Source organism: Paenibacillus sp. Pae15 (assembly GCF_024519685.1).
GTDB classification, from domain to species: Bacteria; Bacillota; Bacilli; order Paenibacillales; family NBRC-103111; genus Paenibacillus_G; species Paenibacillus_G naphthalenovorans.
In genome coordinates this window covers 115,343-230,685 of the sequence record NZ_JALJRM010000001.1, presented here as the reverse complement: position 1 = coordinate 230,685, position 115,343 = coordinate 115,343, and the positions used below count along the sequence as shown (strand labels likewise).

Below are 115,343 nucleotides of genomic sequence, written 5' to 3'. Positions count from 1 at the left end.
ACGATTCGCTGTTTGCGGAGCAGTTGACCAAGCAGCGGCTGGAGTCGCAGAAAAAAGGGAGACGCTGGATTAAACAGGAGCTTCAGCAAAAAGGGATTGATAAAGTACATATCACAGAGGCCTTGGAGCAGGTAGATGAAGAGACAGAGTACCGGATAGCCTATCAGTTGACGATGAAGCGGTACGGAGCTGAGCTGGAGAAGGATGCCCTTAAAGCCCGGCGCAAAATTGCAGGATTTCTTCAGCGCAGAGGTTACCCGGGGGCGGTAGTGAGCAAAGTACTGAACCGTTTGCCTGTCCAGGGGCAAGAAGAAGAGCGGAATGAACCGGATATAGACGAAGATTAGGATGAAGTTTTCATCCAATTATTAAATGACTTTAATAATTAATGTGGTATATCAAAATTCAAGAAAACGACAATCTTCTTGACAAGCTTCTTTCTCAAAAGATAAAATGTTTATGTATAAACTTTATACACAAGAATCTTCCCCACCAGCCAAAGGGAATATTCACAAAGTAAAATCGCCAATTTTTACTTTTTCCTAGCGCTTGTAAAATGGATAAAAAACCTGATTATCCCAAGCTTACCCCTTGGAGAAACAACGAGGAGGTGAACTGGATGCAAGACTCAGTCATCTGGATCCTGATTGTTCTCGTTGTTGGTGCTCTATGCTTATGGATTGGTTATTTTATCCGCAAGTCCCTTGCAGAGGCGAAGATTTCCAGTGCTGAACAAGCTGCCGCACAAATTATTGATAATGCTCGCAAAGAGGCGGAAGCACTGAAGAAAGAAATGGTTCTGGAAGCGAAAGACGAGATTCACAAGCTCAGAACCGAAGCTGAAAAAGACATTCGTGACCGTCGGAATGAAACTCAACGACAAGAGAGACGATTGTTGCAAAAAGAGGAATCGCTGGATAAAAAATTAGAATCTCTTGAGAAAAAAGAAGAGCAGATTGCCAACAAGGAGAAGCGAATCGAAGAAACCCAAGTGCAAATTGATCAGATTTATAAAGATCAGGTTGCCGAACTAGAGCGGATTTCCACACTGACGATGGAAGAAGCCAGGAACATCATCTTGACTAACGTTGAGCAGGAGGTTCGTCACGAATCCGCACAGTTAATTAAAGAAATTGAACAACAGGCCAAAGAAGAAGGCGACAAGAAAGCCAGAGAAATCATCACGCTGGCCATCCAGAGATGCGCCGCCGATCACGTGGCTGAAACTACCGTATCGGTTGTAGCTCTGCCGAATGAAGAGATGAAAGGCCGCATCATCGGTCGTGAAGGTCGTAACATCCGGGCTCTGGAAACACTTACGGGCATCGATTTAATCATCGATGATACGCCGGAAGCGGTTATTTTGTCCGGTTTTGACCCGATCCGAAGGGAAATTGCCAGAACATCGCTTGAAAAGCTGGTAGCCGACGGACGAATCCATCCGGCCCGTATTGAGGAAATGGTGGAGAAGTCCCGCAAGGAAGTCGACGAGCGCATTCGCGAATACGGCGAGCAAGCTACGTTCGAAACCGGCGTCCACGGACTCCATCCGGATTTGATCAAAATTTTGGGACGCCTGAAATTCCGTACAAGCTATGGCCAGAATGTACTGAAACACTCGATGGAAGTTGCATATCTGACCGGGCTGATGGCTGGAGAACTGGGAGAAGACGTGACATTGGCGAAGCGTGCCGGACTTCTTCATGACATCGGCAAGGCGCTTGATCATGAGGTCGAAGGTTCTCACGTAGAAATCGGTGTCGAAATTGCAAAGAAATACAAAGAACATCCTGTGGTGATCAATAGTATCGCATCGCACCACGGCGACTGTGAAGCCACATCGGTCATCGCCATGCTTGTCGGTGCGGCAGACGCTCTTTCCGCCGCCAGACCGGGAGCTCGCAGGGAAACGCTCGAAACGTATATCAAGCGTCTCGAGAAGCTTGAAGAAATTTCCGAGTCGTTCGAGGGCGTAGAAAAATCGTATGCGATTCAAGCAGGCCGTGAGGTTCGCGTCATGGTTCAGCCGGAGAAGATCGATGATACAGAAGCGTTCCGTTTGGCCAGAGACATCACGAAGAAGATTGAAAGCGAGTTGGATTACCCGGGTCATATCAAAGTAACGGTTATCCGAGAAACACGTGCTGTAGAATATGCCAAATAATTTGCATACACTAGAGGAGAAGTGGCTGAAAAGCCACTTCTCTTTAATTACATAACGAACCGAAATCAGGCAGGAGGAGAAAGTCATTCGAATTTTATTTATTGGCGATATCGTCGGTTCCGTCGGACGTAAGGCGCTCAAAACATGTTTGCCCAAGCTGAAAACAAAATACAACCCTCACTGGATTATTGCCAATGGAGAGAATGCCGCGGCCGGCCGGGGAATTACTTCGGCAATTACCAAAGAGTTTCTTGAGCTTGGCGTGCAAGGGATAACGATGGGAAACCATACGTGGGATCAAAAGGAAATATACGATTTCATCGACAAGGAAGACCGAATGGTTCGTCCCGCCAATTTTCCAAAGGGAACGCCGGGCCGGGGGATGACGTTCATTAAGGTGAAGGATCAGGAGCTTGCCATTATTAATCTGCAAGGACGCACCTTTTTGCCGCCGCTCGACTGCCCTTTTGAAAAAGCCGTCGAATTGGTGGAGCAAGCAAAGAAAAGAACCAAGTATATTTTAGTCGATTTTCATGCTGAAGCCACGTCGGAAAAACTGGCTATGGGCTGGCATCTTGACGGGAAAGTGACGGCTGTTGTAGGTACGCACACGCATGTACAGACGAACGACGAACGTATACTTCCGCTCGGTACGGCTTATGTAACGGATGTAGGGATGGTCGGTCCGAGAGACGGCATCCTTGGTATGGAGCGTAATGCCGTGCTTCAAAAATTCAAAACGCAGCTGCCAGTCCGGTTTGTAGTGGATGAAGGAAAATGGCATTTCCACGCGGCTTGCATCGATTTGGATCCGGCAAGCGGGCTGGGTAAAAAAATTCAACTGATTCGGATGGATGAAGACGGAGTACTCCTCGAATAAACCAGGCTATGAAAAAGAAGGAATTGACGGCCCATCTTCAGAGAGAAGGAATTATCGGGAAATTCCTAGAATATGAATAGTACTGGAAGCAATCATCATTCCCGAGGAGGTACTTTTCATGGAAGTATTAAAAGTTTCAGCAAAATCCAACCCAAATTCCGTTGCCGGCGCACTCGCCGGAGTGCTGCGTGAACGCGGGGCTGCTGAGCTCCAGGCCATCGGGGCGGGCGCTCTGAACCAAGCGATCAAAGCCGTAGCCATAGCTCGAGGATTTGTGGCTCCCAGCGGGGTTGACTTGATCTGCATACCAGCGTTTACAGATATTGTAATTGACGGGGAAGATCGGACGGCCATTAAATTGATTGTAGAACCAAGGTAAAATAAAAAGTGCATATACGGTTGCGCCAGAACACCTGTTTACGTTGTAGACAGGTGTTTTTTGTCTAGAAGGCGGAGTCTGTAAAGGGTTGGGCATCTTTTAAACGGACTCCGTGCAGGAGTTTTTTCTATGTTGAGCCAGGGAGGAAAAGCTGATGAAGGTGATCGACGGGCACTGCGATGTGCTGTTAAAAATGTACTTGGATCCGGCAATCGACTTTTACGACGTTCATACCTCGCCGATGGACGTTACCTATTCCAGAATGCTTCATTCCAATGTAAAGCTGCAATGTTTTGCAATTTATTTGCCTGAACGTATAACTCAGCCTCATTTTGACCATTATTTGGAGTATATAAATATTTTTTATCAAAAGATCGTTCGCAGCGGTCTTATACAGGCCGTCAAAACCCGCGGGGATCTGGAATTGGTCATGAACGGCCGTGTTCCCGGAGCGCTGCTGACATTGGAAGGTGCCGATGCCCTTTACGGAAACCCCCTTTATACGCGTACTCTTTATCACCTGGGGGTTCGCATGATCGGAGTGACATGGAATTATGCGAATTGGGCGGCGGACGGGGTGCTGGAACCCCGGCAAGGCGGGTTTACCCGCAAAGGAAAAAGCTTTATTAAAGATTGCAATGATCTGGGCATCCTATTGGATGTGTCCCACTTGTCGGAAGCGGCATTTTGGGATTTGGCGGCAGCTTCCGCCAAGCCGTTCGTAGCCACGCACTCCAACGTCAAGAGGCTGTGCGGACATCCCAGAAATCTGGACGATGAGCAGATCAGAGCTTTGATTCGTGTGGACGGGCGGATCGGAGTGACATTTGTACCATGGTTCGTGGAAAGCAGCGGGAAGGCAAGCGTTGACGATGTCGTAAGGCATATGGAATATATTTGTGCGTTAGGCGGTGAACGCCAGCTTGTGCTGGGTTCGGATTTTGACGGGATAGACCGTCACATTCCGGGCCTGGAGCATACTGGCCAATATGACCGTTTGGCTGAAGCGCTTTACAAAAAGTTCACAAAAGAGCAAATAGAAGGATTCTTTTATAAGAACTGGCACACATTTTTGAGTCAACACCTTCCCATTCACTGAAATTTAACATCTTTTTTATAGATATAAGACAACTAATACATTCTCAAATTGATATGGATTTAATCTAAAATAACTATCTTTAAAAAATGCTCTAAACCCTTGCTTTTTAATGCTTTACGGCATAAAATTTGTTTGACAGGTGAGAAAAATTTTTTATCTCGCTTCACAAGCGTTTTAGTGTCAAGCTGCAGCGTCAGCGAATTTAAAAGGAGTGGACAACGGTGATTAGCCAATTATCTTGGAAGGTCGGAGGACAACAGGGGGAAGGCGTGGAAAGTACCGATAAAATTTTTTCCACGGCATTGACCAGACTTGGGTACTACTTGTACGGCTACCGTCATTTTTCCTCGCGGATTAAGGGCGGGCACACAAACAACAAAATCAGAATCAGTACAAAACCGATTCGAGCCATTTCTGACGATTTGGACATACTCGTAGCTTTTGACCAAGAGACGATTGATTTGAATGCGCACGAGCTGCGTGAGAACGGCGTCATTATTGCCGATGCAAAAGTAAATCCGGTAGTTCCTGAAGGCGTGAAAGCCAGATTGTTCCCGGTTCCGATTACGGCAATCGCTGAAGAATTGGGCACTTCCTTGTTTAAGAATATGGCTGCTTCGGGCGCATCCTGGGCACTGCTCGGTTTGCCTCTCGAAGTATTTAATAAAGCGGTGGAAGAAGAGTTCGGACGCAAGGGCGCGGCTGTTGTTGAAAAGAACGTAGAAGCGGTTCGTAAAGCGGCGGAATTTGTGCTTGAACTTACGGGCGGTCCTCTTCCGGAGTTTCAATTGGAGCCTGCAGATGGCAAAACGAAGCTGTTCATGATCGGTAACGATGCTATTGGTCTAGGCGCAGTAGCCGCAGGCTGCCGATTCATGCCTGCTTATCCGATCACCCCGGCTTCCGAGATCATGGAATATCTGATCAAGACGCTGCCGAAATTTGGCGGTACGGTCATTCAAACCGAGGATGAAATTGCGGCCTGTACGATGGCGATTGGAGCCAATTACGGCGGGGTTCGCGCATTAACGGCATCGGCTGGCCCCGGCTTGTCTCTGATGATGGAAGCGATCGGTCTTGCCGGTATGACGGAAACGCCTGTCGTTATCGTCGATACGCAGCGCGGCGGTCCGAGTACGGGACTTCCTACCAAACAAGAGCAATCCGACGTGTTGGCCATGATTCACGGGACACATGGTGAAATTCCGAAAATCGTATTGTCTCCTTCTACCATTGAAGAATGCTTCTACGATACGATTGAGGCGTTTAACCTGGCTGAAATTTATCAATGTCCTGTCATTTTGCTTACAGACCTTCAATTGTCGCTGGGCAAACAAACGAGCGAACTGCTCGACTACAATAGAATTCAAATTAACCGCGGAGAATTGCAAACAGGCGATCTGCCGCAGCTTGCAGAGCATCAAATGTTCAAGCGCTATGCTTTCACTGAGAACGGCATTTCCCCTCGTTCGCTGCCTGGTCAAAAGTATGGCATTCACCACGTGACAGGGGTAGAGCATGCTGAAGACGGCCGTCCGTCCGAAAGCCCGGTAAACCGCAAAAAGATGATGGACAAACGGATGGCTAAGTTGAAGCATGTGAAAGTAACCGATCCGATCAAAGTGGATGCTCAGCATGAAAATCCGGATCTCCTGATCATCGGTATGGGATCCACCGGCGGAACGATCGACGAAGCCAGAGGCCGTTTGAACGGCAGAGGCATCACCTCGAACCACATCACGGTTCGCCTGCTTCATCCGTTCCCGGCTGAGGAACTGAAGCCTTATATTGAAAAAGCGAAAAACGTTATTGTCATTGAGAACAACGCAACGGCCCAACTGGCTTCTCTGATCAAACTTAACGTAGGCTATGCCGATAAAATCAAGAGCATGCTGAAATATGACGGTAACCCATTCTTGCCGGCTGAAATCACAAAATACTGTCAGGAGTTGAACCTTGTATGGCAACGTTAAAAGATTTCCGCAACAATATCAAACCGAACTGGTGCCCGGGCTGTGGTGACTTCTCCGTACAGGCGGCGATTCAAAGAGCGGCTGCCAATGTCGGTCTGGAACCGGAACAGCTTGCCGTTGTCTCAGGGATCGGCTGCTCCGGCCGGATTTCCGGTTACATTAATGCTTATGGGTTCCATGGTGTTCACGGACGTTCGCTTCCTATCGCACAAGGCTTGAAAATGGCTAACCGCGAATTGACCGTTATCGCGGCAGGCGGCGACGGCGACGGTTTTGCCATCGGTATGGGTCATACGGTTCATGCGATCCGCCGTAACATTAACATTACCTACATTGTCATGGACAACCAAATTTACGGCTTGACCAAAGGTCAGACTTCTCCGCGCAGCGCTGAGGGCTTCAAGACGAAATCGACCCCTTCAGGTTCGATCGAATCCGCACTGTCCCCGCTGGAAGTGGCTCTGGCTGCAGGCGCAACGTTCGTAGGTCAATCGTTCTCGAGTAACTTGAAGCAGTTGACTACGTTGATCGAAGAAGGAATTAAACATGAAGGCTTCTCCTTTATCAACGTATTCAGCCCATGTGTTACATTCAATAAAGTGAATACCTATGAGTGGTTCAAAGAGCATATCGTTGATCTGGAGGAGACGCCGGATTACGATCCGTCCAATCGTATTGCAGCAATGACCAAGATCATGGAAACCAACAGCCTGGTTACCGGTTTGATCTATCAAGATAAAACCAAAAAGAGCTATGAGAATTTGGTCGCCGGCTTTAAGCCAGAAGGACTTGCTAAGCAAGACTTGAAGATCAGCGAACAAGATTTTGAAAAATTGGTGGCTGAATTTAAATAATTTTCCGAACTTTATTAAAGCATACGGCGCTGGCCGTATGCTTTTTTCGCTTGGGTTGGGTATAATGTGAAGAGAAGTGCAGGCGGAAGAAAAAGGAGTGTAGGGTATGAAGCAGGTGCCTATCGGTGTGTCCGCAAGACATATTCATTTATCGAAGGAGCATATTAAGCTGCTGTTCGGTCCGGATTATGAACTTCAAGTGCTGAAAGAGCTGTCGCAGCCCGGACAGTTTGCGGCAAAAGAAACGGTTACTGTCGTTACCCCCAAAGGGCAAATAGATAAGGTCCGCATTCTTGGTCCGGCGCGCAGTCGATCGCAGCTGGAAATATCCCGAACCGATGCCTTTACACTGGGGATCGACCCGCCTGTAAGAGAATCGGGGCATATTGAGGGAACGCCGGGGATCAGAGTTATTGGCCCTGCCGGGGAGGTCGAACTGGAGGAGGGGGTTATTGTAGCGGCAAGACATATTCATTTTCATACAGACGATGCGGCCAAGTGGGGCATTACGGATAAACAGAAGCTGACCGTTCGAATTGAGGGGGAACGCGCGGTTACATTCGAGCAGGTTATCGCCCGTGTTTCAGATCAATTTGCGCTTGATATGCACATTGATACCGATGAAGCCAACGCCGCGGGCGTGAAGACCGGGGATATCGGTTTTATATTGTCGTAGGATGCGGAGGATTCTTTTGAAATGCATGCCGTATTAATGATATAATAAAGGGTATGATCTTCGCGGCAAATTGCAGTTCAGGAGGAATTCGAGGAATGACGACGACAAAACAAAAATCCGAGAAAGATTATTCGATATATTTTCAGCCTCCTTCTCTCACAGACGCCAAAAAAAGAGGGAAAGAAGACATTGAGGTTCATTACGATTTCAACATCCCCGAAGAGCTGCGTGAGCTCGGGAAGGACAAGTATTATCTGATTCAAACGTACGGCTGTCAAATGAACGAGCATGATACGGAGACGATCAAGGGCTTGCTTGAGCAGATGGGCTATCGAGCGACCGAGGACCGCCGGCAAGCGGATATTATTCTGCTGAATACATGCGCCGTTCGGGAGAACGCGGAAGATAAGGTATTCGGCGAGCTCGGCCACTTGAAGCACCTGAAGACGGAGAAACCGTCGCTGCTGCTCGGCGTTTGCGGCTGTATGTCTCAAGAAGAGGCGGTGGTGAACCGCATTCTCAAGAAGCATCCGTTCGTTGATCTGATTTTCGGTACGCACAACATCCATCGCCTGCCTGTTCTGGTGAAAGAAGCGATGTTCAGCAAAGAGATGGTTGTTGAGGTATGGTCCAAGGAAGGCGACATCATCGAGAACCTGCCTAAGAAGCGCGAAGGAATCAAAGCATGGGTCAACATTATGTACGGCTGCGACAAGTTCTGTACTTACTGTATCGTGCCGTATACGCGCGGAAAGGAACGAAGCCGCCGTCCGGAAGATGTTATTGCAGAGGTACGCGATTTGGCGCGGCAGGGCTTTAAGGAGATTATGCTGCTCGGCCAGAATGTAAATGCATACGGGAAGGATTTTGAAGATTCCAATTACCGTTTTGGGGATTTGATGGACGATATCCGTAAAATAGATATCCCGCGGGTCCGCTTCACTACCTCGCATCCGCGCGATTTTGACGATCACCTGATCGAGGTGCTGGCTAAGAAAGGCAACCTGATGGAGCATATCCACCTTCCGGTGCAATCGGGAAGCAACGAAATTTTAAAGCGAATGAGCCGCAAGTACACGCGTGAGCGTTATTTGGAGCTGGTGAGCAAAATCAAGAAAGCAATCCCCGATGTCGTCTTGACGACAGATATTATCGTGGGTTTTCCCGGCGAAACCGAGGAGCAATTCGAGGAAACCGTTTCGCTTGTGCGTGAAGTTGGCTTTGACAGCGCGTTTACGTTCATTTATTCTCCCCGGGAAGGCACGCCCGCTGCGGATATGGAAGATAATGTTCCTCTTCAAGTGAAAAAAGAACGATTATACCGCCTCAACAATGTCCTTAATGAATTCAGTAAGGCTAGCAACGAGAAGCTGAAGGGCCAAACGCTTGAAGTGTTGGTTGAGGGCGAGAGCAAAAACAATCCGAACGTATTGGCCGGCCGCACGCGTACGAACAAGCTGGTGCATTTTGAAGGGCCGAAGGAGTTGATCGGAAAGTTTGTGCAAGTGAAAATTACAGAAACCCCGACGTTCTATATCAAAGGCGAATGGGTGCAGGAAGCGATAGTTCATTAAGTTAAAGATTAGGGGCGTGTGACGCATATGGCGGAGCAAAAATATACGAATTGCGGCATGGAATTGTACCACAACAAGGATCTAATCGTCCGTGAGGATATTATGGCCAAAGCGAAGGAGCTTGCGGCACTTTTGTCTACTTCCAACGAGGTTCAGTTTTTTCAAAAGGCTGAGAAGCAGATCGCCAATAACGATCATATCCAGTCACTGATCAGCGCCATTAAGAAAAAGCAGAAGGAAATCGTAGCTTTCGAGACTTTCCAGAATCAGAAAATGGTGGACAAAATCGAGAAGGAAATCGAGGAACTGCAAAATGAGCTTGACGCGATTCCGATCGTAAGTGAGTTCAAGCAGTCTCAGGAGGATATCAACTATCTGCTTCAGCTTGTAATGACAGTGATTCGAGATACGATTTCAGAAACGATTACGGTTGAGCAAGGAACGGTAACCAGCTCCTCCTGCAGTGACTAAGATATAACCAAGATGTAACTATAGGACCGATTGTGCATTGTCATAGGGCGCATGTCGGTCTTTTTATTTTACAGAGTCTGGTATATGATTGGAGCGGAAAATAGATACTATTGAGAAAAAAGTGGAAGGAGTACGAAAATGTCAACGACGATGAATCCTATACCGGGTCCTAAGGGGCTGCCCTTTTCGGGTAATTTGTTTGCGTTTCGAAAAGACCCTTTGGGTTTTCTTACGAAAGTGCAGCGCGAATACGGAGATGTAGTGTATATTCGCTTTGGGCCGTCCCGTCATGTCTATTTGATCAGTGACCCGGAGCAGATCAAGGACATTTTGCTTACCAAGCAGCACGCATTTCATAAGGCGAAGGGCTTGCAAACGGCCAAAGCGGTTGTGGGCGAAGGGATTCTCACGAGCGAAGGCGAAAAGCATATGCGGCAGCGAAGGCTGCTGCAGCCTTCCTTTCGCAAGGATCGGATCGGCCAGTATGCGGAAGCGATGGTGGACTATACGGAACACATGCTGCAGACCTGGCGGCCCGGCGAGACGCGCATCGTAACGGAGGACATGATGCAGCTGACGCTCGATATCATCACCCATACGATGTTTGGAACAGGTATTACAAGCGGTATAAACGAAATCGGCCGTGCGATTGAAGTCGGGATGAAATATGTCAGCCATAAGGCCTCGTCGTTTTTGGATATTCCGGAATCCATTCCGACCAAGAGTAATGTGGAGTTTAAGCGGTCGGCCCAAACGCTGGACCGTGTCATCCTCGGTATTATTGAAGAGCGGCGCAAAAAGCCTGATGCCAACAGAGAAGATTTGCTGTCCATGCTGTTGGAGGCCAGGGACGAAGAAACGGGAACGGGGATGAGTGATAAGCAGGTTCGCGATGAGGTGATGACGATCTTTCTGGCTGGACATGAAACGACGGCAAACACGCTGTCCTGGACCTGGTATTTGCTTTCTCAGAATCCGGAAGCGGAGCAGAAGTTTCATGAAGAGCTGGATCGTGTGCTGGGCGGCCGCAGGCCGACACATGACGATATAGACCAATTGAAGTACACCCGGCAGATCGTCTGGGAGTCCATGAGGGTGTACCCTGCTGTCTGGGCCGTGAACCGTCAAGTGGTCAAGGAGGTTGAGATTGGCGGACGCCTTTACAAGCCGGGCGACACCTTGATGATGAGCCAATTCGTCATGCACCGGAACCCCAAATATTATGAGGAGGCAGACCGGTTTCTTCCAGAGCGGTTTGAAGGGGACTTGCTCAAGCAAATTCCTCAGTTTGGCTATTTTCCGTTTGGCGGCGGTCCAAGGGTGTGCATCGGCAATCATTTCGCTCTGATGGAAGCTACGCTGCTTCTTGCAACCATCGGGAGCCGTTACAAGCTGCGGTTAGCGCCCGATCACCACGAGGTGCGGCCGGAACCCCTTGTGACACTTCGACCTAAGAACGGCCTGAAAATGGTGGTGACAGCAAGAAAGGAATAAAATACGGGAAAAGCGGATATGCTTTTTTTACAGAAAATTTAGACTTGAAAGGAGGCTTTGTTGTGGATCTCGTCAGATTTACGATACACCCGAACAATGAGGCCGAGCTTAAGGCTCTGATGGATGAAATCAATGCCCACTCCATTCTCACGGAAACGGAGAAACAGCAGCTATTGGAAGAGCTGAACGACCTGCAATACGAAGTAGAGCAACCCTAAAAATGGACCCTTCTCCGGTTCGAGACTTGAGGGTCTTTGAATGGGTGGGGGAAAAGTCCCCGGAATTCATCTTGTCGGACAGTTGTGTTACAATATAGCGGTAAGCGTGATGTGAGATGAGGTGAATCCCGGTGGAAAAAGACGTTTTAACCCGGTTCGGCGTATCGATGCCGGAGGAATTGATTAAGCAGTTTGACCAGTACATTACGGACCAAGGTTACACCAATCGATCTGAAGCGATACGGGATTTGGTGAGAAGAGTGCTCCTTGAACCCGGGGGGCTGCCGGGGGATCAGCTTGTGGCGGGAACGATTGTGATGGTGTACGATCATCATGTGACGGATCTCCCCTTATATTTGATGGAGCTGCAGCACGATTATCATCATTCTATTATTTCGACAATGCATGTGCATTTGAACCACGACCAATGTCTGGAGATTATCGCTGTCCGCGGCAATCTTTCCGAATTAAGAGAGTTAAAGCAAAAAATTCAGGTGCAAAAGGGCGTTTTATACGCGGAGTTATCCGTTACTTACGTGGATGAACACGGATCAACCGGATCAAAGCATCAGCATACATAAATCAAAGACCCGGAGTTATCGCTAACCGGGTCCTCATTTGTTACGAACGCGGGATGAAAATAGGGTAGGCTCCATGAATGGAGCAAAGGAGGTTCGGCTGACGGGCTGTCGGCTAAGAGCAGAATAGGTGAAGAAGGGGACACTAGGGAAAAAATCCTCTTGCTTCTTTCATAAATTTGTCATCGAATAACGCAGGACGAAGTATTTTTTCGAACGGAATTGTGGTATTTTGATAGACAAAAGCAAAAATCAGCTATCCGCAACCGAAAGGGGTCTATACGTTACATGGCGACAATCATACTGCTGCTTTGCTTGATTGTGATGGGTTCTTTCTTCAGTGTTTCCTTTGTTCTATTTTTTCAGAAAAAAAAGACCTTGGGATTTCTTTTCATAGCTCTTGGATTCATTAGCGCCTTCTTCTTTTACTATGCGATCTTTAATGGCTGGCTTGCTCTGCCGGAGGCTAAGTAAACGCAATGGACGGACGTAATCGTAAAGATATAACGCCAGGTGCGGAAGTGGATATTGTGCTGAAGCAGGATCAGCGAACAGGCAAGCTGACCCGCGGAATCGTAAAGGATCTGCTGACCAAGTCATCTGTGCATCCGCATGGCATTAAAGTGAGGCTGACAGACGGCCAAGTCGGACGAGTCAAGCAAATCATCAAGCCCTGAATAGAAATAGTTTGCAGCCTTCCCGCGTACAATGAAAACAGCAGAGGGAAGGAGAGTTTGCGGATGGAAACGTTCGGCAGAGGGTGTCTGTACCTTGTGATCGGCTTCATTGTTGTTTTTGTCTTCGCATGGATCACACGGAGTACAATCAACATTCCCTGGTTTATTTTGATTCCTCTTGTGATTTTGGCTTTCTGGATAGCAGGTAAAAAGGGCAAATGAGCAAAGGACCTGGATCAGCCTCTTTGGATCATTGTAATGGACTGCCGTTGTATCCGGAAAGACCACCTTCGCATGCCCATTTGTTTCAGGGATGGTCCTCACTCGTGCTTGGCCATGTCCATCTCGTCGAATTTTTTACTTATCCGGTCAACGGAAGCGCGACGGATCAGCATGTGCATACATATCAAGGTCATACTTCAGTAGCTGTCGGACACTTTCATCGTTTCATCGGAAGGACAGGTTGCGCAATCCCGCTGCCGGACGGCTCGCATTATCATGACATAGACGCTATTGTTGACGAGGAACCTTTTGAGTTCAAAAAAGGCTATTATGTTACGGTAAGCCGGATAAAACCGCATACCCATGAATTTAAGGGATTTACCGGAACCGGACTCGGCTACGAACCTGCAGAGGGGTAAGGATAGAGTGTTGAAAGAAGAGACTTGGCTCATGGGCCGAGTCTTTTTTAATTCCGACGAATTCAGTGTATTCTGATGAGTTTACCTACATTATTCCATTATGGATAAAACACTAGATAAAAATGGATTATATACTATTTATTTTAAATAAAATTGAAAGAAATTTTCGTTTTTATTGGCATCATTCCAAAAATAGACGAATTGATTATTCCAAATTGAAATAAAGTTAGGTATAATAGAGGTACGATATTGGAAAGCGGGGAGGGAGTCTCGTGAAAAGCCGGAAACATACTTTCAACCAATGGGCGAATATATTTTGGACATTTTTCAAAATCGGCCCTGTCACCTTCGGCGGCGGATACGCGATGATTCCAGCCATCGAAAGGGAAGTCATCAATAAGCGGCACTGGATTACGCAGGATGAGATGAGTGGAGTCTTGTCGGTGGCCGGGTCGGCGCCGGGAGGAATCGGGGTCAACGCAGCCGCATTCATCGGGTACCGATTGGCGGGAATTCCGGGAGCTGCGGCGGCGGTAGCCGGCATGACACTGCCGACGTTCGTTATCGTGTTCTTATTGAGCCTTGGCTTCAGCCAGGTGGTTGATTATCCAAAAGCAACTGCGGCATTTCAAGGCATTCAAGGCGCGATTGCGGCGTTAATTATCATCTCGGCATACAACATGGGCAAATCATCCGTGGTGGATCGAACGACATTGGTCACGGCAGCATGTACGGTCGTCCTGCTGCTGGTGTTTCATTTGTCCCCTCTGCTTGTCATTGTCGCCGGGCTCATCATCGGACATTTACTTGTTCTTATTAAAAACAAACTTGGGGTTGTTGTGCGCTACAATAAAGAAGCTGCAGCAACTACGACATCTACGGGCTATAAATATGCGGATTATTATATAGCCGACGGGATTTGACGGATCGGGGTGTCCCCTATGCTTTGGAGCTTGTTTTATGTATTTTTGCAAATCGGGTTCGTATCGTTTGGCGGCGGCTATGCGATGATCCCTGTCATCCATCATCAAGTTCTTCAATACGGGTGGATTTCCGAAAAGGAATTTTCCGAACTGGTGGCACTTGCGGGGATGTCGCCTGGACCGATTGCCACCAACAGCGCAACCTTAATAGGTTATAAAACGGCCGGTCTCGCCGGAGCGGCGGTTTCCACACTGGGAATGATTCTTCCTTCTCTGCTGCTTATCATTCTGATTTCCGCTTTCTTTTATAAAGTGCAAAAGGCCGATTGGGTGAAAGCGACGTTTTACGGATTAAAGCCTGTAGTGACGGGAATGATTATTTACGCAGCGATTCACTTTGGCATACCGAACGGTGGTTCCGGTTTGCTTTCCTGGCAAACAGCCGGTACCTTGATTATCATGGCGCTTTGTATTATTGCGCTGCTGAAATACCGGATGCACCCGTTTGCGGTGATCGTCTTGTCAGGACTGCTCGGTATTGCATTCTTTTAACAATAACTGAATGAATACGTTTTTCTTGCTTCTGCTTGTGGTACAATGAGGGTTGGATTGTTGGATTATCGGAGTGATGCTCATTGTTGAAACTGCCTGTAGAATCGATCCTTCCGGAATTGAAGGACAAATTAAAAACGCATACCAACGCGGTGCTGATTGCTGCGCCGGGGGCAGGGAAGACGACCCGCGTACCGCTTGAGCTTCTTTCCGAGCCTTGGCTTGGCTCCCGCAAGATCATTATGCTGGAGCCCCGGCGTTTGGCCGCAAGGGCCGCTGCACGCTTCATGGCTGCGATGCTTGGAGAGCAGGTGGGAGAGACCGTCGGATACCGGGTGCGTTCGGATACAAACGTCAGTACCAAAACGCGAATCGAAGTCATCACCGAAGGGGTATTGACCCGTATGCTGCAGAGCGATCCCTCCCTGGAAGGGGTAGGACTCGTCATCTTTGACGAGTATCATGAACGCAGCATGCAGGCCGATCTGGGACTGGCCTTATGTCTGGAAGCCCAGGCTGTTCTTCGTGAGGATTTGCGGCTGCTGGTGATGTCCGCCACATTGGACGCCGCGCCCATAGCCGCGCTGATGCATGATGCGCCGGTCATCGTGAGTGAAGGCCGAAGCTTTCCCGTGGAGACCCGATACTTGAGCCGTCGGCCGGAAGGACGAATAGAACCTGTGGTCGTAAGGGAAATCATCCGCGGGCTGTCGGAAGGGGAAGGCGATCTTCTGGTCTTTTTGCCGGGTGCTGCCGAGATTCGGCGGGTAGAAAGTCTCCTGGCCGGCATGAACTTGGGAGCTAATATCCGAGTGGCTCCGCTGTACGGCCAAATGCCGCAGAAAGCGCAGGATCGCGCGGTGGCGCCATGCGGTCCCGGCGAACGCAAGATTGTACTGGCGACGTCGATCGCCGAATCCAGCCTCACCGTGGAAGGGGTAAGGATAGTTGTGGACAGCGGGTTGATGCGGGTGCCGCGCTTCTCGCCGCGTACAGGAATGACTCGGCTTGAGACGGTGCCCGTTTCCCGCGCTTCAGCGGATCAACGGCGCGGGCGGGCGGGCCGTCAGGCACCCGGCCTATGCTTTCGGCTGTGGACGGAACAGGAAGAGAGAAACTTCGCGCAGTATACAACGCCGGAAATATTGGAAGCCGATCTCGCTCCGCTGGCGCTCGAGTTGGCCGCCTGGGGCGTGTCCGATCCGGAACAGTTATCCTGGCTGGATCCGCCGCCGGCCGCTGCGTACTCACAGGGCCGCAACCTGCTCAAGCAGCTTGGCGCACTCGATGCAGCGGGAGCGATCACGGCTTACGGACGCCGGATGGTGGAGCTCGGGATGACGCCCAGATTGGCGCATATGGTGCTTCAGGCGATTCCTTTGGGCTATGGAGGGCTGGCTTGCGAACTTGCGGCGCTGCTTAGCGAACGGGACATGCTGCGCTTTGAGGCTGGCGTTCCCGATGCGGATTTGAGGCTGCGCGTGGAAGCGCTGGCCCGCCCGGAGGCACTTCCTGCCGGGGTTACGGTCGACCCCTCGATCAGGCAAAGAGTGAAGATGGAAGCCAAGCATTGGAAGCATTCGCTCGGATTACCGCTGCAGCAGGAAGCGGCAAATGCCGAAGCGTGCGGCTGGCTGCTCGCTTACGCTTACCCGGACCGGATAGCACAAAGAAGAGGCGGCGGACGTTATTTGCTCAGCAGCGGTCGGGGGGCCGTCTTCGGAACACAGCAGCCCTTATCTTATGCGCCTTATGCAGTTGCGGCCGAGCTTGATGATCAAGGAGCGGAGAGCCGAATTCACTTGGCGGCTCCGTTGGATGCGGATGTCATATACAGACATCATGCGGAACGTATTGTAACGGAAGATACGGTCGCCTGGGATGGCGGTTCCCAGTCGGTTAGGTCAAGACGGTGCGATCGGCTCGGAGCGCTGGTTTTGCGGGAGGAACCTCTGTCAAACCCGGATCCGGATAAATGGCTGGAGGCATTGCTTGACGGAATCGCAGAGGAAGGCTTAACCATACTGCCATGGACCAAAGGGGCCAAACAGCTGCGTCAGCGTATGGGTTACATGCAGAGGCATCATCCCGATTGGCCTGACGTATCGGAGTCCGGTCTTATCGCCGGCCTGAAACACTGGCTTGCTCCGCATGTGTATGGCATGAGAAGCCGAGACGATCTTCAGCGGGTGAATCTGACGGCTGCGCTCGAATCCATGCTGTCGTGGCCGCAGAAGCAAGCCTTGGATGAGAGTGTCCCGACACATATCGTGGTGCCGAGCGGCTCGCGCATTCCTGTCGATTACAGCGATCCCGACGCACCTGTCCTGGCCGTACGCCTGCAGGAGCTGTTCGGACTTCAGGAGACGCCGCGTATCGCAGGGGGGAAAGTGCCCCTTGTGCTGCACCTGCTGTCCCCGGCGCAACGCCCCGTACAAGTGACGAGGGATTTAGCAAGCTTTTGGCGGGAGGCTTATTTTGAAGTGAAGAAAGATTTGAAGGGGCGGTATCCGAAGCACTATTGGCCGGATGATCCGCTCGCCGCCATTCCGACGCATCGCGCCAAGCCGCGAAACCAGGTATAAGCCCGGCGGCTGTTATGGATGATACCTGAATTTGCCCCATCGCAAAGGACATAGGAAAAGCCGCACCGGATTTCCCGGGCGGCTTGCTTTATGCTAATAGCGGAAAACATTCGATCTCGTTTGGCCGCTGCGCAGAAGCCGCCAACCCAAATAGATCAACACTGCGGCAATCACCAAATTGAGCAGCTTCAACAGCCAATACAGCATCAGTCCGACCCCGGCGGCCATCATCAGAGCGCTGCAGACTTTTTTCAAAGTGGAATCCGCCTCCATCCACAGCTTGTAGCCGAAGCCGACCATCACCAGAGCGACCAGATAAGCGAGCAGAGCGGCCAATCCGCCCCAAGCGATTAATCCCCAAACCCCGATCACGATCATAACGGCACCGCTCACGCTTTTTATATTCCATTTCATCGCTGTTCACCCGTCCTTTTACGGATTGTCTTTGTTTTTATTGTAAACGAAGGGCGGCTGGCTGAAAACCGTCCGAAGACGGTTCGTTAACTGGACCTTGGTCGAGCACCGGGTCCGGAGCTGTTTTCATGGGATTAGGCATTTTCTTCAGAGAGCGATATAATTAGTAATATAATGGATAAAGATAAAAGGAGACGACATGGCGTTTAAATCCAGGTTTTTAACTATATATTTCGGGTTATTCGCTCTGTATGCCATTTTGATTGGCATCTATTTGTGGCTGACTTCAGGCGATCAGATCCCGGATGCCCTTAAAGGAACCGCCGCAGATCCCGCCACATTTTTGACGGAAACTCAGCTGCAGCAAAGCGAGGTTTATTCCGTACTGCGCAATTGGCTCTTTTTTATCGGTTATCCTTGGGAATGGGCGATTTATCTCGTGCTGTTGTTCACCGGTACTGCCGCGCGATGGCAGGAGAAGCTGGCGAACACAGCCATGCCGGGTTATGTCCGGTTTCCTGTATTCGTGCTTTGGCTGAGCCTTGTTTCTTTTGCCGCTCTGCTGCCGCTTCGATTGGCCGGATACGCCCTGGCCCGTTACTACGGCGTATCGACCCAAGCAGTCTGGAGCTGGATCCGGGACAATTCGGTTTCATTCTCGATCCATTATGTGATGCTGGCGCTTGTCTCTTCCGTCGCATTCTTCTTTATTCGCCGCGGAGGACGCTGGTGGCTGAAGCTGTGGCTGCTGTCCGTGCCGTTCATTCTCTTTCTGATGTATATACAGCCCGTGGTTATTGATCCGCTCTACAACGAGTTTAACCGGCTTTCCAACCCGCAGCTCGAGCAGAAAATTTTAGCTTTGGCGGATAAAGCGGATATTCCGGCGCACAGGGTGTATGAAGTGAAGGTGTCGGAGAAGACGAATGCGCTGAACGCTTATGTCAACGGGATCGGCTCCAGCCTGCGGATTGTGCTTTGGGATACGACGCTGCAGAGGCTGGACGAGAATGAGATTCTGCTGATCATGGCTCATGAGATGGGTCATTATGCGATGCACCATTTGGAGTGGAGTGCTTTGGGTTCCGTTGCCTCCTCATTTTTCCTGCTTTGGATTGGCAGCATGCTCTATAAGGCGATGATTCGGCGGTGGGGCTCTCGATGGGGCATTCGAAAAGCGGGTGATGCTGCCGCCCTTCCGGTACTGCTGCTCATTATTTCCCTGCTTTCCTTTGCCTTCAGTCCTGCGGCCAATTTCATATCCAGACAGGCGGAGCGGTCGGCTGACGAGTATGCGATTCGTTTAATCGGCAGTACGGAAGGAGCGGTGACAATGTACCAGAAGCTTGCCGCAGCTTCTCTTAGTGAAATGAATCCGCCGCTGCTGGTGAAGCTGTTCCGGTCCACCCATCCAAGCTTGATGGAACGCATTGCAGGTGTTCGGATTCATGAAGAAAGAAAATAAGGAGTTGCAGCTATACTTGATGTGCGGAATGGCCACGTCACCGGATTTTATGGAAGACTTCCGGTATGAGCTAAGCAGACGGATGATAAAAGCGGGCTTGTCCGCGACCTCGCAGCTTTTATTCCCGTACGGGGATTGGAGCCGCAAAGCGGCTGCCCAAATGCTCGAGATTACCCATGATACGGCGCTTGGCCCTAAACAGTTTGCACGTTCTGTCGGAGGACGCCGGGCAGCGCAAGAGGTTAGCAGAGGCCATGCGGCATTTCGCGGAATTCGTGTGTTCATCGGTCATAGCGGGGGCGGAGTGGCAGCAGCGCATGCGTCCCGCCTTTTGCTGCAGGATTACGCTGAAAAAGATGCTCTCAGGCACTTCATTATTCAAATCGGTTCGCCTAAGTGTGCTGTGCATCCTGAAGATCGGCAGGACACGCTCTATATCAGATTCGGCGGGGATGGCCGCAGGACGGATCCCGTGACCCGTATGGGCAGTTGGGGAGGATGGCAAAAAGCGGCGGGAAGATGGTGGCGCTGGAATCCGGAAAAGTACGCGCCGGCAAGCCGTGTTCAGCTTTCTTTAATCGGAGGCCATGCCGATTATTTCAGGCGCCATGATCCTTTTGTCTCTGGGGAAGGCGTGTCCAATCTGGAGATAATGACGGATTGCATCCAACGCTGGCTGAAGGAGAGAATGAATGCAGCCGCCATGCTTTAATTACAGGGTCCCCGACCCGAAAAATAGCCTTGCAAACGCTTACCGTATAACTTATGATATAGTAAATTTATTCATAGGAGAGGACTGATGCAGCATATGAGAGTGTGTGAAATCACCGTACGCAGAGATATGGAAGCGCAGGAGCTGCAGTGGATATCGCATCAAGCCAGCCTATTTAGTTCGGATGTCATGTTCAAGTATGAAAACCTGAATCTTCAATTGGATGCCAAAAGTTTATTGGGGATGATGCTGCTTCCCATTCGGCGAGGTACGAAGCTGACGGTTCAAACGAGAGGAAAAGACGAACTTGAAGCGTTGGAGCATCTCATTCTCTTATTGGAGAAACAAGATGCACCGCGCGAACAAGGCTAATTTCATGAACCCGCGGGATCGGGGTTTTTGAGGTTATTGCCGCTGATCGCGTTTTAACTGCACATCAAGCACAAACGTGCCGAACGGAACGAGCGATGCGATCAAAGCGCCGATTCCCCGCATAATCGACCAACGATGCACGAACATCACCTGCGCAACCGCGATAAGGAATAGAATGAAGAGCAGCCCGTGCAGCGCTCCTACGATCCTGACGGCCATAGGAAAATCGGCAAAATATTTGAGCGGCATGGCGATCAAGAGGAGCACAAGATAAGATATCCCTTCGTACAAAGCGGCGAGACGAAGACGCCCTAAAGGCGTTCTCCATGTCATAAATGCACACCTCCTTATAATACAATACTTTCATTATATACCAATTTTGCGGCAGATCTATGGCTGAATTTATTTGTTCGGAATATGTTCAATTTGTCGGTTCGTTTCATCATGGAGACAGGGAAAATATAGCTTGTGAAAGAGGTTGAAAATTCCGCTTTTTTGATTCACAATGGGTAAGGGTCTGTACCGGACGAGAACTCCATCATTTCCAAACATCGGGCGATAGCAAAGGAGGCTTGCCGCATGAACGGGCTCGAAATCGTGAGTACCATCGTGGTTATGAACGTGGTGTATGTATCTCTATTTACGATCCGTATCATTCTCGTAATGAAAGCAAGGCGATTGTTGGCCGCTTTGATCAGCATGGCTGAAGTGTTCATCTATTTAATGGCATTAAATATTGTACTGAAAAATATTGATGAACCAATTAATCTGGCCGCGTATTGTCTTGGCTGGGGTGCAGGCGTATGGCTTGGCATTAAAATAGAGGAATGGCTGGCGCTTGGGTATACGACTCTGCAGATTGTAGTCGATCATGAAGCAAACTTGCTTCCGCTCCAGCTGCGTGAGAAAGGCTTTGGCGTGACGAGCTGGTTGGCGGAGGGCCGGGATGGCCCCCGGTTGGTCATGCAGGTGCTTGCCAAACGGAATCAAGAAAAAAATCTGATGAAGCTCATTGAAAATATCGCGCCCAAGGCCTTCGTGATTTCGTATGAACCTCGGACGTTCCGCGGCGGGTTCTGGACCAAAATTCTGAAGCGCTAACCGCTTCAAGAAGAGCAATAGACCCTTTATTTGTTCTGCGGCTCTTTTATGCTGTTGCTGCGTTCCTCATATTGATCTTATGATGTTGTCATTTACCAAGGAGTATGGAGAAGACTAAAATCCCGTGCGGCAGGTCGTTTCACGCAGTAATTCAAGCACTCCGGCATTCGCCGGATATCTTTGTCCTTCAGTGCTCCGAGCGCAGCGATCTGAAGCCAATTGCGTTTAAGCAAATAATCGCTCTCGTACTGCAGTTCAAAGCCTTGGTCGTACAAGTTGAAAAGGAACGGCTCCGAACGAGCTGACGCAATCCAGCGCCAGAAGAAGCCCGTGTCTGCTGCTAATTTGTTTCAATCGATCCAGATCGTTCAAGACTCCGGTGGAAGTCTCCCCATGAACCGCCCACATCCATCCGTACCCTCCAGAGTTCGCGGTTTCCTCCAAACGCTCGTAATCCAAGGGCTCTCCATAGGGGGATGGAATGACATCAAAATCCAGATCCCAGCGGCAGATGACGATAAAGCTTGAGCTCCCGGGTTGTACCCGAATGATGCCCATATCATACTCATGACGGCTCAAATAACGGTCCAAGAAACGTATTAAACCATATAAAAGCGAAAAGGCTTCTTCCGGCATTGCGTGCTCCCGCATTGCCGCTGCCCAGCGTACGTAAATCTCTCCCGTCCTTTAAGCGGACGATCCAATACCCTGCAAAAAAGCCTCCCAGCAAATAATTTAAGACCAGCATACTTGCTTCCATCCATTGCATCTCCACCATACTCCCAAGCAACCGCCGTATTCTTGAGCCTAACCCTAGCTAGGATCATTTTTATATTAAGGCCTGAAGCTTCGTGCAAAAAGTACTATTTTGATCTAGTACTTGGTCATCAGTTCGCTTCTTTACATGAAACGGGGATTGCGGGATTTGTCGGCTTATCCGTTTCGTGTCTGCGATGAGCTTTGAATGGCGAAGGTAGGCATCGGTTATGTAAACGAGGAATATAATGGTGTTATGACCGTAGTGAATAAGTAATCTGGTGATGAAGTTAAGAAATGACTGCGCGAGGAATACATGAAGCTTTCAAACCTTGGAATTTGTTTCATGACCGGACTCCGAGGTGAAGTACTGCATGTGTATATCGGGAAGGGGGAAGGAGAGATGCCGGCTAAAGTGGAGCGGGACTTAGGAGGACAAGCTTCTTATGGCGGCTCCGGCAAAACTCCCGGTATGGGGAGATCCACAAAACCGCGGCTTCGCTGGACAAGCTTTCTGCTAAACCTTTACTGCCGGTTCCAAGACGATGATGTTCCCGCCATGGGTGCGCAGCTGACTTATTACTTGATACTGTCCTTTTTTCCTTTCCTTATCTTCGTTATTGCGGTTCTCAGCTTTACCGATCTTCACACTCGGGACGGGATCGGGAGCCTGGCTCAGATCATGCCGGACACGTCCATCCAGTTGATTCAGAGCGTGCTTCAAGAAATGGATGGCTCGAACAGCGGTTCTCTGCTTTCTCTCGGTTTAGCGGCCGCTTTATGGTCAGCGTCCAACGGAGTCAATGCGGTCATCAAGGCTTTGAACAAGGCTTACGATGAAGAGGAGAACAGACCTTACTGGAAGGTTCGCGGTATTTCCGTACTGTTCACCGTTATTTTGGCGATGGGGATATTATTTACGTTCATCATGCTGGTCTTCGGCCGACTGATCGGAGAGGCGCTATACAGCTTCTCGCTTATGCCCGGCAGCTTCGAGACCTTTTGGAGAATCGGCCAGTTTGCCATTCCTTTGGTTGTTATGGTAATTGTGTTCGCGCTCTTGTACCGCTATACGCCGAATTTGCGGCTGACTTTCAGGGAAGTGCTGCCCGGGGCCGTTTTCGCGACCTTGGGCTGGGTGGTTACATCATTGTTGTTTTCGTTTTATGTGAACAACTTCGGCAGCTACACCAAAACATACGGAAGCATCGGAGGCATCATTGTGCTGCTCATGTGGCTTTATTTGTCAAGCATGATTATCGTGCTGGGGGGCGAGATGAATGCCGTGCTGCATTGTCACAAGGAAGGAAAACGGAGGCCAAGCTGCAAAACATTTGCGTTCGCTCTGCCCTTGCCTTTCGGCAAGAAAAATCGGCACAAATGAAGAATACCCATAGTTTTCAACAGCCGGAAAAAGAGCTGTCGACCAAACAGCACCGCAATGGCAGCTAAACAAGCGTACGGGAACCGCCTGAGGGCGGTTTTTTTGCATGGATCGGCGACGCCTTTACTCGCTAAGCAGACTTGACAGAATGCATCGGAGCGGATATCGTCTTTCTATGAGCCAAGACGTTTCTGGATTTGGGCAGCGGAAATCAACCATCAAACCGTACAGGGGGAGCCGCGGTGGAATTATGGATGATCTATTGGATTACAATCAATTTTGTCGCATTTTTCATCATGGGATACGATAAATCTCAGGCGAAAAAAGGCAGCCGGAGAATAGCCGAGCATACGCTTTTTCTTATTGCTGCGGCCGGAGGAGCTTTAGGCATGTGGTTCGGCATGCGAAAATGGAGACATAAGACAAAGCATGTTTCTTTTGTATACGGAATTCCGCTGCTTGTTGTCTTTAACGCGGCGATCGCTTTTTATTTCGGCTCAGCCTGATGCGGCTCCGAGTCCTATCGATGTTGGAGGATGTCTATGGAGGCAAGAATGGACTATGTTTTGCTTCCCGTTGTTAATTTCATCGAAAAACACTGTCTGAACTGGTTTCGGGCAGTGTTTTTTTTATGCTGCGGCTAGTGACGGAAAGAAACGTCTGTGTTACACTATTAATTATTCGTGACACGATCAAATATAAAAAGATTCGGAGTGGAAAAAAGTGAAGAGGCAATTCTTTCGCATGACCCTGGTATTCATTGCGGCATGTTTTCTGATCAGCCTTATGGCAGGCTGTTCGAAGGAAACGGAGCAGCGTTCGGAAACGAACAATGAAGAACTTATACTGGCTGTTGGTTCCGAACCGGATACAGGCTTTGACCCGACTGCCGGCTGGGGACGTTACGGGTCGCCGCTTTTCCAAAGCACACTGCTGAAGCGGGATCATGAACTTCGCATCGTCAATGACCTCGCGACCGGCTACGAAATTAGCGGAGACGGGAAGGTATGGACGGTGAAGCTTCGCAACGATGCAAAGTTTTCCGACGGCAAGCCGTTAACTGCGCAGGACGTGCAGTATACATTTGAGACCGCTGCAAAGAGCGGCTCGGTCATTGATCTGACGAATATGCAAAGCGTAAAAGCCATCGACGAATATACCGTGCAGTTTACTTTGAAAGAAGCGCAGTCGCCCTTCATCTATTTGCTGGTTACGACAGGGATCGTTCCAAAGCATGCGCACGGCCCGAATTATGCGTCCAACCCGGTCGGATCGGGGCCTTATCGGCTCGTGCAGTGGGATAAAGGACAGCAGTTGATTGTGGAGGCGAATCCGGAATATTACGGGACCAAGCCTTTCTTTAAGAAGCTGACGTTTTTGTTTCTGAATGAGGATGCTGCTTTTGCCGCAGCCAAGGCCGGTAAGGTGGACATTTCGTACATCCCCGCTGCATTCAGCAAGCAGACGGTGGAAGGAATGCGCCTTGAAGCCGTACGCACCGTCGATAACAGAGGGATTGTATTTCCTGTTGTCCCTTCCGGCGGCAAAACAAAAGACGGTCATCCGATCGGTAACGATGTAACGGCCGATATCGCCATTCGCAAAGCGATAAATATGGCGATCGACCGCAATGCCCTTGTAAAGGGCGTGCTGGAGGGGTATGGAACCCCGGCATACACGGTCAACGACGGTCTTCCTTGGTCAAACCCGAAAACGGTCTTCCCGGACGCTGATCTGGAAGGAGCCAAAAGTCTGTTGGCGAATGCCGGCTGGAAGGACTCCGACGGCGACGGCATTGTAGAGAAGGGCGGCTTGAAAGCGGAATTCCCGCTCATCTATCCGGCCAGCGATGTGACGCGCCAGTCTCTTGCGATTGCGGCAGCGGATCATATCAAGGCGATAGGCATTAACATCAAGGTCGAAGGCAAGAGCTGGGACGATATCAAAACGATGATGCACTCCAGTGCCGTGTTGTTCGGCTGGGGAAGCCACGACCCGCTCGAGATGTACAATCTGTTCAGCACGAAATATCGCGGTATCGAATATTACAACGCCGGCTATTACAGTAATCCGGTCGTCGATCAATATATGGAGCAAGCGCTGAAGGCGACCAGTGAGGAAGCGGCCATGGAGTTCTGGAAAAAAGCGCAGTGGGATGGTACCACCGGTGTAAGCGCCTTGGGCGATGCGCCTTGGGCATGGCTTGTGAATATCGATCATCTGTATTTGGTCAAGGACGGACTCGATATCGGAAAGCAGAAAATACACCCTCATGGTCACGGATGGCCGGTGACGGACAACATCGAAGAGTGGAAATGGCTGAAATAGAGGGAGAACGGAGTCATTACCCCATGATGCGAAGCATGATTACATTTATATGGATGAAGAGCATACGGCTTGTCTTTCTCCTGGTGGCCATCAGCTTTATTTCCTTTCTGCTCGTAAGCTACTCTCCGATCGATCCGATTCAAGCCTACGTCGGAGCCGATATGATGCGGGTAAGTCCGGAGCAGCGGGAACAAATTGCCCAATATTGGGGGTTGGACAAGCCTTTGTTGGAGCGCTTTTTTCATTGGGGAGCCGCCGTGCTGCAGGGGGATTTGGGAATCTCCATGATGTACCGCCTTCCGGTTGGGGAAGTGATCGCCGAACGGTTTGCCGCATCCTTTGCGCTAATGGGAGTCTCGTGGGTTTTATCGGGACTCATTGGTTTTACTGCGGGTGTAATCGCTGCGATGAATAAAGATACATGGCTGGACAAGCTGATCAAATGGTACTGTTATACGTTGGCTTCCACTCCCGCCTTCTGGCTGGGTCTGGTGCTGCTGATTTTCTTTGCCGTGTGGCTGGGCTGGTTTCCGATCGGCCTGGGTGTTCCGGCCGGGGTACTCGCCGAGAACGTCACATGGGGGGATAGATTGCTTCATATGACATTGCCCGCACTGACGTTAAGCGTCATCGGCATCGCCCCCATCGCGCTGCATACGAGGCAGAAGCTGCTGGACGTGCTCGCAAGCGATTATATTTTGTTTGCCAGAGCCCGCGGAGAGCGCGGATTTTGGCTGTTTTGGAGACACGGTTTGCGCGCAGTGGCGCTGCCGGCAGTGACCTTGCAGTTTACAGGCTTCAGCGAGCTGTTTGGCGGAGCCGTGCTGGCGGAGCAGGTGTTTTCGTACCCGGGTTTGGGTCAGGCCACGGTGGAAGCGGGCCTTCGGGGCGATGTCCCGCTTCTGCTTGGCATCGTCCTGTTCAGCGCGGTGCTCGTCTTTACGGGAAATACAGTTGCAGATCTGATCTATCGCGCGATAGATCCCAGGATCAGGGAGGGGCGTTCCGTATGAAGAGGGATATCGCCCCCGAACGCCGCATCCTCCGTTCTGCATCCAAATGCAATCCAAGACAGAGGGCTTTGTTCCTGGCTGTGTCTGCGGCTGTTCTCATAGCAGGAACATGGTTCACAGGGCATTGGCTGGGTGACGTAAGCTTATCGACCCATCTGGAACTGCGCAATCGGGTTCCGTCTCTTGCTCATCCTTTCGGCACGGACTGGCTGGGAAGGGATATGTTTACACGCACCTTAAAAGGATTGACCCTGAGCATACAAGTCGGAATGATGGCTGCGGTTGCGAGTGTAAGCATTGCCGCCGTTCTGGGGCTGCTCGCCGCAACGATGGGGAAAACGGTTGATCGCATCATCGGCTGGTTGATCGATTTGTTTTTGAGTGTGCCTCATCTGGTCACGCTTATTTTGATCAGCTTTGTTCTGGGCGGCGGAGTCAGAGGGGTTGTCATCGGGATTGCCCTGACCCATTGGCCGAGTCTGGCGCGCATTATCCGTGCCGAAGTGCTGCAGCTGCGTTCGTCCGAGTTTGTTCAGATTTCGCGGCGATTCGGGAAGTCCCGCTGGTGGGTAGCCGTTAGACATATGACGCCTCATTTGATCCCCCAGCTGTTGGTGGGCCTGCTGCTTATTTTTCCGCATGCGATCCTGCATGAGGCGGCGATTTCGTTCTTGGGCATGGGATTGTCTCCTCATCAGCCGGCCATCGGTATCATCCTGTCCGAGTCTATGCGATATTTATCGACCGGCTTATGGTGGCTGGCGTTTTTTCCGGGCCTTTGTTTGCTGATCATTGTACGGGCCTTCGATACGGCAGGTGAAAATCTGCGGCTGCTCCTGGAAACGCACAGGTCGAATGAGTAGTTTTTTGGGGTCATGAGTCATACGTAAGGGAGGTTTTGTGCGGAAATGTCCGTTCTTTTGGAAGTGAATCATTTAAGCATCTCCTTCCTGCAGTATACCCGCGGTTTTCAGCAAAAAAAGCTGAACGTGGTACAGGAGCTGAATGTTACCGTCCATGCCGGAGAGATCGTTGCGTTAGTCGGGTCAAGCGGTGCAGGCAAGAGCCTGTTGGCCCATGCGATCCTGGGGATTCTCCCGGACAGTGCGGAGACCTCCGGCTCCATTCGTTATGATGGAGAAGAGCTTACGACAGCCAGACAAGCTGCGTTAAGGGGGCGCGAGATTGCTCTTGTCCCGCAATCGGTCAATTATCTGAATCCGTTGATGCGCGTAGGAGAGCAGGTTCGGACGAACCGCGGAGACGCTAAAGAAGCGGTCAAGAAACAGCGGGAGATTTTTGAACGGTATGGACTGGGGGCTGAAGTGGAACGCATGTTTCCTTTTCAACTGTCAGGCGGAATGGCCAGGCGGATTCTTGTCTCCACGGCAAGCATGAGCGGTGCAAAGCTTGTCATTGCCGATGAACCGACTCCCGGTCTCGACGCCGGCGTTGTCAAGGAGACGCTCGGCTTCTTCAAAGAGCTGGCTGATCAGGGATGCGGTGTGTTGTTCATCACTCACGATATCGAAGCAGCCCTGCAGATCGCTCATAAAGTAGCCATCATTTATGCCGGCACGACCGTAGAGACGGCCCGTCCGGACGATTTCGCCGGCAGCGGGGAAAAGCTTCGGCACCCTTACAGCAAGGCATTGTGGAGAGCGCTCCCGCAAAACGGTTTTGAGCCGATCCCGGGCTTTCAGCCGCATCCGGATGCGCTCCCTGAAGGCTGCAGGTTTGCTCCGCGCTGTCCGATGGCTACGAACGAATGCATGAACTCTCTGCCCGAGATGCGATGGCTGCGCGGCGGATCGGTGAGGTGCATCCATGCTTCTTGAAGGGCGAAATCTGGGTTTTCATTACGAAAGGGCCTCTTGGATATTCAGGGGGATAGACATCATGATCAAGCCCGGTGAAGTGGTAGGGCTGGTCGGGCCAAGCGGCTGCGGCAAGTCCACTTTAGCCCGCATGCTGGCCGGCTATGAGAAGCCCAAGGAGGGAAGCGTTCTGTTGAATGGCGCTCCTCTGCCTTCCAAAGGCTTTCTTCCGGTTCAGCTGATATTTCAGCATCCGGAAAAAGCGGTCAACCCGCGATGGCTCATGCGGTCCGTACTGAAGGAGAGCTGGGACCCCGATGAACAGCTTCTTGCCTCTTTAGGCATTGAGGAGGAATGGCTAAACCGGCGTCCCGGCGAGTTGTCCGGCGGCGAGCTCCAACGATTCTGTATCGCCAGGGCCCTTGGTCCTAACACCCGTTTTTTGATTGCCGACGAGATTACCACGATGCTCGATGCCATAACCCAGGCCCAAATCTGGCATGCGGTGCTAGAGGCGGCCGAAAAGCGCGGTATGGGAATGCTTGTGATCAGTCATGATAAGCATTTGATCGGACGGGTTTGCACCCGGGTAATGAAATGGGGCTCTTCAAGGACGCTTTAGGGGGTTGACAACAAGCCGCGAAATATAAAACTTCCGAACCGGCAGGGGACTGGAAATCGGCATGTAAAACACACCAGCTGCGAATTTAGTTTCGTACTGGTGTTTTTTTAATGTAAAAAGACCTAGATGATATTCTAAAATATAGTACTAAAGACTCGTAAAAATGATAGTCAAATTGTGGAAAATGTGTTAGAATAAAAGAAAAGATGTCGAAACACCATAAATTAACACTATCCATGTCGATAGTTTTGACGATATACATATTTCTTTTGCACCAAATGTAAACAATGTACAACCAATGATAGTCCGATCAAGGCACAGCCATTGAAAAGTGGTGTCGCAAAGCTAAAGGGGCTAACGTGTGGAAACACACCATGCCAGCCAGCCGCCGGAATGAGGAAGAAAACCCTTCATTCGGAGGGTTTTCTTTTTTATTGTAATCGAAAAAGATGGCTTCGTTAAAAAGAGGATGTTGTAGCCTGTGAGGATGGTGAGAGGCCATGTACGGTGTTTTTAATGAAAAGCGATTGAAACATTTATCGGAAGAAATTGAGAGAATTCGATTCAAAATGCATGGCATATTCAACATCAAGCTTTGTTTATCCGATCCGGAAGTTAAAGCATTAAGCAAGGAATTGGATTGTGCGGTGATCAGATACCAAGAGTATATCAAGCGATTGACATGAATGAAATAAGGACAATGAGAGGTATTTTACGGAAAGGGTGATGTCAGTGAACGGTGAACAGGCGGTAAACGGACTAACACAATTGCTGGTCAAAGATATAGTGACCTATGAGCATAGTATAAGGGTTGGAAAAATGGCCAAGCTGATGGCGGCCTATCTGAACTTTGATGAATTGCAAACCCAAAAATTGATTGCAGGATGCTGTTTACACGATATTGGCAAGGTACACATCCATGACTCCATTTTGAAAAAGAAATCCTCGCTCACACAGGAAGAGTGGAAATATATGAAGTGTCATGCTTTTTTCGGAGTTCAGATGGCCATCATGGAAGGAATTACCGATCAGGATGTCATCGATACCATTCATTATCATCATGAGCGTTGGGACGGTACAGGCTACCCCAGCGGCTTGAAGGGAAACGACATTCCTGTATATGCCCGCATTTGTTCGATATTGGATGCTTTCGACTGTATGATATCGGATCGCCCCTATAAAAAAGGGATGTCCATACAGCACGCTCGCGAAGAACTGCTGAACCAGAGTTATTCGCAATTTGACGGTCATTATGTTCAGGTGTTTCTCACCATCCAGGATATGATATTGGAACATATTCAAAGAGACTCCGTACATTCGTTCGCCTATCATACGAGAGCTATATATCATTCGGGAATCGTATGACGATGAGATGAGTAGGTCACCGCCGGTGGCTTATTTTGGCTTTTGACAGCTGAAAATGTTACAAATTATTGTTTTTTGATAGGACGGAAGGAAAATGAGGGGAAGGTAATGAATTAAAATTAATGAAGGGCAGGAAGAGCCGAAGCATACAAGATTGGAGGGAAATCAGAAGTGAAGAAGGTTCTTACATCCACGACATGGAAGGTATGGCTTGCCTTTTGGATGATGATCGCCATGCTGACCATTCCGGCCCCGAGAGCGGACGCGGAATCGTTCTCCTATTTCGGGTATCCGAAAGGAACGGTGGGCATATCCAAGCCAACCATCGGTTTTGAGCTTGGCGAAAGGAACGGACTGCAGGTTGGTTCGTTTAGTATGAAGCTGGATCAAAAGCTTGTTTCGGGGACTTTTGATAAAGAAACGATGAGTTTTACATATACACCGACTGCGGGATTAACGCCAGGGGAGCATTCGGTTGAAGTGCAGCTGCAATTTACCGGTTATCAGACGGTTCATTTGAATTGGACGTTCACGGTAGCAGACAACCCTATAAGCGAAGTTCCCGCCGCATACTCACAGACCCGTCAACTGGGTCTGAAAGCGATCAACGATTATCGCATGCTTTACGGATTAAAGCCGGTCAAGCTCAACGGGAATCTGACGTTAGCTGCCCAACTCCATGCTCAATATTTGTTCACGAACCGTGCAGGGGAGACGACGCCTTCGGTTTCGCTGCATGATCAAAAGAAGGGATTGCCCGGTTATATAGGAGCCACCCCTTCCGAGCGTGCGGTTTATGCCGGATATTTTCGCGGCGTCGGAGAAAATGTTTCTTTTAAAACGGGAAATCTCGTGGATTCCATCGACCAGCTGTTTGATGCGCCGTATCACCGCAAGCCCTTTTTAATGCCGCATGTTACGGAAGCAGGTATAGAGATGGTCGGGGATTATGTCGTCATCATGTTTGGCTATGGGGAAAACTCCGAAACGGAGATGACGGTCTCTCCTGCCCCCGGGGATCCCTATGTTCCGCTGATTTTTGACGGTTACGAAAATCCGGATCCAATACGTATGCATGCGTCAAGAGATTATCCCGTCGGGTATCCGCTTAAGGTAGTCGTAACGGGAAAAGGCGTTGGCGAAGTCCAGTTGCTTGAAGCGACTTTGAAGGATGAATCGGGTCAACCGGTGAAGCTGCTGCAAAACAGTCCGAGCAATGACGATCATTTAACCAACAGCGTCATCTTAATTCCACCCGAGCCCCTAAAGCCAGACACTTCATATGCTGCATATGTGAAGCTGGGCGTAACAGTGAACGGGGCATCCCAAACGCTCGAGAAAGCCTGGAATTTTCATACGGAGCCGATTCGCGGCATCGGGAAGCAGAAGCTGCATACAGACATCGCCGCGTATGTGAAGCTGACAGAGCAGAAAGACAGAATTCAGCACGTGGTCACCTTCAAGCTGGACGATGATAGCTATACAGTGGATAACGTGCCGTTCCCGTTGAAGAGGGCTCCGTTTATCGAGGAAGGCACGTCCTATTTATGGGTCAGGGACTTGGCCGCGGCGCTGGGAGCCGAAGTGACTTGGGATGACGAACGCAAAGCGGCGGTCTATACAAAAAACGGCCGCGTAATCACTTTCTTTACGGGTCGTAACGTGTATGCCATTAACGGTATTGAACATACTACGGAATCGCCGGCCCGACTGGTAGACGAACTCACCATGATTCCGGTACGCCTGCTGTCCGAGGTTTTGGGTGCGCAGGTAGAGTATCTGCCGGAAACGCGGACCGTAAAAATTGTGTATTGATACGTTTGAAGAAGCTGAAGGGTCCCGGTGATATGCCGGGAGCCTTTTTTTGGTACGTCCAGCATGGGCGTCATCTTTAGGGTGAGAGTCCCGAACGGGGGCTGGCGAGCGCCTACCGTAGCTGAGGGCAAGACCCTCTATGTCAATATAGAATGTACGTTCGGTTTTTGGGACGGATATCTCCCACTTCGTAACACTGGAGAGTCAGAGGTGTGTTTAATCGCCTCCTCGCCTTTTCGATCCAAATCAAGCAATACATATTTTTTGAACAAGGGACTTGCATGTTTTCATAGGTGAGAGGACGGGGGTTAGCCGCCCCCTCCTACTCGATTCTCCATTTCGTTTATACGCCTAAGAGGATATTCCGCAAGGAACCCGAATATATACATTGTATCTTTGGATAGTTGAAGCAGAAGCTGAGGCCGTTAGCCAATCATGGATAAGGGAGGAATGCGGATATGATCAACATCCTGCTTTTGTTCTTGTTGATCATGAATCCGGGAAATCCGGTCGATTCTCATGAAGATTACATTTTTGATGCGCGTCAGGCAAGGGTCGGTCAAACCGCAGCGGGAATGACGATCCAAGATTTGGATGTTCAACCGATCAACGAGTCGGATTATTGGGCTGTAGTCAAATTTAAAGGCGAGACCACGGTTTGCGGAGAGATTGTATTTATCGACGATAATGAATCCGGTGAAGGGTGGGGACTGCTTAATTATTTTACCCCGAGCAGCCATTGCGCCGCCAAAATTCCGGTAACTGATGTCGGGAAGCAGCGCAACGGTTTTTCGTTGACCGATAACCCTGCCCGGCAGCTTGAATCATTAAAATTAAACGGTAAACGTTATCAGATCACGCTGATCATCGATGATTATGAAATCTATCAGACCGGTAAGGCTCAAGAAAACAAAGCGCGTCTGATTAAAGTTGTAGATGCAGTGAAGTTGGATTAACATCAAAGAGTCAACGAGAATTCTTGGGGAGGAAGACATGAGGGTTATTGATTTATCGGAGATGATAATGGATGGAATGACCGTTTACCCGGGTGATCCCGAAGTGAAGGTTGAAGTGGTTCATACCCGCGAAGAGCATACATGGGAGCTGCGTCAATTGACGTTGGGCACACATACCGGAACACATGTCGATGCTTTCTCACATATGCATCAGGGGGGGAAATCCATCGATGAGATTCCTGTCGAACGATTTTTCGGAACGGCACAGCTTGTAAAATTACATTCGGAGTGGCCGGTTCGTCAAGGCTTGTTTTTTATAGAAGAATGCGGAATGGAACAGTTTGAACGAATTAAACAAGCCAATCCGCCTTTTGTAGGAGGAAACCTTACGGAAGCTGTGGAGAGAAACCTGTTGGCGATCGGAATCCTCACCTATACGAACCTGGTAAATCTGGAATTGCTGCCTTACGGAAGAAGCTTCATGTTTTATGGCTTCCCTCTTAAAATTAGGCACGGGGACGGGTCTCCGGTGAGAGCCGTTGCCATACTTGATCATTGAATCGCAAGGGTATCCGTTCATGGTTGTAACGGGTATCCTGTTTGCGTCGAATCAAAATGATCCGAATTTTCGCATGCACCGTTTCATTTTTCCCCGGCCGCACTTTACATCCAACGATCGTAGATTTAAATTCAAGGAATGATTCTGAATCGAATGTCAATTAAATACAATGAAATATCGATGTCTCTACGGGAGGAGGGGCACATAGCAGCGGAAAGCTAAGGACGTGATTGTAAGCGTTAACAATCATAGTGTGAAAGCTTCTTCAGCATTACGGGAACGAGGTGATTACAGTGGGAACTCGCTTATTATCGGAGCATATGATTAAAAAACAGTATCCTCATTTGAGATATGTAAGAATTCATACCGACGGCAACAATAAAGCCACGATCTATGCATGGAACGATAATTTGCAATTACCCGATAAAGAAATAACCAAGTTGAAGAAATTCGCTTCCGGTTATTTGCCTCAGCACGTTTGTTATCAAGTCAAATCCTATGACAAGATTGAAGCTGACCGGGTCCCGCAAGTTGGTGAGCTTCCGGAGGCTGTGGTTCAAGCGGCAATGAGCAGAAGCTTAAATCAAAACCGCATCGTCGAGGTGATGAATGAGCTGTTTTCCAACGGAAGGATGACCTTTAACAGCTACGATATGATCACGGGAACCATTCATTTTGATCTTTGCTCATCTGTGCCGTTTACCGTGATGGAAAAAGAACTGATTCGCCGGTATCTTTACGAAATTACGCCTTTGGGAGCTGCCAGTGAAGTCAATTATTGCCAAGAGCCGGTCGGCGATGATAAACCTGCAGATTTGATTTGAAAGAATTAGCAGGCGAAGCAGGATGTACGGCCATCCCATCCAAAAAAGACTGATCCGCCATTGGTCAGTCTTTTTTTGGTACGCCCAGCATGGGCGTCATCTTTAGGGTGAGAGTCCCGAACGGGGGCTGGCGAGCGCCTACCGTAGCTAAGGGAAAGGGTGTCCGCCGCGAGGCGGAATCCGAAGGAAGCCGGGGGCAAATGCACGGGTCAAGGTACACGAACTGGATTTGAGGCAGGGTTAGTCGGATGAGTTGCCCAAACATAATGAAATCCAAAGCCGCCAAGGGCTAATCCTGTAGACTCCAGTGGTCGCGGGCAGACAGATGACGTTCTTATCTGGGGAGGCCTGCGGAATATGCGAAGTCACTTCGTAACACTGGAGAGGATGTTCGAAGGGGACAACCTACGGCTCGCTTACAAGCGAGTGGTCCAAAACGGAGGAGCCCCCGGTGTGGACGGCGTAACGGTAGTGGAGCTACAAGCTTACCTGAATATCCACTGGGAAACGGTGAAAGCCGAACTCCATAAGCGTGTGCTGAAACGGATTCGGGCTTACCTGAACGCCGGAGTCATGGATAACGGGGGATGTCAGAGGATGGAAGAGGGCACGCCGCAAGGCGGGCCGTTAACCCTGCTTCTGGCCAACATCCTGCTGGACGAACTGGACAAAGAACTGACCAAGCGCCAAAAGGGCATCTCAAAGTTTTTGCCTGGGTAATGTATTGAATAATGGATTGATCCTATGGTATTATAATTGTAACATTTTGTATATAAAACCAGGTTTATTATAATAAACCGAATGGTGAGCGATACATATCATTTAGTCTTACGTCAATATGCTGAGCGCGTCATATTTTCGCCGATATAGTGTTTTGCAAGCGTTTTACAAGGAGGAAATAAATCCGCATTCCGATGGAGTCTTCCCATCCGGCTTTCTTGCTAACCAGGCCGTCTCTGCGGAAGAGATAAGCGTTGAATTTATCATGATCAAGGAGTATGATGAAAGATGAAAACTTTAGTTTGGTCAGGTCCTGAAAAAATGGAAGTACAGGAGGCAGCCGTTCCCGCATTCGGGGAAGATGAATTGCTGTTGAAGGTAGATGCCGTAGGGATCTGCGGATCCGAAATTGAAGGCTATCTGGGACATAACAGCCTCCGGGTACCTCCGCTGGTCATGGGGCATGAATTCAGTGCCACGGTTGAGGCCGTAGGAGCCAAGACCAACGGGTTCTCAAAAGGAAACAAAGTTGTAGTCAACCCGCTTCTTTCCTGCGGTGCGTGCAATTCCTGCCGCAAAGGGCTGGTGCAGCTGTGTGCAAAACGGGCCATCATCGGCATTCATCGGCCGGGGGCATTTGCGGAGTATGTTCATGTGCCGGCATCTGCCGTTCATCTTCTTCCGGAGGGAATAAGCCCTTTTCGGGCGGCTCTGACTGAGCCACTGGCGTGTTCGCTGCGAGCGGCCAGAAGAGCGATGGAAGGACATCCGTTTGCCAACGTCGTCGTATTTGGAGCGGGAACGATCGGCTTGCTAAGCTTTCTGACCGCACAAATTTTGGGGGCCTCCAAAATCATCGTCGTCGATACGAACGAGGCCCGCTTGAGAACGCCTGAAAAATTGGGCGCCCATGCGGTATTTACTTCCCATACTCCCGATTACTTGCATCAAATCAAGGAAGCCATGGGACCTTCCGGAATTGACGTCATCATCGATGCTGCGGGATTCCAGGCCACCCGTTCCGCGGCTGTAGAACTGGTGAATCTGGGCGGAACCATCATGAACATCGGTCTTGGCATTGATCATACGCAAATTCCGATCAATGTTTGTATTCGCAATGAAATATCAATCCTGGGCTCCTTTTCTTATGATAAACAGGACTTTTACGATGCTCTCGAGCTCTTGAAGAGCGGCAAAATTAACGAATCGGATTGGTCGGAAATCCGTTCCTTACGGGATGGAGACCGGGCGTTTCAGGATTTGATTCATGGAAGGGTACCTCATGCAAAAATCTTTTTGATACCTTGAGGGGGAGTATTTTTCCTCCCTATTTTTTTTTATTTATGGAGATGAGCAACAGTGAATTGGCTTATTATTCTTTTATGTTCGATTTGGGGATTTAACTGGGTTGTAATGAATATCGGGGGGCAATATTTTCCGCCGATGATGTTTTCCGCACTGCGTTTTCTTGTAGGGTCTCTGGTCATATTTGCCGTCATATGGGTTAAGCGGATTCCATTGCCCAAAAAAGAAGACTGGAAATGGTACGGAATATGCGGTTTTTTACAGATCGCCTATGTTTATACGGCTTCCCAATATGCATTTCATTATATGGATACGGGCCTTGTATCTGTTCTGAATTTTACGATGCCCCTATGGCTGACGCTCATCTCTCCGTTTTTTATGCCTGATGAACGTTTGACGAAAATGAAATTGTTAGGCGTATTTACCGGCATCATTGGACTGGTTATGGTCATGGAGATAAATCCGGCTCAGTTTGACGGCAATGGGATGAAGCTGTGGATGGAGGTATTCGTATTATTAGGTGCGGTGGGCTGGGCGATATGCAATATTATCATGAAAAAAGTGCTCCATTCCCACGATAAGATTCAGTTTACAGGGTATCAGATGCTGATCGGCGCCATACTGCTGCTTTTGGGGTCATTGGCTTTTGAAAGAGGGGATGCGATCACCTGGAGCAGAGAAGGCATATTCGCCGTTCTCTTTGCGGGGGTGCTCGCATCTTCCCTGGCTTATGTCTTATGGTTTTATATTTTAAGCAAAATTGATGTGACCAAGGCTTCCATGAGTTTATTGCTGGTGCCTGTAGTCGGTGTTTTTTCCAGCGCGCTCGTTTTCCAAACCCGGTTGAGCTGGAGCGTCTTAATAGGGATTGTTCTGATACTTGCGGGTATCGGGATCGTTAATCTGAAGCAGGGTCAGCGTGCACGGAGTATTGCTGTTAAGCAGTAAACCCATCCGCATAATGAACAAGGGGCCTCATCTGAGTCGAAGACTTGGGTGAGGCCCCTTGTTTATTGTAAGAACCCGAAATGATGAATCGAAAAATCAGAAATTACAAAAAATTAATCTCTGTATAACAATGAGTTGATACTTCAAGGCTAAAGTCAAAGTAAAGCGTTCCATTTCTTTTCCGATGCCCGCTGGAAGACATCGCAGAAAGGTGAGATTCCGATGACAATACGAATGGGAAATGCACAGCTGCACTCTTTACCTTTTGAAGTTAAATTGGCTTATCGTTCCGATGAAATTGAGCAAGCATTACGTTTACGGTACCAGGTTTTTGTCGAGGAGCAGCGTAATCTTCGTTTAATGAACGATTCAGGCTTGGAGCAGGACCGGTATGACGAATTTTGTGATCATCTCATTGTTAAGGATCTGAATTCGCAGGCCGTTGTCGGCACATATCGCTTGCTTCCCGGGCCCAGGGTGCTTCAGCACTGCGGATTTTACTCGGAAACAGAATTTGATTTGTCCCGCTATGAAGATTATAAATGGAATACCCTGGAATTGGGCAGAAGCTGTGTGGCGGCGGAATATCGCAATGGAAGGGTCATTCAACTGCTATGGGAAGGCATTGCCGATTATATCAAGCAAAAAGGATACCGTTATTTAATAGGATGTGCGAGCCTTCATATGGGCACCATTAAAGAACTGAATGAGCTGTACACGATGCTTGCAGTGAATCACGTCATTACGGACCGCTTTGGAATTACCCCGCTTGAAACGCATCGCATTCCAGGTTTACAGCTGGTAAACATGGAGCTTAGCGAAAAGGAGTTATTTCGTAGGCTGCCTCCATTAATGAAAGGCTACAAGTGGTTAGGCGCTGAAATCGGCGGCGAGCCTGCCTATGACGAGATTTTTGATACCGCGGATTTTTTCATTATTCTGGAGGCCGAAAAGATCACGAACAGCTACAAAAAGAAATTTCTAAGGTGATTTCAACTCATCGTTCCAGAGGAGGCTTTCCATTGTACGTCTGGATAGGAAAAATGGCAGGGCTTGAACATCGATTGCACCGATGGGCCGGCTTCATCCCCCGTTGGGCTATTCGTTCAGCTTGTTATGGCTTAAGCTGGCTGCTCTTTATGTTTGCAGTGAAATGGAGAAAAAAGGTGCTGAGTAATATGAAGCAGCTGCTTCAAACCACCGGTACGCTTCAGCTTTGCCATTACTGCAGATCGTATTTCTATCAGGTCCTTCTGACGCTTTACGAAATAGGATTCGATTCCTCCGGGCTGCTGCGGCATTGGGAGAAGCGTTTTGAAATTGAAGGCGAATGTCATCTCATAGAGGCGCTCAAGCACAAAAAAGGAGTCATATTAACGGTTCCGCATATCGGCAACTTTTTTTTCTATTACTGGTATTTGTCACAAAAGTATCTCTGTTTGACGGTGGCTACGGCAGGGAGTGAGGAGCTTCGTCCTTTGTATCTCAAATTCCAACGGCTGGGCTGCCGCGGATTGGATTACGATAACGTCCCGCCCCTGCAGCTTATTCGCAGGCTGCGGAGCCATTTGAAGCAAAATGGTGTAGTCTTCCTTATGGGAGATTTTTACCGCCGAAGCTTTCCTCCTGCCTTTTTTTTCAACCGGGCCACAAGGAGTCCTAACGGTGCGGCACATCTTGCATTGGAATATGGCGTTCCGATTCTTTCTTTTTACGGATACCGGACCAAGGGATTTTGTCACCGGCTCGTCTTTGACGCACCACTGGACTTGAACGGGCAATTTCAAACGGATCAGCGGTATGAGGCAACCAATGCGTTGAATAAAATTCTGGAACAAAAGGTCAAGATGGCTCCGGATCAATGGTTTTACTGGTTTAATACCGAGGAAAGATGGGACTGTCACCCGGAACGGAAACAAAGCAGCAAAGGAATAGAATCCGCTTCATAATGGGTACTCGTGTTACAAGACCAAAGGTATTGTGAGGCTGATGAAGAACATGGATACAGGGAGCCATTTGATTATTGGCGCGACATTGGCGGGACTTGCTTATGTGGACCCCGTAGTGGCGCATAATCCAAGTTTGGCCCAGGCTGTTATGGTAGGCACATTGATTGGCTCTCATGCCCCCGATTTGGACACGATACTACGGATTAAGGGATTCTCGTATTATATCAGATATCACAGGGGAATTACCCATTCGATACCCGCTTTGTTGATATGGCCTGCGTTCATTACATTGCCGCTGATGATGGCCTACAGCCGTTGGGATGATTGGATGCATCTTTACGGCTGGATTTTTGCCGCGGTTATTCTTCACGTAGGGCTCGATTGGTTGAATGCTTATGGTGTACAGTGTATGCGGCCTTTTAACAGCCAATGGATGCATCTGGATGTTCTCGCTATTTTTGATCCGTTTTTATTTTTCCTTCATGCCTTCGGATTAGGATTATGGTGGGCCGGGTATGACCCGGCGGGCGTCTTTACCTGGGTCTATGCGATTAGTATAGGATATATCGGGTTACGGGCCTGGTGGCATCATCTTTTAGTGAAGCAAGTTATAAATATGGTCGGCCGGCAGAGCATTTGCCATGTGCTTCCTGATCTTCGCGGATTTCGCTGGAGCTTTGTCGTAGAAACAGACGAGTGCTTTTATACCGGTAAAATTGTTTTTCGTACGATCAGGATGGAGGATGTGTACACAAAAGAAAAAAGAAACCATATCATCCAAGCAACGATGGGCATAGATGGAGTCCGTACGTTCCTGGGCTTTGCCCAGCGCATTCATGTTACCTGGAGGGAACACAACGACGGTTATGAAGTAAAATGGAGCGATGTCCGTTTTTGGTACAACCGTAAATTGCCGTTTGGAGTAGATGTTCAGCTTGACCATGAGTTGAAGGTGATTGATTACTCCCTCGGCTGGAGGAAGAAGGCGTGGGATCCTCCTTTTGTATAAATGAATTCAATTCCGTCGGATTCAACCTTGGAGATATGCTCCCCTTAAAGTAGACAGGTGAAATCATGAAAACCTGCTGCTGAAGGGGAGCTTTTTCCGCTTCTGAATATTTAAGCCCCCGGGTTCTTCATAAAATTAGAGCGGCATGTTCCGAAATACGGAACAAATATCTTGTTTAAACCGCTCAAAAAAACGATGATAAAAGTGTTCACCTCATATCATTTATCTACTTTTGCCAAGGGGGTCATTCGGGTATGTTTAAAAACGTACAATTGAAAACGTTTACTTTTCTGGCGCTTGTATTTGTATTTGTGATCGGGTGCAGTGCTGAACCGGCTGCGACAATGAAGGAAGCACAAGTACAGACCAATGGAGATAGCGCTTCGGCCCCGGTCTCCAATCAGCCTTTAGACCTCCGATTCATGGCTGCTCCACAATCCGGTTCATGGTATCCGTTAGCAGTAGGTATTACAGAGGGATTGAAGAAGAACATGAGTCAGTTAAAGCAAGTCAGTATTGAACCCGGCGGCGGTGTTGCCAATGTAATTGCGGTCAACGGCGGAAAGGGACAAATGGGATTCTCACAGGCTATGCCGACGGTTGACGGTTATGCCGGTAATCCGCCCTTTAAAGAAAAGAATCAGAATGTGCAGTATGTGCTCTCGTTATTCCCGCATACCACACATATCGTTGTGCTGAAAAATTCAGGAATCACCAACATCGAAGAGATCAAAGGCAAAAAAATCAATGTTGGTCCTAAGGGTTTATTGACCGAAGATATTGCAGCCAGAATTCTTAAGGCTTATGGCATGAGCTATAAGGATATGGCCAGCGTTCAAAATCTGTCCTTTTCAGATTCCGTCGAGCAGATGAAAGACGGGCGCTTGGACGTACTGTTCTGGACGGTGCCTTCTCCCTTTGCGGTATTGACCGATCTGGCTCAAAGCAAGGATATGGACTTGCTGGCGATCCCCGAGGACAAAATTGAACAAATGACCTCGTCCAATCCCGGTTTGGTTCGAGCCATCCTGACAAAGGGAACGTATAAAGGTCTGGATCATGATGTGGTGACCGTTCAATCCCCGCTAGTGGTTATAGCCAATAAGGATGCACCGGTGGATCTGGTATACCAAGTGACCAAAACCATATACGATAACCTGAACGATTTGAAAAAAATCGATCCTGCTTTGAAACCGGTGGATCAGGAAAGCCTGCCGGCCGATATTGGCGTTCCGATGCATCCTGGGGCCAAGAAATTTTTTCAGGAAAAAGGATTATTGAAATAATACGCTGTAAGACCAACGTTACATGGTGTGGCTCCACGCAAGATTATACAAGAAAGGCTGGGTGAAAATGCAGCATTACTTGAAAAAGCTCGTGCTATTCATTACGTATGCCTTCAGTTTTTATCATCTGTACACCGGGTTCTTCGGTACGTTCGAGACGTTCCTGCAGCGCTTTGTCCACCTGTCTTTGGCTATGTTTCTTATATTTTTGCTGTATCCTTATAAAACCGGAAGCCGCATCATCAATAGGATTCTTAACAGTACAACGATCCTGTTGACTATACTTTCCATGGGTTATTTATATTTGAACTACGATTATATTCTTGGTGAACGATATCCAATGATCACGCCGTTAACTACCATGGAGACCCTGTTGGGCATCGCGATGATCGCGTTGGTTTTGGAGGCTACAAGGAAGCTTGCGGGACCGTCATTGCCCATCATTGCCTTATTGTTTCTACTATACGGCTTTGCCGGACCTTATCTGCCGGGTATCCTTGCGCATGCCGGATATGACCTGGACAGCATTATCGATTTAAATTACATGGGGACGGAAGGCACCTTCGGTATTCCGCTCGGAGCAAGCGCCTCCTATATTGCACTTTTCATCCTGTTCGGTTCATTCCTTGCCAAATCAGGCCTCGGTACGCTATTGATGGATCTTTCTCTGGGCTTGGCCGGCCATACGAAAGGCGGTCCCGCCAAGGTTGCGATTATCGGCAGCGCCTTGCACGGCATGTTGTCCGGCAGCGCAGTCGCAAACGTCATGACGGTGGGAACATCGACCATCCCGCTCATGAAAAAGACCGGATATAAAGCTCATTTCGCGGGAGGGGTAGAAGCCGCAGCTTCCGCCGGGAGCCAAATCATGCCGCCTGTTATGGGGGTTATTGCCTTTATTATGACGCAGTACACGGGTATTCCTTATATCCAAATCGCTTTTTACGCTCTTCTGCCGGCGCTGCTGTATTTTTTGGGGATTGGCGTCATGGTCCATTTGGAGGCTGCGAAACATGGTATGGAGGGAATCCCCAGGAAGGAGCTTCCTGATTGGAAAGCCAGCCTCAAACGCCGTGGTCATCTGCTGCTGCCGATTGTACTTATGCTGGTTTTATTGATACTGGGTTATAGTCCATCATATTCTGTGACTTATGCCATATTAAGTATCATCATAATTTCCGCATTGCGCAAAGAAACGCGAATGAAATTTCAAACGATACTGGATGCGCTTCAAGACGGGGCCAAAGGCATGCTGATGATCGCGGCAGCTACAGCGACAGCAGGCATGATTAGCGGAATGTTCGGTCTAACCGGCCTGGGGCTGCGTTTTTCGGTATCACTCGGAGAGCTGGCGGGAGGGAACCTGCTGTTGGCTCTTGCCTTAACCGCTCTTACCTCCTTTATATTGGGCTTGGGGCTGCCTCCGTCAGCTTCTTATATCGTTCAAATCGCCGTGAGCATTCCGGCTCTCATATCCGTGTTGGAAGCAACCGGTGTAGATTCGATTGCCGCGAATGCTGTACTTCTCACGCATATGTTTGTCATGTACTGGGCTTCCGTCGGGGTCATTACACCTCCTGACGCTCTGGCCGCCTTCGCAGCCGCGGCTGTAGCCGATGCGAAACCGATGTTAACCGCGATGACCGCAACCCGACTCGCTTTTGTAGCTTACGTCATTCCATTTATGTTCGTTCTCAATCCTGCCTATCTATTGATCGGGAGCGTTGGAGATATCGCCTTGGCTATTTCGAGCGGAGTCTTGGGAGTCGTTGCTTTCGGCATCGTGTTTCAAGGGTATATTCATCACCGGATTGGATGGTTTCGCCGGGCCTGGGCTCTTGCTGCCGGAGGGTTGATCATTATTCCTAACCCTCTATGCAACATGGCGGGGATTGGTTTAATCGTGTTCCTGCTCGTATTCTCGCATCTGTATAAACGAAACGAAGCGGTTTCTTTGAACAGGTCCCTGTGAGAACAATGTCTGCCTTCCGTAAAATTCCGTGGTCTATGGTCCGATCCGTTGTTTTTATCACGTCGGTTATCGTCTATCTGGTATTTACCTTTTTCCATTTTCAGATGTTGGAACCGTTATTGTCTGTTCTGGCCGTGATGGCGATTCTGATTTCCATCCCGAAAAGCGGGAAGGGCGCAATAGCGTTCACCCTGCTTTTCTTGGGCGGGGGAACATGGTTTCTATGGCAAACGGGAGCAAGTGTGTTTGAGTACATCTTGTCTTTCGGAGACATGCTTTATCTGCTGTCGCTGTTTGCCATAGTTCCGGTTTTGGCCATCCCGATCAAAATCGGCAGGTATAGCGAAGCCATACAGCTGTTTTTGGAACGGAAAAAGAGGTCTGATACTCAATACTATGGTTTTATTACCGTCATTTCGTTCCTGATGGGCAGCTTTCTTAGTTTGGCCACGGTACCGATCATGTATCATAGCATTAAGAACTCGGTGGAAAAATGGGCAGGAAAACAAACCAATAAATTTGTTTTATCGTCCATTATTCACGGTTATGCCGTATCGGTTGCGTGGGCGCCGGTATCTGGCGTATTGGGCGTTGTGCTTACCATCACCAAGGTGGAGTGGCAGAACATCATGCTGCCATTATGGGGAATCAGCATCGGCGGTTTAGGTGCCAGCTGGCTGATTTACCTCGTGATCAGACGTCTGGGTCCACGGTTTCGTTTGGCTGATGGGGGAGTTGGGCATTCGGATGTCATGAAGGAAGGAGAATCGGAGATTGCCGTCGCTTTGGAGCCCGATGGGGCGCACGCTATTCATCCAACGATGAAAATGGTACAGATCGTATGGGCCATTGCACTGTTGATTGTTCTGGTCTTGACCCTGAACAAAATATTTCTATTGAGTATTGTTCTTATCGTAACCGTAATTGCACTGCCATTTGCTTATGGATGGTCGATTTTGTTAAAAAAAGGCTCCCATTTTGTGAAGGGAACCTCCTCCTATGTGAAGGATCAGCTTCCGGCGATGTCGGAGCAGTTTGCGATTTTTTTGAGTGCGGGCTTTTTTGTGAGAGCCCTGAATGAATCCGGCTATCATCATTATGTTCATCAGTGCTTTGTAGAATTAAATCACGGGCTGGGCGGTCCCGCATTCTTGATTTTATTGCCGCTGCTGACGCTGTCCTTCGCGCTTGCAGGTGTGCACCCCATTGCAGTCATTACCCTTTTAGGCGAATCGCTAAATCCGGTGCTGCTTGGTTTGTCGCCGGAACATCTGACGATTGCGCTGACGGGAGGGGCTGTGCTGACCTTTCTGGTCGGCCCGTTCAGCGGAACGATTGGCGTCGTATCCTCCCTGATCGGGAAAAGTCCGTTCCATGTTGCAGGCTGGAGCGTTTGGCAAGCGTTGGGGTTCTTTCTTGTATTGGTTATTGCTTTATTAGCTTATTAGCAGAGGTTCCGAGGAATTAACCCGTTACCGGAACATGACTAACCAGACGGATGGATTCCAGTAAACTGTTCGGGGAAGCAACACCTTTGCCGGCAATATCCGGTGCGCTGCCATGACCGACGGTGCAAAAGAAAACAGGGGTGCCGATAGTAAACGCGGTAATTTTATCGAATGCCAATAGCTTGATCGGCAGATGGGCTTGATCGTGGTACATAGCGATATAAGCATCGTATTTGAGCTCACAATGCTCAAGAAACAGGGTGTCGCTTCCATATGGTCCAAAGGCATGAATGCCTTCCCGTTGTGCTTGCAGGATAGCCGGTTCAATATCCTCGATTTCTTCTGTTCCGAACATTCCTTGTTCACCGGCATGCGGATTTAAACCGGCTACTGCCATTTGAGGCGCTTGGATCCCCATGCTGCGCACCGCTTTGTCGGCTGCCCTTATCGCTTTGAGCACCAGCTGCTTGTTGATCATTTGCAAAGCCCTTCGCAGTGACACATGCAGAGTGACGTTCACAATGCGCAGTCGGTCGGAGACTAACATCAAGAATGCTTCCTCAGGCTTCGTGCCGGTTACCTTGGCAACGTAGCTTGGATACCCGTCAAATTCGACCCCGGCGAGCTCTACCGATTTCTTGGTATGGGGTCCTCCGATCACTGCCTGTACCTTGCCTTCCAATGCCAGCTGTAATGCCTTGTTTGTATACTCCAGCATGGCTAGTCCACAGTCGGCGGCAGGTTCTCCAATTTGCAGCCGGTCTATCTTGACGTTAGGCATATGTATCACATCGATAAGCCCGTATTGGAACAGAGCTTCACCCGGTTCCGTAATCGGATGCAGGGTTAACGGAGCCTGTAAAAGACGGATGTACCACGCCAGTAAGTTCTTATCTCCGATCAGAATCGGATTGCATATTTCATACGTTTTTTTGTCTAAGAGAGCCTTAAGGGAAATTTCCGGACCGATCCCGGCGGGGTCGCCGATGGTTATCATAATGACGGGCTTCTGATTATTCATAAGGGCTTCCTCCTGCAGCATATATTTAGTGCTCCGTATTCATAGGATAGCTTTTAAGGCGATTGGCAGAAAGACTCTTGTTCAAGCATGCGGAAAAGAAAATGAATTTTTGGAGGGATATTTTATGAAATTAAAAAATAGGGAAGATTCGATGACCTCGGTCCACAAAGCGATTCGGATTTTAAGGGAATTTTCCCAGAACGAACCGGAACTCGGGATCAGCCAATTGAGCCGAAGATTGGGAATAGCCAAAAGTACCGTATCCCGTTTGATCCAAATTTTGTGCGAAGAAAATATGGTCGTTCAAAATACGGAAACCCGAAAATACCATTTGTCCTTAACTGCTTTTGAGATTGGTTCTGTGGTTTATAATGAGATGGAATTGTGCCAAATTGCTTTTCCGCTGTTGAAAAAAATGCTGTCTGCGGTGCAGGCGGCCATTCAAATGGTTACTTATGACAAGGGCGGCATTGTATACCTGTTGAAGCTTCCCGAACACCGGGACGGTAAAATATTAAACGTCATGGGGAAAAGGGTGCCGGCCCACAGCACTGCATCGGGCAAAGTGATGTTGGCCTTCCAGGACGAAACGGAAATCAGCCGCGTGTTGAGCACACATTTGAAAGCGTTCACCAACAAAACCATCACCTGTCCCGATAAATTGCGCGAGGAGCTGCAGAGGATCCGAAAAAAGGGTTATGCCGTGTCACACGATGAATTCAGTCAAGGCATGAGCTCCGTAGCCGTTCCCGTATTCGATGACTACGATTCGATTATCGCCTCCATCTGTATCTTAAGGCCCACCGGACAAATCACGAATGCCAACATCCAACCTCTACTAAAAGAGATGAGAATGTACAGCCGTTTGATTACCGAGCAGCTGGGTGTGGAACAAACGAAGAAACTCCGTTATTTACATTAGCAGGCATCATGGAAAACAACAAAATTTTATTTTTTTGTTCCGCATAGCTGAATCGTCTGCTGTCTATCGGTCCGTCGCTTCTCTAATATAAAAGTACTCACATTCCAATAAGAAAGGAACATGATCATGTCAAAACTTGGTACTGAGACGACGGAGATAATCAGCTGGCCTGAGGAGGGGGTCACTAGAGTTCCTTATCAGGTATATATGGACCCATCGGTTTACGAGCAGGAGCAGCTGAGGATTTACCGCGGACCAACCTGGAACTTCCTGGCTTTAGAAGCAGAGCTGCCGCAAAGCGGAGATTATAAGACCACCTTTGTCGGCGACACGCCGGTCGTCGTGACCAGAGACCGCGACGGAGAAATCAGAGCCTTTGTCAACCGCTGTTCGCATCGGGGAGCAACCGTTTGTATGGATTCCTGCGGCAATACCAAAACCTTCACCTGCGTCTATCACGCCTGGGCCTTTGACGCCAAAGGGGATCTGAAAGGAGTCCCTTTCCGCAGCGGTGTGGAAGGCAAGGGCGGCATGCCGGAGGACTTCGATACATCCAAACATGCTTTGCACAAGCTGAGAATCGAAACCTTTTGCGGTGTGATTTTCGGCTCCTTCGATCCTCATGTGATGCCGCTGCAGGAATATCTCGGTGAAAAAATGTGCGGGTATATTCGGCGTGTTTTCAATCGACCGGTTCATGTTCTCGGCTATAACCGCCAATCGATGAATAATAATTGGAAGATTTATTTCGAGAATGTCAAAGATTCGTATCATGCAAGTATCCTTCATACGTTCTTTAGCACCTTTGGACTGAACCGCCTTTCACAACGCGGCGGTATTGATATGGACGATACAGGAATGCATCATGTGAGCTATACCTACGGTTCATCAAACGAGAACGAGGACACATATAAACAAGCGAACCTTCGTTCCTTTAATTCCAAATATAAATTGGAAGATCCTACCATGTTGGAAGGCCGGAAGGAGTTTGCGGACGGAATTACGCTTGCGATCCAGTCGATATTTCCGGGCATGGTACTGCAGCAAATTCATAATACGCTTGCGGTCCGTCAATTACTGCCGAAGGGCCCGGAGAAATGTGAGCTGCATTGGACTTATTTCGGTTATGAGGACGATGACGACCAAATGACAACGATGCGTATGAAGCAATCCAATCTGGTAGGTCCCGCCGGTTTTGTTTCTTTGGAGGATGGGGGAGTAGGGGAGCTCGTACAAAGAGGAATCGTCCGGGATAAGGATAAAAGCTCATTTGTCGAAATGGGCGGCAAAACGGTACAAAGTCAGGAATTCCGTGCTACCGAAACGTCGATCCGCGGGTTTTGGAAGCGTTATCGTGAATTGATGGGATATTAATCGGAAAGAAAGGAGTGCAGATCCATGAATCAACAGAAAGTGAATGCACCGGCATTGGAAATCAAAGCGGCCATAGAAGAATTAGTCCACGCCTACGTGGAATGCATCGACAATGATAAATTGGAGCAATGGCCGGACTTTTTTACAGAGGAATGCTTATATAAAGTGATTTCCCGAGAAAACTATGCGAGAAATCTTCTGACTTGCGTGATATACTGCGACAGTAAAGGGATGCTGAAGGACCGGATTACAGCCCACAGACACGCGAATATCTATGAGGCGCATACCTATAAGCACTTGGTAAGCGGTATCCGCATGGCAGGCCAGGAGGGTGATACTTATCTGGTGCGCGCCAATTATGCCGTTTTCCAAACGAGACAGGATGGGATAACAGAGGTTTATAATGTCGGCCAATATATGGATAAGGTTACATTTGTGAACGGCGTGGCGAAATTTAAAGAAAAGCTGGCCGTTTACGATACGGCTCTGATCCCAACGCTGCTGGTAACGCCGATTTAATTAGCCGCTCATGCAGAAAAACACCTTTGAAGCAAATGATTGTCATCACAAAGTCAATCCTTATGTTACAATAAAAATAATCCAACCCAATTTATGTAATATGTAATCATAAGGAGGCATTGATATGAGCCAGACACCGAATTCGATCATACGGGAACCTTTTATCCTGGAGGCGGGCCATTTGGATACCGGTGAGCCGCTTTATATTCGCGGTGAGGTGAGGGCAGCGCGCGGGACGGAGGACACCGCCAGACCCGTTGTATTTATCAGCCACGGCTTCAAAGGCTTTAAGGACTGGTCTTTCTTTCCGTATATCGCGGAGCGTTTTGCCGGGGAAGGCTTCTTCGCAGTCACCTTCAATTACTCCTGCAACGGAGTGAACGAACGGGATTTTGACGAGCTGGATAAGTTCGCACGGAATACTTATTCACGGGAGCAGGAGGATCTTGCCGTCCTGCTTCAAGCTCTTGAGTCGGGAACGCTGCCGCTCGCTTCATTCGCCGATCCGCGGCGTCTTTACTTGCTGGGTCACAGCAAAGGGGGAGGCGGAAGCATTATTTTTGCCTCTGAGCATCCTCAGGTGAAGGCTGTCGTCACTTGGAACGGGATTGCATCGGCCGACCTGTTCGACGATGCGTTTAAAGCTCAGATAGCCGAGCATGGCATTGCCTACGTAACGAATGTGCGAACGAAACAAGACATGCCGATCCAGGCGAGCTTCTATGAGGACTTGTCCCGCAATGCGGAGAGGTTTGATATCGTCCGCCGTTTGGCCGAATTAAAAATTCCGGTACTGCTGGTCCAGGGCGGTCAGGATTCTCCGCGCCTGAAGGAAGGGTTTGAACGGCTTCGCCAAGCTGCGCCTCAGCATCAAATCTTGACCATTCCTAGTGCAAATCATACGTTCGGGGCCGTTCATCCGTTTCAGGGCATAACAGAAGAACTGGAAACAGCATTAAAGGAGAGCATTCATTTTTTGAAGGAAATTTCATAGTATGAACAGACGGTGACGACAATTCATCAGTGAACGCAATGCCGCTTTGGAGCACACCGGAATGATCGAATCCCTCTTGTGCAGACAGTATTGGGCTAATATTACCCTATCTGTTCGTGAACACAAGAGGGATTCTTTGTCAGGCGCTGAGAGGTTATGATAAAGTCCACTCTCTGCCGTTGACGTGAAGCGTTTGGCTACCACAAACAATTTGAAGCGATCAGAGAATTATAGGAATTATCTTTCATTTATTAAAAATACAAGAGCGGCAGCACCTTGCTTATGCACGTAAGAGGCTGCTGCTCTATTTTAATTGTTAGGGATAGTGAGACGAAAGGCTACAGGAAGAGTTTAAATGCGTCATTTTCTGATTTCCAAAAAAGTATCAAAATCCTTCCATTGGGGAAAATAGTGAAGCATCATTCAGCCTATCGAGGGGATTTGATTTGTTGGACCGGATCATTCGTTATTTTCCAAATATTTTTACCTTATCTAATTTAGGCAGCGGCATCGTTGCTTTAGTTTTCATTGTCAATCATCTGCCGCTTATCGCTACCCTGTTCGTTGTTTTGTCAGCCGTATTTGATATGCTGGACGGCAAAATAGCACGCAGTCTCAAAGTGACCAGTGAATTTGGGGTGGAGCTTGATTCCTTGGCGGATATCGTCAGTTTTGGGGTTGTTCCGGCATTAGCGCTTTATGAAACCATCCCTCATCAAGCTGCATCGACGATGGCTTTAATGGTATTCCCCATAGCGGGTGCTCTTAGATTGGCCCGTTTCAATACACGCCCCACCAAAGGATATTTTGAGGGTCTGCCGATTCCGGCGGCGGGTTTACTCGTATGTTTTTTGTTATGGTTTCCCGTCTTGTATGGCTTTACGGCCTACGCTGCTCTGGTTCTATCGATTCTAATGGTCAGTAAAATACGGTTCAAAAAGGTATAGCCGGTCATCCCAAGTTCTATTTCGCGAATGGAATTTGCGGATTGTCCTGCGCTGATTTAAGTGATATTATAAGTTTATTAACATATCATATGAGTTGGTGATGATGATTAAGGAGCTGGCAAGTACCAAAGTTTTGAATGAATTGACCCGAAGGATTGAGCAGGAAGAGTGGAAGTCCGGACAGAAGCTGCCTTCTCTGGCCGCCGTAGCCAAAGAATTTCAGGTCGGCGTCTCCACCGTACGTGAGGCACTGCGCATCTTGGAAAACAAAGGGTATATTCTCATTGAGCACGGCAGAGGAATGTTCGTACGCAATCCAAACTGCTGGAAACAGGAAACCGCATGGGATCTCACTCGGCTTTCTGTAGGAGATATGTTTTCCCTGCAGGAATTCCGGGCCGTTCTTGAACCGGAAATGGCAGCGCTTGCAGCGGAAAGAGCCACTCCCGGACAAATGGCGAATATAAAGGCGGCCGCTTCAAAAATGATCGAAGATGTAGCCAACAATGAAGATTATTTCGAAGCAGATATTGCCTTTCACGAATATATCGCCGAGGCCTGCTCGAATGAAGTCATGGCTCAGGTGATGAAAGGGATCTCGGACTTGCTTCTGGAGAGCCGCAGGAAAACCACGCGTATTCCCGGAAGCGCCGAGAGAGCGGCACATTTTCACATGCTGATTGCATTGGCCATAGAGCAGAGAAACAGCGCGCTTGCCAAAGAGATGATGAAGGCGCATCTCCAGGATGTTCGTCAGGATTCGATGAAGCTCAAGGAAGGCTGGCTAGCCGCCGCCGAATTGAATCCAAGGAAGGGGAGGAAAGATCATGATAACAATCAGAGGGTTTAATCCGTATCAGGGCAATGTGCAGGGGAAGGCGAACGAGCCTATTACGGTAGCCGGGCTGCTGGACCGTGCACGCCGCGGTCTCGGCGGGAAATACGAAGGCGGGGAGCCGGATTGGACGCTTGACAACATTTATGACCGGCTGGAGCACAATTCTCCGAGGATCGCCATTATCGGCGGCTCCTCCGATCATCCGGCCCACATTCTGGACCATGAGACGGTGTACAAAGCTGCTTTGAAAATATGGCAGGAAGGCGGAGTGCCGTTTTATTTCAGCACGCCGGTGCTTTGTGACGGAACAGCGCAAAACAACATGGGAATGTCTTATTCATTACAGAGCCGCAACGCGATTGCGGAAATCGTGGTAAATCAAATGGAAGCGCAATCATACCACGGGGCTTTCGTGATTCAGGGTTGCGATAAGCAGCCGCTGGGCGTATTAAGCGGGCTTGCTCATCTGGACCGGGTCCGGCGCAATCGCGGCGAACATCATGTGTTTGCTACCTTTGCCCCTTCCCACGTGCTCAAGGGGGGAACGATTCCGGATGATTTGAAGCTGGAATTGGCGGAGTTGGTATCCCAGGCCGCCGCAGCGGGATATGACGATATAGCCGCCGACATTGAGGATGCGGTGAGCTATATCCTTCAGTGCTCCTCGAACACCTCATTCCAAGGGGTTTTTGAACGCGCCGTCAAATGCGGACTATTGACTGAGGAACGGCATAAGGATTTTGAAAAAAGGCTGGCGGTAAGCACGTGTGACGCCAAGGGCGGCATCTGTGCGTTTCATGGAACGGGAAACAGCTCCCGGGACGTTACGGCAGGGTTCGGTATGGTATGTCCGGAGCTGGAGCTGCTGACGGAACCGCCGACACAGGCTCAAGTCAATAAAGCGATCGAATCCTTATTTTCCATCATTGACCGTCCGGAATGCAGCGTAAGTGAATTGCTTCGGGCCAATATCGCCAATGTGATCCGGATCCACAGTTCCGCAGGAGGTTCCACCAACCTAATGATGCATATTGTCGGGGCGATGATCTATGCCGGATTTGACTTTACGCTGGAAGACATGGAACGCATTGCTGCCGAACATCCGATTCCCGATTTATTCGATTACAGCCTGACCGAAGGCAGAGATATTTATGCATTGGCGCAGCAGTGCTGCTCGGGTCAAATCCGCGGCATGGAGACGCTGATCTATGAGCTTACAAGAAACGGGGTTCCGATGGCTTTGGATGCGCCGACGGTAACAGGCCAAACCTGGAGAGAAAGGCTGTCCCATACCGAAGGCTTGAGCGCGGACGGCGTGAAGGACAATCCCATCATCCTGAGCAGGCCCAGACGCGGCTTCAGCGGCGTCGATGTCCTCCGGGGAAACTTTTTCAACCATGCAGTGGTTAAAATCAGCGGGATGCCTACAAAGCAGCTGGATCAATTCGACGATAAGATCGCGTTTGTGCTTTACTTTGAAAATGAAGAAGAAGCGAATCATCGGTTATTGGACGTGAACATGCTGGATCGCCTAAAGGCCCAAAGAAGCTTCGGGCTAGAACATATGAAGCGGATGGCTTCCTACAACGCATCCGTTTCTTTGGAAGCGCTGCAAGCGTTGAGCTATGATGAGCTGTTCGACCGGATGATTCGGGAGGAATGGCTCAGGCTGGCGGTCATTATATCCGGTCAAGGCCCGGAAGCATTCGGAATGCCGGAAATGATGACGCCGATGCAGCATATTAACGCACACCGTCAGTTAAAGCGTTTGACGACTCTAATCAGCGACGGCCGTTATTCGGGAGTGACATTTGGCGCTGCTGTAGGGCATATGACTCCGGAAGCTTTTCATGGCGGCGGGCTGCTGTATCTGCAGGAGGGAGATCTGCTGCATTTGCAGTTCCGCAAGAAGCGCATCGATCTGCTGAATCCCGGGAGCTTTGCTTCGGGCCATATCGTACAGGATGCCGGAGAGCTTCGGTCGGAGCGGACGGAGCTGGGATTATCCCGGATGGAGCAGCTGCGTAAAAGACAAAAGCGAGTGGCGGCATCGAACCGGCTGCGCGATTGTACGGATGCGTCCCGCGGCGTAGTTCCGATGGGAGTCGCGGTGGACGCGGAGTTGAAATGGATTTAAAATGGTTTGGTTTGTATTGACGTGTTTAAAAAATGATGATAAGGTGTCATTAAAATATTTAATACATTAATGTTTATTCGAACAGATATGAAGAGCGTACCGGTAAACCGGAGGCATGGGGAATCTTATCCTCATGCTTTTTTTATTATCCGAATCGGTAAGGTTGTTCCGACGCAAGAAGAGATGAAGTTGGTTCAACAAAAAAAAGGTAAAGGTGATAGGATGGACTTGCGGACGATAAAAACGTTTCAAACGATTGTCAAGCTGGGAAGTTTTCAACGAGCGGCGGAAGAACTCAAATATGTGCAATCCACCATAACGATGCATATCCAAAAACTTGAATCCGACCTGGGCGTCAAATTGCTTGAACGCAGCAAGAAAGTCTGCTTGACGGAGGCGGGACGTTTGTTTCATGAGAAGGCGGATCTGCTGTTAAAAGATTATGAATACCTTCAAAGCGCCATGACGGAATGGATTCAGGGGGAAGCGGGTGTAGTTCGGTTAGGTGTAATGGAACCTGCGGCCAGCTATCGGCTGCCCAAAATCCTTGCTCCATTCATGGAACGCTATCCCAAGGTGCAAATCAGCATTCAAATCGGCAATACGTACGTGTTGCGGGAAATGCTGATCGAGGGCAAAATTGATTTGGCCATATGCAGTGTACCGGATACAGGTTTGGGAACCACGTTTGAGCCGCTTTTCGCAGAAAAGGTTGCGCTGCTTGTTCCCAAGCAGGACGATCTTGCGGGGAAACATGAGATTTATTTAAAAGACCTGCGGGGCAAACGGTTGCTGCTTACGACTACGATTTGTCCATACCGAAAAAAATTGGAAGCGGCATTGCTGGAAAAAGGCGGAAGTCCGTATTTTGGTATTGAAATCAGCACCATGTCCGCATTGAAATATTATGTTCAAGCCAATTTTGGCATTGCGGTGGTTCCGATCATTACAGTAACGCCTCCCCCGGAAGGAACGGTGCTAAAACCAATCCATGATTTGGATACCGGCCTGGTGACAGGCATTTTGCTGAAGTCTGATTATAAGGCACTTGGATCTGCAGGAGAAAAGCTGATCAGCACGTTAAGGGACGGTTTGCTAAATCAAAAATGCGATCAAATTACGGGAGTACAGAATAAAGAAGTTCAAAATTTTTGAAGCTTTTGTTCTTATTTATCAAATTTACAAATCTGATGAATTATTGTATGCTTATATTAACCCGATCGGATAACTGTGAAATTCTGCCGGACAACCGGAGATGAAAGACTTGCTTGATTGAACACATGATTATACATTTTCGGATCCACCGGACCCCCGGAGACCCAGCATACTTGTTATGTTGGCGTCTCTTTTTTATTGCAGTCAAATTTTTGTTTTCCGGGATGGATGCCTGGGGAGGTTGGCTTTATGAATTTCAAACGAAAAAGAAAGAAGCGCAGCATGATCTTATCCGTTATCGCTCTGTTCACGCTATCCATTATGTTGATCGGCTGCGGGACCGCAAATAACAACAGTCAAGCATCCGGCGGGCAGACCGCCAAACCGAATGCGGAAAAATCGGTCCTTCGGATCGGTTATCAAAAGTCGGGAACATTGATGGTATTGAAGGCCAAAGGCGAGCTGGAAAAAAAATTGGCTCCATTTGGAACGAAGGTCCAATGGTCTGAATTTAACACAGGCATTTCAGTCATGGAGGCGCTGGGCACCGGGAGCATTGACTTCGGCATCGCCGGCGATGCGCCGGTATTGTTCGGACAAGAGCGCGGTCTGCCGTTTCTGTATGTAGCCAGTGAACCGTCCAGTCCGCAAAGCGAGGGCATTCTGGTAAAAAAGGATTCGCCGATCCAGACGATCGCCGATCTGAAAGGCAAAAAAGTAGCGTTCAACAAGGCGTCGATTTCCCAGTATTTGATCAATGAGGCGCTTGCTTCGGTCGGATTGACGCTGAATGATATCGAACCGGTTTACTTGGCTCCTCCGGATGCACGCATCGCTTTTGAACGGGGAAGTGCGGATGCCTGGGTCGTTTGGGATCCCTTCTTCTCGGCAGCCGAGCTTGCCGGAAATCGGGTTCTGGCCGATGGGAAAGGGCTCGTCATTTACAGAACGTTCTACCTGGGAGGAAAAGAGTTCGCTGAAAAGCACCCCGAGGTGCTGCAAGCGCTGGTTCAGGAGCTCCAAAACATCAGTGAATGGATTAACCAAAATCCGGGGGAAGTCGCCAAATTGCTTGCTGCGGAAACGCAGCTTGACGTGGCGGTCTGGGAACAATCTTTGCGGAGAAGGCCTCTCACCATCAAGCTGATCGATGAGGAAATCATACAGGATCAGCAGAGCGTTGCAGATACATTCCTGAAGATCGGACTTGTTTCCAAGAAGATCAACGTCAGGGAAAATGTCTGGATACCGAAAAATCAGTAAGCAGTTAGAGGTCAAAGGGGTGAAGCCCTTCTATGGGAACGAAATTTCTGGAGCTGCCGGAAGCGGCTGCGCTTATACATCATGGGGATACGGTAGCGATCAGCGGCAGCATGGAGATGTCGCCCATGGCTTTGCTGCGCGAGCTGATCCGCTCCGGGGCCAGCGGCCTGCACCTCCTATGCAGCGGATCGGCGGCCATTAACGCCGATCTGCTGATTGGTGCCGGATGTGTGGAGACGGTGGAAGCGTCGCAAATCATCCTGGGAGAGTTCGGCTTTGCTCCCCATTACCGCCGTGCGGTGGAGGAGGGGCGGCTGCAGGTTCGCGAACACGCTTGTCCGGCTATGGCCGCTGCGATTCAGGCGGGTGCCATGGGGCTTCCGTTTATCCCCGTTCCAGGGTTGCTGGGAACGGACTATTTGCAGGTCAGAGATGATTTTCGTCTCATTCGCAACCCTTATCGGCCGGAAGAGGAAGTCGTCGTGGTACCGGCTATCCGTCCGGATGTGTGTATATTTCACGCTTACCAGGCGGATACGCAAGGCAACGTGGTCGCCAGCAGGCTGCAGAACAACCGGCTGCTTGCCCAAGCCTCGCGCCATGTCATTGTGACGGTAGAGGAGGTGGTGGCTCCCGGGGAATTGGATCGTGAAAAGGGAACGTTCATTCCGGCGCTGTACATCCATACTGTGGTAGAAGCGCCATTCGGAGCCTACCCGACAAGCTGTCCAGGCTTTTACCCTGCGGATGAAGCCCATATGCAAACTTATTTGAAAGCGGCCGGACATCCGAACGAGTTTGAAAAGTACTTGCAGCAGTATGTGTTTTCTTACACGAGGCACGAGGACTATTCCGTTTACTGCAGCCGTAAGGAGAGTCAGCATGAAATACTCGACTGAAGAATTCATGATTTGTGCTTTGGCCCGCGAGCTTCATGACGGGGAAACGATCGCCGTAGGCAACAGTTCTCCGGTGCCGGCGGCGGCGGCCCTGCTGGCCAAAGAAACCCATGCCCCCCGCGCCCAAACCTACATCATGGGGTATGAGCGGGAATGGCCGTTTGAGGGGACCAAGGAATTTTTCGATTACATCCAGCGCGGCCTTGTCGATGTGTTCTTCTTGAGCGGGGCCCAAATCGACTGTTGGGGCAATATCAATTTACATGTCATCGGCGACTATGCCCGCCCGAAGGTCAGGCTTCCCGGAGGTGCCGGTTCATCTATGGTGTATTACCGCTGCAAAAGGATTTTCCTTTTTAAAACCGACCATCATGCAAAGGGGTTTCCCGAACGATTGGATTTTGTCAGCAGCAGCGCTTCTCCTGATTTCCGGCAGGAGGGCGCTGGGCGTCTGGAAGCAGTATATACCCCGCTTGCCGTACTGAGGCCCGCTCCGCTTACGCGCCGGCTGCAATTGTCCGCGATCGCGCCGGGAACGACGGCAGAAGAAGTGCAGGGGAAAACAGGCTTTGATCTGGGGATCGAAGGCGACGTTCCGCGCATCGAAGCGCCGTCCCCGCAGCAATTGGATGTTTTGCGAAGCAAAGTGAAAGCGGCGCTTCAGGAAATTTATCCCGCATTCGTTAAAGGAGGAATTGGAAATGGTTGAATTTATTACGATGGCGCCTACCTTCGGGGACGGCCAGTACGTGGGAACTTCCAATTACAATGCTCAAAGGCTGGACGCATGGAGCACGACGGCCGAACGCGAGCCTACCCTGGAATACATCTCACGCATTGCGCAGGCGGCGGAGAAGGGCGGATTCGGCACGCTTCTGCTTCCGACCGGCAGCAGCTGCCTCGATTCGTTGATCATCGCAACGGCGCTGATTCCCGCCACGGAACGGCTCCGCTTCCTGTTCGCCGTGCGCCCCGGCTTTACCGCCCCGTCCGTGTTTGCGAGACAGTTTGCCAGCTTTGACTACTTGTCCGGTGGCCGTGCCCTGGTCAATATCGTTACCGGAGGGTCTCCCGCCGAGCTTGCCGGCGACGGCGATTTTTTGGATCACGCTACCCGCTATCGGCGTACCGATGAGTTCATTCGGGTATTGAAACGTTTGTTTAGTGAAGAAAACTTCGATCACGAAGGTGAATTTTACAAGCTAAAAAATGCGTCTCTCTATCCGAAGCCGATTCAGAAAAATCCGGAGATCTATTTCGGGGGCGCCTCGGAAGCCGGCCAAGCGGTCGCGGCTTCCGTCGCCGATGTCTATATGATGTGGGGGGAGACGCTGGACAATATCCGCGAACGAATCGGGGAGATCCAACGGTTGGCGGCCGTTCGCAATCGGAAACTCAGCTACAGCATTTCATTCCAGGTCGTCTTGGGCGATACGGAGGAGCAAGCGTGGGAAAATGCCAATCATCTGATCAGCAAGGCCGATCCCGCCGTCATTCAGAAGAAGGCGGAAGCCAGCGACAAAGGCGAATCCGTCGGTCTGAAGCGTCTGCATCAACTGATGCTGGATTCCAAGGAAAATCATTTCCGGATCGGTCCGAATTTATGGGCCGGGCTGACCCAGGTGCTCAGCGGCAATTCCATCGCCTTGGTCGGCACACCCGATCAAGTAGCGGACCGGATCGTAGAATATGTCGGCCTGGGATTCGATAAAGTGCTGCTTAGAGGGTTTCCGCACCTGGAAACCATTGAGGCCGTTGGAAGAGATGTGATTCCAAGAGTGCATGCGAAGCTGCAAAAAAATGAAATACCATCCGAGAGAGGTGTACTTCACTAATGAGCACAGCATACGGTTTTAAAGAGTTGGAGGCCGACATTCGTTCCGTTCTTTCCCGAACAGGCGATTTCCGAACCATTGTGGATGAAGTTCGCCCATTTTTACAAACTTTGCTGCAATCCGACGAACTCCTGCCTGAAAGGTATCAGCAGCCATTACCGCACAAATATGCCCAATATTTGTTGTATAAGCCCGAGGATGAAGCCTTTTCCGTGATCGCCTTCGTATGGGGGCCCGGACAGGTAGCCCCGGTGCACGATCATTTGGTATGGGGGCTGGTCGGCATCTACAAGGGAGCGGTGGAAGAGAAGCGTTACCGGAGAGTGGATCATGGGGAAGCGGCTCCGAGGCGCTATACGCTTGAGGAAGTGGGAACGGTGCATGCCACGAAGGGCGATATCTCCTTCGTTTATCCTCCGGATTACGATATTCACGGCGTGTCCAATCCACATAGCGAAGTGGCGGTTACTATCCATGTATACGGCGCTGATATCGGCAAGCAGGAGCGGCACATCCACGATCCCGCAACGGGCGCTTTGCGTGATGTGGTCACGAAGCATGATAATGACGTGCCGATCTATGCCGATATGTAGAAAGGGAGGTGTGATGCAATCATGAGCACATTACAGGGAGGGCCGCTTTCGGGGCTTAGGGTCATCGAGTTCGGGCAGATCGCGGCCGGCCCGTTTACAGGCATGCTTCTGGCTGATTTGGGAGCCGACGTGGTGAAGGTGGAAAGACCTGACAGCGGAGACGGCATGCGCGATTGGCCGCCTTTCTTTGTGAATGAACAGGGAGAGTCCTACAGTGCAAACTTCGCCTCCCTTAACCGCAACAAACGAAGTATTACGGTCGATTTCAAGGACCCGGAACAGCTTGAAGCTTTGCGGAAATTGTGCGGAAAGGCCGATATCATTATCGAAAACTACCGTCCCGGGGTGCTGCGGAAGTTTGGCTTGGGTTACGATGCGCTGTCGGCGGAAAATCCCGGACTGGTCTATTGCTCTATCTCCGGATACGGCCAAGAGGGCCCGTATGCGCAGAAGGGCGCTTTTGACGTGACGATTCAGGCGATCAGCGGCTTGATGAGCGTCACCGGAGAAGAAACCGGTACACCTGTCAAATGCGGAGTGCCGATAGCCGACTTTGCCGCCGGACTTTACGGTGCTTACAGCATCGCCGTTTCCATCCTGCAAGCGAGTCAAAGCGGAAAAGGCGCCTATATCGACTGCTCCATGCTCGGCAGCGTCCTTGGTATTTCTGCGCTGCAGCACAGTGAATATTACGGCAACGGGATCTCTCCCAAGCGGCTTGGGACCGCCCATCCGCGCAACGCCCCGTACCAGGGGTTTTACGGAAGCGACAAACCGTTTGTGATCGCCGCAGGCAATGACAAGCTGTGGAGGGAAGTATGTGAAGCCGCCGATCGCCCCGAGCTTATTGACGATCCCCGCTTTGTGACGCAGACCCTCCGTGCTAAAAACCAAAAGGAGCTGGCTTCTTTGCTGCAGCAGTCCTTTTCGCGGAAGACGGCCGGGGAATGGCTGAAGGAGTTTGACCGAAGAGGCGTACCGTGCGCGCCCATCAACGATTACGAGGACATTTTGCATGATCCGGCCGTTCATCAAATCGGGCTGGTGAAGGATTTGCAGTTACCCAACGGATTAACAACCCGGACGGTTCCGTTCCCGGTCAAGGTGACCGGCTACGATTTTTCCGTATACCGCCATCCTCCGCAAAGGGGCGAGCATACGGAAGAAGTTTTCAAGGAATGGCTTGATTCAGTCGACCCTTAAACGGGACTGCCGGCTTGCGGAAGAGATATCTGAAGAAGTCCGTTACCTATCGGACGCTTATGGGAACGAATGTTGGAAGAAGGGGGGCTCCCGTTTGGCAAAGACTTTGCTAAAAGATGTACCGTTGACTGAAGATGTCCCAATCAAGATCCGGGCAAACGATGTCGGGTTTGGCTATGGTCATCAGGACATTTTGCAAAATATTGATTTTACCGTTCGCGAAGGGGAGTTTGTCGTTTTGATGGGACCCAGCGGATGCGGCAAAAGCACATTCCTCCGCCTGGTGTCCGGTTTATCCCTGCCAACGCGCGGAAAGCTTGAAATCGATGGCGAACCGGTTCGGGACACGTCGATCGAGCGTGCGATCGTGTTTCAAGACTACTCCTTGTTTCCCTGGCTGACAACTGGGGAAAATGTCATGCTTGCACTCAGCCAGGTGATGAAAAAGAAAAAAAAGGAGATTCAACAGGTCGCGCAGGAATATCTGCAAATGGTACAGCTCGAACATGCCTTCGACAAATACCCTGGACAATTATCGGGGGGAATGCGCCAGCGTGCCGCCATCGCCCGGGCGCTTGCTTTGTCGGCGGATCTGCTGCTTATGGATGAACCGTTCGGCGCGCTGGATCCGGTGACCCGCGTTCATTTGCAGGATCTCATCCTGCAGTTATGGCAGGATCGCCGCCAGACCGTACTGTTCGTGACGCACGATGTGGAAGAAGCGCTGTTTTTGGCAGACCGGATCCTGTTGTTTTCGCCCGGTCCTCCCAGCATCGTTGCACATGAATTGAAAATTCCGTTCGCAAGGCCCCGGCAGCGGAAAAAGGTGTTCCAATCCCCGGAATTTACCGAACTGAGGGATCAATTGATGGATCACATGAATAAAGGGTTATTCGAAAAGCTGGAAAGAGAGGAAACGGTCTTCTATCCGGGTGACCGGATCTGAATTCGTAAAAAACATAATAGAGGAGGAACATGGGTGTATAAAGTTCAAGTTCATCGGAAAAAACAATCATTTGCCTGGATACTCGCTTCCGGCCTTGCCCTGTCAGTGCTCGTCACAGGCTGCGGCCAGCAGTCGGCAGCTCCGCAGCCTGCGGTCTCGGAGCAAGCCGGGAAGTCCGATCAGGCCCAAAAACAGGATCAAACGTTTGAACTCAATGTCGGCTACGGCCAATCGTTGGGCACCCAGCTCGGATTCATTGCCGAATACGAGGGGTATTTTAAGGAGCAAAACCTGAAAGTCAATTTTGTGCCTTTTGCGTCTACAGCGGACGGATTAAACGGCCTGCAGGCCGGGAAAATCGATGTCGGCGTATCCTTCGGAACCGCAGGTCCGTTGACATTTATCTCCCAAGGATCGGATTTTTCAATTATCGGGGGGCATTTGTCCGGCGGCAGCCCGGTCTATGCCAAAAAAGAAAACCAGGATCAGTTCAAGACGATCGAAGGGTTTCGCGGGAAAAAAGTGGGCACCCTTCGTCTGTATACCGGCGATATCGTCTTCCGTTCCGCTTTGAGCCAAGCCGGAATCGATTGGAAAAAAGACATTGAACTGATCGAATTCAAAAACAATTCCATGCTGCTTGAAGCGATTAAATCAGGCAAAGTCGATGTCGGGGTCGGATCGCCGGGCACGTTATACGAGGCGGAGGAAGGGGGGCTGGTCGCCGTCACATGGAGCAACGATCTGCAGCCCGATCACGTATGCTGCCGCATCGTGGCCAAGACGGGCGACGTGAAGGAAAAGCGGGAAGCCTTCAAACGGTTTCTGAAAGCGATCATTAAGGCGGAACGGGACAAAGAAAAAGATCCGAAGGTGACGATTGACGCCAGCAGGCCCCACATCAGGCTTGACGACAAAATTATGGAGAAGTCGATCATCGAACCGCATATGCTGAATCATTCCGATCCGAACAAGAAAGAAATCGTCAAAATGTGGGAAAACATGAACGACATCGGCTATATCAAGGAAGGAAAAGACATTGATATTACCAAATACATCGATACGTCGTTGTACAAAGAAGCCGTTGAAGAACTGATCGCTTCCGAGCCGGACGAGCCGTTTTTCCAAAAAGTAAAGGAGCGTTTCAACCAGCAAAATATTGGATAAGGAGCTGTTTTTCGCGTTGAAACGGTTTGTTAAAACGTATTATGGTACTTTGCTTATCGTAGCCGCCGTGTTGGCGGCATGGATTTACTTTACGGATGTCGCCAAAAAGATCAATCCCGTGCTGTTCCCGAATCCGCAGGCCGTCCTGCTTGCCTTCTGGAAAAGTAAAGGGCTGCTGTTGGAGGGGTTCATCAGCTCGATGCAGCTGTTTCTAAGCGGATATTTCTCCGCCGTCATTGCGGGAATAGCGGTAGGGTTGGCGGTCGCGCTGCATCCTGCGCTGAGGAAACCGCTGATGCCGATTTTCCATGCGTTGAGCCCGATTCCCCCTACGATGTACATTCCGTATGCCATAGCGCTTTTGCCTACGTTTAAATCCGCATCCGTGTTTTTGATTTTCGCCGGCGCGTTATGGCCTATCCTGCTCGGTACCATTCAAGGCGTATTGCTTATAGACCGGCATTATCTGGACAACGCCCGCGCGTTAGGGCTAAGAAGCGGAAAGCTTCTCACAAAGGTGATCATTCCGGCGGCGCTGCCGTTCATTTTTAACGGAGCGGGCGTAGCGCTGGGATTCGCCTTCATTATTCTGACCGTGGCGGAAATGTTCGGCGCCAAATCGGGCATGGGGTATTTTATTCAATACTACAGTGATTTTTCCGATTATAAAAACGTTGTTGCGGGTATGATTTTCAACAGCCTGGTCATCCTGGCCATCATGCTCATTTTTGACAAGATCAAAAACAAATACTTGTTTTGGACGCAGCTCGATGACAAAACTTTATAACTATAGCGCATCCAAATGGCCCTCCGCATCGCACAGCCGGAGGGAGGAAGAAACGGGCTGTACCGCTTTTGGCTGATCAGCCCTTCACTTCAAGGAAGGGAAAGATTCGCAATGACTACGATTTCGCATCAGGCACCCATCGATTATTTGGCTGTGGCCGATGAACTGGTTGATACGTTTTCCCTGACCGCCGTAGAGCGGGATATCAAAGGAGGTACGGCGAAAGCGGAACGGGATTTGATCAGGAGAAGCGGCTTGCTCGCCTTGCTGGTGCCCAAGAGCATTGGCGGTTGTGGGGATACATGGCTAACCGTACTGGAGATCGTTCGACGATTTGCCAGGGTCGACAGTTCCATTGCGCATTTGTTCGGATATCATTTTCTGAATTTGGTCACACCGCATATGTATGGAACCGAGGAACAGAAGCGCCGATATTATATGGAAACGGCGAACAAACCCTTGTTCTGGGGAAACGCATTTAATCCGCTGGATCAACGGCTTGTTGCCGTTCGTGAAGGCGACCGTTATTACTTGAGCGGAACCAAACGGTTCTGCTCCGGTGCTACGGATTCGGATTTGCTGCTCGTTTCCGCGAAGCATGAAGAGGGAAACGGCCCTCTGATTGCCGTCATTCCTACCCGTCGGGAAGGAGTGAACGTATTGAATGATTGGGACAATATGGGGCAGCGGCAGACGGACAGCGGGGGTATCGAATTTAGCCGGGTTCCGGTAGAATTAGGCGAGGTGCTTGACACACCAGGTCCGGTCGGGACGGAATTTTCCAAACTTCGCAGCTCCATTTCGCAAATTATTCTGACGCATGTATATTTGGGTATCGCGGAAGGGGCGTTCGAACAGGCCAAATTATACACGGCTTCAAGCGCCAGAGCCTGGCCTGCTTCCGGCGTCTCCTCCGCTGCTCAGGATCCGTATTTTCTTCGCCATTACGGCGACATGTGGGTCCGGTTGGAAGCCGCCCGAGTGCTTGTAGAACGGGCCGCCCGGGATTTTCAATCGGCCTGGGAGAAGGAGTGGGGATTGACGGAACGGGTACGGGGAGAATGCATGATGAGCATTGCAACGGCGAAGGTGATGACTACGCAGGTCGGGCTGGACATTACAAGCCGTATGTTCGAGGTGATGGGGTCCCGGGCGACTTCGTCCGAATACCGTTATGACCGTTTTTGGCGCAATCTTCGCACGCATACGCTTCACGATCCGGTCGAATACAAGCTGAAGGAATTGGGAAATTGGGCGCTGAACGGCCAATTTCCGCAGTCCTCTTCGTTCTTTTAAGGAGCTTCGGGGACGAGATGAAAAGAAATGCCATCGTGAATTTGGCCATTGTCGTGCTGCTGGTTTTCACCTGCTATTCGTTTTGGAACAAGCAAGAGGACAGTGCTTTTGCGGCACCGAACGCCGCCGCTCCCGAGGTGAAGCTGCCTGATCTGGATGGTCGATGGGTGGATATCCGTAAAGATGCGGATGGAAAAGCGGTATTTTTGGTTTTTTGGACTTCCTGGTGCGAGTACTGCAAGAAGGAAGCCTCAGTACTTGGCGAATTGTACGGGGAGTTTAAGGACCGGATCGCTTTTTATGCCGTCAATGTGACGCATCAGGACGATCTGAAGGAGGTGAGAAGCTTTGTCCAGGCCCATCGTTTACCCTTTCCGGTACTGCTCGACGAAAAAGGCGAAGTCACGGAACGATACAGGGTGGAGTACTTGCCAACCTTTTATCTCATCGGCCGGGACGGGATCGTCGAGGATCTGTTGATCGGGGAAATTCCGCGGGAACGGCTGTTAGGCATGCTGCAGGAGCTCGCCCCGTAAACAAACCGGCTTTGGACTTTGGCCAAAGGACCGAATCGTGGAAAAGGAAGGTTGATTCTTTTGGAACAAAAATCACAAAAACCGGCAATAGGCTTTATTGGCACCGGGGTCATGGGAAAAAGTATGGCCAGCCGTTTAATTCGGGCCGGATATGTGCTTCATGTCTACACCCGCACCAAGTCTAAGGCGGAACCGCTCCTCTTAGAAGGGGCCAATTGGCATGACACGCCGGCATCTTTGGCCGAACAATCGCAAATCATCATAACGATGGTCGGTTACCCCCATGACGTGGAAGAGTTGTATCTCGGGGAACATGGAATCATTCATCATGCCCGGCCCAATAGTTATTTAATTGATATGACCACTTCCAGCCCGGCCTTGGCCCGGCGAATTGAGCAGGCGGCGCTTGGGCGCGGATTATTTTCGCTGGATGCTCCCGTGTCGGGCGGCGATATAGGGGCCAGGGACGGTAAGCTGTCTATTATGGTTGGCGGGCGGCGGGAAGCTTTCGATGAGGTAACGCCGGTTTTGAAGTCCATGGGGACGAACATTGTTTATCAGGGGGGCGCAGGCGCCGGGCAGTATACGAAAATGTGCAATCAAATCGCGATTGCCTCCAATATGATCGGCGTCTGCGAATCGTTGATTTATGCTCAAAAGGCCGGATTGGATCCTTCCACCGTACTGAAAAGCATTGAGACCGGAGCGGCTGGCAGTTGGTCGCTGAGCCATTTGGCTCCGCGTATCATCGGCGGTAATTTTACGCCGGGTTTTTACGTTAAGCATTTCGTTAAGGATATGAAAATTGCCCTGGAATCCGCCAAGGAGATGAACCTTGAACTGCCGGGGCTGGCTCTTGCCCACTCCCTTTATGAGAAATTAGTTGAACTGGGAGAAGAGGACAGCGGCACGCAAGCATTATTTAAAGTGATCGGGGGCAAATCTCCGGCTGTCTCTTGAATCCGATGAAACAGCATGGATCGCAGCGGGATAGCCCAGTATTTTAGCAGGCGGGTTCAACATGAAAGACGCCTGCGCAGTGAATCTAAACCAATAAAATCGGGTTAAAATTTGGAGGTATGGACATGGCAGAGAATGTGAAATTGGTATTGTGGAGCCGCGAAGGCTGTCAAGCTTGCCAGGAAGCGAAAGCTTATTTAAAGGAAAAGGGATACGTTTACTCCAATGTGGATGTGGGAGGGAAAGATTACTTAAGGGATGTTCTTGAAGTCAAGTACGGTATTCGTCATGTGCCGGTGATCGAGGTCGGCCGCAATCAAACCTACGAGGCGATCGTAGACAGCGACTTTAACCGGCTTGAAGCTTTACTTAAGTCCTAAACAGGATTTCCCCAATAAAGATAAACACAGTTGGACAGGATTGACGGCCTGTTCAACTGTGTTTTTTTGTAAGCCGGAGCCGACTCAGGATATGGACTGGAGTCATCCGGTTTTTTTGATATTTTTGCGGAACGAAATATATTGCGTAAAGGGCGAGCACATGAGAAAATAGGATTAGAATGATGGATGTTGTTGCATTTTTAAACACTTGTTCATGTGCTGCAAAAATCTTTATTTGAGAGGTGAAGGAATTGAATATACTTGCCATAGCTCCATATAAAGGGTTGAAGGATTTAATTCTGGAAGTGAATAAGGATTTAAAGAAAAACATCCATGTTGAAATCGGAGATTGGTATGAAGGGCTCGACATAGCCAAAGCGCTGGAAACCAAAGGTTATGATATGATCATCAGCCGCGGTGCGACCGTAAATCTGCTGAGGGAGCATTGTTCCATTCCGGTAGCGGAAATCAAAATATCGGGGTACGACATCTTGAGAACGCTTACGCTCTTGAACGGATTTGAAGGGAAAATTGGCGTGATGAGCCATTTGAAGGTGATTCAAGGAGCGGACTTTATAGGCAAGCTGCTGAATATGGACTTAACCTTTTACGACGATGCCGAGTGTGAAAAATGTCTGGAAAAGGCCATGGAAGACGGGGTACAAGTGATCGTCGGGGATGTTAAATCCACACAGGCGGCCAGGAGCTTCGGACTTCACGGCATTCTCATCACTTCCGGAAGGGAAGCTGTGATTGAAGCCATCCAGGATGCGGAGAGATTGGTTTATTATACGAATAAAGTAAAAGAAAAGTATGCAGGGCTGGTATCCGTATTGGATCAGCTGGAGGAAGGCGTAATCATTGTCAGTCCGCAGGAGGAATGTCAATTCATCAATGCCCGCGCGTGTGAACTGTTAAATGTAAACAAGGACCAATCGGTGGATACGCTGTTCAAAGCATCAGGCTTATCCATGAATTTAAGTGACGTGATGAAGCGGGAGGCCGTTCACAGCAGCGAAAGAGTGCAGCTTTCTGATAAATCGCTGGACATCAAGGGATTTCCGTTATATCTTGACGGACGGATGACAGGAGCGGCCGCTGTATTGAAATGGAACCCTGATCAAGCCGGGCGGAATAAAATAGAAGAGTACCGGTTTGTAAAAAAAGCAAAGGCTTCCGCCCACTTCAATCAACTGGTCGGGAAATCACAGACGATGGTCAGGCTGATTGAGTGCGCCAAACGGATCAGCAAATCCGAACTGCCGATCATGATTTACGGGGAGCCGGGGACGGGAAAACACGTCTTAGCCCAAAGCATTCATAATGAAGGCGATTTAAAAACGAAAGCGTTTGTTACCATAGATTGCCATTCCCATTCACCCGAGATATTGGAAAAAGAAATGCTGGGGGCGGGTTCCGAGCCGGGTGCCTTTGAGCTCGCCAATGGCGGCACCTTGTATATGTCCAATATTGGCAAGCTGCCTCTGAGCCTCCAATCGACCTTGTTTCACATTCTGACGCGCCATAAGGTCAGGAGAATAGACAGCAGTGAAGAACGGGAGATCAAGGTGCGCGTGATTGCAGAACATGAAGAGAAATTAATCTCTTTGGTCTCCAGGGGGGAGTTCAGGTCGGATCTGTACCGCGTTATCAATACATTTACTTTAAGTCTTTCGCCGCTGCGTGAAAGAATAGAGGATATGCCCGATTTGATACGGATGTTTATCGCTTCGGCCAATGTCGTGACGGGAAAGGAAATCGTCGGGGTTCAACCGGAAGTGATGGACATTTTAAGATCATACGACTGGCCGGGAAACGTATATCAGTTGAAAAACACCATCCATAAAATGTGCCTTTTGAGCGACGGACCGTATATCGAAAAAGACGAGATCGAACCGGTAATCAAGGAATTGGCGGACAGCACGGAAACGAGGAATCCCGCAGTATTTTCGTTCTTCAACAAGACTTTGGAGGAAATTGAAAGCGATATCATCTACAGGATTCTGGTAGAGGAAGAATACAACCAATCCAAAGCGGCGAAAAGGCTCGGCATCAATCGAACAACCCTTTGGCGAAAATTGAAAATGAAGAATCAGAAGGTCCTGGATTATAACCAATGATTAAAAATGCAACAAATCGATGCCACATAACTGTGGTCAAAGGTAACAATGCAAATTATAATGATAAAAAAACGTTTACATCAATCAATAAACGGTAAAGGAGATAAGGTATGAAAACTCAAAGAAAACCGGTTATGGCTTTGACTTACGGCGATGCAGCAGGAATCGGGCCGGAGCTGGTCGCTAAAGCGCTGCAAATGGATGAAATTCGCAGTTTGGCTCAATGGGTGCTGGTTGGTGATGAACGGGTGTTTAAGCAGGGGGCGGAGCTCGCCGGGGTCACCTTAAACTATCGAAAAATCGATTCCATCGAACAGGCTTCATTCCAGGAGCATGAGCTTCCGTTAATCGATCTGCAAAATATAAATCCGGATGATTTCCAAAAGGGCATCCTCTCTCCGGAAGCGGGGTTAGCGAGCGGAAAAACGCTGGAATACACTTTGCAGCTCGTGAAGGGGAATCATCTGGAAGGCGTGGTCTATGCTCCTTTGAATAAAGAAGCGATGTTTCGGGGCGGCCTTCATTTTGAGGATGATATTCATTTTCTTGCCGACCTGCTGGGCGTTAAAGACGGATTCGGTGAAATTAATGTCATGGAGAAGCTTTGGGTATTCCGCGTAACCTCCCATATTCCTCTTCGAAAAGTAAGCGAGCTGATTACGAAAGAAAGTGTCGGTCAGCGGATTCGGTTTGCCCATGAAACGCTTACGGCAGCGGGTTATCATCAGCCGCGAATTGCGGTGGCCGCACTCAATCCTCATGCCGGTGACGGAGGTCTCTTCGGGACGGAGGAGATCGATGAAATGATTCCTGCGGTGCAAGAAGCACAGGCACAAGGCATCAATGTCGCGGGGCCTTATCCGGCGGATACGATTTTCCTGCGTCTTCCCAAGGACCCGTTCGACGCTTTGCTTGCCATGTATCACGATCAGGCGCAGACGGGCATGAAGCTGATGGGCTTCAACAAAGGGGTGACGGTCAGCGGCGGGCTGCCTGTCGTTCTGGCGACCCCTGCGCATGGAACCGCATTTGATATTGCGGGCAAGGGCATTGCCGATCCCGGAGCCATGGCACATGCCATGAGGCTGGCCGTTCGATTGGTTTTGGGGAAGAGGGATAAGGTAACCAATGGATAATAAGCGGGTGGGGAGATGATGCGGCATGGAGACCAACTACAGCACGGTCATGATGAAACCGATTGACAATGTGGCGGTGGCCTTGACGAATATTCCTGGCGGGACGGTAGTAACGGTCAACTGCGGCGGGAACACGATCGCTGTGGAGCTGAAAGAAAATATCGAATTCGGTCATAAATTTGCGGTCGCGCCGATATCCAGCGGGCAAGACATCTTGAAATATGGAGAAGTGATCGGCGTTGCGGTGAAGGATATCGCCGTCGGGGAGCATGTGCACGTTCATAACCTGGAAGGGAAACGGGGAAGGGGTGACCGCATTGTCTCCTGATGCTGTGACATTTTGGGGATATCGTCGTCCTGACGGCCGGGTAGGCATTCGCAACCACGTGTTGATCCTGCCTACGATTGTTTGCGCCACACAAGCGGCAAAGCATATCACGGAGCTTGTTCAAGGAACGGTCAGCTTTATTCATCAGCATGGCTGCGCGCAGGTAGGCGTCGATTACGAGCAGACGTTCCGCACCTATGTCGGCATGGGGACCAATCCGAATGTGTACGGTGTTGTCGTTCTCGGGCTGGGCTGTGAAACCCATCAGGCGAGAAGCATTGCAGGGGAAATCGCCAAGTCGGGCAAACCGGTTGAGGTCGTCTCGATCCAGGACCACGGCGGCACCTTATACACGGTAGCGGAAGGGGCAAGAATAGCTGCCAAGATGGTGCAGGATGCATCCGCGCTTCATCGGGAACCCTTTGACCTCCGTGAATTGATTGTCGGCACCGAGTGCGGGGGCTCGGATGCTTGTTCAGGACTATCCGCTAATCCGGCGGTAGGCGTAGTCAGCGATATGATCGTCGACCATGGAGGAACGTCCATATTGGCGGAGACGACGGAATTAATCGGAGCGGAACACTTGTTGGCGAATAGAGCCGTAGACGACAGGGTAGCCAAAAAAGTTTATGAGGTTATCCAGGCGATGGAAAGCCGCGCGTTCAAGATGGGGGTCGATATACGTACGGGGAATCCGAGTCCGGGCAATATCCGGGGAGGTTTAAGCTCGCTGGAGGAAAAATCATTGGGCGCAGCGAATAAAGCGGGAACCAGGCCGCTTCAGGAGCTCATCGATTATGCGGAAGCCCCGACCAAAAAGGGACTCGTATGGATGGATACGCCAGGCCATGACATCGAACAATTAACCGGGATGGTAGCCGGCGGGGCGCAAATCGTGCTATTCACTACCGGCAGAGGAACGCCTACCGGCTCTCCGATCGCGCCTGTGATCAAAATCTCTACGAATACCGCCATTTTTAACAAGATGGGCGACAATATTGACATTAATGCCGGTACGATCATAGACGGAACAGAAACGATCGAAGCTGTAGGACAACGTCTGTTTGACGAAATGGTTTCGGTATGTTCCGGTAAATGGACCAAATCGGAAATATTGAAGCAGCACGATTTCGGCATTTACCGGATTGGGCCTACTTTCTGAATATTGGAGGGAATACGGGTGAAAGGAAAAGCCGCACTGATTACCGGATCGGCTACGGGTATAGGGAAAGCCATAGCGTGCCGTTTGGCGCAAGAAGGCGTCCATATTGCAGTCAATTATTCCAAATCGGAAAAAGAAGCCTTGGAAACCAAAAAGGAGATCGAGGCATTAGGTGTCAATTGCATAGTAATTCAAGGCACGGTATCGGATGACCGGAAAGTAAGGGACATGGTTCAGCAAACGATAGATACCTTTGGACGATTGGACATTTTGGTCAACAACGCCGGTGTGACCGATTTTGTGAAGCACGATGATCTGGAAGGATTGAAGGAAGAATATTGGGATCGGGTCATGGATGTCAATGTGAAGGGGATGTTCTTCTGCTGTCGTGCTGCCGCCGCAGAATTAAAAAAACAGAGAGGCTGCATAGTGAATATCACTTCCGTAGCAGGAATCACAGGCTTAGGCAGTTCCATCGCCTATGCGGCCTCCAAAGCGGCGGCGATCAGCGTGACCAAATCACTGGCCCGTGTGATGGCACCCGAAGTGAGAGTGAATAGCGTTGCGCCTGGGGTTGTGCAGACCAGGTGGGTGGAAGGCCAGGAGGATCATGTGATGCGCTTGGCAGAAGGGACGCCGTTAGGGAGAGTGGCTGCTCCGGAGGATGTTGCCGAAGTGGTTTATTCCGTGATTGCTCATTCCCATTTTGTGACCGGCGAGACGATTAAAGTAGACGGCGGTATGTTTATTTGACAGCAAATCGCATTTTATGAGGCATCGCACGATATGAAGGAGAGGCAGGGGACTATCGCCTCTCTTTTTTGGTTGGTTAAACCTATTAATGTATTCATTAATTTAAGATCATGAGCGAGATTCGGAAAGTGAGATTTTCTTTTGGATTGAAATTTTATAAGTTTTATCAAACTAATTTTACGCGGGTTTAAAATTTCGAGGATAAAAATACAAGAAACTATTGACAATAACGTATACGTTAATTGATAATGAACATACAGATCATCAATAAATCAAGCATATTACAAAATGATGGCAGGAGGCCGAAGCATGAGTGAACAACAACATTTTCGAATTGCAGTCATCCCTGGTGACGGTATCGGACAAGAGGTAATCCAAGAAGGACAGCGTGTACTGGAGCACTTGGCCCAAGCGTCCAACGGAAAATTTTCTTTCCAGTTTGATTCTTTTCCATGGGGAAGCGAATATTACGCTAAACACGGCCGAATGATGGCTGAAGACGGGTTGGAGCAGCTGAAGGATTATGACGCTATTTATTTCGGCGCCGTCGGCTGGAAAAATGTCCCGGACCATGTGAGTTTGTGGGGATTGAGACTTGCGATCTGCCAAGGCTTTGATCAGTGGGCCAATATCCGGCCTGTTCGCTTCCTGCCGGGAGTGGAAAGCAAGCTGCGCCATCCGAATGTGGAAGAGCTGGATTGGATCTTGATTCGTGAAAATTCGGAAGGCGAGTATTCGGGCTTCGGCGGACGGAATTTCACAGGGCGGGGGAAAGGGAAGGAAGTGGCGGTTCAGTCGTCGGTGTTTACGGAGGAAGGCTGCGAACGGATTATTCGTTTCGCGTTTGAGACGGCCCGCACTCGCAAAAGAAAGAAAGTGACCAGTGTAACGAAAAGCAATGCACAGCAATACGGAATGGTGCTTTGGGATGAAGTGTTTGCGCGTGTGAGTCAGGAATATCCGGATGTCGAAACCGAGCAATGGCTGGTTGACGCTATGGCGGCCCGCTTTGTCTTGAAGCCGGAAACATTGGAAGTCGTCGTGGGCTCCAACCTGATTGCCGACATTCTGTCTGATCTGGGCAGTGCTCTTGCCGGAAGCCTGGGGCTTGCCGCCAGCGCCAATCTCAACCCCGACAGACGCTACCCGAGCATGTTCGAGCCCGTTCATGGATCTGCTCCCGATATTGCCGGGGCGGGCATAGCCAATCCGATCGGAACCATTGCCAGCGGGGCGCTCATGCTGGAGCATCTCGGCCTTCATGAGGAAGCCGCACTTCTCAATCGGGCGATCGAAGAAACGACTGGACAAGGAAAGCTTACTCCTGATGTAGGGGGTACCAGCAGAACCACGGAGGTTACTGATGCGATTATAGCTAATCTGTCCAATAAAGCTGCCAGTCTTAAATAATCCAAGAGCTGAGGTTGATTTCCGGAAAATCAACCTCAGCTCTTTTCTTTAGGTGGCGCGGATCGTCCGGAGCACTTCCAGAATTTCATTGCGGGCCCTGTAGCGGTGAGATTGCAGCATCGTACGGGCGGCTTCCGGTTCTCCGGCCTTCATGACAGCCAGGATCGCTTGATGTTCGATCATCGAGCGCGTAGGCTTGGGCCTGTATTGTATCGTATACAACCGGGCGCGGTAAAGCTGATCGGTTTGACTGTCCATAATGCCTCTAAGACGCGGATTTTTGGCCAGGTCCACGATATAGTTATGAAACTGATCATCCAGGTCTGTCCAGGCAAGGAGATCGTCGTTGTCCAGTGCCTTTTGCTGCTCATCAACGAGAAGCTCGAGCTGATGAAGTTCTTCTGAAGTGACACGGCCGGCGGCAAGACGGCCTGCAATGCCGTCCAGCGCTTCAACCACCTCGTAAATTTGCTGCAGATCATCCGCTACAATGGGAGCAACGGTAAAGCCCCTGCGCGGGATCAGGCGGACCCAGCCCTCCATTTCCAGACGAACGAGAGCTTCACGCACGGGTGTCCTGCTCATGCCCAGAATTTCGGCTAATGTCCCTTCCAGTACCGTTTGTCCGGGTGCCAATTGAAGATGCCGAATCGCATGGCGAACGGCTAAGTAGGCACGCTGCGGCAGGCGAGTTTCCTCATTCGTCTCTAACTGGGACAAAAAAGACTGCATATTGGAAGAAAGAGCAGGGTTAACCGGTTCTTGGTCATTTCCTTCAGACAGGGGAATCGTCGGTCGTTTTTCCATGTTTATCTGTACACATCCCGATAGCATAAGATTTGATGTCTTAATTTACTTAAATTATAACAAAAAGTAAGCGGATTCCTCAATGAGCCGAGGGGTTGGCGCTCCGGTACTTTTCTTGACAAAAGCCCATTTGTTCGTTAATTTCAATATATGGACAGTAGTTCAAATAAACGAATCATGAAGGTGGAGCTATGACACAAGATAACGGAGCATTTAGAACGGTTTCCCGGATATTTGCCATTTTGCGTCTGTTAAGCAAGAAATCACACGGGCTATCGTTCACGGAAATGATGAATGAGTTTGCCGATATCCCCAAAAGCAGCATGCACAATTTGTTGAAGCAAATGGCTTCACACGGGTATGTGTATTACAACGATGCAACAAAGCTCTATTCGATTGGGGGCGGCATGATTGAACTGGCTTCATCCATCGTCCATCATTTTACTGTCAAACCTTTGGCGCGTCCGTATATAGAGGATTTGGGGACCAAAACCGGGGAAGACATATACCTGGGAATTGTGAGCGGGGATGAATTGGTTTATATCGATAAGGTGAAAGGGACGCATCCCATCCGGTATGACATCCCCGTGGGCACCCGCAGGCAATTTTATTGTACTTCCATGGGTAAACTCTACTTAGCCAGTATGAAGGATGACGAACTGAATGCCTATTTTCAAAAAAAACAGCTGGTTCGAATGACCGAAAGAACAATGACGGATCCTGCACAGATCAGAGAGCACCTCAAAGCCGTTCGCACGTATGGATTATCCATCAGCTATGAAGAAAACATGGATGGCATTGTCGGCATTGCCGCTCCTGTTCTTGACCAATCCGGAAAAATGGCGGCCGGAGTGGTGATTTCCATTCCAACGGACAGAGCAGGCGAACAACGGCTCGATTTTTTGGCGAATCATGTCAAAGAGACAGCGGAGAAAATTACAAACCGCATGGGCGGACAACCATGGAATCGCGGTCACGGCATGGAAACGACCGCATTGGATTGGAAACACTTGATTGCAAGAATGTAATTCATAAAAGCGACCTCAAACCAAATCCTTTCATAGCTGCGATGGCGGCCGACAACCGGGAGCTTTGATTTCAAACCATAGCGGTAGCCGCCTTGAGCGTGATCCAGCGATCATTGATTTCCCCAACCTCCCGGTTTCTCACCGGACAACCCCCATTTGCTTGTTTCTCCATAACCCTGACTTTGATGAGAACCTTTCTGAAACCGCTACCAATTTTGTGATTGACAAGATTTGAGATAAGGAGTAAGATTTAATCAGTTCAATAGTTAGAACAAAAGTTTAAATATTTGAAAAAAAGGTGGTGGTTCATGGGGACAATACGGATGGGTCCGTTCACTGCACATGAAAAGAAATCATTGAGCACGAAGGGAGAAGCTTACTATGGCCATCAGAGGACTTAAAGTCGTCGATACGGACGCACATTATTTGGAGCCCATCGAACAGCTTGCCGATTATGCGGATGACGTTTGGAAATCGCGGATCAAAGGGGTGAGTCCGACCCGGCTGCTGCCCATGACGCTCGGGGATCGAATGATGGAGGGCCGGATCAGAAGGGAAGATATGGATTACAACTACCATATTGGATCGAACAAGGAAGGCGAAGTCAAGGCGGCCATGAACCGGCTGCAAATCGACGCTTCTATTTTTGTTCCAAACCACTTAATCTCGATGGGGCATACTCCGGTGAGAGATTTGGTCGTGGCACTTTGCAACGGCTACATCGATTTTATGATCGATAAAGTATTGGATCCTGATGAGGGGATTTACACCATGGTCATCGTTCCATGGCAGGATCCTGAAGAAGGCGCCAAAATCATTGAGCGTGCAGCTCATCATCCCGGTGTGGTCGGAGTATGCTTTATGTGTTCCGGCGCTTACCCACCTCTTGGAGATGTTCGCTACGATCCGGTTTATGACGCTGCCCAAAGACATGACCTGCCTATGGTATTTCATTCCGCTCCCGGATTGACGCTGGTGGAAGGGGCGTCTCCCGCCGATGGATTTCAACGTTTGATCGAGTCCCATTCATTGGGATTTGCCGTAAGCAACATGATTCAGCTCACCAGCTTACTGATGCAGGGGATTCCGGAGAGGTTTCCAAAGCTCAAATTCGTATTTCAGGAATCCGGGTTGTTTTGGGTACCGATGATGATGTATCGTCTGGACGAATATTACTTGAAACGCCGTTCCGAAGCTCCATTACTCAAGGGCTTGCCGAGCGAATATATTCTGAACCGAATATACTTTGGAAGCCAGCCTATTGAAATGCCCAAGCAGACTCAGCACTTGAAAGCCGTGTTTGACATGGCCAACGGCTATGATCAGTTCATGTATGCCAGTGATTACCCGCACTTTGATTATGATGATCCTTCTATTGCCTATCGCATGCCGTTTCTGGATAAGGAAGCGAAGGCCAAATTTTTGGCAGGCAATGCCATGAAGGTGTTCAATCTTAGAAAAGGGGGAATCAAAAAATGGGAAAACATATCATCGGTCCCGTCGGACAATTCTCAGATGGAACCGTTAAAATAGTCGATCTGGAAGGGAAATCGGTTGGCATCGTATGCACGGGGGGGAAATTTTATGCATTACGCAACTTATGTCCTCATCAGGGCGGCCCGGCCTGCGGAGGCATTTTCCCTACATTAAAAGCAGCGATCCAGGCTAACGGGCGCATCGTGGAATACAATGATTACGAGGAACCGGTCGTATCCTGCCCTTGGCATGGCTGGGAGTTTGATGTGAAAACGGGCGAGTGCCTGGCCGACCGCACGAGGCGAATTGCCGTATATGACGCGACGATAGAAAACGATTCCGTGATTGTAACCATCCCCTGAAGAAAGGAAGAGGGTCCATGAATCCGTTTGGCACATTGAATTATGAAATCAAACCGCATCCGGAGCATCAGCGCTTGAAACATGTTGAGTTGAGCAACGCATCGCTTCAGCAATTTTTTCAATCCGTTAAGGACATCGACATCGAAAGAATCGAATATGTTCCGTTTGAACGATTTTATTTGGCCGATCAGCTTAAAGAAGCGGTTGGAGGTTCATTTCAGCAGACCATCCGGCAAATTCTGCAAGACCGCAGCAGCGGAGGCTTTACCATAGGTGTCCAGGAGCAAACGGACGATACGGATGAATATCTTAAATTTGCAACGGCGATTGCCTATCTCATCGGGATTTCCAATCATGACGCGATGTCGGGCAAGTTTTACGCCAGATTTGCTGTGCAGCATTCGGACGATAGCGATACGTACCTTCGTCAGGCTTTTCGGGTGCTGGAACTGCATACCGACGGCATTTTCGTTGATGAGCCGACGGATTGGCTGATCATGATGAAATTCGTGGAACGAAATGCTGTCGGGGGCGAATCGCGGCTGCTTCACCTCGATGATTGGGAGGACCTGCCTGCTTTCAGCCAACACCCCTTGGCCTCACATATTTATAAGTACGATTACTCCGACAGAGGCAGCAAGAACGTAACAAGTGCCGTATATAATCCCACCTTCTATGAACGGAACCATACCATCTGTATGCGCTACAACCACCAATGTGTCCATCCGCAAACGATAGAGCAGGCGATGTATCTTAAACATATTCAGGAATCGATGGAAAATAGTCCGGGAACGCTCGCCGTAAACCTGCCTGTCGGACAGCTGGTCATACTGAACAACCACTTCTGGCTTCATGGCCGGGAGGCTTTTGAAAAGAATACGGATCTGTACCGGGAGTTAATGCGGCAGAGAGGCGTTTTCGCCCAAAATTGATTTCCGTTCAAGACAGAAAACGGGGAGATGCATAGTATTGTCCAATATCGGATTCCGAATATGCAAGAGTGTCGACAGGATCAATCCGGCCATTATCGCCGGCTTTAAAGGGATTGCCGCATCGAATATTGCGGACGTCATGGGACGCTTTCGCGCTATGGATCATGCGATTAAAAGTGTGAACAAGCCGGGCATTCATGTTGTTGGAAGCGCTTTTACCGTCAGAACGCATCCCTCGGATAACTTAATGGTGCACAAGGCGATGGACCTGGCCAAACCGGGAGATTTGATCGTCATTGATGCTTCCGGGGATATGGGTCATGCGATACTCGGCGAGCTCATGTGTCACTATGCCAAGGGGAAGGGCCTCGGGGGTTTTATTGTCGATGGTCCCGTGAGGGATCTGTATGCCATTGCTGAGATGGGCTTTCCCGTCTTTGCCAGGGGCGGGACACCGCGCGGCCCCTACAAGGAAGGGCCTGGTGAAATCAACACCGTCATTAGCTGCGGCAATGTTCCGGTAGCACCGGGAGATGTCATTGTTGGTGATGATGACGGGGTTGTGGTCATCCCTTCAGCAGAGGCGCAGGAAGTATTAAAGTCAGCCCGGGCGGTGCAGGAGAAGGAAGCGGCGACCATTCAAGCGATTTATGACGGCAAATGGGATAGATCATGGATCGATGCCGCACTTCAAGCCAAAGGATGTGAAGTCATTGAGTAATGGGGTAGTGAAGGTGCCGAAGGCGGAGCTCCAAGATTTTGTTTCCCAGATTTTCACATGTGCAGGATTGGATGAAGAACAATCGTACACGTTGGCCAGACATCTGGTTCTGGCCAATTTAAGAGGCATTGATTCCCATGGCGTCAGCAGGGTCGCCATTTACATTGATAGGCTTCACAGAGGGCTGACCAATAAAAAGTGCGAATTGAAAACCGTCCGGGAAACCGCCTCATTCGCTTTATTCGATGCTCAGAACGCTTCGGGTATCGTCGCAGCAACAAAGGGAATGCAGATCGCTGTAAATAAAGCGAAGCAGACGGGGATCGGGGTGGTCGGGATCAACCATTCGAATCACTGCGGCATGCTTGCCGATTACACCATGTATGCGGCAGAGCACGACTGTATTGCGCTGGCAACGACCAATGCCCCGGCGAATATGGCTCCATGGGGAGGCAAGGAGCGCTTCTTCGGGACCAATCCTTTATCCTATGGAATCCCGGCGGGCGAGGAGGAGGATATCATCTTCGATATGGCTTCCAGTGTCGTTGCCAGAGGCAAGATCATCAATGCTCAGAAAAACGGGCAAACCATTCCCGTCGGCTGGGCGATTTCCAGGGAGGGCAACCCGACAACCGATCCGACGGAGGCTTTGGAAGGGTTGGTGCTGCCGGTCGGCGGTCATAAAGGATACGGGATTGCGATGCTGGTCGACATTCTGTCCGGGCTGTTTACAGGAGCGCAATTTGGGCCGCATATCGGCGATTTGTACCGAAACTTTGAGCGGCATCAGCATGCGGGACAATTTTTTATGGTCATGCGTGCCGATTTATTTCAGCCTTTGCAGATTTTCAAAGACCGCATGGATCAGATGATAAGGGAAATTCGGCAGGTTCCGTTGATTGAAGGAGTAGAGCAAATTTACATGCCAGGCGAAATGGAACGGGGCATGATGGATGACCGCACGAAAAACGGAATACCGTTATCGACACAAGTTGTCCAGGAAATGGTCCAGGTTGCCAATCGCCTGCATGTATACAATCCACTGTTTCAAAGCGTGAAATAAGAGGGGGCTGTGATTCTTGAAAAAGCTGGTTTCGTTTATTCTGGCTGCGGCATTAACGATGGTTGCGGGATGCGGTGCGACGAATCAAGGGACGACAAACCAAGGAAATCAAGCGAATCCGGGCAGCGATGGAAAACAGCAGGCAGCCAATGGCTATCCGAATAAGCCGATTACCTTGATCGTAGCGTTCGAGGCAGGCGGAGGCACCGACGTAGGTGCAAGAATATTGGCTCCATATGTGGAGAAGGAGTTAGGGGTGCCCCTCGTTATATCCAATAAACCGGGCGCCGGCGGCTGGGTCGGTTGGGGGGAATTGGTTAAATCGCCGCCCGACGGTTATACCATCGGATATATTAACACGCCTAATTTAATTACAGGCTATGTGAATCCTTCTACGGCCCGGAAGGAAAACCTCGACAGCTTTGAACCCATTGCCAATCATGTGACGGATCTTGGCGCGATAGCTATCCGGTCCAATGAAACCCGATTCACGGACATCAAGAGTTTAGTTGAGTATGCCAAGGCAAACCAATTAACGGTAACCTCTACGGGAGTCGGCAGTGACGATCATTATGCGGCTTTACGAATGAATCAAAGATTGGGTACGAAGTTCAATGCAGTCCATACCAAGGGCTTCGGCGAAAATTTGAGCAATCTGCTCGGAGGGCACGTGGATGTAATGCTTGCCAATGTCGGTGAAGTCGTTAAACCTCATAATGAAAAACAGTTGAAGGTTATTGCGGTGATGGCGCAGGAACGCTCGTCTTATCTTCCGGATGCGCCGACCTTAAAGGAAAGCGGATTTGGCGATATTGTTTCCTGGTCTGCCCGGGGCATCGCGGCTCCCAAAGGGGTCAGTCCGGAAATTATGGAGAAGCTGATCGCCGCATTCGAAAAAGGAATTAACGACATGGAGCAAAAGAAAAAAATGGAAGACATGGGCCTCCAGGTGGATTTTAAAAAGGGAGAAGAGTACAAGAACATGCTGAAGGAAGAGGAAGCGGGCGTTATGGAGCTGAAGAAGCTGTTGAATTGGTAAGCGAATGAGACCTGATTTCAAAGGTATGGGCATAAAGTCCAAGTAAAAGCTGCACCATGCCTTTGAAATCATAGGGATCGATGCGGGGAAAGGAAGTGGTCTGATGTTGAAAAATGCGGGATTTGTGGTCGGTATCGTGATCCTGCTTTTTGCATCCCTGATTTTATGGCAGTCCTTATCGCTTGACTATTACAGCGAGCTTGGACCCGGACCAGGATTACTGCCGCTTTGGCTTAGTGCGGTTTTAATGGTCTTGTCGCTGCTGTTTATGATGAAGTCGCTCAAGAAAAGTATTATTTTGTTCCCGGAGATTTTACCGAGGGGCAGAGGGCTCGGGAATATTCTGACCATTATCGCTGCTGTGCTTTTTTTTATTATCGCCGCTCCTTTTGCCGGTTTCACGATCGCGGGTATCCTGACGCTGTCTATTATTCTGATAAGAGATTATAAATGGGTTATGGCTCTGGGTGTTTCGGCCACCGTTACGGTATCCCTGTTTTATGTTTTCAAATTTCTCCTCAATGTGCCTCTGCCGGTGAATACATTGGGATTCTAAGTAAGGGGGAAAACCATGGAGTCATTCGTTCATTTATTGTCGGGATTTAGTACAGCGCTTACATTGGAAAATCTGGTCTACTGTTTGCTTGGCGTTACGGCCGGTATGCTGGTCGGCATCCTTCCGGGACTGGGCCCTACATCGGGAACGGCCATCCTGCTCCCCATTACTTTCGGCATGGACCCCATATCTGCGATTATTATGTTATCGGGGATTTACTACGGGGCGATGTATGGAGGCACCATTACGTCTGTTCTTATCAATACCCCGGGCGAAGCCGCATCGGTGATTACCTGTTTGGACGGGCATCCTTTGGCGAAGCAGGGAAGGGCCGGAACCGCATTGGGAGTAGCGGGAATCGGGTCATTCATTGGGGGAACCGTGTCGATTATAGGGCTTGCCTTTCTCGGGCCGGTGATCGCCCGAATGGCATTGAAATTTGGACCGCCGGAGTTTTTTGCTCTGATGGTTTTGGGCTTGACCCTAGTGATCGGTCTGATCGGCAAATCGCTCTTAACCGGGATGATGGCTGCTGTGTTGGGGCTAACCTTATCCATGATCGGGATGGATACCATGTCCGGTGTGGTCCGGTTCAGCTTCGGGGAGCCCCAATTAATGAACGGTTTCGATTTTGTGACGGTGGCTATGGGGTTATTCGGTTTATCCGAAATTTTAACCAATGCCGAAATCCATACAAAAGCGCAGAAGGCTCCTAAAGTGCAAGGTCTATTGCCTAGACGGGAAGAATGGCGTCCAACATTGATGTCCATTGGACGAGGCACCGGATTAGGATTTTTAGTGGGGCTGCTGCCCGGATCCAATTCGGTTATTCCTGCCATCATGTCGTATTCCCTGGAGAAAAAACTGGCTAAGGATCCTGCTCGCTTTGGAAAGGGAGCCATTGAGGGCGTAGCCGGACCCGAAACAGCCAATAACTCCTACTGCGGCGGTGCTCTCATTCCTTTGTTCACGCTTGGGATTCCTAGCTCGCCTACGATTGCCGTCATCCTGGGAGCGTTTATTATGCATGGACTTACCCCGGGTCCCACTCTATTTCAAAATAATCCGGATTTTGTCTGGGCCGTCATTGCCAGTATGTTTATAGGCAACTTTATTTTGCTCATCATGAATGTGCCTATGGCAGGGTTGTGGGCCAAAATTGCAACCGTTCCGTTCAAGCTGCTTTTTCCCATTATCCTGATGATTTCAATTTTGGGTGCATATAGTGTGAATAACAGCCTTTGGGATGTTGGAGTCATGCTCGCATTTGGTATTATAGGGTATTTTATGAAGAAGGTCGATATTCCTATGGCGCCTCTGGTGCTAACCTTTGTTTTAGGAAAGCTGATGGAAGACGCATTGATGCAGTCGTTAATCATCTTTAACGGAAACTTCTTCTCCTTTTTCCAGCGTCCGATTTCAGGTACCATTCTGGCCATTTCCATCCTGATTTTGATGATAAGCTTTATAGCAGGCTTGAAGAAGAAAAAGGAATTTTTGGCTAATGACGTTGAAATGTAAACGACGTAGAGGAGCTGCAATCCTGTGGAAGACTTGAAATCTGCATAACGAGGGGGTCAAATACAGATTGACTCTGGAAGCATACCCAAAGACAGGTGACGTTGCGGCCTGTCTTTTTTTGTATTGAACAGAAAATTCCAGTGGTATGGTCGGCAGATGCGCTTGGAGTAAGATTGACACGTATTGGATGTTGAATTAAAATGATTCCAAAACTACCAATATACACGCATCCCGGCCCCTGAGATTTAAGTTGTGACCTGTAATCCCATACATAGGACTCCAATCATAGCCATCAGCAAGTTAATCCACTGATTTCCAATTTTATGATCTCAGCATCAGCAATTTGTCAGAATATGTAAGTCCAAAGACCTATTTTGAAAGCGTTTTAATTATTGGGGATTTATACCTGGTGGTAAGAATTTAACATTGAAACCTGAACATCATTTGTGGAGGTGGAGTACATTTGAATTCTTACATGAGCCGACGTCAATTCCTCAAAAAGATGACGAAATGGACTGTGCTGGGGGTGGGTCTTTGTCTGAACGGAACGCTGCTTGCCGCTTGTGAGAAATCGATTACAGGCGGCGGCTTGAACTTGGAGGACCCGGATACGGAGGAACAGAAACCGTTTATATTTTTTTCCAATAAAAGTCTGGGGTACTATTTTTATATTATTCAACAGGAGGCCGTTAACCGCGCGGCTCAATCGATCGGATGGGGCTTTCAGTCTTCTGTTGCCGATTTCGATCCGTCCAAGCAGGATCAGCAAATTCGGGATATATTGGCCAAGAAGCCGGTCGCTGTGGTGGCAGATCCGGTAGACAGCGAAGGGCTGGAAGAAACGATGAGTGCAGCCAGGCGCGAAGCCATTCCGGTGGGAATAATCGATACGCCGCTCATGACCGGCGAAGCCTCGATTACGATCGCCTTCGATAATTACAAAGCCGGGGAAATGGCCGCCCAAAAAATCATTGAGCTGTTGACAGAAAAGTACGGAACGCCTAAAGGGATCGTACTCAACTGTTTTGGCCAACTGAAGAGCCATGCGTGGAATCTTCGAAAGCAGGGCTTTGAAGCGGTGATCCAAACCTATGAGGATGTCGAGTTAATCAGCCGCGCCACCGAAGGCGATTTAACGAAAATGCATGATGTAACCGCCGAAATATTGTCCCAATTTCCACAGCTTGACGCCGTCCACGCGCCTTCAGAAACCCCCGCCCGCGGTATTTATCAGGCATTGAAGGAAAAAGGCAGGCTCCATCCCAAGGGTTCGAAGGAGCACGTTATTTTTGTCACCATAGACGGGGAGCCGATCGCACATCAATGGATTAAGGAGGGGATTTTGGATGCCACCATCTCTCAGGATCCGATTGCTTACGGGGAAATATGCGTCGAGCTTCTGAATAAGTATGCCCGGCAGGGTAAGGAGGTCCCTCTGGAGCAATATTCGAACAGCAAGTACTACTGGGAAAAGGCGCAAATTATGCAAACCGCCTCCGGTCCAAGCCTGATTCTGCCGCCGTTTGAAGTGAATACAGGCAATGTGGACGACAAGCGGCTGTGGGGGAATATCGCCTTTAACGACTGGGGAATCAAATATTATTAACCATGACATCAAACAAAGAGAGGACGCCTATGGGACGGATCCTTCATTTTTTTAGAAAAAGCATTAAGCGCCGTCTTCTTTTTTGCTTTGTATGGATCAGTATTCTGCCTATAGTGATCGTCGGCTTCATCCCTTATCAAAAAACAGCCGAAGTCGTGAAGGGGCAGGTATTGGAGTATGCGCAGATTACGGTGAATCAGCTCAATGAGAATATTAACTACCATTTGAACGAGATGGACTTGATGTCGAGAATGGTGTACTATCAGGTGTTTGCCGCCTTTGAGAAAGAAGGGGGAGAAAGCGAGATCCATCGCGAGGATTTCCGCCAATTTATTTTGGCGCTCAAAAATAACCGCACCTTCATTGATGAAATTCATGTGATTGAAGGGGATCAATACTATTCGACTGCGTCCGTGCTGAGGCAGGAGCTGTTGAAATCCAAAGATTGGTATATCAGCTCCTTGCAAAATCCGGGAGAGAAGACATGGGTCGGACCGCATGTAAACGATTACTCCCTGAATGAACCGAAAACGGACAGGGTCGTATCCCTTGTGTATCCCTTTATCCTTCCCAAGCGTTCGTCGCCGGCCGTTATTATTATCGAAATGAAACAAGATAAGCTCGATGAGCTGTTTCAGAGTCCCGCCCTAAGAAGCCTGGGTAAAGTATTGCTGATCGACAAATATGGCCGTATTCTGTACAGCTCGGATCCGTCATTGCTGCCTGCGGAGCATGAATATTCGAATCAATATATTACGAATACGAATCTGCTCGGCGGGTTAAACGATGAATACAGCTTTATCTATGACATCAATTATTTCAGCGGATGGAAGGTCGCCGCATTCATTCCGAATGTGAAGATAGAGCAAAGCTTTGCTTCCATCCGGAAAATCGTGTTTATGCTGATCGGCATTTTTCTGGTCATATCGATCCTGCTGGGCTGGGGATTGTCAGACCGGCTGATCAAACCGCTGAGAACATTGCAGATCGACATGCGGCAGGTAAAGAAAGGCAAGTTTTATACGCGGTCTGCCATTGATGCGGACGATGAAATCGGTGATCTCAGCCGCAACTTCAATCAAATGGTAGCCGAGATCGAAAGCCTGATTGATAAAATCTCCGAATCCGAACGAAAGAAGAAGCAAATCGAGATGCAGTCCCTTCAATATCAGATTAATCCGCATTTTCTATACAATACGTTAAACTCCGTGCAGTGGCTGGCCAAAGAGTACAAGGCGCCGGAAATCAGCGAAATGCTGACGGCTTTAATCAAGCTGCTGCGCGCGAGTTTAAATACGACCAATTATACGCATATGCTGGAGGAAGAATTGGAGGTGTTGTCCTACTATGCCCGTATTCAGAAATACAGGTATGACGATCAGGTGAAGATCATTTACCGGATCGATACGGATGTACTGGCCGCCCTTGTGCCCAGATTTGTTCTGCAGCCGCTGGTAGAAAACGCATTCTTTCACGGCCTTTCCGACAATGAAGGAAGGATTGAAATCAGCGCCCGCCGCAAGGAGGATCTGGTTGAAATCGTTGTGGAGGATAACGGAAGAGGAATCGATGCCGACAAACTGAAAACCTTATTTTCCCCCGATGTGGAAAGAAAGCATTCCAGCGGAATCGGAATCAAGAATGTGGACGATAAAATTAAGCATTACTTCGGCGATTCGTACGGGTTATCTATCGATAGCGTCAAAGGTAGGGGAACGAGGATTTCTATCGTATTGCCTTGCAGGCTAAAGGAAGGGGGAGAGGAGCTTGACGATACAAATCTTAGTGGTTGATGACGAGATGATTGTTAGAAGAGGACTTAAAGCGCTGGTCCCCTGGGGTGAATTCGGCATGGAGGTCGTATCCGAAGCGGCCAACGGGGAGAAGGCGTTGAACATTCTCAAGCAACAGCCCATCGATTTGGTCATTACGGATATCCGGATGCCGATCATCGACGGGCTGGAGCTTACGCGCATCATCAAGCGGGATTATCCGCATATCAAGGTACTGTTGCTTACTTGCTACAATGACTTTGAATATGTGAAGGAGGCTTTGGAAATCGGGGCCTCGGGTTATTTACTTAAAACAGAAATGGAAGAGGACGGTCATCTGGAGAACGCTTTATCCAGAATCCGGTCCGAATTTGAGCAGATGAAGACGAATCAGGAAATGGTTCGGGAACTGCAAAGACAAGCCAGTCAGTCCCTGCCCTTACTGCGGGAGAAATGGTTGAGGTCGCTTCTGACGGGAGATCACTATACCGAATTGAAGCAGCAAAGCGACAAGCTGGCCCTCCGATGGCTCGATAAGCCGTGCCTGCTCCTGTTGATCATGTATAAAGAAAATGTCAATGCCGCCGAAGAGACCGTTTCCAAAGCATTACAGGATGGCCTGGGAGAAGCGAATGCTATGGCGGTACGGTTAAGTGACAGGTCCTATCTGGTTTTGATTGAAAAAGCGGCGAATATCAGCAAGCAGAAGGGGATGGAATGGGAAAATCATACAGTATTAACGGTATATGCGGCCTTGAAGAGCCTGGCTCCGGCCTCCGGTCAGGTTCAATTGTACTATCGTTCCTCCCGCAGTATGGATCAGCTTCCTGCCGAATATTCGAATCTACTGCAATTTGCGGAGCAGCACGCCTTTTACCATGAGCTTGGAACCGTGGAGGATACGCACGGCATGGAGCTTCCGGAAGCTTTTGAAGCCCAGGCCTATGTGAACGGGCAGGACGTCAAGCGGCTGGCCATGATCCGGAATTGGAGCAGGCTGAAGGAAATGCTTGCGGAAGTGACAGCTTTGATTCAGGACCGCAAGCCCAGTGTCGAATCTGTAAAAATGATGGTGATCGATATCGTTTTGGCCATTATGGAAGGGCTTCAATCGAACAGTCATATTATATCCTCTCTATGGGGAAGCAATAAATTCGACTACATGGAAAGAGTCAAAAAAATTCCGACGTTCAAGGAATTGACGGAATGGCTTATGGATGGTATCAGGCATCTGGAAGCGGAGAGATCCGTCCTGATTGGCGGAGTGAATAAGGTAATAGCCAAAGCGGCTGCCTACATTGAAACCCATTTCCACGAGGAGGTGACGCTGGAGCAATTGGCGGAGCATGTCGGCCTGAGCAAGAGCTATTTAAGTTCTTACTTCAAAAAGGTTACGGGTGAAAGCTTCATTGATTATATGCTTCAGCTGCGTGTCGAAAAAGCCAAAGAGCTGTTTCGGCAAACAAATCTGAAAATTTATGAAGTCGCGGAGGCCGTTGGTTTTCAGGACCCCAAATATTTTACCAAATCGTTTAAACGGATCACAGGCGTATCTCCGAATCAGTACAAAGAAGCCATCGAAAAATAAAAGATCAGGCACACGCGCAAGGTCATCCAATGGACCTGCGCGTTTTTTTTTGTGTGGAGGCCCAAAAATTTTACACCCTGCCGTAAATCATTGCACCTTTCTCCGTTATATTCCGAATCATCTAAAAAATGAACACCTGCATCCAAACTTTCATCCATGTTGCGGTATTTGTCAATGGAGTAAAATCAAATCACAGAAGGAGGGAGATAGGAAATGAAAGCGGTTAAAGCAGCTGTTATTCACAAACGGGGCGCATTGGAGATAAGAACTTTTCCTAAACCCGTACTGAACGATGAAGAGCTGCTTGTCAAAGTCCACATGTGCGGAATCTGCGGTTCCGATCAACACATCTTCCGTGGAGATTGGGGCGAGCCTTATCCGATTATCCCGGGTCACGAATTCGTGGGCACCGTAGAGGAATTAGGCAAAAACGCCGCACAAAAGCATGGGGTCAAGCTCGGGGACAAGGTTGCAGTAGAGATGATTCTTCCTTGCGGCGCGTGCAGGTGGTGCAAAGAGGGATTTTACAATCTGTGCGTCAAAGACCGGGAGGAGGGAAGACAGTACGGCTGCAATATCAGCTGCACCCGGGAGCCTCATTTATTCGGCGGATGGTCGCAGGTTCTGTATGTGCCTTCCAACGCCATCGTTCACCGGATTCCCGATCACGTTCCATGGCACAGAGCCGTTTTGACGGAGCCGCTTGCTGTGACGGTCAGGGCGGTCCACCTGACGCCGCCGAAGCTTGGAGACACCGTAGCCGTGATCGGCGCGGGGCCGATCGGGCTGCTGACGGCGGTTGCGGCCAAGGCGGCAGGGGCGGCGGCGGTTATTCTCATCGGCACGCGGGATGAAAGACTTGCTCTAGGCAAACAGCTGGGTGCGGATGAGGTCATCGATTTTAGAAAAGAAGATGCCGGGTCCAGATTGCTTGAACTGACAGGAGGGAGGGGAGCCGATCTCGTATTCGAAACGGCGGGAACGCCGCAGGCGCAAAAGGATAGTCTGAATTACGCCAGAAAAGGCGGAACGGTCAATTATCTCGGATTAACGGGGAATAGGCCGGTTACGATTGAAACCGACAATCAGATGACGTTTAAGGAGTTGAAGCTGCAGACGTCTTTCCTGAGTGCATGGGGGTATCAAGGGGCCATCGATCTGATTGCCAGCGGGCGATTCCCCATTGAGAAGATGGTTACGCACGAATTTGCTTTAGACGAAGCGGAACAAGCCCTGCAATGCGCTTCGAACCGCGAGGAAAAGGCGATTAAAGTAGTCTTGATTCCTTAAAAGAATTTGTAAGCGCTATTATACACAACGGACATGAAGGAGGAGCAACCATGCCAATCATCGGAAAAGCAGCGGTTTTGGACGGAGTCGAAGGGAATTTTCATATTAAAGAATATGAGGTACCGGAGCCGAAGGCCGGAGAATTCATTTTACGGACGGAATATGCGGGTGTTTGCGGAACGGATGTTCATATCTATTACGGGCATTTGAATACAATTGAGTATCCGATCATATTGGGCCATGAATTCTGCGGCATCATTGAGAAGCTTGGACAGGGCGTAGTCGAAGACTCGAACGGAAGACCGGTAAAGGAAGGCGACCGGGTGGTGATTGTGCCGGGAGTACCGTGCGGAAATTGCTATTACTGCAAAATTTCCAAAACGCCGACCCGCTGCGCCAATGTGAAAGCTTACGGGTTCATGCCCGATCAGGCGCCGCATCTATTATCCGGCGGCTTTAGCCAATATGTTCATATTCAATACCGGGGCACGTCTTTCTTCAAGACGGACATGGAACCGCATATTGCCGTCCTGACGGAGCCTCTCTCGATTTGTATCCATGGTTTTCAGCGGGCCGGCGGCGTTCGCTTCGGAAGTACGGTGGTGGTGCAGGGGACAGGAGCCATCGGACTGGGAGCGGTCGCTTTCGCCAAACGGTCGGGTGCCGCCAAGGTGATCGCCGTGGGAGGGCCGAAGCGCCGTCTGGAGCTGGCCCGGGAATTAGGCGCGGATGTCACGATTGATATCGAGGAAATCCGCGATCCCAAAGAGCGTATCCAATTGGTCAAGGAGGAAACCAAGGGCGGTCGCGGAGCCGATATGGTCGTCGAGTGCTCGGGATTCCCGGCTTCTGTTCCGGAAGGACTTTCTTACCTGCGCGACAGCGCATCCTATGTGGAGCTGGGCCATTTTACAGACGTAGGCACAGCCAATATCAATCCGCATTGGCATATTCTCCGGAACAACGCCGACATTCACGGGGTATGGGGAAGCGATGTAGAGCATATGGAAATGACGCTGAATATCATTGAGAAAATGGAGCTGCCTTACGATAAGCTGGTTACGCAAACGCTTGGATTGAATCGAATCGGGGACGCCATTACGGCAATGAGCAAAAAAGGGTACCGCCTTGACGGCGAAGATCAGGTGATCAAAATTGCCATCAATCCGTGGATCTAGCTGCAGTATCCCAACCGTTCCGCTTCACAAATCCAAAAGGAAAGGGAGTATACATGTTATGTCTATTCAGTTGAACGGAGAACAACGCGGTGCCTCGGGCAGTGCCGTTATTGAAGTAAGGAATATGGCCACGATGGAACTGATTGACACCGTACCGGCCGCAACGATGGAGGACGCTCAGAAGGCGCTGGACGCAGCGCAGGCTGGAGCGAAGGCTTGGGCGCGGACGCCGATTTATAAACGGGCGGAGATCATCAACCGCTTTGTGAGCCATCTGCGGGCCGAACGCGATGAGCTCGCCCGGCTGCTCAGCGCAGAAAACGGCAAGACGCTGGAGCAGGCAGGCTGGGAGCTGGATACGGCGGCGGCCATTTTTGAAGGCTTTGTCGAAGAATCCAAAAGATTGTTCGGTCAAACGATTCCTTTGGAAATCCAGTCCGGTCTTGAAAAAGATTTGATGATTACGAAGCGGGAACCGCTGGGCGTCATCGTAGGCATTATCCCGTTCAATTTCCCGGCGGAATTGTTTGCCCACAAGGCGGGGGCTGCTTTGGCTGCCGGGAACGCGATTATCGTCAAACCGCCGGAAGATGACCCGTTAACGGTCACGCGCATGGCGGAGATGCTGCATGAAGCGGGTGTTCCGAGAGATGTGCTGCAGATTGTAAACGGTTATGGCGAAGAGGCAGGAGATTATTTGGTTAAAAGTCCGGCGGTTCAAGCCGTCAGCTTTACGGGAAGCACGGAAGTGGGCACCATCATCGCCCAAAACGGCGCCAAAAACTTGTCAAGGGTGTTCCTTGAGCTTGGCGCAAATGATGCGATGATCGTTTGCGAGGACGGCGATCTGGATGCAGCCGTCGATCATGCGATATTCGGAAGGCTGTTGGCGAACGGTCAAGTCTGCTGCGCAAACAAACGATTGCTGGTGCAGCAATCCGTCTATGAGGAATTTAAAACCAAGTTGGTTGAAAAACTGGCTGCGAAGCGGATCGGCCATCAGCTTGAAGAAGGAACGGATGTCGGACCGCTTATTAACGAAGCCGCAGCAGTAAAAGTGGAACGGCAAATTCAATATACGATCGGCCAAGGCGCCACGCTGGCACTGGGAGGAAAGCGGGTTCGGCAAACGTTCATCGAGCCTACCGTTCTCGAAGCAACGAAGGATATGGACATTGCCAAGGATCTGGAGATCTTCGGTCCCGTATTTGCTCTGATCGCGTTTGAAGATCTGCAGGAAGCGATCGACATCGCAAACGCCAGTCAATATGGCTTGAACTCTTCCATTTTCACCAGGGATATTTACAAGGCGATGGAGGGGGGAAATCAAATCGAGGCCGGGATTGTTTCCGTCAATGGCGGAACCTGCTACCGTCCGGTATGCAGCGCCTTCGGCGGATATAAGAAAAGCGGGATCGGCAGAGAGGGAACGCTGTATACGCTTGAAGAGCTGACGCAAATCAAAAGCATCGTTCTTCGCGGTGTCATGTAAGTCCGCGAAAGCTGGAGGAGAACTTGAAACAGAATAGGGGGATGTCTATGTCTATGAAACATTTAAGAAAAAGAAGCTTTGCCGCATTGATTGCCGTATTCCTGCTGTCGCTTGCCATATCCGCCTGCGGAGGAGGGCAGCAGCAAACCGCCGGAGGCTCAACGCCTCCACAGCAGAATGAACAAGGAGGCGGTACGTCGCCGAGCGGCTCCAATGGCAAAGGGCTGATTGCTTTATCCCACAAAAGCTTGAACTATTATGCCTTTGTCGCGATGCAGGAAGCGGCCAAGCGGAAAGCGGAAGAGCTCGGCTACCAATTCGAAGCGAGCGTGGCCGACTTTGATTCCGCCAAACAAACGAACCAATTTATCAACTTTATTTCCAAGAAGCCGGCAGCCATTATTTCCGATCCCAATGACAGCGAAGGACTGGTTACGGCCATCGATAAAGCGGAGCAGGCCGGCATTCCGGTTGCGATTTTCGATACGCCGACGACAGGCGGCAATGTATCGTTTACAGTGGCTTTCGACAATTATAAAGCCGGTGAAATGGCGGCCATGGAAATCGTAAAACGGCTGGAGCAAAAGTACGGAGAAGCCAAAGGCAACGTTCTGAATGCATACGGGGCCATGTCCAGCTCGGCATGGAGAGCGCGTAAGGAAGGCTTCGATGCGGTCATGAAGAAATATCCGAACATCAATTATCTGGCTATGCCTGCCGAAGGAGATATGAGAAAGACGCAGGATGTGGCGTTGAATGCGATCGCGAAGTACAAAACCCTCGACGCTGTCCACGCGCCAAGCGACAACCCTGCAATGGGACTTTATGAAGCGTTGAAGCAGACCAATCAATTGAAAAAGGTGGGCGAAGAAGGACACGTCATCTTTGTCACGATTGATGCGGAGCCGATTGCGCTGCAGCGGATTCAAGAGGGCTGGTATGATGCCTCGATTAATCAGGATTGCGTAGCTTACGGCGAGCTGGTGATTGAAATGCTGGACAAATATACGCTAAAGGGACAGAAGGTTCCGATCGAAACCTATAAGAACGACAGCTATTTCTGGAAAGAAGCGCCGATCAAGGAAGGTCAGACTGGCCCGCACATGGTCATCGATCCTTATGTCATTGACAGCACCAATGTGGATAATGATGCGCACTGGGGCAATGTAGCCTGGAACAAGTACGGATTACGATATTAAGGAGATATTAAGGCTTCATACACGGTATAAGATGGGGTAGAGCTCCGCTCTCTCCATCTTATGCGCATAAAGATTTATGATAGTAGTAGGAGGGGATCCGTTTGCTGCTTCAAATCTCCAATGTGTACAAAAGCTTCGGCGGGAAGGAAGTATTGAAAAATGTCGAATTTGCCGTAGACTATGGTGAAATTCATGGATTGGTCGGCAAAAACGGTGCAGGTAAATCCACGCTGGTCAATATCATCTCGGGCGTTCTCTCCTGCGACAACGGAGCGGTTGAACTGGATTCACAGCCGATCGACCGGCTTTCCGTTCTCGAAAGACAAGATTTGGGCATCTATGTCGTCCCCCAGCATGCCACCATCATTCCCGAATTCAGCGTCGCCGAGAATCTGTTTCTGGGCGTATGGCTGCGGAAAAAAGCAGGGCTCGTGGATTGGAAGCCTATGTTTGAGAAGGCGGAGCAGGAGTTGCGTGAATACGGACTTCCCATCGATCCCAGGATGAAGGCCAAGGATCTGTCTCTTGTCAATCAAAGAAAGCTCAATATTGTCAGAGCCTTGTTCAGCAAGGCCAAATTAATCATATTGGACGAACCGACGACGGCACTTTCGGCGGATGAGAGAAACAGCTTGTTTGAATTCGTACTCAAGCTGAAAAAGCAGGGTACCGGCATTATTTTTATATCTCACTATCTTGAAGAGGTGCTAAAGCTGTGCGACCGGATCACCGTCATCCGCGACGGTCTGTCTTTTACCGGTTATGCGGCGGATTCGGTTGACGAGCGCTCGCTGACGAATTTGATCGTGGGCGAAGATGTTGAGCTGTGTACCCGTACCCGGGAGCCGGGAGCGGAGAAGGAACCGATTCTGGAATGCAGGAACATCAAGGGAAAGGACCTGAAGGACGTATCCTTCCGTTTGCACCGTGGAGAAATTTTGGGCTTGATCGGGTTTCCCGGATCGGGCGCAAGGGAAATATGCAGGGGCCTGTTCGGGCTGTATCCGGTGGAGAGCGGGGAAATTCATTTGAACGGCCGGGAGATCGGCATACCCAAAGAACCGGCTGAAGCCTTGAAGCATAATATCGTCTATGTATCTTACGATCGTCATAAAGAAGGGATTGTACAGCAGCTTCCGATTCAAGAAAATATCAGTTTGTCCATCCTGGGGTCCAAGCTCAAAAAGCTGATGGGATTGGTGGATAAGGAAAGAGAGATCGACAATTCTACCGGCTATTTTAAACAGCTGAACATTAAAGCCGGCTCTATTTATGAATTGGTAGGGAATTTGAGCGGGGGGAATCAGCAGAAAGTGGTGATTTCCAAGGCGCTAAGCGTGGAACCGTCCGTATTGATTATCGATGAGCCGACAATCGGGATCGATGTCAAAAGCCGGGAGGAGATTTTGTTTCTGATCGATGAGCTTACCCGGTCGGGTTTAAGCGTTCTGTACCTGACGAACGATTACAATGAGCTGCTCAGGGTAGCGGACCGCTTAATCTTTTTCTCCGACGGAAAGGTCGTCCGTGAAGCGGAAAATGACGGGTTCACGGCTGAGCAGGTGATTCAAATGCGAGATTCAGTAAAGGGTGGTGCAGCATGAGCGTCAAAGAAAGCAATGTTGCCGTTTCGCAGCCTCCGCTGCCGTTGGCACAGAACGAACAAAGGCTGGTCCGGCTGTTTGCCAATCATATTGTCTGGTTTCTCCTTGTATTCGGGATTATTACTATGGGGTTAATCGACTCCACGTTTTTTTCCAAATCGATTTTGCAAAATATTCTGGTCCAAACGGCTGTGCTCGGCGTGCTGACCGCCGGGATGTCTTTTGTCCTGATTATCGGGGAGATCGATTTATCTGTTGTCGGTGTTCTGGCGTTTAGCGCCGGATTGGGCACCACCTTGATGAACGGCGGGCTTCCCTGGTTTCTTGCCGTTGTGGTCATTGTTTTGTTCGGGGTTGGCGTCGGATTCGCAAACGGTTGGCTGATCGCCAAATTGAAGGCTGCGGCCTTGATTGAAACGCTGGCCATGGGGCTTATTCTGCAGGGAGCGCTTATGGCCTTGACCCAGGGCCGTTCCATTATTAATTTTCCTGCGGCCTATACATGGATCGGACAAGGAACCGTCGCCGGTCTTCCCGTACTCCCCATCCCGTTCCTTCTTATCTATTTGTTGGTCTATTTTATATGGAAGCAGACCGTGTTCGGCAGAAGCCTGTTCGCAACGGGCGGTAACAGCCGGAGCGCCTATGTGAGCGGGATCCGGACAGATCGGATCAAGATTTATGCTTTTGCCATTTCGGGCGGATTGGCGGGTTTTTCGGGATATTTGCTCTCGGCATATATGGGTGCCGTTACGATGACGTTCGGCTCCGATTTGCTCATGTACACGCTGGCTGCAGCCGTCATCGGAGGCGTCAGTCTCACGGGAGGGAGGGGAAGCATCTCCGGAGTATTAGGAGGCGTGCTGCTGCTTACCGTCATTCAAACCGGCCTGCAAATACTGGGAATTTCTTCCTATTATGTGACGATGGTCGGGGGCTTGATGATCTTTATTGCCGTTGTGGTCGATGCGTTAAAAACAAAATATTTACAATGAAACAAACCGGTCCAGGGCGGTTCCTCTTCATATAAACGGCATATGTTCTTTTTAAAATCCCAATCACATGGGATTTTTTTGTTGCTATGAATGTACTGTCTGGTTTGGCGCTGCATATGGAAGTGAGATGAAAAAATTGACTTCGGTGATTTTTTTATACTACAATTCTGTAAGTACAGTAGGCCGATAGGCATCGTTTGACATGAAAGCGCAGGCAAAATACATAACATATCCATTTTGTAGGGGGATTCCGGTGTGGAAGGCAATGTTGTAAACGTTTCACTTATTTTACTTAATATAGTCATCTTCATTCTGATCATGAGATACAGAAGACGAAGACTGGCCAAACAGGCTGAAAAAGCAAGAAGACTGCAAAGCTTGATCGGTCAAATCTCGGTCGAAGCCAATAATGAGAATGTGCAGGAATTGATTAACGAGCTTCAGGAAACCTATGCATTATTCAGAAACCCGAAGAATGGCGGAATTGTCCGTTCTACCTTTGAATCCATATTAGCAAGCGATAAGGTGGATCTGGAATTAAAGCACGAATTACGCAGGATTCTAACCAAATCGGGAGTCAAGGATCTTAAAGAGGTACAGGCATAGAAAATTAAACCAACAAGCTGACAAGCTGGCGTCCGCATTCCGTGGATGTCAGCTTGTTTTTTGTTTAGGACCTGAGACGAAACTGATTTTCTTTTGGCATTGTTCATTATACAAGAACCGCCCCTGTTTTTATCGTTTGCGGAGAGGTATTTTATTGAAGAGGGCGATCATGAATAGTGTGGGGACCGGGCCCTCCGACACCTGAAAGGGGAGCGAGTGGGATGAAGAGGTGGATTCGACATTCGTTAAGCAGGACTGGAAAGCATACGCTGAGGCTGCTTGCCTGTACCTCGATGTTATTGGCAGCTGCCGGATGCGGGAGCCAGACGGCTGATTCGCCCGCACCAGAGGGCAAGAATGGAAACCCGGGAGCTGCAGCGGCCATGAAGACCATGCCGGATCAGCTGACCACGGTGAAGCTGGGGCTTCCGTCGAAAAACATGAGCTATCTTCCGATTTTTGTAGCTCAACAGAAAGGATTTTATAAGAACGTCAATTTGGAAGTCAATCTCGAGTATGTCAAGGGCGGTGTTCTTGCGCTAAGAGGACTTCAAACCGGAGAATATCCGATCATCTCCACGCTTCCGGAATCGGTTATTACCGGGGTGGCGGAAGGCGCAAACGTCAAAATGATCGGTACGCTCGACGATCAGTCGATGTATTCGATCTTTGTATCCAAGGATATCAAAAGCCCCGGCGATCTGAAGGGAAAGTCGGCGGCGAGCAACGTACCGGGTAACGGAACAGACATTCAGCTGCAATATTGGTTGAAGAAAAACGGGCTGACGCCCAACGAGGACGTACGGCTTATCAACGCAGGGGAGAACGCGGGCCGCTTGCAGGCACTGCAGACCGGTCAGGCGTCCGTTACCATTTTAAGCCAGCCTACCGATTTGAAGGCCGAGGAGCTCGGTTTCACCAGGTTGGCTTTAATGCGCGACGAGCTTAAAACGTACAATCACAATATGATCGCCGCCAATGGGGACCTGATTAAAAATACGCCGGAGGTGGTCTACGCCTTTATGTCGGCGCACGCCGAGGCCGTGAAGTTCATAAAGGATGGCGCCAACCGCGAAGAAGCTTTGCAAATCGCCATGGCAGAGCTGGGAATGAATAGAGCCGATGCGGAAAAATCGTTCGATTTCGTACTGCCGGCACTCGCAGACAAGGGAAAAATAAACATCGAAGGCATGAAATGGGCTATCGATACGGTAAAGGAAACCGGTGCGCTTGTGAAAGAAATGAGTGTCGATCAAGTGGTGGATGAACGCTTTTATGCGAAGTAACAGGTGATAAGAGCGGCCTGGGCCATTTGGTCGACCCTGTCGAAGAAATCAAAGGGAGAGATGGCTATGTTAAAAAGAGAAGACAACGAAAGGCTGTGCAGGGTAGGTCCCGGAACACCGATGGGCGAGTTGTTCCGCCGTTATTGGATTCCTGCCGTCTTGAGCGAAGAGCTGCCGGCAGCGGATTGCCCGCCGGTTCGCGTCCGGCTGCTGGGGGAGGATCTGGTTGCCTTTCGCGATACGAACGGCAAAGTCGGACTGCTCGATGCGTACTGCCCTCATCGCCGGGCCCATTTGTTTTGGGGGCGCAATGAAGAATGCGGACTCCGCTGTGTATATCACGGCTGGAAGTTCGATACAAACGGTCAATGCCTGGACACGCCGAACGAGCCGCCAACCAGCGATTTCAAGCATAGCGTCAAATTGAAAGCCTATCCTGTCTATGAAAAAGCAGGCGTCATCTGGACCTATATGGGGCCGAAAGAGCAGCAGCCGGGTTACCCGGATTACGAATGGATGAGAGCTCCGGAAAACTGCCGCAACGTATCGAAAACCTTCGAAGCGTGCAACTGGCTGCAAGCCCTGGAAGGAGGCATTGACACTTCCCATTCCTCGTTTGCCCATAACAATAACATAGCGGATAAAAACGCGCTGCGGACAAGGGCTACCGCGCCAAAGCTCGAGGTGGTCAAAACCGATTACGGCTTCAAATACGCAGGAATTCGCGACTTGAAGGAAGATAACCATTATGTCAGGGCTTATCAATTTCTTATGCCCGCACAGCAAATGAGAGGTGCCATGATCCGCTGGACCGATGGTAAAATGGAGCAATTTCCGTCCATCGCAGGCCATGTGTGGGTGCCTATCGATGACGCTAACGTATGGGTGTATAACATTTTATACTCATCGGATGTCCATATTCCATTCACTCCTGAATTTGTGAAGAAGCACGAAAAGGACTTCGGTCGCGGAGAAGAAGATTTGCTTCCGGGGTATAAACTGGTGCGCAATCCTTCCAACGATTATCTCATTGACCGTGAGGTGCAGCGAACCGAAACCTTTACCGGCATCTCCGGAATTAACACCCAGGACTATGCGCTTCAGGAAACGATGGAGCAGCCATTCTGCGATCGCACCAAGGAAAAGCTGGGTACCGCGGATACCGCCATTATTGCGGCGCGCCAGCTGCTTTTGGAGGCGACCAGAGACGTGGAGGCGGGTAAAACGCCGCGCGGGGCGGATCCGGAAACACACAGCAGGGTTAGAGGCTGCGATCAATTTCTGCCCAAGGGTGTGGATTGGAAAGAGGCGCTGCTCGAAGAAATGACAGCCAAGTTCTAGGCGGCCCATTAGCAAAGGGGAGGAACGAATATGGTACTCGCTGCCGGTTTGGAATCATTAAAAATGAGCTTGGTACAATGCATTCTGATGCTGGAACGGGCAGAGATCATCGACTTTAACGGCCACTGCAGCGTGCGTATTCCCGGTACGGAGCATATCCTGATCAATTCGGGACCGAGTGCCCGGAACGATTTGAGCGCCGGGGATATCGTCATTATGGATGTACACGGCACGCCGTTGGAAGGGAGCGAAGTCCCGCCGATGGAATATCACATCCACACGGAAATCTATAAAAAACGGCCCGACGTACAGGCTGTGATCCATGCCCATCCCCGCTGGTCGACCTTGTTCAGTATAACGGGAACACCGCTTAAGCCTGTATTTCCTCAAGCAGCTCTTTTGGGGGAGATTTCGACGTTTGACCGCGTGGATTCCATAAACACTTCGGAGCTGGGCGGCCGGTTGGCCGAGGCGCTCGGGGGCAGCCGCACGATGCTGTTAAAATCTCACGGAAGCGTCATCACCGGCTCCACGCTCGAGGAGGCGTTCGCCTTGTGCATTTACTTGGAAGAGAACGCTCAGCGCCAGTACAGGGCTCAAGCTTTGGGCATGCCCTATGAGCTGAACGATCAGGAAATCGAGGCCTGTGCCCGTCATTTAGGGAAGCCAGCCCTCTACCGCAAGGTATGGGATTATTATGAAGTAAAACTACGGCAATAACTTCCGATTGGCTTGGCAGAGAGGGGAGACGCCATGGCGATGCCTAAAAAATTTGCAGGAAAAACAATTGCCGTACTTGGCTACAGCGAGGACGGGGCCGAATATGCAAAGCGGCTGCGCGAGCAAGGCTATGAGGTCGTGATCGGCTTGCGTGAAAGGGATGTTATGTGGCCTCGTGCCGAGCAGGACGGCTTTAAGGTGATGAACCTGTGGAATGCGGTCGGAGCTTCCGACATCATACAAGTGTGGTAAACCAAAGGAGGGATTTCATCGTTTGAGCGAATCGACTGAACCCGTCGCAGCATCGCCGTCGCCTTCCTTGAAGGACATGTGGCTGATCACGATCGGTCACGGATTAACCCATTGGTATCCGGCCACCTTTTATATGCTGCTTCCGGTGATTGGCCAAGAGCTGGGACTCAGCTATACCGAAACCGGCATGCTCATTACGTTTCAATATATGGCGAGCACGATTTCCAATGTGTCAGGAGGCATGCTGGTCGATACGGTCGGCAAAAAAGGTCTTCTGATGGCACTATCGCTCTTCTGGGTCGGATTTCCCTACTTGTTCATGAATTTCACGAGTACCTACTGGATGCTGCTTCTTTGCATCTCGCTGGTCGGCATAGGCAACAACCTGTGGCATCCGACGGCGATCCCTGCATTATCGCAGCGCTATCCGGAGCGGAGAGGCTTTGTCCTCTCGGTTCACGGCATGGGAGCCCATGCAGGCGATGCGCTCGCCCCGCTTGCGATAGGTGCGATGCTGGCTCTATTTACATGGAGGCAAATCGTTGTACTCAATATCGTTCCCGGCGTGATCATCGCGCTGCTTATTGTGATCATGCTGCGGAATTCACCATTGGACCTCAAAAAACAAAAGGCGAGGGCTGGCGAGGAGAAGCAGGGACAAACCGTAAAGGAATATTTCAACGGACTGAAGGGACTGGTACAAAACCGCAGCCTGGTGCTCATTTCAACGAGCTCCGCCTTCCGTTCCATGACGCAAAACGCGCTGCTTACCTTTCTTCCGTTGTATTTGGCGCATGAGCTGGATTTTTCCCCTTTGTGGGTCGGATCAGGCATATTCCTGCTCCAGATGGGAGGCTTTATCGCCGCTCCGATATCCGGTCATTTGTCCGATAAATGGGGACGCAAAAAGGTATTGACGACAAGTATGACGGTATCCGCCGTTATTTTGATTGCTATGGCGGCTTTTGGCAAATCGCCGTTGTTCATCGTATTTATCGCGGTTCTCGGATTTTTTCTCTATGCGGTCCGTCCCGTGATGCAGGCTTGGCTAATGGAATCGTCTCCCCAAAAAATGGCCGGGACCAGCATAGGCATCCTGTTCGGCATGCAGTCCCTGGGCCAATCGGTATCCCCCTTGCTTGGAGGCATCATTTCCGACAAGTTCGGTTTATTTGCGGCATTTTATTTTGTGGCCGGTACGATTATCATTGCGAACCTGCTCATTTGGTTTGCGCCACAAGAGGAGTCATCAACCGGTAATCACCATTCCATATCTACATAAGGAGGATTTCCATGGCTAAACTGAATTTAAGCTTCGCCTGCTGGGACTACGATCGTGTTCAAGCGTTAATGGACGGCTCCGTCCGTCCCAAGGGCATTGAACTGAACTTTCTCAGCATGCCGGTGGAAGAAACGTTTTTCCGCATGATGCGCCACCAGGAATTCGATGTTGCCGAGCTGTCTGCTTCTTCCTATCTTCTTGCGAGGGACCGCGGATTTCCCCATTTTACGGCCATTCCGGTATTTCCGTCGCGGTATTTCCGTCATTCGGGGATTTATGTGAATGTTGAAGCGGGAATCCGTCGACCGGAGGAGTTAAAAGGCAAGCGCATCGGTATTCCCGAGTATCAGTTGACCGCTTGCGTCTGGATTCGCGGATTTTTGCAGCATGAATACGGTGTTCATCCGACCGAGGCGGAGTGGTTCTATGGAGGGCAGGAGACGCCCGGTCGTGTCGAAAAGTTCAAGCTGGAGCTGCCCGCGGACATTCGCCTGCAGCCGATCGGTCCGGAGCAGACACTAAACCAAATGCTGGAGAACGGCGATCTGGACGCGTTTATTGCTCCTCGGGCGCCGTCCTGCTTCTTGAAGGGGTCGCCGCGCGTAAAACGTCTGTTCGAAGATTACGTATCCGTTGAAAAAGATTATTTCCGCAAAACCGGCATTTTCCCGATTATGCATGTTGTGGCTATTCGCAACGAAATTCTGGAACGGTACCCGTGGGCCGCGCAAAACCTGTATCAGGCGTTCGTCGAAGCCAAGAACAAGGTGTACGAGGGCTTCAATCAAACCGCGGCCTTAAAAGTGACGCTGCCTTGGCTGGTACCGGAAGTCGAACGGACGAAGCAACTGATGGGCGATGATTTCTGGCCTTACGGATTAGAGAGAAACCGCGCTGCCTTGGAAGCGTTGGTCCACTATTCTCATGAACAGGGGCTTATCAAAACCAAGCTTTCAGTGGAAGATTTATTTGTGAAGTCGACCTTGGAGCAGTACACCATCTAATGGTACAAGGTCCAAAGAAAACGCCGACCATTTCCGAGCAGCACTTATCTAAGGCGGGGTAAACCATGAGGATGAAGGAAAGGAGGCTGATTTCATGAAGCGAACCTCATTGGCCGCAGTTGCGGCCGGAGTTCAAAGGACGGAGCTGCGGGAATTTGACCTGCCGGAGGCAACGGAGGATTCCGGACTGCTTCGCATCGAAACCGTAGGCGTGTGCGGAACGGATGTGTCCTACTATAAGAAATCGCAATCTCCCCGCATACTGGGTCACCATATCGTCGGCTTTATTGAGCGGGTAGGGGAAAAGGCGGCTGCGCGTTGGGGGGTGAAGGAGGGGGATCGGGTGGCACTCGAGGAATATATCCCTTGCGGCCAATGCTCTTTCTGCCGGATAGGCATGTATCGCTCCTGCCCGTCGACGGATCCGAGAACCGGCGGTATCCGATACGGTGCTACGCCTGTGGATCGGCAGCCGTCCTTATGGGGCGGCTTCAGCGAGTTTATGTATCTTCATCCGAACTCGGTGCTGCATGCCATGCCTGAGCATGTTCTTCCGGAAGAAGCCGCCCTCACCTTGCCTCTGGCCAACGGGTTTGAATGGATGCTGCTGCAGGGCGGTGTAGGCCCGGGGAAAACGGTGGTCATTCAGGGGCCCGGCCAGCAAGGGTTGGCTTGTACCCTTGCGGCCAAGGTGGCCGGGGCTGAATGCGTGATCGTCACCGGACGATCTACCAGTATGAAGCGGCTTGAATTGTCCAGACGCCTCGGTGCAGATCATATCGTGAATATTCAAGCCGAAAGTTTAGAAGATCGGGTCCATGAAATCACAGGCGGCCGGATGGCCGATGTGGTTATCGATGTAACCTCCGGCGGGTCAGAGCCGGTCATCTCCTCCGTGGCTGCGGCCGGCCGTGGCGGTATGGTCATGTTTGGAGCTTACAAATATACGAAGATCCCCGAATTCGATATCGACTCGGTCATCACGAAAACACTTCAGCTTAAAGGCGTAAGGGGACACAGCTATACATCGGTACAAATGGCCGTCGATTTTATCGCATCGGGCAAATTTCCGCTGCGGATCATGAATTCTCACGATTTCGCTTTGGAGGAAACGGACTTGGCTTTAAAAACGGCGGGGGGAGAAGGCGAACCCGGTCCGCTTCTTGTCACCGTATCGCCCGGGAAGAAAAGATAATGGAACAATAAATAACGGGATGGATCGAATCCATCCCGTAAATCGGCAACAATATCACGTATCGGATCAGGCATATCTTAACTTAGCCGCTCGGTGATTAGTCTGCTGCAGGTTTTCAGATCTTTGACATAGTTTTGTACCTGTACGGGATACAAATACGATTTGGTTACGGCAAAGCTAACGGCTGCAATGACCAGACCGGTGCTGCTGTGCACCGGAACGGCTATGGAGCAAATACCGTCCTTATACTCGGACATTCCGGTAGAATAGCCGCTTTTGCGCACTTCGCGCAGTTGTTCAAGGAGCGCTTCGCCGCTAGTAATGGTTTTGTGTGTATGCCGGTCAAGTCCTTGTTCAATGACGCGGCTGATTTCCTGCTCAGCCTGGACGGCAAGAAGCACTTTGCCTGAAGCGGTGCAGTGGCTTGGTATGCGTTTTCCTATTTTCGATACGGTTCCATGATGATCGTCAGGAACCATTTTGCATAAAAATACGACTTCTCCGCGATCATAGACACCTAAATGAACCGCCTCACGGTAGGTTGTCATCAGCTTGTTTAGAAGGGGCGCAGCGATCGAGCGCAGCTCATTGCCATGGTATACGGCAAAACCAAGCTCGAAGGAGCCGATCCCCAAATGATATTTATGCGTGTACTTGTTTTTCTCTACAAGATTGTTGCCGTGGAGTGTGCTGACTAACCGGAAAATGGTACTTTTCGCCAATCCCAAACGCTTGCTCAATTCCGTGATGCCGAGCTCCTTATCCGCTAAAGTAAATTCCCGCAAGATACGGATCGCATTGTTAACGGAAGAAAGAGGTTCTTTTTGCGCCAAAGAAAACACCACCTTGAACAGAATTTTCCGGCCGGCATGTATTCGTTTTCACGATCATTATGACATACCCTTTGGGTCGGTAAAACCTATTTGTGCCGTATAGAGAAACGGAATGCGGCAGCAGCCGCTGCGATCTTCAGAAGTCTCATTGAAAATCTCATACTCCAATTTCGATTAGAGGGTTTTCTTATTTTTCTAACGTGTGGACAGGAGCATATTTTGCAGTGCTTTTCCATATAAATTACGGGGCACACGGTCTTCGCTAATATAGTAAAATATAGCCAACCCATTTTCTAACGAAAGAATCGTCCAAGCCAGTTCATTCGTAGACAGAGTAGACTTATGATTTTCTTTCGACTTCAATTTCTCAATGGCCTTGGAAATTTGCTCCACCGATTCTGTTATCAGGTTAGACCATTTATGACGTACCGATTCTTCACGCATCGCATAAAGAAAAAATTCCATGTTAAGCATGCTCCATGTTCGATTTTCCTGCCTAACTGAAAGGAAATATTCATCCATGGTTTCGATAAAATGTGAAAATGAATGCTGTTGGTCTATTACTTGATGGATGTTGTTCACATGTAATTTCATTTGTTGTTCCAATATGGCTAGAAAGAGCTCTTCTTTGGAATTAAAATGAGCATAAACCGCCCCTTTGCTAAATCCGGCATGTTCTGCAATTTTATCAACAGAAGCTCCGTGAAAGCCTAATTGAGCAAAGGTCTCGACAGCTGATTCTAAAAGTAATTGCCGAGTCTCCTTTTTTCGCTCCTCATGGGTTAATCTTCGTCTGATCATTTCTCTTCCCTCCCTCTTTCTCTTGACAATCATACTATATAACATTAACATACCATATAGTATATAAATACTAAACAGTATGAAAATTATAATAGATCATTATTATTGGAAGTAACCATCAACAATAAAGGGGAAGAGGGGAATCATGCGGAGGGAAGAAAACCTTGCAACGCAGAAACAGACTTTGTCCAAAATTTTGGCACAAACGATGAAAACAGGGATTATTAAATCAAACTTGATTCCGATGTTTGCTGGATTAACATTGGCATTATATACATATCAAATCCGTCTTTTAGAGAAATTCCCGGAAATGATATTTGCTTTGATTGGTTCGATTTTAGTCATGGGGGCAGCCGGAGCTTTTAATAACTTATACGACCGAGATATAGATTCTATTATGGAGAGAACGAAAAACAGGCCGACTGTAACAGGAGAAATAAAGCCCAAAGCAGTATTATGGCTGGGTATCTTCATGTCTGTCTTCGGAATAGTGACTCTTGCATTAACAACTCCCCTTGCAGCATTCCTAGGTTTTCTAGGTTTGTTTTTTTATGTTGTCCCATATACGATGTGGAGCAAGAGAAGAACCATTTATAATACGGAGGTTGGCAGTATTTCCGGGGCGATGCCGCCACTCATAGGATGGGCCGCAATTTATCCGGACATCACACATCCAGCCATTCTTGGTCTTTTTGTGATTACAGTGATTTGGCAAATGCCGCATTTCTATGCTATAGCTATTCGGAAGCACGATGAGTACAAGGCCGCGAAGGTTCCTATGCTTCCCGTAGTCAAAGGCATAAAAAGAACATATATACAAACGAATATTTATTTAATTGTTTTAATTGCAGCAAGTTTTCTTTTTGGGTCTTTAAGCCTCGGTCTTATGTTAGTAGCCCTTCTTTTAAGTGTTCTATGGCTTATTTTAAGTATTTTCGGTTATAAAAAGATGGATTCAGAGAGATGGGCAAAATCAATGTTTGTTTATTCCCTTCTTCATATGACGATCTTATTTTCAACGGTAATCATCTATTCTCTGATGGGAATTCTTTTGAATTTATAAAAATGAAAACAAGGATGAATGGATTAAGTTTTTGCAAGAGAATGAAGACGATTATCGGTTCTTTAGTAGAGACTTTATCCGATTATCCAATTTTAAATACATGTATTTACAAATTCAGACTGGAACATTATGATAAGACTATAATTGAGAAAACGATTACGCCAGAGGGGTGAATATGTCCCATATCACCATGAAAGAAATAGCCGGTTTAGCCGGCGTGTCCGCTGCAACCGTTTCAAGAGGCTTGTGCCATTATATTTTGCCTTGATATCTTGGGACTCGCACACGTCTCTATGTGAACAAGAAATGTGAACAAGAAATAAAACTTAGTTTTATAATATAAAACAAAGAAAGCGATTACCCAACATCTGTTGTGGAAGCCTAGGAGGAATTTTATACATGAGCAGAAGCAGACCAAAAGTATTTGTCCCCAACCAAATCCCGGAACAAGCGCTCCGCTACCTTCAAGAACATTGCGAGGTAGACTACCGGGATGCAGAAGAGAAGCTTTCTGACGCAGAACTCATCGCGGGGCTTCAAGATGCGGAAGGGCTTATGATTTATTCCCGCCAGAAGATTGAAGCCTCCATACTCGAGCATGCGCCTCGCTTAAAGGTGATAAGCAATATTGCCGTCGGGTACGACAATTTGGATCTGGCAGAACTGACCAAACGGGGCATTATGGGGACCAATACCCCCGGGGTGTTGACCGAAACGACGGCCGATCTTGCCTTCAGCATCCTTATGGCCGCGGCCAGACGGATTGCAGAAGCGGATCATTTTGTAAAAAGCGGGCAGTGGGAAGGCTGGAAGCCCAGTTTATTGCTAGGGAAAAACGTCTACGGCTCCACGCTCGGCATCATCGGGATGGGTAGGATCGGAGAAGCGGTAGCCCGCCGGGCTAAGGGCTTCGATATGAATATTTTATATTACAACCGTTCCAGGAAGCCTGACGCCGAGGCCGGATTAGGGGTCATTTATACTTCTATGGATGAGCTTCTGCAAAAATCCGATTATGTGGTTGTATTGGTTCCGCTGGGCCCGAGTTCAACCCGCTTGATCGGCGAGCGTGAGTTTCACCTCATGAAGCGCGATGCTATATTTATTAATGTATCAAGAGGAGCAACCGTAGATGAGCAGGCCTTGATCCGCGCACTGCAGGAAGGCCGGATTGCAGGCGCCGCGCTGGATGTTTTTGAAAAAGAACCGGTAGATAAAAACAATCCATTGCTCCAAATGCGAAATGTCGTGACCGTGCCTCACATTGGAAGCGCTACATTGGAAACCCGTTCCAAAATGGCCGAGAAGGCCGCCAGGAACCTTGTAGCCGGTTTGTCAGGACAAATACCGGTTGACTTGATTAATCCGGAGGTTATTCCATCGGCATCAAGTCAGAAGAAGTGGGGATGACAGCCGGGACCATCGTATAGGCGATTACTTCGTGACTCTGCAGGAGGGTATCCCTCTGGGACATGAAATGTTAAGAAAACGCATATTTTCGGGAAAGCTTATGTTAAAATTTGGGTATCCGATGGCGCGGAACCCCAGTCAGCTGAGTGAAGTTACAAAGGAGGACGAAATAGTGCAATCGCTGGATTTGAGCTTATACCCTAAAATTGAACTGCCCCGGTTTGTTAAAGTCAAACAACATTTTGACCGTCAGAAGCTGGACGATATTCCCGGAGAGATTCAAAAAAATATGGCCCCTTATCTGGAGAATCTTTCGGGCAAACGGATCGCTGTAGGTGTAGGAAGCAGGGGAATCCATAACATCGACCTGATTACCAAATGCGTAGTCGATCAGTTGAAGCAGGCGGGTGCGCACCCGTTTATTATCCCGGCCATGGGGAGTCATGGCGGAGCGACGCCGGAGGGACAAGCCGAAATCCTGGAGGCTTATGGCATTTCCGAGGAGACCATGGGCGTGGAGATCGATGCGTCGATGGATGTGGAATCGATTGGCGAGATTGAGCCGGGACTTGAGGTCTATGTCGCCAAAAGCGCGCTGGAAGCCGACGGCATCGTTATCATTCCGAGAATTAAAGCACATACGGCGTTCCGTGGCGAAGTCGAGAGCGGGATTTGCAAAATGCTTGTCATCGGGCTTGGAAAACAAGCGGGCACCGATCTTGTACACCGTCAGGGATTTGGGCGTTTTGCAGAGCTGATTCCATCCATCGGCCGCATGATTGCCGAAAAAACCAGATTTCTTTTTTCCGTATCCATCGTCGAGAATGCGTATGAAGAAACCTATAAAATTGAAGTCATACCCAAGCAGGATGCGATTGCGTTGGAAAGAGAAAAAGCCCTGCTGGAAGAAAGCAAGAATAAAATGGGAAAGATCCTGTTTCCCAAATTTGATGTATTGGTTATTGAGCAGATCGGCAAAAACATCAGCGGCGACGGACAGGACCCGAACGTCACGGGACTTTATATCACCAAGTTTGCCAGCGGTGGTCCCGAGTTTCAGAATTGCGTCATTTTTGATTTAACGGAAGAGACGCATGGCAACGCGAATGGTGTGGGAACGGCAGACGTCATTACCCGCAAGCTGTTTGATAAGATTGACTTCATTTCGATGTATACGAATGCGTTCACCAGTACGGAATCCGCCCCGGTCAAAATTCCGATGGTGGCGTCCACGCCGGAGGACGCTCTGCGCATCGCGGTCAAGATGTGTAATGGCATTGAACCATACCGGCATAAGATTGTATGGATCAAAAACACCCTGGAGCTGGGCGAGATAATCATTAGCGAGCCTTTATTGGAAGAAGCCAGGGCCAACCCGAACATTGAGATTAGTTCGGAGCCGGTGGAGCTTACTTTTGCCAATGGGGAGCCGCTGTTTCATTGCTGAATTCGGCTGGCCCACTGCAACTGGAGGTGTAAAGGAATAATGAAGCTTCGTTGTACAATTCTTGATGATTACCAGCAAGCCGCACTAACGATGGCCGACTGGTCAACCATTTCGGAGTCGGTAGAAGTCCGGTCGATCGTTCGGCATGTGGATCGGGAGGAGGAGCTCGTCAGTCTGCTCGGCGATGAAGACATCGTCGTGATCATGCGCGAACGCACTCCCTTTCCGGCATCGCTGTTTGCACGTTTGCCCAAGCTAAAGCTGCTCATCACCTCCGGCATGCGGAATGCATCCATAGACCTTGCGGCTGCGGCTTCGCACGGTGTGGTCGTTTGCGGGACGGGGAGCAAATCCGAGCCTCCCGTAGAGCTGACTTGGGCATTGATCCTTGGGCTTGCACGTCATATTGTGCAAGAAAACAGCGCCCTTCGGACAAACGGTCCATGGCAGAGCACCATCGGAACGGATCTTCATGGCAAGCAGCTTGGCGTGCTTGGTCTCGGCAAGATCGGAAGCAAGGTGGCTCGCATCGGCAAAGCGTTCGGGATGGAGGTGGCTGCCTGGAGCCAACATTTGACCCGAGAGCAGGCCGATGCTGCAGGAGTACGGTTAGCAGCCTCCAAAGAAGAACTGCTGGAAAGCAGCGACATTGTCTCTATCCATCTTGTGCTCAGCGATCGGACGAGAGGCCTGCTCGGCAGAGAAGAGCTTCGGCGGATGCGTCCTTCCGCATATTTGATCAATACCTCACGGGCGGCGATTGTGGATCAGCAGGCGCTCATCGAGGCCTTGCAGAACCGGTGGATCGCCGGCGCGGGTATCGATGTATTTGACATCGAGCCTTTGCCGGAAGACAGCCTGTTTCGAAAGCTGCCCAATGTTCTGGCGACACCCCATCTCGGATACGTGTCTCAGGGAAATTATCATACCTACTTTCAGGAAGCCGTGGAAGATATCCAGGCCTTTTTATCCGGCTCGCCTATCCGTAAACTCAACTGAACCAAACATCCGCAGAATATTGCGGATGTTTTTCTCTAATCTGCCTGTCCTGATCAAGCTCGGAGGAGGAAAGAAGATGAAAATCAACATCAATGCATTATTCGATCTCACTGGCAAGACCGCAGTGGTGACCGGGGCCAGTCAAGGCATAGGCAGCGAGATAGCTAAACTGCGCTCGATTTATATTTGAAATGCGCATTTTTTGCAGTCAGGCCGCCGAATGGGCATCTGATCGAATTAATGTAAATGCGATCGCACCCACCTTCATTAAAACCCCATTGACCGAACCGATGTTCGAAGATCCGGCATTCAAGGAAGAGGTCTGAATCGTATTCCGCTGGGGCGTCTGGCTAAACCCGAGGATCTGAACTGCCGTCTGCAGCAGGCTATCCTTTTTCAAGTTATCCATTTGTAATGTCTGCCAGAAACGCCCCGGACGCGGCCGCCAAATCTTTCCCGTCCAAAAAGATTTGAAGTCCCCGCTTACCTGCACTAATACTGACAGGATTCACGCCGGTTACGGTTTTATCCAGATATAAAGGGTATTTTTTCTTCATTCCGAGCGGCGAGACGCCGCCGCGGATATACCCTGTAAGCCTTTGAATTTCTTTCACCGGAACCATCTCCACCTTTTTGTTCCCGCTTGCCTTGGCTAATGTTTTTAAGTCCAATTCTTTATCCCCTGGAATGCAGGCCGCGATAATCCCTGTTTTATCCCCGCGGAGTATTAGCGTTTTGTACATTTGACGGGGCATGACACCGACTTTTTCTGCAACAATGAACGCATCGAGTTGATTTTCATCCCATTCGTATTCATGTAAAGTATAAGAAATGTGAAGGGAATCCAAGATTCGGCAAGCATTGGTTTTCGTTGACATTTTCTCCGTCGGACCTCCGGAACTGTATTTCACTTATCATATCATGGGATGGTTGGCCGGTATAGATGCAGGATTACGCAAATGGTTTGATCATTGAAGTGTTTTCATTTATGATTACGTCATAGGATGTAACGCTCAGATTACGCCATGAAAAAAACGCTGAATGAACTGCTGTGCCTATGTTGGCAATAAATACACCCGCCTCGTCATGAACTCATCGATGTTCAGTCACAAAAAACCTCCTGATTTCAATTCATTTCCTTTAGGCCGATACCCATCAAACCAAAACGATTGAGAAGTTCCGAAATGTTAATCGACGGATGAAGCTTTGACAAACCGAGGGATAGCCGGATCCATCCGGGAGAAGCCCGAGCGCAGCGTATTTGTCTTATCAAGCCGCTATATGCCCGGGGTTGGTTGGATGGTTCCGATTTCCGTTAAATTACCGTTAAGGGGGATGTTCCATTACAAAGCCGCCGCTATAAATCGATATCCAACATAAAGGGGGTCTTTATGAACAACATGAACAAGCGTGAACGACTGAAACAGAAAATTGAATCCCATCTTCGGCACACGGCAAGACAGCTGGTGAAGTTCGATACCTTGGAGGAAACGCTGAATTACTTGATGGATTCGTTTTGGATGGAGTTTACATGCGACTTTGTAGCGATTCTCTTGAAATCAGACAACCTTCTTGTGCCGAAAGCCTGGAAAGGGGAGACACGGCAGGTGGAGACGGCGCTTTATTTTCAAGTCCCTTCGGAATCGAAGCTGTTGCAGGAAGCCTTATGGGGGCCCAACGGCAGTATCGGGGAGGGGGAAGAAGAATTTCACATGGCGCTGGAGGCGGAAAATCTCTCCACCTGGTTTACGGTACCGCTGAAAGAGCGGGAAAAAACGTTTGGACTCTGTATCATCGGTTTTCGCAATTTTGTTCCGCTGATTCTGGAAGCTGAAACGTATTTCGTGGAATTCGGCAGGGACGTGGCGGTTGCGATCGGTTTGGCTAAAGAGAAAGAACGGCAAAAACGGAAAATCAAAGGGATGGAATGGCTGAGGGAAAATATTTTCCCCGGTTCATCGATTGAGCAAATGGTTGAAAAAATTGTGGACCGCGCCGTAAAGGGGACGATGGCTCAATCCGCCTGCGTTTATTTATATGACGATCAACATTTCCGTTTTACTTATCAGCCTCCAAGCTTTGGTTTGGAAACCTTCCGGGAACATCTCATAATGGACGAAAACAGCACGATCATGACCCTTTTCCCTTATCTCGAACTGGCAGGCGGCACCGAACTGACCGTGCCCCTGGTCGTGAATTTGAAAACGATCGGCGTGCTGCACGTCAGCGGCAAAGAGAATGGATATTTTACGGAAGAAGATTTGGATCTGCTGGAGTTTTTGTCTTTACACGTATCGACCTTGATTGAGAACGCCCGGCTTTATCAAAATGAGATCGAAAGCCGATCCAGGCTGCAGCGCATTATGTACCATCAGCAAGAGCTGATGAAAAAAGCGATTGAAGAGGAATCGTTAGGCCAGATGACCAAAACCGTGAACTCCCTGTTCGGCTGCTCCATCCTGCTGCTGGATCGCTTTATCCGCCCGATTTCCCACTGTTTCCTTCACGGGGAAGAAGACATGCTGAATCCCATCCTGCAAGCAGTGAAAGAACATGAAATGAAGATTGCTACACTGCGTTCGAAAGAGCTCTGGCTTGCTCTGCCGGGAAATGAGGAGCCGACTTTGGGAATTTGGCCGGTTACAGGCGTCGGACAATCGCTTGGCTATTTCGTTGTGATTTCCCGGCCGGAATTGTGGGATTCCGTGAATCGGTTGACCATTAACAACGCGATAAGCCTGTTTGCCAATGAATTCATTAAACAAAAGCTGGTCCTGGACGCTAAGGAACAGGTGAAAGAGAGCTTCATCAACCAATTGTTTTCACATCAGGTCGAGGACCTGAATCAGATCGTTCAATATGCAAGTCTCACCCATTGGAATATTATGGATCCCCACAGAGTCGCCGTGCTGTCCATGACTTTGCCGGAGAAGCAGGGGGATCATCTGCACCTGATTGACCGCGAAGAGACCAAATCAAAGCTTTGGGACCAAATCAAATTCAAAATCAGTTCGGAATATACGAATATGATGACGTCTCGCAAAGGGGATGAATTTATCCTCATCAGTCCTCTTACGAACGAAACAAAGGGAACCGAGCCTTATTGGAAGAGGGTATTCGGCAGCCTGAAAAAGATCACCCATTCGGTCAATCCGTCCATTCAAATCTATATCGGCGTCGGAGGCAAAACCAACCGAATTGAAGATTATAACGATTCATACAAACAGGCGGTGCAAACGAATAACTTGGTTCGACATCGCTTTGTCAAGACAGGGGTTGCCCTGTTCGAGGAGCTTGAGTCCTATACCATGCTTCACCAGATCAACGATATGTCATCCATTCGGTTGTTTGTAAAGAAAAAATTGTCACCCTTGCTGCATTTTGACGGAAACGGGGCAGACCTCTTTCATACCCTGCGCGTCTATTTGGAACGTAACGGAAATATCAAAGAAACGTCGGACGCTCTGTTTATCCACCGAAGTACACTGCTCTACAGACTTGATAAAATCCGGGATTTGCTGCAGATCGATTTAAACGATTCGGATCAGCGTTTCAATCTCATGCTGGCCTATAAGCTATTCGACCTTCATCGATTCACTCTTCCGCAAATTCGATGAAAATGACGCCCGGTTTTCCTACAAAATGAAGATACACAATGAGCCTCCATACCCTTATGATTTCAGTAAGCGGTTACATTAGATTTCAAGCAGACGCAGGAGGCTGATAGGATGAACATTCAACGGATCGGTGTAGTGGGATCGGGGACGATGGGAGGCGCCATTGCCCATTTGGCCGCGCTTTCCGGTTTCCAAGTCATTTTATGCGACGTGGCGGACGCGTTTTTGAACAAAGCGAGGCAACGCATGGAGACGCTGATGGATAAATCCGTCGAGAAAGGGAAGATGACAGCAGACCAAAAAGCGGAGGTGCTGTCCCGTATCGTATCTACGACGCGATTGGAAGATTTGAAACCGGTACAAGTCGTTATCGAGGCGATTATTGAAAACCTGGAGGCAAAGAAGGAATTGTTTCACCAACTCGACGAGCTGCTGCCGCCAGACGTGCTTATCGCTTCCAACACCTCTTCGATGTCCGTCACGGTCCTGGCCGAAGCGACCAAACGCCAGCACCTTGTGGCGGGGATGCACTTTTTCAATCCCCCTCAGGTGATGAAGCTGGTAGAGGTGGTACGCGGCTTCAAGACGGGCGACGATACCGTTCGGCAATTGAAGGAATTAGCGATTCGATTCGGAAAGGACCCGATCGAGGTCAAGAAAGACAGCCCGGGCTTTATCGTCAACCGGGTCATGATTCCT

114 protein-coding genes, 1 pseudogene and 1 riboswitch (2 of these 116 running past the window's edge) are annotated in these 115,343 nt (G+C 49.6%); of the genes and pseudogenes, 105 read left to right on the top strand and 10 right to left on the bottom strand.

Features of this window, described 5'->3' with window-relative positions; genetic code table 11:
• The 19 genes from NR121_RS01095 to hrpB form a co-directional block, all read left to right on the top strand.
• Window positions 1-347, top strand: partial view of a RecX family transcriptional regulator gene (locus NR121_RS01095; RefSeq protein WP_171005860.1) — the final stretch only. The gene continues 352 nt to the left of window position 1, outside the view; only the last 347 of its 699 coding nucleotides appear in the window; the start codon falls outside the window, past its left edge; its stop codon occupies window positions 345-347.
• Window positions 348-619: 272 nt separating this feature from the next.
• On the top strand, window positions 620-2,164 hold the full coding sequence (rny, locus tag NR121_RS01090; protein ID WP_062408038.1) for a ribonuclease Y: 1,545 nt from the start codon (window positions 620-622) through the stop codon (window positions 2,162-2,164).
• A gap of 85 nt (window positions 2,165-2,249) precedes the next feature.
• The gene (locus tag NR121_RS01085) at window positions 2,250-3,044 is read left to right on the top strand and encodes a TIGR00282 family metallophosphoesterase (RefSeq protein WP_062408040.1); all 795 of its coding nucleotides are present in this window, start codon (window positions 2,250-2,252) and stop codon (window positions 3,042-3,044) included.
• 118 nt (window positions 3,045-3,162) lie between these two features.
• Window positions 3,163-3,423, top strand: a complete 261-nt coding sequence (locus NR121_RS01080) for a stage V sporulation protein S (RefSeq protein ID WP_006286829.1) — start codon at window positions 3,163-3,165, stop codon at window positions 3,421-3,423.
• A gap of 154 nt (window positions 3,424-3,577) precedes the next feature.
• A complete protein-coding gene (locus tag NR121_RS01075) occupies window positions 3,578-4,522 on the top strand; it encodes a dipeptidase (protein ID WP_054818121.1) in 945 nt (314 codons plus the stop codon).
• A 221-nt stretch (window positions 4,523-4,743) separates the two neighbouring features.
• Window positions 4,744-6,495 carry a 2-oxoacid:acceptor oxidoreductase subunit alpha gene (locus NR121_RS01070; protein WP_074728473.1) on the top strand — a complete coding sequence of 584 codons (1,752 nt, stop codon included), beginning with the start codon at window positions 4,744-4,746 and terminating at the stop codon, window positions 6,493-6,495.
• The gene (locus NR121_RS01065) at window positions 6,483-7,349 is read left to right on the top strand and encodes a 2-oxoacid:ferredoxin oxidoreductase subunit beta (RefSeq protein WP_054818122.1); all 867 of its coding nucleotides are present in this window, start codon (window positions 6,483-6,485) and stop codon (window positions 7,347-7,349) included. Before NR121_RS01070 ends, NR121_RS01065 begins: the two co-directional genes overlap by 13 nt.
• 106 nt (window positions 7,350-7,455) lie before the next feature.
• The gene (pduL, locus tag NR121_RS01060) at window positions 7,456-8,025 is read left to right on the top strand and encodes a phosphate propanoyltransferase (protein WP_062408042.1); all 570 of its coding nucleotides are present in this window, start codon (window positions 7,456-7,458) and stop codon (window positions 8,023-8,025) included.
• A 95-nt stretch (window positions 8,026-8,120) separates the two neighbouring features.
• Complete coding sequence (miaB, locus tag NR121_RS01055; RefSeq protein WP_062408044.1) at window positions 8,121-9,599, top strand: tRNA (N6-isopentenyl adenosine(37)-C2)-methylthiotransferase MiaB; 1,479 nt, start codon at window positions 8,121-8,123, stop codon at window positions 9,597-9,599.
• Window positions 9,600-9,626: 27 nt separating this feature from the next.
• On the top strand, window positions 9,627-10,070 hold the full coding sequence (locus NR121_RS01050) for a YlbF/YmcA family competence regulator (protein ID WP_054818157.1): 444 nt from the start codon (window positions 9,627-9,629) through the stop codon (window positions 10,068-10,070).
• A 138-nt stretch (window positions 10,071-10,208) separates the two neighbouring features.
• The gene (locus NR121_RS01045; RefSeq protein ID WP_139170816.1) at window positions 10,209-11,564 is read left to right on the top strand and encodes a cytochrome P450; all 1,356 of its coding nucleotides are present in this window, start codon (window positions 10,209-10,211) and stop codon (window positions 11,562-11,564) included.
• A 62-nt stretch (window positions 11,565-11,626) separates the two neighbouring features.
• Complete coding sequence (locus NR121_RS01040; RefSeq protein ID WP_162492396.1) at window positions 11,627-11,782, top strand: hypothetical protein; 156 nt, start codon at window positions 11,627-11,629, stop codon at window positions 11,780-11,782.
• A 131-nt stretch (window positions 11,783-11,913) separates the two neighbouring features.
• Window positions 11,914-12,363 (top strand): nickel-responsive transcriptional regulator NikR, encoded by a 450-nt coding sequence (gene nikR / locus NR121_RS01035; protein WP_074728475.1) that lies wholly within the window; start codon window positions 11,914-11,916, stop codon window positions 12,361-12,363.
• A 476-nt stretch (window positions 12,364-12,839) separates the two neighbouring features.
• The gene (locus tag NR121_RS01030) at window positions 12,840-13,037 is read left to right on the top strand and encodes a YwbE family protein (protein ID WP_054818124.1); all 198 of its coding nucleotides are present in this window, start codon (window positions 12,840-12,842) and stop codon (window positions 13,035-13,037) included.
• A 63-nt stretch (window positions 13,038-13,100) separates the two neighbouring features.
• A complete protein-coding gene (locus tag NR121_RS01025) occupies window positions 13,101-13,259 on the top strand; it encodes a hypothetical protein (protein WP_175471989.1) in 159 nt (52 codons plus the stop codon).
• A complete protein-coding gene (locus NR121_RS01020; RefSeq protein WP_062408047.1) occupies window positions 13,256-13,678 on the top strand; it encodes a YmaF family protein in 423 nt (140 codons plus the stop codon). Before NR121_RS01025 ends, NR121_RS01020 begins: the two co-directional genes overlap by 4 nt.
• Window positions 13,679-13,950: 272 nt before the next feature.
• Entirely contained in the window at window positions 13,951-14,601 is a 651-nt protein-coding gene (locus tag NR121_RS01015; protein WP_082660709.1) for a chromate transporter, read from the top strand.
• An 18-nt stretch (window positions 14,602-14,619) separates the two neighbouring features.
• On the top strand, window positions 14,620-15,153 hold the full coding sequence (locus NR121_RS01010; RefSeq protein WP_054818127.1) for a chromate transporter: 534 nt from the start codon (window positions 14,620-14,622) through the stop codon (window positions 15,151-15,153).
• Between the two features lie 83 nt (window positions 15,154-15,236).
• Window positions 15,237-17,738 carry an ATP-dependent helicase HrpB gene (gene hrpB, locus NR121_RS01005; protein WP_256830189.1) on the top strand — a complete coding sequence of 834 codons (2,502 nt, stop codon included), beginning with the start codon at window positions 15,237-15,239 and terminating at the stop codon, window positions 17,736-17,738.
• A gap of 93 nt (window positions 17,739-17,831) precedes the next feature.
• On the opposite strand, the gene NR121_RS01000 is transcribed toward hrpB, so the two are convergent.
• Window positions 17,832-18,152: a hypothetical protein gene (locus tag NR121_RS01000; RefSeq protein ID WP_062408051.1), complete on the bottom strand. Its 321-nt coding sequence runs from the start codon at window positions 18,150-18,152 to the stop codon at window positions 17,832-17,834.
• Window positions 18,153-18,351: 199 nt separating this feature from the next.
• Here NR121_RS01000 and NR121_RS00995 point away from each other — a divergent pair, with 199 nt between their 5' ends.
• The 3 genes from NR121_RS00995 (at window position 18,352) to NR121_RS00985 (ending at window position 20,701) form a co-directional block, all read left to right on the top strand.
• Window positions 18,352-19,617 carry a M48 family metallopeptidase gene (locus tag NR121_RS00995; RefSeq protein WP_256830187.1) on the top strand — a complete coding sequence of 422 codons (1,266 nt, stop codon included), beginning with the start codon at window positions 18,352-18,354 and terminating at the stop codon, window positions 19,615-19,617.
• Window positions 19,601-20,329: a hypothetical protein gene (locus NR121_RS00990; RefSeq protein WP_256830185.1), complete on the top strand. Its 729-nt coding sequence runs from the start codon at window positions 19,601-19,603 to the stop codon at window positions 20,327-20,329. Before NR121_RS00995 ends, NR121_RS00990 begins: the two co-directional genes overlap by 17 nt.
• Before the next feature lie 87 nt (window positions 20,330-20,416).
• Window positions 20,417-20,701, top strand: coding sequence for an HPr family phosphocarrier protein (locus NR121_RS00985; protein ID WP_235594270.1), 285 nt, complete (start codon window positions 20,417-20,419; stop codon window positions 20,699-20,701).
• Between the two features lie 33 nt (window positions 20,702-20,734).
• Here NR121_RS00985 and NR121_RS00980 read toward each other — a convergent pair whose 3' ends face one another.
• Window positions 20,735-21,034 carry a DUF3817 domain-containing protein gene (locus tag NR121_RS00980; RefSeq protein ID WP_054818129.1) on the bottom strand — a complete coding sequence of 100 codons (300 nt, stop codon included), beginning with the start codon at window positions 21,032-21,034 and terminating at the stop codon, window positions 20,735-20,737.
• A gap of 246 nt (window positions 21,035-21,280) precedes the next feature.
• Here NR121_RS00980 and NR121_RS00975 point away from each other — a divergent pair, with 246 nt between their 5' ends.
• Entirely contained in the window at window positions 21,281-21,802 is a 522-nt protein-coding gene (locus NR121_RS00975) for a DUF2179 domain-containing protein (RefSeq protein ID WP_054818130.1), read from the top strand.
• Between the two features lie 255 nt (window positions 21,803-22,057).
• On the opposite strand, the gene NR121_RS00970 is transcribed toward NR121_RS00975, so the two are convergent.
• Window positions 22,058-22,360: a pyridoxal-phosphate-dependent aminotransferase family protein gene (locus NR121_RS00970; RefSeq protein ID WP_054818131.1), complete on the bottom strand. Its 303-nt coding sequence runs from the start codon at window positions 22,358-22,360 to the stop codon at window positions 22,058-22,060.
• Between the two features lie 7 nt (window positions 22,361-22,367).
• Complete coding sequence (locus NR121_RS00965) at window positions 22,368-22,571, bottom strand: glycerol-3-phosphate acyltransferase (RefSeq protein WP_074728483.1); 204 nt, start codon at window positions 22,569-22,571, stop codon at window positions 22,368-22,370.
• A 333-nt stretch (window positions 22,572-22,904) separates the two neighbouring features.
• On the opposite strand from NR121_RS00965, the gene NR121_RS00960 reads away from it, so the two are divergent.
• From NR121_RS00960 to NR121_RS00860, 22 genes and pseudogenes are all read left to right on the top strand, one after another.
• Window positions 22,905-23,942, top strand: coding sequence for a YihY/virulence factor BrkB family protein (locus tag NR121_RS00960; protein ID WP_249929551.1), 1,038 nt, complete (start codon window positions 22,905-22,907; stop codon window positions 23,940-23,942).
• A gap of 254 nt (window positions 23,943-24,196) precedes the next feature.
• Entirely contained in the window at window positions 24,197-24,448 is a 252-nt protein-coding gene (locus NR121_RS00955; RefSeq protein WP_062410884.1) for a DUF1294 domain-containing protein, read from the top strand.
• Window positions 24,449-24,728: 280 nt separating this feature from the next.
• The gene (locus NR121_RS00950) at window positions 24,729-26,270 is read left to right on the top strand and encodes an ABC transporter substrate-binding protein (protein WP_256830289.1); all 1,542 of its coding nucleotides are present in this window, start codon (window positions 24,729-24,731) and stop codon (window positions 26,268-26,270) included.
• Between the two features lie 26 nt (window positions 26,271-26,296).
• Complete coding sequence (locus tag NR121_RS00945) at window positions 26,297-27,283, top strand: ABC transporter permease (RefSeq protein WP_375162500.1); 987 nt, start codon at window positions 26,297-26,299, stop codon at window positions 27,281-27,283.
• On the top strand, window positions 27,280-28,146 hold the full coding sequence (locus NR121_RS00940; protein ID WP_074728386.1) for an ABC transporter permease: 867 nt from the start codon (window positions 27,280-27,282) through the stop codon (window positions 28,144-28,146). The genes NR121_RS00945 and NR121_RS00940 overlap by 4 nt, the downstream gene beginning before the upstream one ends.
• Before the next feature lie 45 nt (window positions 28,147-28,191).
• Window positions 28,192-29,121 carry an ABC transporter ATP-binding protein gene (locus NR121_RS00935; RefSeq protein WP_137670042.1) on the top strand — a complete coding sequence of 310 codons (930 nt, stop codon included), beginning with the start codon at window positions 28,192-28,194 and terminating at the stop codon, window positions 29,119-29,121.
• Window positions 29,111-29,722, top strand: coding sequence for an ABC transporter ATP-binding protein (locus tag NR121_RS00930; protein WP_074728382.1), 612 nt, complete (start codon window positions 29,111-29,113; stop codon window positions 29,720-29,722). The genes NR121_RS00935 and NR121_RS00930 overlap by 11 nt, the downstream gene beginning before the upstream one ends.
• Before the next feature lie 304 nt (window positions 29,723-30,026).
• Window positions 30,027-30,115: riboswitch (cyclic di-GMP riboswitch) on the top strand.
• A gap of 107 nt (window positions 30,116-30,222) precedes the next feature.
• Entirely contained in the window at window positions 30,223-30,408 is a 186-nt protein-coding gene (locus tag NR121_RS25280) for an aspartyl-phosphate phosphatase Spo0E family protein (protein WP_054818135.1), read from the top strand.
• Between the two features lie 46 nt (window positions 30,409-30,454).
• Window positions 30,455-31,087: an HD-GYP domain-containing protein gene (locus NR121_RS00925; RefSeq protein WP_235594271.1), complete on the top strand. Its 633-nt coding sequence runs from the start codon at window positions 30,455-30,457 to the stop codon at window positions 31,085-31,087.
• A gap of 171 nt (window positions 31,088-31,258) precedes the next feature.
• Window positions 31,259-32,902: a stalk domain-containing protein gene (locus tag NR121_RS00920; protein WP_256830177.1), complete on the top strand. Its 1,644-nt coding sequence runs from the start codon at window positions 31,259-31,261 to the stop codon at window positions 32,900-32,902.
• Between the two features lie 458 nt (window positions 32,903-33,360).
• Window positions 33,361-33,858 carry a hypothetical protein gene (locus NR121_RS00915; protein WP_054818136.1) on the top strand — a complete coding sequence of 166 codons (498 nt, stop codon included), beginning with the start codon at window positions 33,361-33,363 and terminating at the stop codon, window positions 33,856-33,858.
• A 37-nt stretch (window positions 33,859-33,895) separates the two neighbouring features.
• On the top strand, window positions 33,896-34,417 hold the full coding sequence (locus tag NR121_RS00910) for a cyclase family protein (protein WP_062408075.1): 522 nt from the start codon (window positions 33,896-33,898) through the stop codon (window positions 34,415-34,417).
• 293 nt (window positions 34,418-34,710) lie between these two features.
• Complete coding sequence (locus NR121_RS00905) at window positions 34,711-35,241, top strand: hypothetical protein (RefSeq protein ID WP_249929557.1); 531 nt, start codon at window positions 34,711-34,713, stop codon at window positions 35,239-35,241.
• A gap of 357 nt (window positions 35,242-35,598) precedes the next feature.
• Window positions 35,599-35,928: pseudogene (locus NR121_RS00900) on the top strand (hypothetical protein); the annotation flags it as partial.
• 321 nt (window positions 35,929-36,249) lie between these two features.
• Entirely contained in the window at window positions 36,250-37,269 is a 1,020-nt protein-coding gene (locus NR121_RS00895) for an alcohol dehydrogenase catalytic domain-containing protein (RefSeq protein ID WP_256830175.1), read from the top strand.
• 51 nt (window positions 37,270-37,320) lie between these two features.
• Window positions 37,321-38,214, top strand: coding sequence for a DMT family transporter (locus tag NR121_RS00890; RefSeq protein ID WP_074728376.1), 894 nt, complete (start codon window positions 37,321-37,323; stop codon window positions 38,212-38,214).
• Between the two features lie 222 nt (window positions 38,215-38,436).
• Window positions 38,437-39,204, top strand: a complete 768-nt coding sequence (locus NR121_RS00885) for a GNAT family N-acetyltransferase (protein WP_054818140.1) — start codon at window positions 38,437-38,439, stop codon at window positions 39,202-39,204.
• 32 nt (window positions 39,205-39,236) lie between these two features.
• Complete coding sequence (locus NR121_RS00880; protein WP_062408083.1) at window positions 39,237-40,163, top strand: lysophospholipid acyltransferase family protein; 927 nt, start codon at window positions 39,237-39,239, stop codon at window positions 40,161-40,163.
• Window positions 40,164-40,203: 40 nt separating this feature from the next.
• Window positions 40,204-41,172 (top strand): metal-dependent hydrolase, encoded by a 969-nt coding sequence (locus NR121_RS00875; RefSeq protein WP_256830172.1) that lies wholly within the window; start codon window positions 40,204-40,206, stop codon window positions 41,170-41,172.
• Window positions 41,173-41,426: 254 nt separating this feature from the next.
• A complete protein-coding gene (locus tag NR121_RS00870) occupies window positions 41,427-42,458 on the top strand; it encodes a TAXI family TRAP transporter solute-binding subunit (protein ID WP_137670047.1) in 1,032 nt (343 codons plus the stop codon).
• 67 nt (window positions 42,459-42,525) lie between these two features.
• Window positions 42,526-44,430 carry a TRAP transporter permease gene (locus tag NR121_RS00865; RefSeq protein ID WP_256830170.1) on the top strand — a complete coding sequence of 635 codons (1,905 nt, stop codon included), beginning with the start codon at window positions 42,526-42,528 and terminating at the stop codon, window positions 44,428-44,430.
• The gene (locus tag NR121_RS00860; RefSeq protein ID WP_256830168.1) at window positions 44,427-45,878 is read left to right on the top strand and encodes a hypothetical protein; all 1,452 of its coding nucleotides are present in this window, start codon (window positions 44,427-44,429) and stop codon (window positions 45,876-45,878) included. Before NR121_RS00865 ends, NR121_RS00860 begins: the two co-directional genes overlap by 4 nt.
• Window positions 45,879-45,894: 16 nt before the next feature.
• Here NR121_RS00860 and NR121_RS00855 read toward each other — a convergent pair whose 3' ends face one another.
• On the bottom strand, window positions 45,895-46,899 hold the full coding sequence (locus tag NR121_RS00855) for a PdxA family dehydrogenase (protein WP_062408090.1): 1,005 nt from the start codon (window positions 46,897-46,899) through the stop codon (window positions 45,895-45,897).
• A gap of 124 nt (window positions 46,900-47,023) precedes the next feature.
• On the opposite strand from NR121_RS00855, the gene NR121_RS00850 reads away from it, so the two are divergent.
• From NR121_RS00850 to NR121_RS00720, 27 genes are all read left to right on the top strand, one after another.
• Entirely contained in the window at window positions 47,024-47,821 is a 798-nt protein-coding gene (locus NR121_RS00850) for an IclR family transcriptional regulator (protein WP_256830166.1), read from the top strand.
• Between the two features lie 126 nt (window positions 47,822-47,947).
• Entirely contained in the window at window positions 47,948-49,195 is a 1,248-nt protein-coding gene (locus tag NR121_RS00845) for an aromatic ring-hydroxylating dioxygenase subunit alpha (RefSeq protein ID WP_062408092.1), read from the top strand.
• Window positions 49,196-49,219: 24 nt separating this feature from the next.
• Window positions 49,220-49,714, top strand: coding sequence for an aromatic-ring-hydroxylating dioxygenase subunit beta (locus NR121_RS00840; RefSeq protein WP_054818152.1), 495 nt, complete (start codon window positions 49,220-49,222; stop codon window positions 49,712-49,714).
• A 124-nt stretch (window positions 49,715-49,838) separates the two neighbouring features.
• Window positions 49,839-50,708 carry an alpha/beta hydrolase family protein gene (locus NR121_RS00835; RefSeq protein WP_054818153.1) on the top strand — a complete coding sequence of 290 codons (870 nt, stop codon included), beginning with the start codon at window positions 49,839-49,841 and terminating at the stop codon, window positions 50,706-50,708.
• A gap of 449 nt (window positions 50,709-51,157) precedes the next feature.
• Entirely contained in the window at window positions 51,158-51,655 is a 498-nt protein-coding gene (pssA, locus tag NR121_RS00830; RefSeq protein WP_235594275.1) for a CDP-diacylglycerol--serine O-phosphatidyltransferase, read from the top strand.
• A 100-nt stretch (window positions 51,656-51,755) separates the two neighbouring features.
• Window positions 51,756-52,505 (top strand): FadR/GntR family transcriptional regulator, encoded by a 750-nt coding sequence (locus NR121_RS00825; protein ID WP_083351291.1) that lies wholly within the window; start codon window positions 51,756-51,758, stop codon window positions 52,503-52,505.
• Window positions 52,483-54,630: a dihydroxy-acid dehydratase domain-containing protein gene (locus NR121_RS00820; protein ID WP_256830165.1), complete on the top strand. Its 2,148-nt coding sequence runs from the start codon at window positions 52,483-52,485 to the stop codon at window positions 54,628-54,630. Before NR121_RS00825 ends, NR121_RS00820 begins: the two co-directional genes overlap by 23 nt.
• A 222-nt stretch (window positions 54,631-54,852) precedes the next feature.
• Complete coding sequence (locus tag NR121_RS00815; RefSeq protein WP_082660986.1) at window positions 54,853-55,785, top strand: LysR family transcriptional regulator; 933 nt, start codon at window positions 54,853-54,855, stop codon at window positions 55,783-55,785.
• Between the two features lie 249 nt (window positions 55,786-56,034).
• Complete coding sequence (locus tag NR121_RS00810) at window positions 56,035-57,048, top strand: sulfonate ABC transporter substrate-binding protein (protein ID WP_074728330.1); 1,014 nt, start codon at window positions 56,035-56,037, stop codon at window positions 57,046-57,048.
• Window positions 57,049-57,080: 32 nt separating this feature from the next.
• Window positions 57,081-57,947 carry a CoA transferase subunit A gene (locus tag NR121_RS00805; RefSeq protein WP_062408102.1) on the top strand — a complete coding sequence of 289 codons (867 nt, stop codon included), beginning with the start codon at window positions 57,081-57,083 and terminating at the stop codon, window positions 57,945-57,947.
• Window positions 57,931-58,656: a CoA-transferase gene (locus NR121_RS00800; protein WP_054819797.1), complete on the top strand. Its 726-nt coding sequence runs from the start codon at window positions 57,931-57,933 to the stop codon at window positions 58,654-58,656. Before NR121_RS00805 ends, NR121_RS00800 begins: the two co-directional genes overlap by 17 nt.
• Entirely contained in the window at window positions 58,649-59,782 is a 1,134-nt protein-coding gene (locus NR121_RS00795) for an LLM class flavin-dependent oxidoreductase (protein ID WP_062408104.1), read from the top strand. Before NR121_RS00800 ends, NR121_RS00795 begins: the two co-directional genes overlap by 8 nt.
• On the top strand, window positions 59,782-60,375 hold the full coding sequence (locus NR121_RS00790) for a cysteine dioxygenase family protein (protein ID WP_256830158.1): 594 nt from the start codon (window positions 59,782-59,784) through the stop codon (window positions 60,373-60,375). Before NR121_RS00795 ends, NR121_RS00790 begins: the two co-directional genes overlap by 1 nt.
• A 21-nt stretch (window positions 60,376-60,396) precedes the next feature.
• Entirely contained in the window at window positions 60,397-61,578 is a 1,182-nt protein-coding gene (locus tag NR121_RS00785) for a CaiB/BaiF CoA transferase family protein (protein WP_256830157.1), read from the top strand.
• A 94-nt stretch (window positions 61,579-61,672) separates the two neighbouring features.
• Window positions 61,673-62,524, top strand: a complete 852-nt coding sequence (locus NR121_RS00780) for an ABC transporter ATP-binding protein (protein WP_054819800.1) — start codon at window positions 61,673-61,675, stop codon at window positions 62,522-62,524.
• Between the two features lie 33 nt (window positions 62,525-62,557).
• Window positions 62,558-63,691 carry an ABC transporter substrate-binding protein gene (locus tag NR121_RS00775; RefSeq protein WP_082660716.1) on the top strand — a complete coding sequence of 378 codons (1,134 nt, stop codon included), beginning with the start codon at window positions 62,558-62,560 and terminating at the stop codon, window positions 63,689-63,691.
• A 16-nt stretch (window positions 63,692-63,707) separates the two neighbouring features.
• Window positions 63,708-64,478 (top strand): ABC transporter permease, encoded by a 771-nt coding sequence (locus NR121_RS00770; RefSeq protein WP_054819810.1) that lies wholly within the window; start codon window positions 63,708-63,710, stop codon window positions 64,476-64,478.
• Between the two features lie 111 nt (window positions 64,479-64,589).
• Window positions 64,590-65,774: an acyl-CoA dehydrogenase family protein gene (locus NR121_RS00765; protein WP_054819801.1), complete on the top strand. Its 1,185-nt coding sequence runs from the start codon at window positions 64,590-64,592 to the stop codon at window positions 65,772-65,774.
• A gap of 17 nt (window positions 65,775-65,791) precedes the next feature.
• The gene (locus NR121_RS00760; RefSeq protein ID WP_054819802.1) at window positions 65,792-66,310 is read left to right on the top strand and encodes a TlpA disulfide reductase family protein; all 519 of its coding nucleotides are present in this window, start codon (window positions 65,792-65,794) and stop codon (window positions 66,308-66,310) included.
• 60 nt (window positions 66,311-66,370) lie between these two features.
• Window positions 66,371-67,270, top strand: a complete 900-nt coding sequence (locus tag NR121_RS00755) for an NAD(P)-dependent oxidoreductase (protein WP_256380589.1) — start codon at window positions 66,371-66,373, stop codon at window positions 67,268-67,270.
• A 125-nt stretch (window positions 67,271-67,395) separates the two neighbouring features.
• The gene (locus NR121_RS00750; protein WP_054819803.1) at window positions 67,396-67,650 is read left to right on the top strand and encodes a glutaredoxin family protein; all 255 of its coding nucleotides are present in this window, start codon (window positions 67,396-67,398) and stop codon (window positions 67,648-67,650) included.
• Window positions 67,651-67,901: 251 nt separating this feature from the next.
• Complete coding sequence (locus NR121_RS00745) at window positions 67,902-69,770, top strand: sigma-54-dependent Fis family transcriptional regulator (RefSeq protein ID WP_256830152.1); 1,869 nt, start codon at window positions 67,902-67,904, stop codon at window positions 69,768-69,770.
• A gap of 110 nt (window positions 69,771-69,880) precedes the next feature.
• On the top strand, window positions 69,881-70,906 hold the full coding sequence (locus NR121_RS00740; RefSeq protein WP_054819806.1) for a PdxA family dehydrogenase: 1,026 nt from the start codon (window positions 69,881-69,883) through the stop codon (window positions 70,904-70,906).
• Window positions 70,907-70,931: 25 nt separating this feature from the next.
• A complete protein-coding gene (locus NR121_RS00735; protein WP_054819807.1) occupies window positions 70,932-71,234 on the top strand; it encodes a UxaA family hydrolase in 303 nt (100 codons plus the stop codon).
• The gene (locus NR121_RS00730; protein ID WP_256830151.1) at window positions 71,224-72,396 is read left to right on the top strand and encodes a UxaA family hydrolase; all 1,173 of its coding nucleotides are present in this window, start codon (window positions 71,224-71,226) and stop codon (window positions 72,394-72,396) included. The genes NR121_RS00735 and NR121_RS00730 overlap by 11 nt, the downstream gene beginning before the upstream one ends.
• 18 nt (window positions 72,397-72,414) lie before the next feature.
• Window positions 72,415-73,149 (top strand): SDR family NAD(P)-dependent oxidoreductase, encoded by a 735-nt coding sequence (locus tag NR121_RS00725; RefSeq protein ID WP_249929563.1) that lies wholly within the window; start codon window positions 72,415-72,417, stop codon window positions 73,147-73,149.
• A gap of 309 nt (window positions 73,150-73,458) precedes the next feature.
• Window positions 73,459-74,559 (top strand): tartrate dehydrogenase, encoded by a 1,101-nt coding sequence (locus tag NR121_RS00720; RefSeq protein ID WP_054819808.1) that lies wholly within the window; start codon window positions 73,459-73,461, stop codon window positions 74,557-74,559.
• A gap of 48 nt (window positions 74,560-74,607) precedes the next feature.
• Here the strand turns inward: NR121_RS00720 and NR121_RS00715 are convergent, their stop codons facing one another.
• On the bottom strand, window positions 74,608-75,366 hold the full coding sequence (locus NR121_RS00715; RefSeq protein WP_082660719.1) for a GntR family transcriptional regulator: 759 nt from the start codon (window positions 75,364-75,366) through the stop codon (window positions 74,608-74,610).
• Window positions 75,367-75,557: 191 nt separating this feature from the next.
• On the opposite strand from NR121_RS00715, the gene NR121_RS00710 reads away from it, so the two are divergent.
• From NR121_RS00710 to NR121_RS00585, 26 genes are all read left to right on the top strand, one after another.
• Window positions 75,558-76,394: an IclR family transcriptional regulator gene (locus NR121_RS00710; RefSeq protein ID WP_074728311.1), complete on the top strand. Its 837-nt coding sequence runs from the start codon at window positions 75,558-75,560 to the stop codon at window positions 76,392-76,394.
• Between the two features lie 381 nt (window positions 76,395-76,775).
• Entirely contained in the window at window positions 76,776-77,927 is a 1,152-nt protein-coding gene (locus NR121_RS00705; RefSeq protein WP_062408123.1) for an amidohydrolase family protein, read from the top strand.
• Entirely contained in the window at window positions 77,870-78,232 is a 363-nt protein-coding gene (locus NR121_RS00700) for a Rieske (2Fe-2S) protein (protein WP_054817170.1), read from the top strand. The genes NR121_RS00705 and NR121_RS00700 overlap by 58 nt, the downstream gene beginning before the upstream one ends.
• A 17-nt stretch (window positions 78,233-78,249) precedes the next feature.
• Window positions 78,250-79,164: a glutarate dioxygenase GlaH gene (gene glaH / locus NR121_RS00695; RefSeq protein ID WP_062408125.1), complete on the top strand. Its 915-nt coding sequence runs from the start codon at window positions 78,250-78,252 to the stop codon at window positions 79,162-79,164.
• Between the two features lie 37 nt (window positions 79,165-79,201).
• Window positions 79,202-79,885, top strand: coding sequence for an RraA family protein (locus tag NR121_RS00690; RefSeq protein ID WP_054817171.1), 684 nt, complete (start codon window positions 79,202-79,204; stop codon window positions 79,883-79,885).
• Window positions 79,878-80,948, top strand: a complete 1,071-nt coding sequence (locus NR121_RS00685; RefSeq protein WP_171005864.1) for an Ldh family oxidoreductase — start codon at window positions 79,878-79,880, stop codon at window positions 80,946-80,948. The genes NR121_RS00690 and NR121_RS00685 overlap by 8 nt, the downstream gene beginning before the upstream one ends.
• A gap of 16 nt (window positions 80,949-80,964) precedes the next feature.
• Window positions 80,965-81,987 carry a tripartite tricarboxylate transporter substrate binding protein gene (locus NR121_RS00680; protein ID WP_074728309.1) on the top strand — a complete coding sequence of 341 codons (1,023 nt, stop codon included), beginning with the start codon at window positions 80,965-80,967 and terminating at the stop codon, window positions 81,985-81,987.
• Between the two features lie 103 nt (window positions 81,988-82,090).
• A complete protein-coding gene (locus tag NR121_RS00675; RefSeq protein ID WP_054817175.1) occupies window positions 82,091-82,543 on the top strand; it encodes a tripartite tricarboxylate transporter TctB family protein in 453 nt (150 codons plus the stop codon).
• Window positions 82,544-82,558: 15 nt separating this feature from the next.
• Window positions 82,559-84,064, top strand: coding sequence for a tripartite tricarboxylate transporter permease (locus tag NR121_RS00670; protein WP_074728305.1), 1,506 nt, complete (start codon window positions 82,559-82,561; stop codon window positions 84,062-84,064).
• Window positions 84,065-84,527: 463 nt separating this feature from the next.
• A complete protein-coding gene (locus NR121_RS00665) occupies window positions 84,528-85,670 on the top strand; it encodes a sugar ABC transporter substrate-binding protein (RefSeq protein WP_062408137.1) in 1,143 nt (380 codons plus the stop codon).
• A 29-nt stretch (window positions 85,671-85,699) separates the two neighbouring features.
• Window positions 85,700-87,463 carry a cache domain-containing sensor histidine kinase gene (locus tag NR121_RS00660; RefSeq protein ID WP_256830138.1) on the top strand — a complete coding sequence of 588 codons (1,764 nt, stop codon included), beginning with the start codon at window positions 85,700-85,702 and terminating at the stop codon, window positions 87,461-87,463.
• Window positions 87,438-89,030 carry a response regulator transcription factor gene (locus NR121_RS00655; protein WP_256830136.1) on the top strand — a complete coding sequence of 531 codons (1,593 nt, stop codon included), beginning with the start codon at window positions 87,438-87,440 and terminating at the stop codon, window positions 89,028-89,030. The genes NR121_RS00660 and NR121_RS00655 overlap by 26 nt, the downstream gene beginning before the upstream one ends.
• Before the next feature lie 213 nt (window positions 89,031-89,243).
• Window positions 89,244-90,320: a zinc-dependent alcohol dehydrogenase gene (locus tag NR121_RS00650; RefSeq protein WP_062408142.1), complete on the top strand. Its 1,077-nt coding sequence runs from the start codon at window positions 89,244-89,246 to the stop codon at window positions 90,318-90,320.
• Window positions 90,321-90,370: 50 nt separating this feature from the next.
• Window positions 90,371-91,498, top strand: a complete 1,128-nt coding sequence (locus NR121_RS00645) for a zinc-binding dehydrogenase (RefSeq protein WP_054817184.1) — start codon at window positions 90,371-90,373, stop codon at window positions 91,496-91,498.
• Window positions 91,499-91,556: 58 nt separating this feature from the next.
• Window positions 91,557-92,990, top strand: a complete 1,434-nt coding sequence (locus NR121_RS00640; protein ID WP_054817185.1) for an aldehyde dehydrogenase family protein — start codon at window positions 91,557-91,559, stop codon at window positions 92,988-92,990.
• A 53-nt stretch (window positions 92,991-93,043) separates the two neighbouring features.
• On the top strand, window positions 93,044-94,189 hold the full coding sequence (locus NR121_RS00635) for a sugar ABC transporter substrate-binding protein (protein WP_062408146.1): 1,146 nt from the start codon (window positions 93,044-93,046) through the stop codon (window positions 94,187-94,189).
• Between the two features lie 101 nt (window positions 94,190-94,290).
• Window positions 94,291-95,793, top strand: a complete 1,503-nt coding sequence (locus tag NR121_RS00630) for a sugar ABC transporter ATP-binding protein (RefSeq protein ID WP_256830127.1) — start codon at window positions 94,291-94,293, stop codon at window positions 95,791-95,793.
• Window positions 95,790-96,788: an ABC transporter permease gene (locus NR121_RS00625; RefSeq protein WP_256830125.1), complete on the top strand. Its 999-nt coding sequence runs from the start codon at window positions 95,790-95,792 to the stop codon at window positions 96,786-96,788. Before NR121_RS00630 ends, NR121_RS00625 begins: the two co-directional genes overlap by 4 nt.
• 255 nt (window positions 96,789-97,043) lie before the next feature.
• Complete coding sequence (locus NR121_RS00620; protein ID WP_054817192.1) at window positions 97,044-97,394, top strand: hypothetical protein; 351 nt, start codon at window positions 97,044-97,046, stop codon at window positions 97,392-97,394.
• Window positions 97,395-97,615: 221 nt separating this feature from the next.
• Window positions 97,616-98,680, top strand: a complete 1,065-nt coding sequence (locus tag NR121_RS00615) for an ABC transporter substrate-binding protein (protein WP_054817193.1) — start codon at window positions 97,616-97,618, stop codon at window positions 98,678-98,680.
• A 66-nt stretch (window positions 98,681-98,746) separates the two neighbouring features.
• Window positions 98,747-100,021: a Rieske 2Fe-2S domain-containing protein gene (locus NR121_RS00610; protein WP_137670061.1), complete on the top strand. Its 1,275-nt coding sequence runs from the start codon at window positions 98,747-98,749 to the stop codon at window positions 100,019-100,021.
• A 30-nt stretch (window positions 100,022-100,051) separates the two neighbouring features.
• Window positions 100,052-100,741, top strand: coding sequence for a class II aldolase/adducin family protein (locus NR121_RS00605; protein WP_054817196.1), 690 nt, complete (start codon window positions 100,052-100,054; stop codon window positions 100,739-100,741).
• Between the two features lie 39 nt (window positions 100,742-100,780).
• Complete coding sequence (locus tag NR121_RS00600) at window positions 100,781-100,993, top strand: Rossmann-fold NAD(P)-binding domain-containing protein (protein ID WP_171005866.1); 213 nt, start codon at window positions 100,781-100,783, stop codon at window positions 100,991-100,993.
• A gap of 22 nt (window positions 100,994-101,015) precedes the next feature.
• Window positions 101,016-102,275 (top strand): MFS transporter, encoded by a 1,260-nt coding sequence (locus NR121_RS00595; protein ID WP_256830122.1) that lies wholly within the window; start codon window positions 101,016-101,018, stop codon window positions 102,273-102,275.
• Between the two features lie 11 nt (window positions 102,276-102,286).
• Window positions 102,287-103,279 carry an ABC transporter substrate-binding protein gene (locus NR121_RS00590; protein ID WP_054817198.1) on the top strand — a complete coding sequence of 331 codons (993 nt, stop codon included), beginning with the start codon at window positions 102,287-102,289 and terminating at the stop codon, window positions 103,277-103,279.
• 94 nt (window positions 103,280-103,373) lie between these two features.
• On the top strand, window positions 103,374-104,474 hold the full coding sequence (locus NR121_RS00585; protein WP_054817199.1) for a zinc-dependent alcohol dehydrogenase: 1,101 nt from the start codon (window positions 103,374-103,376) through the stop codon (window positions 104,472-104,474).
• A 77-nt stretch (window positions 104,475-104,551) separates the two neighbouring features.
• Here the strand turns inward: NR121_RS00585 and NR121_RS00580 are convergent, their stop codons facing one another.
• Window positions 104,552-105,307, bottom strand: a complete 756-nt coding sequence (locus tag NR121_RS00580; RefSeq protein ID WP_054817200.1) for an IclR family transcriptional regulator — start codon at window positions 105,305-105,307, stop codon at window positions 104,552-104,554.
• 195 nt (window positions 105,308-105,502) lie between these two features.
• On the bottom strand, window positions 105,503-106,108 hold the full coding sequence (locus NR121_RS00575) for a TetR/AcrR family transcriptional regulator (protein WP_062408162.1): 606 nt from the start codon (window positions 106,106-106,108) through the stop codon (window positions 105,503-105,505).
• A 145-nt stretch (window positions 106,109-106,253) separates the two neighbouring features.
• On the opposite strand from NR121_RS00575, the gene cyoE reads away from it, so the two are divergent.
• The 5 genes from cyoE (at window position 106,254) to NR121_RS00555 (ending at window position 111,027) form a co-directional block, all read left to right on the top strand.
• Window positions 106,254-107,171 (top strand): heme o synthase, encoded by a 918-nt coding sequence (gene cyoE, locus NR121_RS00570; RefSeq protein WP_062408164.1) that lies wholly within the window; start codon window positions 106,254-106,256, stop codon window positions 107,169-107,171.
• Window positions 107,172-107,346: 175 nt separating this feature from the next.
• Window positions 107,347-107,439, top strand: coding sequence for a LacI family DNA-binding transcriptional regulator (locus NR121_RS25275; RefSeq protein ID WP_074728284.1), 93 nt, complete (start codon window positions 107,347-107,349; stop codon window positions 107,437-107,439).
• A 131-nt stretch (window positions 107,440-107,570) separates the two neighbouring features.
• Complete coding sequence (locus NR121_RS00565; protein ID WP_062408166.1) at window positions 107,571-108,581, top strand: 2-hydroxyacid dehydrogenase; 1,011 nt, start codon at window positions 107,571-107,573, stop codon at window positions 108,579-108,581.
• A 172-nt stretch (window positions 108,582-108,753) separates the two neighbouring features.
• On the top strand, window positions 108,754-110,028 hold the full coding sequence (locus NR121_RS00560) for a nickel pincer cofactor-dependent isomerase, group 22 (RefSeq protein ID WP_062410896.1): 1,275 nt from the start codon (window positions 108,754-108,756) through the stop codon (window positions 110,026-110,028).
• Between the two features lie 39 nt (window positions 110,029-110,067).
• The gene (locus NR121_RS00555) at window positions 110,068-111,027 is read left to right on the top strand and encodes a D-2-hydroxyacid dehydrogenase family protein (RefSeq protein ID WP_054817201.1); all 960 of its coding nucleotides are present in this window, start codon (window positions 110,068-110,070) and stop codon (window positions 111,025-111,027) included.
• Between the two features lie 208 nt (window positions 111,028-111,235).
• On the opposite strand, the gene NR121_RS00550 is transcribed toward NR121_RS00555, so the two are convergent.
• Both NR121_RS00550 and ybaK read right to left on the bottom strand, forming a co-directional pair.
• Window positions 111,236-111,436, bottom strand: a complete 201-nt coding sequence (locus NR121_RS00550) for a hypothetical protein (protein ID WP_054817202.1) — start codon at window positions 111,434-111,436, stop codon at window positions 111,236-111,238.
• Complete coding sequence (ybaK, locus tag NR121_RS00545; RefSeq protein ID WP_062408169.1) at window positions 111,429-111,905, bottom strand: Cys-tRNA(Pro) deacylase; 477 nt, start codon at window positions 111,903-111,905, stop codon at window positions 111,429-111,431. Before ybaK ends, NR121_RS00550 begins: the two co-directional genes overlap by 8 nt.
• Window positions 111,906-112,418: 513 nt before the next feature.
• Here ybaK and NR121_RS00540 point away from each other — a divergent pair.
• A complete protein-coding gene (locus NR121_RS00540; protein WP_062408171.1) occupies window positions 112,419-114,644 on the top strand; it encodes a helix-turn-helix domain-containing protein in 2,226 nt (741 codons plus the stop codon).
• 111 nt (window positions 114,645-114,755) lie between these two features.
• Window positions 114,756-115,343, top strand: the 5' portion of a protein-coding gene (locus NR121_RS00535) for a 3-hydroxyacyl-CoA dehydrogenase family protein (RefSeq protein WP_054817205.1). The gene runs 270 nt beyond the window's last position; only the first 588 of its 858 coding nucleotides appear in the window; its start codon is at window positions 114,756-114,758; its stop codon lies beyond the right edge, outside the window.

Excerpts from the sequence above, each read along its gene's own strand:
- rny (WP_062408038.1), top strand. The coding sequence starts at position 620 with ATGCAAGACTCAGTCATCTGGATCCTGATTGTTCTCGTTGTTGGTGCT.
- NR121_RS01080 (WP_006286829.1), top strand. The coding sequence starts at position 3,163 with ATGGAAGTATTAAAAGTTTCAGCAAAATCCAACCCAAATTCCGTTGCC.
- NR121_RS01075 (WP_054818121.1), top strand. The coding sequence starts at position 3,578 with ATGAAGGTGATCGACGGGCACTGCGATGTGCTGTTAAAAATGTACTTG.
- NR121_RS01065 (WP_054818122.1), top strand. The coding sequence starts at position 6,483 with ATGGCAACGTTAAAAGATTTCCGCAACAATATCAAACCGAACTGGTGC.
- pduL (WP_062408042.1), top strand. The coding sequence starts at position 7,456 with ATGAAGCAGGTGCCTATCGGTGTGTCCGCAAGACATATTCATTTATCG.
- miaB (WP_062408044.1), top strand. The coding sequence starts at position 8,121 with ATGACGACGACAAAACAAAAATCCGAGAAAGATTATTCGATATATTTT.
- NR121_RS01050 (WP_054818157.1), top strand. The coding sequence starts at position 9,627 with ATGGCGGAGCAAAAATATACGAATTGCGGCATGGAATTGTACCACAAC.
- NR121_RS01045 (WP_139170816.1), top strand. The coding sequence starts at position 10,209 with ATGTCAACGACGATGAATCCTATACCGGGTCCTAAGGGGCTGCCCTTT.
- NR121_RS01030 (WP_054818124.1), top strand. The coding sequence starts at position 12,840 with ATGGACGGACGTAATCGTAAAGATATAACGCCAGGTGCGGAAGTGGAT.
- NR121_RS01025 (WP_175471989.1), top strand. The coding sequence starts at position 13,101 with ATGGAAACGTTCGGCAGAGGGTGTCTGTACCTTGTGATCGGCTTCATT.
- NR121_RS01020 (WP_062408047.1), top strand. The coding sequence starts at position 13,256 with ATGAGCAAAGGACCTGGATCAGCCTCTTTGGATCATTGTAATGGACTG.
- NR121_RS01010 (WP_054818127.1), top strand. The coding sequence starts at position 14,620 with ATGCTTTGGAGCTTGTTTTATGTATTTTTGCAAATCGGGTTCGTATCG.
- NR121_RS01000 (WP_062408051.1), bottom strand. The coding sequence starts at position 18,152 with ATGAAATGGAATATAAAAAGCGTGAGCGGTGCCGTTATGATCGTGATC.
- NR121_RS00995 (WP_256830187.1), top strand. The coding sequence starts at position 18,352 with ATGGCGTTTAAATCCAGGTTTTTAACTATATATTTCGGGTTATTCGCT.
- NR121_RS00990 (WP_256830185.1), top strand. The coding sequence starts at position 19,601 with ATGAAGAAAGAAAATAAGGAGTTGCAGCTATACTTGATGTGCGGAATG.
- NR121_RS00985 (WP_235594270.1), top strand. The coding sequence starts at position 20,417 with ATGCAGCATATGAGAGTGTGTGAAATCACCGTACGCAGAGATATGGAA.
- NR121_RS00980 (WP_054818129.1), bottom strand. The coding sequence starts at position 21,034 with ATGACATGGAGAACGCCTTTAGGGCGTCTTCGTCTCGCCGCTTTGTAC.
- NR121_RS00975 (WP_054818130.1), top strand. The coding sequence starts at position 21,281 with ATGAACGGGCTCGAAATCGTGAGTACCATCGTGGTTATGAACGTGGTG.
- NR121_RS00970 (WP_054818131.1), bottom strand. The coding sequence starts at position 22,360 with ATGGGCATCATTCGGGTACAACCCGGGAGCTCAAGCTTTATCGTCATC.
- NR121_RS00965 (WP_074728483.1), bottom strand. The coding sequence starts at position 22,571 with ATGCAATGGATGGAAGCAAGTATGCTGGTCTTAAATTATTTGCTGGGA.
- NR121_RS00960 (WP_249929551.1), top strand. The coding sequence starts at position 22,905 with ATGACCGGACTCCGAGGTGAAGTACTGCATGTGTATATCGGGAAGGGG.
- NR121_RS00955 (WP_062410884.1), top strand. The coding sequence starts at position 24,197 with ATGATCTATTGGATTACAATCAATTTTGTCGCATTTTTCATCATGGGA.
- NR121_RS00950 (WP_256830289.1), top strand. The coding sequence starts at position 24,729 with ATGGCAGGCTGTTCGAAGGAAACGGAGCAGCGTTCGGAAACGAACAAT.
- NR121_RS00945 (WP_375162500.1), top strand. The coding sequence starts at position 26,297 with ATGCGAAGCATGATTACATTTATATGGATGAAGAGCATACGGCTTGTC.
- NR121_RS00940 (WP_074728386.1), top strand. The coding sequence starts at position 27,280 with ATGAAGAGGGATATCGCCCCCGAACGCCGCATCCTCCGTTCTGCATCC.
- NR121_RS00935 (WP_137670042.1), top strand. The coding sequence starts at position 28,192 with ATGTCCGTTCTTTTGGAAGTGAATCATTTAAGCATCTCCTTCCTGCAG.
- NR121_RS00930 (WP_074728382.1), top strand. The coding sequence starts at position 29,111 with ATGCTTCTTGAAGGGCGAAATCTGGGTTTTCATTACGAAAGGGCCTCT.
- NR121_RS25280 (WP_054818135.1), top strand. The coding sequence starts at position 30,223 with ATGTACGGTGTTTTTAATGAAAAGCGATTGAAACATTTATCGGAAGAA.
- NR121_RS00915 (WP_054818136.1), top strand. The coding sequence starts at position 33,361 with ATGATCAACATCCTGCTTTTGTTCTTGTTGATCATGAATCCGGGAAAT.
- NR121_RS00910 (WP_062408075.1), top strand. The coding sequence starts at position 33,896 with ATGAGGGTTATTGATTTATCGGAGATGATAATGGATGGAATGACCGTT.
- NR121_RS00895 (WP_256830175.1), top strand. The coding sequence starts at position 36,250 with ATGAAAACTTTAGTTTGGTCAGGTCCTGAAAAAATGGAAGTACAGGAG.
- NR121_RS00885 (WP_054818140.1), top strand. The coding sequence starts at position 38,437 with ATGACAATACGAATGGGAAATGCACAGCTGCACTCTTTACCTTTTGAA.
- NR121_RS00875 (WP_256830172.1), top strand. The coding sequence starts at position 40,204 with ATGAAGAACATGGATACAGGGAGCCATTTGATTATTGGCGCGACATTG.
- NR121_RS00870 (WP_137670047.1), top strand. The coding sequence starts at position 41,427 with ATGTTTAAAAACGTACAATTGAAAACGTTTACTTTTCTGGCGCTTGTA.
- NR121_RS00865 (WP_256830170.1), top strand. The coding sequence starts at position 42,526 with ATGCAGCATTACTTGAAAAAGCTCGTGCTATTCATTACGTATGCCTTC.
- NR121_RS00855 (WP_062408090.1), bottom strand. The coding sequence starts at position 46,899 with ATGAATAATCAGAAGCCCGTCATTATGATAACCATCGGCGACCCCGCC.
- NR121_RS00850 (WP_256830166.1), top strand. The coding sequence starts at position 47,024 with ATGAAATTAAAAAATAGGGAAGATTCGATGACCTCGGTCCACAAAGCG.
- NR121_RS00845 (WP_062408092.1), top strand. The coding sequence starts at position 47,948 with ATGTCAAAACTTGGTACTGAGACGACGGAGATAATCAGCTGGCCTGAG.
- NR121_RS00840 (WP_054818152.1), top strand. The coding sequence starts at position 49,220 with ATGAATCAACAGAAAGTGAATGCACCGGCATTGGAAATCAAAGCGGCC.
- NR121_RS00835 (WP_054818153.1), top strand. The coding sequence starts at position 49,839 with ATGAGCCAGACACCGAATTCGATCATACGGGAACCTTTTATCCTGGAG.
- NR121_RS00825 (WP_083351291.1), top strand. The coding sequence starts at position 51,756 with ATGATGATTAAGGAGCTGGCAAGTACCAAAGTTTTGAATGAATTGACC.
- NR121_RS00820 (WP_256830165.1), top strand. The coding sequence starts at position 52,483 with ATGATAACAATCAGAGGGTTTAATCCGTATCAGGGCAATGTGCAGGGG.
- NR121_RS00815 (WP_082660986.1), top strand. The coding sequence starts at position 54,853 with ATGGACTTGCGGACGATAAAAACGTTTCAAACGATTGTCAAGCTGGGA.
- NR121_RS00810 (WP_074728330.1), top strand. The coding sequence starts at position 56,035 with ATGAATTTCAAACGAAAAAGAAAGAAGCGCAGCATGATCTTATCCGTT.
- NR121_RS00805 (WP_062408102.1), top strand. The coding sequence starts at position 57,081 with ATGGGAACGAAATTTCTGGAGCTGCCGGAAGCGGCTGCGCTTATACAT.
- NR121_RS00800 (WP_054819797.1), top strand. The coding sequence starts at position 57,931 with ATGAAATACTCGACTGAAGAATTCATGATTTGTGCTTTGGCCCGCGAG.
- NR121_RS00795 (WP_062408104.1), top strand. The coding sequence starts at position 58,649 with ATGGTTGAATTTATTACGATGGCGCCTACCTTCGGGGACGGCCAGTAC.
- NR121_RS00790 (WP_256830158.1), top strand. The coding sequence starts at position 59,782 with ATGAGCACAGCATACGGTTTTAAAGAGTTGGAGGCCGACATTCGTTCC.
- NR121_RS00785 (WP_256830157.1), top strand. The coding sequence starts at position 60,397 with ATGAGCACATTACAGGGAGGGCCGCTTTCGGGGCTTAGGGTCATCGAG.
- NR121_RS00765 (WP_054819801.1), top strand. The coding sequence starts at position 64,590 with ATGACTACGATTTCGCATCAGGCACCCATCGATTATTTGGCTGTGGCC.
- NR121_RS00760 (WP_054819802.1), top strand. The coding sequence starts at position 65,792 with ATGAAAAGAAATGCCATCGTGAATTTGGCCATTGTCGTGCTGCTGGTT.
- NR121_RS00750 (WP_054819803.1), top strand. The coding sequence starts at position 67,396 with ATGGCAGAGAATGTGAAATTGGTATTGTGGAGCCGCGAAGGCTGTCAA.
- NR121_RS00740 (WP_054819806.1), top strand. The coding sequence starts at position 69,881 with ATGAAAACTCAAAGAAAACCGGTTATGGCTTTGACTTACGGCGATGCA.
- NR121_RS00735 (WP_054819807.1), top strand. The coding sequence starts at position 70,932 with ATGGAGACCAACTACAGCACGGTCATGATGAAACCGATTGACAATGTG.
- NR121_RS00720 (WP_054819808.1), top strand. The coding sequence starts at position 73,459 with ATGAGTGAACAACAACATTTTCGAATTGCAGTCATCCCTGGTGACGGT.
- NR121_RS00715 (WP_082660719.1), bottom strand. The coding sequence starts at position 75,366 with ATGGAAAAACGACCGACGATTCCCCTGTCTGAAGGAAATGACCAAGAA.
- NR121_RS00710 (WP_074728311.1), top strand. The coding sequence starts at position 75,558 with ATGACACAAGATAACGGAGCATTTAGAACGGTTTCCCGGATATTTGCC.
- NR121_RS00705 (WP_062408123.1), top strand. The coding sequence starts at position 76,776 with ATGGCCATCAGAGGACTTAAAGTCGTCGATACGGACGCACATTATTTG.
- NR121_RS00700 (WP_054817170.1), top strand. The coding sequence starts at position 77,870 with ATGGGAAAACATATCATCGGTCCCGTCGGACAATTCTCAGATGGAACC.
- glaH (WP_062408125.1), top strand. The coding sequence starts at position 78,250 with ATGAATCCGTTTGGCACATTGAATTATGAAATCAAACCGCATCCGGAG.
- NR121_RS00675 (WP_054817175.1), top strand. The coding sequence starts at position 82,091 with ATGTTGAAAAATGCGGGATTTGTGGTCGGTATCGTGATCCTGCTTTTT.
- NR121_RS00670 (WP_074728305.1), top strand. The coding sequence starts at position 82,559 with ATGGAGTCATTCGTTCATTTATTGTCGGGATTTAGTACAGCGCTTACA.
- NR121_RS00660 (WP_256830138.1), top strand. The coding sequence starts at position 85,700 with ATGGGACGGATCCTTCATTTTTTTAGAAAAAGCATTAAGCGCCGTCTT.
- NR121_RS00650 (WP_062408142.1), top strand. The coding sequence starts at position 89,244 with ATGAAAGCGGTTAAAGCAGCTGTTATTCACAAACGGGGCGCATTGGAG.
- NR121_RS00645 (WP_054817184.1), top strand. The coding sequence starts at position 90,371 with ATGCCAATCATCGGAAAAGCAGCGGTTTTGGACGGAGTCGAAGGGAAT.
- NR121_RS00640 (WP_054817185.1), top strand. The coding sequence starts at position 91,557 with ATGTCTATTCAGTTGAACGGAGAACAACGCGGTGCCTCGGGCAGTGCC.
- NR121_RS00635 (WP_062408146.1), top strand. The coding sequence starts at position 93,044 with ATGAAACATTTAAGAAAAAGAAGCTTTGCCGCATTGATTGCCGTATTC.
- NR121_RS00625 (WP_256830125.1), top strand. The coding sequence starts at position 95,790 with ATGAGCGTCAAAGAAAGCAATGTTGCCGTTTCGCAGCCTCCGCTGCCG.
- NR121_RS00615 (WP_054817193.1), top strand. The coding sequence starts at position 97,616 with ATGAAGAGGTGGATTCGACATTCGTTAAGCAGGACTGGAAAGCATACG.
- NR121_RS00610 (WP_137670061.1), top strand. The coding sequence starts at position 98,747 with ATGTTAAAAAGAGAAGACAACGAAAGGCTGTGCAGGGTAGGTCCCGGA.
- NR121_RS00605 (WP_054817196.1), top strand. The coding sequence starts at position 100,052 with ATGGTACTCGCTGCCGGTTTGGAATCATTAAAAATGAGCTTGGTACAA.
- NR121_RS00600 (WP_171005866.1), top strand. The coding sequence starts at position 100,781 with ATGCCTAAAAAATTTGCAGGAAAAACAATTGCCGTACTTGGCTACAGC.
- NR121_RS00590 (WP_054817198.1), top strand. The coding sequence starts at position 102,287 with ATGGCTAAACTGAATTTAAGCTTCGCCTGCTGGGACTACGATCGTGTT.
- NR121_RS00585 (WP_054817199.1), top strand. The coding sequence starts at position 103,374 with ATGAAGCGAACCTCATTGGCCGCAGTTGCGGCCGGAGTTCAAAGGACG.
- NR121_RS00575 (WP_062408162.1), bottom strand. The coding sequence starts at position 106,108 with ATGATCAGACGAAGATTAACCCATGAGGAGCGAAAAAAGGAGACTCGG.
- cyoE (WP_062408164.1), top strand. The coding sequence starts at position 106,254 with ATGCGGAGGGAAGAAAACCTTGCAACGCAGAAACAGACTTTGTCCAAA.
- NR121_RS25275 (WP_074728284.1), top strand. The coding sequence starts at position 107,347 with ATGTCCCATATCACCATGAAAGAAATAGCCGGTTTAGCCGGCGTGTCC.
- NR121_RS00565 (WP_062408166.1), top strand. The coding sequence starts at position 107,571 with ATGAGCAGAAGCAGACCAAAAGTATTTGTCCCCAACCAAATCCCGGAA.
- NR121_RS00555 (WP_054817201.1), top strand. The coding sequence starts at position 110,068 with ATGAAGCTTCGTTGTACAATTCTTGATGATTACCAGCAAGCCGCACTA.
- NR121_RS00550 (WP_054817202.1), bottom strand. The coding sequence starts at position 111,436 with ATGGATAACTTGAAAAAGGATAGCCTGCTGCAGACGGCAGTTCAGATC.
- ybaK (WP_062408169.1), bottom strand. The coding sequence starts at position 111,905 with ATGTCAACGAAAACCAATGCTTGCCGAATCTTGGATTCCCTTCACATT.
- NR121_RS00540 (WP_062408171.1), top strand. The coding sequence starts at position 112,419 with ATGAACAACATGAACAAGCGTGAACGACTGAAACAGAAAATTGAATCC.